This is a genomic window from Kitasatospora sp. NPDC036993, assembly GCF_055607525.1.
In genome coordinates this window covers 361,166-456,674 of the sequence record NZ_JBVJRP010000007.1, presented here as the reverse complement: position 1 = coordinate 456,674, position 95,509 = coordinate 361,166, and the positions used below count along the sequence as shown (strand labels likewise).

Sequence of the window (95,509 nt, the reverse complement as noted above, 5' to 3'; positions counted from 1 at the left end):
CCGTCCTGCACACCGAACTCGTCGCCGAGATCGCCGACGAACCGAACTACGACGCCGCACTCACCGTCCTCAACTGACCCACCCCGCACCACCCCTGACCGGTACCACCCCGGCATTCCACGACGGCCCGCCCCCTGCCACGATCCCCCTTCCCGAGGACACGGCCCAGGAGGCGGGCCGCCGCACACCCAGACCAGCCCGGCGCGCCCCGCACCGCCGCACCGCACCCCGGACGGCCGCACCGCACCCCCGGGGGGAAGAACCGCCACCCCCAGAACGACCACCCCCACGAACCGCCCACCCCACCGACGCCCACCACCCAACCCGGCACCCCCCGCACTCCCCGCCGAGCAGGCCGTCACCACCACCGACCACAGCGCGACCACCGACGACCACGCGCAGCTCGCCATCACGGTCCACCAGCCGGGCGAGCCCGATCCGAGCCGGCCGCTGGTGCTGCTCGTCCACGGCTGGGCGGCCTCCCGCACGGTCTGGCACACCACCGCGCAGCAGCTCGCGGCGGCCGGGTGCACGGTGGCGACGTACGACCAGCGGGGGCACGCCGGGGCGGCCGGTCGTGGTGGTGGGGCACTCCGGCGGCGGGTACGCCGCGCTCGCGTGGGCGGCCGGACTGTCCGCGGGACAGGGTGGGTCAAGTGCCCAGCGGCTGGCGGGTCTTGTGCTGGTCTCGACCGCCTCGCACGGGCAGGACACGCCCGCGAACGAGGTCAGGATGATGGGGTCGAAGCTGTTCAGCCGGGCCCTGCGGACGCCGTGGCTGGGCTACCGGCTGCTCGGCGGGACGCACGGGCCGAGTGCCTCGCCGTCGGCGCGGGAGGCGAACCGGCGGCTGTTCGCCAGTACGCTGCCGGGTACCCAGGCCGACTGCTTCGCGTCGACCCGGGAGATGGACCAGCGGGCCGGGCTGGCCCGGATCACCGCGCCGACGGCCGTCATCACCGGCACCGAGGACAGGATCGTGAAGCCGAGCTTCAGTCAGGAGCTCGTCTCGGCGCTGCCGCACGCCGAACTGCACCGGATTCCCGGCACCGGCCACATGGTGCCGCTGGAGACTCCGCTGCACATCGCCCAGCACGTCCACCTGCTGGTCACGGCCGGCCGCTGACGACCGTGACCACCACCGTCCCCGCCGGCGTCCTGGCCGCGCTGCTCCCGTCCCATGTCCACTGCGCCGAGGCCTTCGGCAGCCCGTCCGAGGACCGTCTGCTGCCCCTGGAGGCCGCGTACATCCAGGACCGTTCGCCGCGCCGTCGCCGGCAGTTCGCCACCGCGAGGACGCTCGCCCGCCAGGCGCTCGGCGCCCTCGGGCAGCCGCCGGTGCCGCTGTTGCCCGGTCCGGGTGGGGCACCTCGGTGGCCGGCGGGTGTCACGGGCAGCATCACCCACACCGACGGCTACACGGCCTGCGCCGACTGAACAGGACGGTGTCCCAGGGGACGGAGCCCTCGGGCAGCGCGGCGAGGCCCGCGCGTTCGGCTTCGCCGCTCACCAGCCGGAGTACTGCGAAGGAGGCCGCCTACAAGGCGGTCCATCCGCTGACCGGCGTCTGGGCACCCCTCGCGGCCATCACCGTCTCCGTGCACGCGGACGGCACGTTCACCGTCCGCCACCCGCACCACCCGGTCGCCCGCATCGGCTCCTGGGGCGTGCATCACGGAACGGTCGTCACCGCGCTGGCGCTTCCGCCTCGGATGGCGGCCGCCGTGTGAGACGGCCGTTCCGACGGCGCCGGCGCGGCTCACGGGGCCAGTGGGCCCCCGGGCGCGAGCGCGAGGCCGGCGAAGCGCTCCGCGATGAGCCGGTGGGCCTCCGGGGAGGGGTGGAGCCCGTCGGGGAGCGGGTGGAGGCCGTGTTCGGCCTCGCCGTAGAGGGCCAGTCCGTCCAGGTGGTGCAGGTGCTGGTCGCCGTCGGCCCGGCGTTCGGCCACGATGCGGGCCAGTTCGGCGCGGATGACGGTGAGCGTCAGACGGCCGGCGGCGACGTCGGCGGGGTCACCGGTGGCGCGGAAGCGCAGGGTGCCGCCGCTGAAGTCGGGGGCCAGCGGGCCCGGCACCGTCTCGTGGATCGGGCAGAGCAGCGGGGAGACGACCAGCAGCGGCGTGGCCGGGTGTCCGTCCCTGACGGTGTCCAGGAAGCCGTGGACGGCCGGGGCGAGGGCGCGCAGCCGCATCAGGTCGGTGTTCACCAGGTTGATGCCGAGCTTGAGGCTGATCAGGTCCGCCGGGGTGTCGCGGATGGCGCGCGCGGTGAACGGGTCGAGCAGTGCGCCGCCGCCGAAGCCGAGGTTGGTCAGGTCCAGTCCGGCGCCGTTGGCCACCAGGGCCGGCCAGGTGCCGGTGGGATGGGCGGCGTTGGAGCCGTGGCTGATCGAACTGCCGTGGTGCAGCCAGCGCTTGCGGGTGCCGGTCGGGACCGGCTCGATCGGGGCGTCGGTGTCGAGGGCGATCAGTTCGGTGGTCTCGGTGTGCGGGAGCCAGATCTCGACGGTCTTGTCCCGCTCCGGGAGGCCGGTGAACCGGGCGGCGCCGGGCGGTCCTTCGGTCAGCTCGAAGCGGCCGGTGGCGAGGTCGACGGTGCGCAGGTTGCCGCCGGGGACGGTGGCCTGCGCGGTGAGCCGGCCGTCCACCAGGAGGTCGTGGACGCCGTCCGGGACGTTCGGGACGCCCGGGTAGGCGCGCTTGGTGGGCACGGCGTGCAGCGTGACGGTGGTCGCCCGGGTGCGGAAGGCGAGCCGGACGCCGGAGGGCTGGGACTCGGCCATCGCGAGCTGCTCGTCCGGGATCTGCCGTCGGGCTCGGGCGGGCAGGCGGTGCGGCAGCAGGCCCCGGCGGGTGTGCTCGACGTCGAGGTGGCCGTGGAGGAGGTCCTCGGTGACGGGGGTGGTGATGGTCGACATGGCACTTCTTCGGTTCGTCGGATGGATCAGGACATCAGGTCGTCGTGCGAACGACGGATCAACCGGATCAACCGGCGCGACCGCCCGGACCGGCGCCGCCCCCGCGCAGCAGGGCGTCGACGGAGTCGATGATCCACTCCCAGGACTCCCGCGCGTCGACAGCGGTGTGGCTGAACCCGCCGGCCGCCTCCAGGCTGATGTAGCCGTGGAAGACGCTGCCGAGCATCCGCACCGCGTGGGTCTGCTCCGGTTCGCCCAGGTCGTAGCCGCGCAGGATCGCCCTGGTCATCTGGGCGTGCCGGACGCCCGCGCCGGCGGTGGCCGTCTCGGTGTCCAGGCGCAGCCTGGTGGCGTCGTACCGGCCGGGGTGGCCGGCCGCGTAGTCGCGGTAGGCGTCCGCGAAGGCACCGAGGGCGTCGCGGCCCGCCCGGCCGGCGAGGGCGTCGGCGACCAGGTCGGCGAGTTCCGCCAGGGCGTACAGGGCGATCCGGGTCCTGAGGTCCTGCGAGCTCTTGACGTGGGAGTAGAGGCTGGCCGTCCGGACGCCGAAGCGGCGGGCGACCGCGGCGACGGTCACCTGGTCGAAGCCGACCTCGTCGGCGAGTTCGGCGCCCGCGACGACCAGCCGCTCGACGGTCAGCCCTGCCCTTGCCATGCGTGTTCTCCCGTACGGTCGCGTCAGCGTTCTACGGACAGTATGGGATTGCCTAAATGGTTTAGGCAAATGGGAAATGCCTGTCTCAACCGGCCAGGATCACCGTCTCCGCCGGCCCCGAGAAGCCCACCTGCTGGGCCCGGGTGCCCGCTTCGAGGCGCGCTGGGTGCGGTTCAACGTGCTGCGCGCCCTGCTGTCGACCGGCGCCCTGGCCTGTCTCGCCTGGGCGTTGGTCCTCAACGGGCGGAGCTGAGGCCGAGGACGGGCTGACCGCCGACGGGCTGATCGTCCTCGGCCTGACCGTCGTCGTGCCCGGCTGAGCCCGGGCACGACCGGAGCCACCCTCTGCCGCTGACCGGACTCAGCCGCAGAGGGTGGCGAAGCCGTACCCGCGCGACTTCAGCGCGGAGATGATCCCGGGCAGCGCGGCGACCGTCTGACTGCGGTCGCCGCCGCCGTCGTGCAGCAGGATCACCGATCCCGGACGGACGTTGTCCAGCACCCGCGAGCGGATCGCGGACGTACCGGGCCTGGACCAGTCCGCCGGGTCCACCGACCAGAGCACGACCTGCTTGCCGAGCGACGCGGCCTTCGAGCGCACCGTGCCGTTGACCGCCCCGTACGGCGGGCGCAGGCACGTCGGGGTGCGGCCGGTCTGCGCGCGGATGGCCCGATCGGTGTCCACCAGCTGGGAGTCGAGCGCGGAGGCGGAGAGCTTGCGCAGGTCCGGGTGCGACCAGGAGTGGTTCTGCACGCTGTGGCCCTGCCGGGCGACCTGCGCGGTCAGCGAGGGGTGGGCGGCGACGTTCTGCCCGATCTCGAAGAAGGTCGCGCGCACCCCGTAGCGGGCGAGCGTCGTCAGGACCTTGGGCGTGTGGGCGGGGCTGGGGCCGTCGTCGAAGGTCAGGTAGACCACCTTGCCGCCCCGGGGGCCGGCCGCCTCCGCCTCCGCGGCGGGCAGGGCCACCGCCGCGCCCGCCGCCAGGGCGACGACGAGCGCGCCGATCGCGGCCCTGAACCTGCCGAGTGCCCTGCGCCTGACGGGTCGTACGGACATGCCTGCCCCCTGCGGTCGGAACTCCCGTGCCGCGGCCAGTCTGCTCCCGGCGGCGCCCCCGCCGCGACCCGTCCCCGGTCGCGAGCGAACGGAATCGGCCAGCCGCGCGGCGGGCGGCCGGAGGAACGGCGTCAACGGGGTGGGCGCGAACGGCGAAGGCCCCCGACGGGGTGCTGCCGGGGGGCACCTGCGAGGGGTGCGGCGTTCAGCGCTCGGCGCGGCCGTGCAGCACCAGGGAGCGGGTCAGGGCGAGCAGACCGCCGGTGCAGAGCGCGGTGCGGAGCATGTTGACCGGCACCCAGCTGTCCGCGAACTTGACCCGCACGGCGGCGAGATCATGGATCCGGGACGGGTCGCCGGCCGCCGCCGGCTTGTTCTCGACCCGGTCTCCAGCGGCCCTTGAGCCGCCGCGGCCGGGGAGCGGAACGGTGTGGCGGACGGCGGCGCGGGGCGCTATGCTCCCCGCGATGACCACTCACCCTGCTCTCAGATCGGGGGTCCCGTCCGCGAAGTGTGAGTGCTGATGCCCACTCACCCCGCGCACGGGAACGACTCCCGCCTCTCCTTCTGGCGGCGCGTACGCGAGTACGCCGTGCCGCCCTCCATGATCGAAGCCGCCACCGCCCGCCGCCTGGCCGGCGACTGGGCCGGGGCCTGTGCCACCGCCAACGTCGAGGTCGACTTCCGGCTGCGGGACGTCGCCCGCCTCCACGGCCGGGAACTCGCCGGCCGGCTACGGGACGATCTGCGCCGCCTCGCACCCGACCTACTGCGCTGGCACCTGCCGAGGACCGCTCCCGACGGGCTGCTGCGGCCCGGGCTCACCGTGCCACTGGCCCGGTACCCGGGCGAGCCTCCGGTCGTTCTCGTGGTCCGCACACCGCCCGCCTGGGCGGAGTACGGGCAGCGGATCGCCCTGGCCCTCTGGGACGGCTCCGAGGACGACGGCCGGTCGCCGCACCCGCACCCGCATCCCAGCCGGCGGTTCCGCCACGACCTGCACCGCCACCTCTGGGATGCCGGGCGCAGCACGGAACTGGCGGTCAGGGCCGGTTCGGGAGGTCCGCCGACGGGCGCTCCCGGCAACGGCCTCGGCGATCCCCCGCCGCACTACGCCGTCGACCACCAAGCCGTCGACCCCTGCGCCGTCGACCCCTGCGCCGTCGACCGCTGGGCCGCCGAGGCCGAGCTGTTGCTGCGCGCCGACGGGCGCCCCGCCGGGCCCGTCGTGGTGCGGCTCGGACGTCGGCGGCGGCTGCTGCTCGGGCCGGACGGGTCGACGGCGGAGGCCTCCGGGGACACCTCGGCACTGCCGCTGCTGCCCGACGCCGCGACCTGGGTGCCACCGGACCTCGGCCTGCTCCGCAGCGGCGCGATCGAGCCCGACGGGCTGCACCCGCTGGTGGCGGCCGCGCTGGCGCCCGGCCACCGAACCCGGACGCGGGGGTCCTCGCCGCCCTGGCCGCAGCGGCTGGTGGACTGCCGAGGGGCGCGGCACCGGATCGGGCTGGTCGACGGGGTGCTCGCCCCGCTCGACCACGACCCGGCCGAGCTGCGCCGCGAGGAACTGCTGGCCGCCCTGTCCGGCACCCCGCTGCCCTGCCTGCGGGCGGTCGACCTCACGCACCGCCGGCCGCACGAACTGGCCGGTGTGCGCGAACGGTTGGACCACGGCGACACCGCCGGGGCACTGGCCCTGGTCGAGGCCCTGCTCGGCCCGGAGGCGGTGCTGCGCGAAGGGCCGCTGCGGGACGAGCTGGCGGCGGCGGCCGAACGGCGGATCGCCTACGGCCTCTACCGCTCCGGCCTGACCGGGCCCTGGGTCGTCACCCACCGGTCGCCGCGGGCGACCCGCGGTTCACGCCCGGACGGCACCGCCCACCGTCCGCGCCACGCCACCCACCGGGCCCGGCCCCGACTGGCCTCGCACCGCTGACGTCGGCGCGCCCGAAAACCCTTCCGCACCAGACCCCTTGAGGTGATCACCCATGCCCGTTCCCATGCCCGGAACCGCCCGCCTCGACGTCGCCCGGCAGCTGCTCGACCTGCTGGCCGACACCACCACCGAACCGCGCGCCGACACCCAGCTGGAGGCGCTCACCCTGGCCGTCGCCGCCGACCTGCCCGTCCTGCTCTGGGGCGAGCCCGGCATCGGCAAGACCGCCGCGCTCAACCAGCTCGCCGAGGCCCTGGACCTGCCGCTGACCACCGTCATCGCCAGCGTCCACGAACCCTCCGACTTCTCCGGGCTGCCCATCGTCGGCGACGACCCGGCGCAGCAGGGCGTCCCGCTGGCCCCGCCGGACTGGGCGGTGCGCCTGGTGCGGGCCGGGCGCGGGCTGCTGTTCCTGGACGAGCTGTCCACCGCGCCGCCCGCCGTCCAGGCCGCACTGCTCCGGCTGGTCCTGGAACGGCGCATCGGCGCCCTGCAACTGCCGTCCGGCGTAAGGATCGTGGCCGCCGCCAACCCGCGCTCCTCGGCGGCCGACGGCTGGGAGCTGAGCCCGCCGCTGGCCAACCGCTTCGTCCACCTCCAGTGGGCGCACGACCACGAGGTGGTGGTGCGCGGCCTCGGCGGCGTCTGGCCGGTGGCCACCCTGCCCGGACTCGACCGGCGGGCGCTGCCGGAGGCCGTCGCGCTGGCGCGGCGGGCCGTGTGCGGGCTGCTGGCGGTCCGGCCCGAGCTGGTGCACCGGCTGCCCACCACCGAGACCCGGCGCGGCGGCGCCTGGCCGTCGCCGCGCAGCTGGGACATGACGCTGCGGCTGGTCGCCTTCGCGACCGCGGCCGGCTCCTCCCGGGAGGTGCTGTCGCTGCTGGTGCGGGGCGCGGTCGGGGACGGCCCCGGGCTGGAACTGATGGCGCACATGGAGCGGATGGACCTGCCGGACCCGGAGGACCTGCTCGCCGACCCGGCCGGCGCGGTGCTGCCGGAGCGCGGGGACCTGCGCCAGGCGGTGCTGGACGGGGTGGTCGCGGCGGTGCGCAACCGGCCGGAGCGGGAGCGCTGGGACGCGGCCTGGGCGCTGCTGGTCCGGGCGCTGGAGACCGGGGCGCCGGACGTGGTGGTCGTCCCGGCCACCACGCTGGCCTCGCTGCGCCGGGAGGACTGGGACGTGCCGGCGGCGATCGAGCACCTGGCGTCGGCGGTGGAACTGTCCCGGCGGGCGGACCGGGCCGCCGCCCGGGTCGCGGTCGGGGCGGGCGCCGGGGCCGGGGCCGGGAGGTGAGCGGGGCCGCCGCGCTGGACGTGGCCAAGCTGTACGCCGCCCGCCTCCAGGCCGTCCGGGCCCGGCCGTACCTGGCGACCGCGCTGTTCGCCCTGCGGCTGGTGGAGTCCCGGCAGGTGCCGACGATGGGCGTGGACCGCCACTGGCGCTGCTACGCCTCGCCGGGCTTCGTCGACCGCACGTCGGTGGAGGAACTCGCCTCGGTCTGGGTCCACGAGGTGTCGCACCTGCTGCGCGACCACCACGGGCGCGGCGACCGCCTCGCCAGGGCCCTCGGGCTGCGCGGACCGGCCGCCCGGCTGCGGATGAACGTCGCCGCCGACTGCGAGATCAACGACGACGTGTTCGGCGACGGGCTCGTCACCCCCGAGAGCGCCGTGACACCGGACTTCCTCGGGCTGCCGGACGGGCAGCTGATGGAGGACTACCTCGACCGCATCCGGGTCGACCTGCACGTGCGGGAGCTGGCCTGGCTGGACTGCGGCAGCGGCGCCGACGGCCTGGAACGGTCCTGGGAGCTGGGCCCGGACGGCGCCCACGGGCTGTCCCCGCAGGAGCAGGACGCCGTCCGCTTCCGGGTCGCCGAGGGCATCCGGGGCCGCCCCGGCGACGCCCCCGAGGGCTGGCAGCGGTGGGCCGAGGAGGCGTTCCACCCGCCGCAGCCCTGGCGGCAGCTGCTGGGTGCGGCGGTGCGCTCGGCGGCCTCCGGAGCGGGCACGGGCGGGGACTACAGCTACGGCCGTCCGTCCCGCCGCTCGACCGGCCTGCCGGGCGTGGTGCTGCCGAGCCTGCGGCGGCGCCCGCCCCGGGTGTCGGTGGTGGTCGACACCTCCGGGTCGGTCTCGGACGAGGAACTGGGCAGCGCGCTGCTGGAGGTCACGGCGATCGGCCGGGCGGTCGGCAGCCGCCTGGACCAGGTCACCGTGGTCTCCTGCGACGCGGCCGCCCACACCGTCCAGCCGGTCTGCCGGGCGGCGGGCGTCCAGCTGATCGGCGGTGGGGGCACCGACCTGCGGACGGGCTTCGCGGCGGCGCTGCGGACCCGGCCGCGGCCGGACGTGGTGGTGGTGCTGACGGACGGGCAGACCCCCTGGCCGGAGGTCGCGCCGTCGTGCCGCACGGTGGTGGGCCTGTTCCCCCGGCCGAGCCGGTACGACGAGGACGCCGAGGACGAGGAGGAGTACCGGCCGGGCGAACCCCCGGAGTGGGCCCGGGTGGTGACCATCGGCTGAGCGGCAGGGTCCTCGGCCGGGTCGGGAAACGGGCAACGGGCAACGGAGCCCTCAGCGGAAGGCGGCGAGGTTCTCGGCGACCCACCGGTGGAACGGCCTGGCGGCTGCCCCGGTGACCTTCCCGACCGTGTCGCGCACCGCCAGCAGCTCGTCGTTGACGTCCCCGCCCGTCACGTCCAGCACCGCGTCCGCGGCCTCGGCGCCCAGGGCCGCGGACAGCTGCCGGTGGGCCTCCTCCCGGCCGGTCTCCGCGAAGGGCACCTCCCGGCCCAGGGCCGCCGCGATGGCCGCCGCCTGCTGCCGGGGCGTCACCAGCTCCGGCCCGGTCAGCGCGTACGCCCGGCCCCGGTGCCCCGGCTCGGTCAACGCCACGCGCGCCACCGCCGCGATGTCGGCGGGGTGGATCGTGGGCAGCCCGGTGTCCGCGTACGGGACCCGGACCGTCCGGCGCTCGCGGATCGACGCCGCCCACCACAGGGTGTTCGAGGCGAACTGCGTCGGCCGGAGCACCGTCCACGCCATGCCGCTGTCCTCCAGCAGCCGCTCGACGGCCAGGTTCTCCCGGGCGGGGCCCAGGTGCGGATGCGTCAGGACGGTGATGGAGGACACCAGCACCACGTGCTCGACGCCGGCCCGGCCGGCGGCTTCGAGGATGTCGGCATCGGGGCCGAGCCGGGACACCAGGAACAGCGAACGCACCCCGTCGAGCGCGGGCGCCAGGGCGGCCGGGTCGGCGAAGTCGCCCTCCCACGCCTCCACCCCCGCGGGGAACGAGGCCCGGGCGGCGTCCCGGGTGAGCCCCCGGACGGGGCCCGCGCCGTGCGCGTGCAGTTCTCCGAGCAGGGAACGTCCGATGTTCCCGGTGGCTCCTGTCACAAGAATCATGTGCCCTCTCCCGTCATCCGATGGCCGGTCACGGGAAGGCTAGGAGCTCAAGCGAGCTTGAGGTCAAGAAGATCGCCGTCCCCCGGCTGCGGCACCTCCGGTGGCGCGGGCGGAGGGGTCCGGCTTCCTGACCCCTCCGCCCGCGATGGTGCGGATCAGCCGACCATGGCCGCCAGGACGGCGCGCCAGTCCTCGCCCGGTTCCGGGGTGAGCGGGCCGGCCAGGGTGTCCGCCCGGTAGTGCCAGGGGCGGCGCAGTTCCGGGTCGGCGTCGGCGGTGGCGACGATCGGGGCGGCGGAGCCGAGCAGGCGGACCAGTTCGGCGGTGAACTCGGCCCAGGAGACGTGTCCGCTCACCGCGTTGACGACCCGGCCGGTGGCGGGGTGGTCAGGGGTGAGGCAGGCGGTCAGGGCGCGGGCCAGGGCGGCGGCGTGCACCCAGGAGGCGCCGTACCACCGGTCGGTGTCCGGCAGGCCGATCGGCCGGCCGGCCAGGGCGGCCTGGTAGAGGGCGCCGGTGGAGCCCCAGCGGAGCTGGTCGCGCAGCCGGTGGTGCGGGCCCCAGACGATCGGGGCGCGGACGGCGGTGGCCGGGCCGCGGCCGGCGGCGGCGGCCTCGAAGAGGACGCGCTCGCAGTCCAGTTTGGCCTGCCCGTACGGGGTGACCGATGCGCCGGCGGGGCTGCCCTCGGGGACCTCGGTGCCCGCCGGGCGGCCGTACGCGTCGATGCTGCTGACGAAGACGAACGGGCCGCCCCGCCGGCCGTCGGCCAGGGCGCGCATCGCGGCGAGGTCGGTGGCGTGGTCGGTGAAGGTGCAGGCGGAGTGGATGACGGCGTCCACGCCCTCGACGGCCCGGCGCAGGCTGTCGAGGTCGCCGAGGTCGCCCTCCGTCACCTCGGCGCCGTTCAGCGCGGGCAGGTGCGCGGACTCCGGCCGGACCAGTACCCGGACCGGCCTGCCCTCCGCCATCAGCTCCTGGAGCACGGCGGCGCCGACTCCGCCGGTGGCTCCGGTGAGCAGGACGGTGCCGGTGCGGGCACCGGTCCGCGCGTGGGCACCCGTCCTGGCGAGGGCGGCACGGCGCTCCTCCGCGCGGGTGGCGAGCAGCGCGGCGAGGGCGCGCGGGGTGCGCTGTTCCAGGATGTCGAGGCCGGTGAGCGGCAGCCCGGTGCGGGTGCGCAGGCGCTCGGCGAGCTGGACGGCGACCAGGGAGTGGCCGCCGAGGGCGAAGAAGTCGCCGTCGGCGGACGGGGTCACGCCCAGCAGTTCGCCGAAGGCCTGCCGCACCGCCTCCAGCGGGCCCGCGTCCTGACGACCCGCGCCTCCCTGGGCAACGACCCCTTGGACGACGACCCCCTGGGCGGCGCCGGGCAGCCGGTCGCGGTCGGGGGTGCCGTCGGGGTGGCGGGGCAACCGGTCCACCAGCGTGACCGCGAGCGGCAGTCCGGCGGCCGGCAGGCGCCCGCGCAGGGAGTCCCGCAGCGCGGTGCCGGTCGGGGCGACCGGGCCGCGCACCACCGCGTAGGCGAGCGGCGGGCCGTCCGGGTTCTCGACCACGGCCGCCTCGACCACCGAGGGGTCGGCCGACAGGGCTGCCACCAGCGGGTGTTCGGCGTCGGTCAGCCGCTCTCCGGGCAGTGCGGACAGCGGCCGGTCCGGGTCGCCGGCCACGGCGGTGAGCAGCGCGGCGAAGGCCTCGGCGAGCCGGGCGGCGGTGGCCTCGTCCAGCGCGTCCCGGTCGTGCTGGACCAGGACACGCGGCCGCGGGCCGTCCTCCAGCAGCAGTGCCAGACCGAACTTGGCCAGCCCAAGGTCGAGTTCGACGTTCTCGGCGGCCAGTCCCGGCAGCGCGAGCGGCTCGCCCGGCCGGACCAGGTCGCAGCTGACCGAGAGCAGCGGGGTGCCGTCGGCCCCGCGGGCCGCCGCGCCGAGCCGCTCGACCACGAGGTCGAACGGCACCTCGTGGTGCTGCTGGGCGTCGAGCAGGGCGGTGCGCACCGACCCGAGCAGTTCCGTGAAGGACGGGTCGCCGGCCGGATTCGCCCGTACGGCCAGGGTGTTGACGCCGAGGCCGACGGTCCGCCGCAGTTCGGGGCGGGCCCGGTGGCCGCTGGCGCAGCCGAGGACCAGGTCGTCCTGCCCGGAGGCGGTGCGCAGCGCGGCGAACGCGGCGGCCAGCACGACGGTGAACAGGGTGGCGCCGTGCCGGGAGCCGAGGGTGCGCAGCGCCTCCGTCACGCCGGGGTCCAGCGCGGTGGTGTGCAGGGCGGCGCGGCGCTCGCGGGCCCCGGGCGGGACGGGCCGTAGCAGCGGGAGCGGCCGGGCTCCGGCGAGGCGGTCGGCGAGGCGGTCGGCGGCGGCCGTCAGCTCGGTCTCGCGGGCGCGCTCCTGGCGGGCGTAGTCGGCGTACGGGGGCCCCGGCGGCGGGAGCCGGAGTGCCGTGCCGTCGCGTTCGGCGCGGTAGAGCGCGGCCAGGTCGGCGGCCAGGACGGGCAGGGATCCGCCGTCGACGGCGATGTGATGGATCGTCAGCAGCAGGGTGTGGTCCTCGGGGCCGTGCCGCAGCAGCAGGGCGCGCAGCACCGGGCCGGTGGCCAGGTCGAACGGGCGGGCGGCCTCGGCGGCGAGCTGTGCGGGGCCGGTGGCGTCCAGGACCGGCAGCGGCACCGGGGCGACCGGCTCGATCCGCTGGTACGGCTGGTCGTCCCGGCGCGGGTAGCGGGTGCGCAGGACGGCGTGCCGTTCGGTCAGGCCGGTGATCGCGGCGGCGAGGGCCCGCCGGTCGAGCGGGCCGCGCAGCCGGGTGGCGAGCGGCACGTTGTAGAGGGCGCCGCCCTGGCCGAGGTGGTCCATCAGCCACATCCGCTGCTGGGCGTGCGAGAGCGGGGCCGGGCCGTCCTCCGGCGCGGGGGCGGAGACGGCGGGACGAGCGGAATCGGAACCGGTGGCGGTGGGACCGCCGGCGGCGCGGCGGCCGCGGGCCCGGCGCAGCAGGTCGGCCTGGTCGACGGTGCTCATCGGTCGGCTCCCGGGGTGTCGTCGGCGGCCCGCAGGGCGCGTTCCAGCAGCTCGGCCTGGGCGGCGACGGTCGGGTGGCCGAGGAAGTCGGCGAGCGACAGCTCGACGCCGAGGTCCTCGCGCAGGTCGTCCACCACCCACATGGCGAGCAGCGAGTGCCCGCCCTCGGCGAGGAAGTCGGCGGCCGGGTCGGTGATCGGGCGTTCCAGGGCGCGGCTCCACGCCTCGGCGACGGCCTGTTCGATCGGGCCGAGCTCGGCGCCGGCGGACGGCCGCGCCTCGGACGGTCCGTCGGCGGCCAGGGCGCGCCGGTCCACCTTCCCGCTGCCGGTCAGCGGCAGCGCGGCGAGCACGGTCCAGGCGGTGGGCACCAGGTGGGCGGGCAGCTGCTCGGCGAGCCGGGCGCGCAGTGCCTCGACGGCGGGGTGGGCGCCCTCGGCGGGCACCAGGCAGGCGGTGAGCGCGGCGTCGGGCTGTCCGGCCCGGCGGACCACGACCGCGGCCTCCGCGACCTCGGGCAGCCGGAGCAGCGCGTGTTCGACCTCGCCCGGTTCGATCCGGAAGCCGCGCACCTTGACCTGGTCGTCGGTGCGTCCGTGGAACTCCAGGGAGCCGTCCGCCCGTCGGCCGACCCGGTCGCCGGTGCGGTAGGCCCGCCCGATGCCCGGCAGCTCGCGGAAGCGCTCGGCGGTCAGCTCGGGCCGGTCCAGGTAGCCGAGGGCCAGCCGGTCGCCGGCGATCCACAGCTCGCCGACGGTGCCGGGGGCGGCCGGCGCGAGCCGCTCGTCCAGGACGTACGCGCGGGCGCCGCCGAAGGTCCGGCCGATCGGGACGGAGCCGGCGCAGTCGGCCGGGGTGACCCGGTGCAGGGTGGTGAAGGTGGTGGCCTCGGTGGGCCCGTAGACGTTGATCAGTTCGAGCCAGGGGAAGGCCCGCAGCACGGCGCCCGCGTGTTCGGGCGAGACCGCCTCGCCGCCGAAGGCCAGGGTGCGCAGCACGCCGAAGATCCGGGACCGCCGGGCGGCCAGGTGGTGGAAGAGCGCGGTGGTGAGGAAGAGGGTGGTGACGCCGAAGCGCTCCACGTCGCGGACCAGGTCCTCGGCGCTGGGCCGCTCGGTCGGGGAGACGGCCACGGCGGCGCCGCGGGCGAGCGGGGCCCACAGCTCGAAGGTGGCGGCGTCGAAGGAGACGGTGGAGTGGAAGAGCACCCGGTCGCGCGGGCCGAGGGTGAACGCGTCCTCGGCGGTGACCAGGTCGGTGACGGCGCTGTGCGGGACGAGGACGCCCTTGGGGCGGCCGGTGGATCCCGAGGTGTAGTAGAGCAGGGCGGGCGCGGCCGGGTCGGCGGCGTCGGGGGCCGGCTCGCCGTCGGTCTCGTCGTCGGTCTCGGTGCCGCGCTCGGTCAGCACCAGGGTGCGCTCCTCGGGGAGCCCGGCCTCGGCGAGCAGGCCCTTGTCGCCGAGGACGAGCCGGACGTCCGCGTCGGCGGTCATCTCGGCGATCCGCGGGCGCGGGTAGGCCGGGTCGATCGGGACGAGCAGTCCGCCGGCCCGCCAGACGGCGAGCTGGGCGACGACGAGCCGGGTGGAGCGGGCGCAGAGCAGGCCGACGGCGCTGCCGGGGCCGATCCCCCTGGCGGTCAGGACGGCGGCCAGCCGGCCTGCCGCGTCCACGAGTTCGCGGTAGGTCAGGGCGGTGGAGCCGTCGGTCACGGCGAGCGCGTCGGGCCGGAGTCCGGCCTGCCGGGCGATCAGGGCGGGGAGGGCGGGCCTGGCGTGCGGGGAAGTGGCGGTGTGCGCGGGCCGGGTCGCGGTGGTCATGGTGGTTCCCTTCCGGGCGCCCCGGCCGGGTGGGCCGGGGCGCTCTGCTGAGGAGGTCGGGGCGGGTCAGGCGGTCAGGGCCGCGAGCCGCTCCTCGATCAGCCGGGCGACGGCCCGCAGGTCCGGCTGGCGCAGCACCAGCGGGGCGCGCAGCCGTACGCCGTACTCGTTCTCCAGGGCCTCCAGCAGTCTCGCGGCGGCCAGCGAATTGCCGCCCGCGGCGAGGAAGTTGTCCTGCGGCCGGAGGTCGGCGTGGCCGATCAGCTCGCGGCAGAGCTTGAGCACGGTGCGCTCGACCGGGGTGCTTCCCTCGTCCACCGGGTCGTCGTCCGCTCCGCCCGCCGCGGTCGCCTCGGCGAGCAGCGCCTGGCGGTCCACCTTGCCGTTGGCGTCCAGCGGGAAGCGCTCCACCAGCCGGACGGCGGAGGGCACGGCCTGTTCGGGCAGCCAGGGCCGGGCGGCGTCGAGCAGTGCCGCGGGGTCGGCGCCGTCCTCGGCCCGGACGAAGGCGAGCAGCCGGGCCCCGCCGGCCGGCGCCTGCCCGGCGGCGACCACCGCCCGGTGCACCCGCGGGTCGCGCTCGAAGGCGGCCTCGACCTCGGCGGGTTCGATCCGCACGCCGCTGACCTTGACCTGGTCGTCCAGCCGGCCGTGGAACTCCAGCACGCCGTCCGGCCGCATGGCCACCCGGTCGCCGGTGCGGTAGACCCGGTCGGTGCCGACCAGGCCGGTGGGCGCGTCGACGAAGCGGCGGGCGGTCAGCTCGGGGTCGAGGTACCCGGCGGCCAGGCCGCGGCCGCCGATCCGCAGCTCGCCGGCCGTGCCGCGCGGCACCGGGCGGCCGTCCTCGTCGGTGACCAGGAGGACGGCGCCGTCGATCGGCAGGCCGATCGGCGGGGCGCCGGCGCCGTGGTCGCCGCCGGGGGCCATGCTGTGCACGGTGGTGGTGACGGTGGCCTCGGCGGGGCCGTAGGCGTTGTGGACGGTCGCGGTGACGTCGGGCCCGGGGGCGCGGCGCAGCCGGTCGCCGCCGATCGTCAGGTGGCGCAGCGCCAGGCCGGCGGGCCAGGGCCGGCCGAGGACGGGTTCGGCCATCGGGGTGGGCAGGACGGCCACGGTGATCCCGGCCTCGCGCCACCAGTCGGTGAGCGCGCCGGTGTCCCAGCGGACGGCCTCGGGGGCGACGACCAGGGCCGCGCCGGAGGTGAGGCCGCCCCACAGCTCCATCAGGTGCGGGTCGAAGGCGACGCCGATCAGCAGGCCGTGCCGCTCGCCGGGGCCGAGGCCGGTCAGCTCGCGGTACCACTGGAGCAGGGCGCCGAACGCGGGCTCGGTGACGGCGACGGCCTTCGGGGTGCCGGTGGAGCCGGAGGTGAGCACCGCGTACTGGGTGCCGGGCGGGACGGGCACCTGCTCGCCGGAGCTCAGGGCGGCCACCACGCCGCCGGTGGGCAGGTCCAGCTCCAGCCGTTCGCCGCCGGGCGGCAGCAGTCCGGGCTCGCCCACCAGGCAGGCCGGGCGCAGCTGTTCGGCGACGGCCCGCAGCCGGTGCTCGCCGGGGCGCGGGCCGAGCGGCAGGTGGACGGCGCCCAGCTTGGCGGCGGCCAGGGTGACGGCGGCCAGCGAGACCGAGTGGCCGAGGCAGACGCCGAGCAGGTCGCCGGGGCCGACCTTGCCGCGCAGGGCCTCGGCCACGGTGTCGGCGAGGCGGTCGAGTTCGGCGTAGCCGTAGGCGCGGTCGCCGTCGATCAGGGCGGGGGCGTCCGGGGTGCGGTGCGCCCAGCTGGTGAACAGGTCGAGCACCGCGCCGTCCTGGTGCGGACGGCCGTAGCCGATGCTCGGGGTCTCCGTGCCGGCGGTCTTCTCGTCAGTGTGTTCCATCATCATCTCCAGGAAGGTGACGTATCGTCAGTTCAGGCCCATGGAACGGGCAATGATCACCTTCTGGACCTCCGAGGTCCCCTCGATGATCGTGGTCATCCGGACGTATCGGTACAGGAACTCCAGCGGGTGCCCGCGCACCCAGCCGGTGGCCCCGTGCACCTGGAGCGAGCGGTCCACGGCACGTACGGCGGTCTCCGAGGCCGTGAGCTTGGCGAGCGCCGCGTTCTCGGGCGACTCGGTGCCCTCGTCGACCAGCCGGGCGCAGGCGAGGGTGAGCAGCTTGGAGGCCTCGACCTCGGCCCGGGTGGCGACCAGGTGCTCCTGGACGTGCTGGTACTCGCCGATCACCCGGCCGAAGGCGCGCCGGTCCTTCGCGTACTCGACGCCGATCCGCAGCGCGTACTCGGCGATGCCGTTGCACATCGCGGCGACCACCAGGCGGCCGCGCGAGAGGCTGTCGATGGCGAGGGCGGTGGCCGCGCCGACGCCCTCCTCGCCGCCGATCACGGCCTCGGGGCCGACGGTGACCCCGTCCAGCAGCAGCTCGAACAGCGGCTCGCCGGACATGCCCTCGTAGCGCTGGCCGATCCGCAGCCCCGGCTGGTCCATCGGCAGCACGAAGGCGGTGGCCCCCGCGACGGGGCCGGCCCCGTCACCGAGGTCGGTGGCGGTGACGACCAGGGCGATCCCGGCGTGCTCGGCGTTGCTGACGAAGGTCTTGCGGCCGTTCAGCACCCAGCCGTCGCCGCTGCGCACGGCCGTGGTGGTGAGCCGGAACGCGTCGGAGCCCGCGTGCGGTTCGGTGAGGGCGAGGCAGCGGGTCTGCTCGCCGCGCACCAGCGGGACCAGGTGGCGCTCGACCTGCTCGGGGGTGCCGTTGCGCAGCAGCGGACTGGGCCCGTCGGAGCCGGCCAGGGCGTACGGGGCGAGCACGCAGCCACTGCGCCCGGCGGCGTGGTGCAGCAGGACGACGGCGGTGAACGGCATGTCGGCGCCGCCGAGGTCCTCGGGGTAGTCGCCGGCGTAGAAGCCGAGCGCGGCGGAGCGCTTGCGGACGTAGGCCCGCAGGTCTCCCGGGACCAGGTCGGCGGTCTCGGGCAACTCGGCGGCCAGCGGGACGAGTTCGCGGCGCACGAAGCTCTCGAAGGCCTCGACGAGTTCGCGGTGGCCGTCCTCCAGGACGGCGGAGGGGGCGGTCACTTCGTCTCTCCTGCGGTGAGGGCGCGGGCCTGGTCGGCCAGCACGGCGTGGCGGAACAGGGTGCGCAGCGGCGGGCGGCTGCCGAGGTGCGGCTCCAGGTAGGCGGCGAGCTGGGCGGCGAGCAGCGAGTGGCCGCCGACCTCGAAGAAGTGCGAGTCCGCGGTGAAGCGGTCGTGGCCGAGCACCTCGCGCCAGGCGGCGGCGATCAGCTGCTGGCCGGGGTCGGTGAACGCGCTCGGCGCGCTGTCCCGTGCCTCCGGCTCCGGGGCCTCGGCCGCCAGGCGGGCGAGGGCGTTGCGGTCGGGCTTGCCGCCGGGCAGGGTCGGCATCGCGGCGACGGCCGTCCAACTCGCCGGGACGAGTCCGCCGGGCAGCCGGCGGGCGAGTGCCTCGTGCAGGGCCGCCTGGTCGGGGCGCTCGGCGCCCTCCAGGAAGCCGACCAGTCGGGGGCCGGTCTGCGGGTCGGTGTGCAGCAGCACGGCGCAGGAGCGGCCGCCGAGTTCGGCGGAGGCGGCGGCCTCGATCTCCTCCAGTTCGATCCGGTGGCCGCGCAGCTTGACCTGGTTGTCGGCCCGGCCGAGGAAGCGCAGCCGCCCGTCCGGGTCGCGGTAGCCGCGGTCGCCGGTGCGGTAGACGAGGGCGCCGTCCAGTGCGGGGACGGTCACGAAGCGGGCCGCGGTCGGCTCCGGAAGCGCGAGGTAGCCCTCGGCCAGCAGGGGGCCGCTGATGGCGAGTTCGCCGACGCAGCCGGGCGCGAGCGGTTGCAGCGTGTCGTCCAGGACGTGGATGCGCACGCCGTCCAGTTCGGCGCCGAGCGGGATCTCGCCGTCCTCGGCGAGGTCGGCGGCGGTGACCTCGTACACGGTGGAGGTGACGGTGGCCTCGGTGACCCCGTAGGCGTTCAGCACGGTGGTGGCCCCCGTCAGACCGGTCAGGGCCCGGGCGGGCAGCCGCTCGCCGCCGAGCACCAGCAGCCGGGGCGCCCAGCGGCCGTCCGCCAGCGCCTCGCGCAGGTCCTCGCGGACCGCGAGCAGGTAGCTGGTCGGCAGGTTGGCGACGGTGACGCCGCGGGCGGCCAGCACCGCGACCAGCTCGGGGCCGGTGGGCACCTCGCGCTGCGGCACCACCAGGGCGGCGCCGACGGCGAGGGCCGGCAGCACCTCCTCCAGGGCCACGTCGAAGGACGGGCGGGCGAACAGCAGCACCCGGTCGGCGGAGGTGAGTCCGTAGCGGCCGGCGATCGCCGCGACGTACCCGGCGAGGGCCGCGCGGCCGACCAGCACCGGCTTGGGCACGCCGGTGGAGCCGGAGGTGTGGATCACGTAGGCGGCGCCGTCCAGCACGGCGGCGGGCTCGGCCTTCGGAAAGGCGGGGCCGTCCAGCAGCGCCGGGGTGACGCCCTCGGCGGGCAGCGCGAGGGCGCTCTGCCGGGTGGCCAGGACGAGCGCGGGGCTCAGCCGTTCCAGCAGCAGCCCGAGCCGGGCGGCCGGGTCCTCGGTGGACAGCGGCGCGTACACGGCGCCGTGCCGCAGGCAGGCGAGCAGGGCGACCACGCTGTCCGTGCCGCGCGGCAGCACGGTGGCCACCGGCTGGCCGGGCGCGACCCCGGCGGCGCGCAGCCGCTCGACCAGCTCGGTGACCCGGCGGTCGAGTTCGCCGTAGCTGATCCGCTCGGTGCCGGCCAGCAGGGCGAGCGAGGTGGGGTCGTGGGCGGCGGCCGGGTCGAGCACGGCGGGGTCGGCGGCGGCCGCCAGGACGGCTTCCGAGCTCTCCGGCCGCTCCGGCCGCTCCGGCGCGGGGGCGAGTTCCGCGATCGGCGCCTCCGGAGCGTCCAGGTAGCAGCGCAGCAGCTCCAGCAGCCGCTCGGACAGCAGCACCGCCTCGGACTCGCGGAACAGGTCCGCGTCGTAGTCCCAGACCAGGGTCATCCCGGCGGCGCCGTGCTTCTCGCCGACCACCCGGCGGTCGTCGGGCAGCAGCACCAGGTCGAGGTCGAAGCGGGTGGTGCCGGTGTTGAAGCCCTCGTACAGCGAGACCTCCAGGCCGGGCGCCTGGACGTCGGGCAGCGCCGCGTCGTGCGCGCTGAACATCACGTTGAACAGCGGGTTGTCGGCGCCGGTGGTGTGCAGCCCGAGCCTGCGGGTCAGCTCCTGGACCGGCAGGTCCTGGTACGGCAGCGCGCGCAGCAGGACGTCGGTCACCTCGTCCACGGCCTCGGTGCCGGGGGCCGCCGGGTCGAGCCGCAGGCGCAGCGGGACGGTGTTCACGAACATGCCGACGGTGCTCTCGAAGCCCTCGGGGCGGTTGCCGACGGCGGTGCCGACCACCACCTCGCGGTGGCCGCTGTGCCGGCGCAGCAGTTCGGCGAAGAGCGCGAGCAGGGTGCTGAACGGGGTGTGGCCGTCCGCCTTGCTGCGCTCGCGCAGCCGCTCGGCCAGGTCGGCGCCGACCGACTGGCGCAGCTGGCCGCCCCGGTGGCGGCGCTCGACGCCCGGCCGCGCCACTCCGGGCAGGGTGACCTCGCGCGGGGCGTCGGTCAGCTCCCTGGTCCAGAAGTCGAGTCCGCGGTCCCGGGGGAGGTCGGCGGCGGCGCGGGCGTGCTCCTCGTACGAGGGCGCGGTGGGCAGCTCGTACGGCTCGCCGAGGACGGTGGCGCGGTAGACGGTGAACAGGTCGCGCAGCAGGATCGCGAAGGAGTGGCCGTCGTGGACGAGGTGGTGTTCGACGTGGATCAGCCGGTGGTGGTCCTCGGCGAGCCGGACCAGGTGCCAGCGCAGCACCGGGGCCCGCTCGGTGTCCAGCGGCTCCTCGGCCTCGGCGGCGAGCAGCCGGCGGAAGGCGGCCTCCGGGTCCTGCTCGGCGGTGAAGTCGCTGTGGCGCAGCTCGGGTTCGCAGTCCTCGGCGACCCGCTGGCCGGGCAGTCCCTCCGGCCTGGGCATCAACTCCAGCCGCAGACCGGGGTGGTGGGCCAGCACGGCGGCCAGGCCGGCGTGCAGCGCGTCCCGGTCGAGGGTGCCCCACAGGTCGAGGACGGCGGTGAAGTTGTAGGCGCGGCTGCCCGGCAGCATCTGTTCGTGCAGCCAGACGATCTCCTGCGAAGGAGAGAGTGCGAACATGGTCAACTCCCTTGTGTGGTGGGCTTGTCGGCACTGCGAAGGTCGGTCGCGGGCGTGGGGTGGTCCCGTACCGGCCGGTGGACCGGGCCGCACCGGGGTGAGGTGCGGCCCGGGACCCGGGGGTCCGTCCGGGCGGCGCGTCGGGCGCGCTCGGACGGACGGGGTGGATCCGTCGTGGGCGGATCCGGGGTGGGAGGTCGGGCCCGCGGAACGGGCGTACGGTTTCGGGCGTACGGATTCGGGCGCGCGGGATCCGGGCGTACGGGTGCGGGTGAACGGATGCGGGCGGTGGTCAGGGGAGGCGGTCGGCGTCTGTGGCCGACGCGCGGCGTTCAGACCTGCGGGGCCACGGCCGGCCGAGCGTGCAGGTGGTGCCGCAGCACGGCGAGCAGTTCGCCGAAGGCGGCCTGGGCGTCGGCCTCGGGGAAGCGGTCGCGGTCCCAGCCCAGCCGGATCAGCAGGTCGTCGCCGTGCGAGGCGGAGACGGCCAGCGGCGCGGCCAGCGGCCGTCCGTCCAGGTGGGTCTCCCGGCCCGGGGTGCCGCCGAGCACCAGCGGCGGGCGGCGGTGCAGGTCCTCCAGGGTGAGCAGGGCATCCAGGGCGCCCGACCAGGGGGCCCCTGCGGTGCGGGCGGCCCTGACCACCTCGTCGAAGGGGGTGCCGGCGTGGTCCAGGTCGTCCCACCAGGCGTCCGCGAGGGTGTCCAGGTCCGCGGCCGGGCCCGAAGTGGCGGGGTGGACGAGGGTGTTGAGGAAGCAGCCGAGCGCGGCGGGCGCCCCCACCGGCCGGCCGCCCCACGGGTAGCCGAGCGCCAGCGGCCCTCCCCCGGCCTCCGGCGCCCGGTGCAGCCGGTGCGCGGCGGCCCCGACCGCGTCCAGCAGGGCGGGGAAGACGGCGCTGCGGGCGGCGCCCTCGGCGGCGGGCAGCCGTTCGGTGAGCATGCCGGTGGACGTGGCCGCGCCGCCGCCGGCCCCGGTCAGGCCGCCCAGCCTGCGGCCCCAGTGGGCCTGAGCCGCGGGGCCGCCGGCGGCGTCCTCGACGGCGAGCTGGAGTTCGACGGCCTGCCGGTAGTCGGCGAGGGCCTGCGGGGCCGGCCCGGCGGCCGCCGGCTCGTCCCGCTCGTAGGCCGCGCCGACCTCGGCGGTGAGCACACCGAGCGACTGCTCGTCGCAGGCCGCGTGGTCCAGTGCGAGGGCGAGGAGTTCCTCGTCGCCGTCCGGGTCCGCGGCCACCAGCAGGCGCAGCGCGGGCCCGTCGGCGGGCCAGTCCAGCAGGGCGTCGCGCAGCGCGGCGCGGGCGGTGCGACCGGGGGCGACGGCGATCCTGGCGGCCTCGGCCGAGGGGCCGCCGGTGCGCAGCACGGGTGTGCCACGTACGGTCCCGAAGCCGCCGCAGAGTGCCGGGTGGCGGGCGGCCACCGCGGCGGCGGCGCGGGCCAGCCGGTCGAGGTCGAGGGTGCCGCGCGGGTAGGCGAAGAACAGCGGGACGACGTCGGTGCGGCTCTGCTGCGCGAGCCTGCGGGTGATCAGGAACCGTCGCTGGGCCCCGGTCAGCGGGAGCAGCTCCACCGGGGATTCGGCGGCGGCGGAGCGGTACCGGGCGAGGTAGGCGGCGGTGATGCTGGCGTGCACGGGAACGGTCTCCGGTTTCCGGTCGCGGCTCGGGTCGGGGATCGGTCGGGGGACTCGGCCAGGGCTGTGCTCAGGTCCAGGGGTTCGTTCGTTCGGGGTTCGGGGAGGCGGTTCGGGCAGGCGGTTCGGGGTTCGCGGAAGGCGGTTCGGACGGTTACGCATTCAGCCGAAGGCCGGGGTGGCCGCCGGTCAGGGCGTCGTGGGGCTCACGGCGTCCTCCTCGTCGCCGGCCTCCGGGCCCCCGGCGAGCCCGGCCGGGCGGTCGGCGCCCGGCAGTTCCCGCATCCGCCGCAGCGGTGACAGCAGCAGCGGCAGCGGCACCAGCAGGAAGCCGATCGCGCAGAGCCAGAGCGCGGTGCGCGGCCCGGACGCGTCGGCGACCACGCCGCCGACCAGGGCGCCGATCGGCAGGGTCCCCCACACCAGGAAGCGCATCGTGGCGTTCATCCGGCCGAGCAGCTCCGGCGGGCAGAGGCTCTGCCGGAAGCTCACCTGGGCGACGTTGTAGGCGACCGCGCCGAACAGCACCACCCCGGAGGCCAGGCCGAACAGCACCACGCCCGCACCGCTGCCGGACAGCGGCCACAGCAGCGCGAACGGCGCCGTCACCACCGTGGAGAGCCAGATCAGCCGGGCCTGTCCGATCCACCGGGCGAGCTGCCCGGCGCACAGCGCGCCCGCCAGCCCGCCGACGGCGGAGACCGACAGCAGCACGCCGATGGCGCCCGGCGACAGGTCGAGCACCCGCACCCAGAAGACCGTCTGCACGGCGGTCAGCACGGCCGAGAACAGATTGGACGTGGCGGTGGCGGTCGCGATCGCCCGCAGCAGCGGGTGACCGAGCACGAACCGCACGCCCTCGCCGACCTCGGCGCGCAGCGAGCGCCCCGGCGCGGGTTCCGGACGCGGCTCCTCGACCTTGATCCGGACGAGCAGCAGCGCGGAGACGAGGTACCCGCAGGCGTCGGCCACGATGGCGAGCGGCGCCCCGAGCAGCTGGACCAGCCCCCCGCCGAGGCCGGGCCCGGCGATCTGCGCCGAGGAGCGGACCGTCTCCAGCGCCCCGTTCCCGCCGACCAGTTGCTCGCGCGGCAGGACGGCGGGCAGGAAGGACTGGTGGGCGACGTCGAAGAACACCGCCGCCACCCCGGTGACCAGCGCCACCACGTAGAGCTGCGGCATGCCGAGCACCCCGAGCGCGGCGGCCGGCGGGATCGACCCGACGGCCAGGCAGCGCACCAGGTCGGCCCGGACCAGCACCGGCAGCTTGCGCATCCGGTCCAGCCAGGCGCCCGCCGGGAGGCCGACGAGCAGGAAGGCGGCGGTTTCCGCGGCGGTCAGCAGACCGACCTGGAACGGTGTGGCGTCGAGCACCAGCACCGCCACCAGCGGCAGAGCGACGAGGGTGACCTGACTGCCCGTCTGGGCCGCGGCTGCTCCGGTCAGCAGGAGCCGGAAGTCGCGGTGGTCGAGCAGACGGGCCTGGCGGGGGCTGGGCTTCTCGTTCATCGATGCGACTCTCGGTCACCCCTTCGACACGGGGCAAGCACCGGGTCCGTTTCCGGACGGCCCGGAGGTCGGCCGAATCCCGCCACCACCCCGGCGCTCCTTGCGCGCCCCCGACGGTCACACCCGCCGCAGCCGCACCACCGTCCTCGCCCGTCGGCCGAGGCGGCACGGGTCGACGGGCGACCCGACCGCCTCCGGCTCCATCGATCCATTTCGCCGTCCGGTATGCGGACGCGGCTTTTCCAGCCACCGGACGGAGAGCCTCAACTTGGCCGGATCCCATGAAGCGAAGCCCGACCGACACCTCATCGTGATATCCGCGTGATCGAAGTGGGACGTAGAACGGGGTCCCGGACGGCCACGGCCGCCGATCCGGGGCCGCACCGGGGCCGACCGGTCACGCCCCGGCGTCCGGGCCGCGTCCTCCAGCCGTCCCCCGGCCGCCCAACCACCCGCCCGGCCGGTCCCCTCAGCCGACCGGTCCGTCGTCCCGCTCCGCCCGGCGGGTGATCGCGAGCACCGCCATGTCGTCGTCCCGGGGCCCGCCCGTCCACCGCTCGACGTCCGCCACCAGCGCGTCCAGCACCTCCGCCGGCCCGCCGAACGGCCCCAGCGGAGCCAGCCCGAGCACCGGATCGTAGAACTCCCCCGCCGCGTCCCTGGCCTCGGTCACCCCGTCGGTCACCAGCAGCAGCGTGCACCCGGCCGGGAACGGCCTGCTCTCCGGCGCCGGACGCCCGACGCCCAGCCCGCCCATCCCCAGCGGCAGCCCGGGATCCGCCGCGTCCAGCCGCCGCACCCCGAGGCCGGCCCTGCCCCGCACCGCCCCGTCCCGCAGCGCCCCGTCCCTCGTGTTCGGGCCCAGCAGGTAGGGTCCCGGGTGCCCGCAGTCGAGCGTGCGCACGCTCTCCTCCCCCGGCGGGAACTCCACCAGCAGCACGGTGATGAACCCCTCCAGCCGCAGCTCCTCGCTCATCCGCTCGCTCTCCCGCAGCAACGAGTCCTCCAGCGCGTCCGCGAGCGCGACCAGCTCCGGCACCCGGTGGGAGGCCTCCCGGAACGCGCCCAGCAGCACCGACACCGCGCCCACCGCGTGCAGCCCCTTGCCCCGCACATCCGCGATCAGCCCGCGCACGCCGTACGGGGTGACCTGCACCGCGTACGCGTCACCCCCGATGAGCGCCTCGTCCTGGGCGGCCCGGTAGCAGGCCGCGACCGACAGCCGTCCCACCCGCGCGGGCGGCTCCGGCAGCACCGCGCGCTGCGCCGCCTCGGCGACCGACCGCACCCGCGCCAGCCGCCGCCCGTGCCGGGCCACCACCCGGTTCACCCCGATCCCGAGCAACGCCGCGAACACCGTGTTCCCCAGCTCCAGGTATCCGGCCCTGGTCCCGACCGACCCGTCCTGGGTGGAGAGCAGCAGGATGCCGAGCACATTGGCCGCCCCGACCGCGACGGTGTCACGCAGTACCAGCAGCGCCCCCGCCAGCACCGCGGCGGCCGCGAGCAGCGGATCGCCCCAGTAGTCGGCCGGGTCCAGCGCGTTCCACACCAGCCCGCCGGCGGTCAGCAACCACGGAGCGACCCGCACGTACGGCGGCCACTGCACGGACCTCGGGGCCATCGGCGACCTGGCTTCCCGTCTCCACCACCATCCGGAAGGACCTCATCCGATCGTAGTCACGGGCACCCGAAACCCGCATGACGGCCGAGCCCCCACCTGCCCGGGGCTCGCGCTCAGCCCCCGGCGGTGAACCGACCGGCGCCGTCCCCCAGCAGCAGCCCCTCCGGCACCCTGCGCCCGTACGCGAGCAGCAGCAGGTGCTCCGCCCGCCCCCGCACCGTGAGCTGCCCCTCGCCGTACGACCAGCCGGTGTCCGTCGCCTCCAGCCGGACGCCGTCCAACCGGGCCCCGAAGAACCGCAGGCCACGTGGGGTGAGGCCGGCCAGCAGCGCACTCACCCGGTCCTGCGGGAGACGGGCGGGCAGGCCGAGCGCCACGGTGACGTCGAGGCCGTGGACGGCGTCGTGGGCGAGGGCCGCGATCCGGCCGCCGACGGGCGGGCGCCACGGGTGACCGGCATGGTCGGCCAGCGCGGCGACGAGTTCGCGTTCCGTCATGGCGGCGGCGTCGCGGCGGGCGATCCGGTCGGCCATGCGGTGGATGCTGCCGCCGGAGCGGGCGAGTTCGAGGACGGTGCGCGCCGTCGAGTGCCGGAAGCCGGTGCTCATGTGCGCGACCACCTCGCGGACCCGCCAGCCCCCGCACAGCGAGGGCGAGTTCCACTGCTCCGGGGTGAGGGCGGCGAACACGGCGGCGAGTTCGCGGCGCTCGGCCGCGACCTGCTCACGGATCCACTGGATCGGCCCGGTGTCCCGGCCCTGCGGCACGGCGTCCTGCGGCGTGATGTTCTGCGCCACGGCGTCCTGCGGCGCGGCGTTCTGTGGCACGTTCTCCATGCGTCCAGCCTGCGACCGGAACCGTACGCCCGTCCAAGACCGGAACGTTCTGCCGCCTATGATCAGCGGTTATGGAACTGCGGCAGCTCCGGTACTTCGTCACCGTCGCCCAGCACGGCAGCTTCACCCGGGCCGCGCAGCTGCTCCACCTGACCCAGCCCGGGGTGAGCTCCCAGATCCGGCAGCTGGAACGGGAGCTGGGCCACCGGCTGCTCGACCGCTCGGGCCGTACCGTGCGGCTCACCCCGGCCGGTGAGGCGGTGCTGCCGCACGCCAGGGCGGCACTCGCCGCCGAGGCCGAAGCCCGCCGCGCCGCGTGGGAGTTCGATGGACTGCGGCGCGGACACGTGCGGCTGGGCATGGTCGCCGGGGCGGCCCTGACCCCGCCGTCCGGACTTGGCACCTTCCCCGGGCTCGCCACCACGCTGGCCGCGTTCCGCCAGGAGCACCCCGGTATCGACTTCTCGCTCACCGAGGACACCACCGCACGGATGCTCGCCGCCCTGCGTGACGGCCGGCTGGACCTCGCCGTCGTCGGCCTGCCCGCCCCCGCGAACGGGCGGGAGAGCGACGACGGCGGGCCGGAGCTGACCGGGCTCGCCGTGCACACCGTGCTGGAGGTCCCGCTGGTCGCGGCCTGGGCCGAGGACCATCCGCTCACGGTTGCCTCGGCTGGCGGCTCGGGTGCTGCCCCGGCCTCCGGCCCCGGTTCCTCCCGGCGTCGTACCGAGCCCGGCCGGGGAGCGCTCCCGGTCGCGGCGCTCGCCGGGCACGCCCTGGTGAGCACCCCGCGCGGCACCGGGATGCGCACCGCGCTGGAGCGCGCCCTGGCCGAGGCCGGTGTCGACCCGGCGATCGGCGTCGAGGCGGCCGCGCCACCGCAGTTGGCCGAGCTGGCCGCCCACGGGCTCGGCGTGGCCGTCCTGCCCGACCCGGGCCAGGTGCCCGGCCTGCGCGTCCGTCCGCTCACCGAGCCCGTCCCCCGGGTCAGGATCGCGCTGGCCTGGCCGGCCGGGCAGCCCGCCGCACCGCCGACCGCCGCCCTGGTGGCCCACCTGCGGCGGGCCTATCCGGGGCCGGCGGACGCTCAGGAAGCGGCCGGCACCGCCGCCCCGTCGGCGATGTGCAGCACCGCGGCCGCCCCGTCGAGGACCTCCCGGTCGAGCGGGAAGTAACCCTGCCGCGACTCGGTCCCGGTGCGGGTACGGGATCTCTCCGGCAGCGCCGGGCTCGTCAACTCCCAGGCCGCACCCGATCCTTGCAGGTGCGCCTCGTACGTCCCCGGTGCGGGGTCGGCCAGCCCGAGTGCCTCGCTGCGTCCCAGGCTCCCGGCGACGAAGGCGTACCGCTCGCCCAGCAGCGAGCCGACGATGCGGCCCGCGCCGGTCCACCGGCAGTCCAGTTCGCCCAGCGCCCAGGTGCTCGGGGTCCGTCGAAGGTGCAGGTTGTGGGAGAAGACCAGGGTCGGTCCGCGCCGGGCCTCGATCTCCCGGATGTCGAGGAGGTTCTGCGCCATCAGCGCGTCCCGCACACCGAGCAGGGCGCCGAGCCGGGCACTCGGGGCGAGCCCCGGGACGGCCGACTGCGCGTGGTAGCGCAGCAGTCCGATCCCGGCCGCCAGTCGCGCGCGGGCCTCGAACCACTCGGCGGAGGAGGTCGAGGCGATCAACTCCGGTGCACGCATGTGGAGTCGGAGGAGGAGGTCGTCCGCGACGCAGCGCAGCCTCGCCGCCTCCGCGGAGCCACCCGGCGACTGGGCCGGGTCCGTCACCGCCTCCGTACGGCTCCAGCGCTCGTCCTCACCCGCCAGCGCGGCGAGGTCGACACCGAGGTCGAGCCCCAGGTAGTCGCGGGCCTGCTGGAGGTAAGGGCGCGGACTGGGGGCACTGGTGTTCTCGGTCGGGATGTCGAAGCCGTGGAATGTCAGCCGCTCGCCGGGCGGCCGTTCCCGGTTGAACTCCCGTATCCAGGCGACGAGTCGGCGGTTGGGCTCAAGCGCCCCGAAGTCGTGGGTGAAGCCCTCCGACATCACCGAGTCGAGGGTGCCGACGCCCTCCCGGACGTAGGCGTCCACGGCGAACGCGGCCACCCGGTCGGTCTCCAGCGCGACCGACCGGAAGCCCCGGTCGACCAGCCGGGCGAACAGCTCGTTGCGGACCCGCCCGAACGCCGGCTCCTGGTGCGTCGGTTCGCCGAGGCCCAGAAGCTCGCACGCCGGGGTGACGAAGTCATGCATGTCCTGGTTCATGGACCTCAAGCGTATCCTTGAGGGAACGGTTGAAACTTTTCGGACCACAGGCGCTCAGTTCCGGCGGAAAGTCTCAAACCGCCCTGTGCGGTCCGACGGCCGGGAACGACCGGACCACCCGGAGCGACCCGTCGGCCCGGAGCGACCGGTCGACCCGGGACGGGAGACGATCATGAGACCCGCCGACCTCGCGCGCGAACACGGCATCTCGACCCAGGCGATCCGCAACTACGAACGCGACGGCTTCCTCCCGCCCGCCGAACGCACACCCACCGGGTACCGCATCTACACCGGGCTGCACGCCTCCGCCCTGCGCGCCTACCTGGCCCTCGTCCCGGCGTACGGGCATCCGGCCGCGGGTTCGGTGATGACCGCCGTCCATAGCGACCGGCTCGGCGACGCTCTCGCCGAACTCGACCTGGGGCACTCCCAGTTGCTGCGTGACCGGGAGACCCTCAGCGCGGTCCGCGAGGCCGTCGGACACCTGGCCGACGGCGCCGCCGGAACGTCCCTTCCCGCACTGCCCGGCCCCCGCAGCGTCGGCGAGGTCGCGCACCGGCTCGGCGTCACCCCCGCGACCCTGCGCGCCTGGGAGGCCGCCGGCATCCTGACCCCCGCCCGGGACCGCGCCACCGGCCACCGCCGCTACCTCCCCGCCGACGTCCGGGACGCCGAACTCGCCCATCTGCTCCGCCGGGGCGGCTACCTGCTGGACCGCATCGCCACCGTGCTCCGGCAGATCCGCACGGCGGGCGGCACCGGCGAACTGTCCGCCGCCCTCGATAGCTGGCAGCAGCGCCTCACCAGCCGCGGCCTGGCGATGCTCACCGCCTCGGCCCGCCTCGACGACTACCTGTCGCTGCGCCCCGTGCCGCCCGGACGTCTTGACCTCAAGGCCACTTGAGGGCCCAGGATGATCCGCATGAACACCCGAGCCACAGCCGCCGAGCCCGCAGTCCCCGAGCCCACAGTCCCCGAACCCCCAGCGGCCGAGCCCACGGACGCCAGGAACACGCACACCGAGGACGCGGACATCGTGGCCATCGAACGCGTGGTGGCCGCCGTCGAACACGCCCAGCGCACCAAGGACCCGGACGCCTTCCTCGCCCTGTTTCACCCCGAGGCCGTCTGGACGACCGCCCACGGAAAGGTCCTCCTCGGCCTGGACGCGATCGCCGAGTTCACCCGCGCCGTGCTGCCCGCCGCGAACTGGGACGGCCAGGTCACCTACGAACCGGTGCACATCCGGTTCCTCCGCCCCGACGTGGCCGCCGTCAAGGTCCGGCAGGTCTACCACTCGCCGCAGGGCGGTTCGGAGGGCGCCCCGCTGTACGTCATGACCAGGCAGCGCGACGGACGGTGGCTGCTGCACGCCTGCCAGAACACCGGCGTACTCGCCGACTGACGGCTCGTCGCATATCTTCGGTCGGGCGCGCCGTCGGCAAGTGCGCCGGGCTGCTCCTGGTCAGGCCGTTCGGGACCGGCGAGCAGGATGGAGCGCTGCAACCGGCGCAGCATGGTGGACGGCCGGGCGGGCGCTCCGCTGCTCAGCGTCCGCGTGGGTCCGCCGGAAGGCCGGTGGAGCACCCGATGCCAATCCAAAACAGGACAGACGGTTTGTCACTACAAAACCGAACGCACTGTTTGTTATCGGGCGGAGCAGTCCCTTCCAGCCCGAGACCCGGACCTGCCGACCCGGCATCGAACGGCGCCCGACGACGCCGGCCTCAGGCCGGGCCGGCTCCGCCCGCGTCCGCTCCGGCCGCCTCACCCGCACCGGCCTCCACCGCCCCCGCGGCCCGGGCCGCCGCCAGTTCCGCGAGCACCCGGCCGCCCCGGTCCACCCCGAGGTCGAGCGTGGCCAGCACCCCGGGCACCGCGATACTCGGCATCAGGTGCTGGTACATCACGGCGATCCGACGCTCCAGATCCATCCGGCCGGACATCTTCTGGGACTGGATCTGCACGCCCGTCCAGGCCCCGGTGACCAGCCACGCCGTCTCGGCGGGCACCACGTGGGGCAGCAACTCCCCACACCGGCCCGCGGTTTCCAGCACGATCTCGGTCCGCTGGATCCAGCCGGGCGCCGCGCCACCGCTGAAGTCGCCGAACACGTCCTGGCCGAGGGAGAGCCGCGCGCCCGCACTCAGCACCGGGTCGCGCGGCATCAGATGGGCGACCGCCATCCCGAGGTCCACGAACTCCTGGAGCTTGCAGTGCCGTTCGGGGATCTCGTCGCGGCCGAACTGCTCGTCGACGATGCCCTGGGCGAGTTCCCGCTTGGACGCGAAGTGGAAGTACACCGCGCCGCGCGTCACTCCGGCCCTGGCCACCACCTCGCCGATCGTCGCCCCCTCGTACCCGTACTCGTCGAAGACCGACGCCGCCGCCTCCAGGATCAGCCGACGCGTCCGGACCGCCCGCTCCTGCCGCACCACCGCAACCACCCCACCCGAAACGCTCGGCAAACAAAACCAAACACCCCGTATCTTAACTGCCGAGTCCTGCCGGATCCCTGCATCCCGGGTCACATAAGGCCGTCCTCAGGCGCACCAAAATCGCATGGACGGTCCGAGTCGAACAGATGACCTATGCCGCCCCGACAGCCTCCCCATCCGGAACGACAGTCCTCACTTCAGGCCGCCGCACCAACGAATCGCCCTGCAATAGCCATGAACCTGCCAAGTGTGTTCGATGACATCCCGCCTGGTCACGATGGTTCACCCCGAAGAGACGGCCGCGCGGCGACGAGCGATGCCCACCCACCGTGCCCACCCGACCACGCCCGGCCGATGACGAACCTTTGTTCTGGCTCCTTGAAAACCAAACCGGTAGGTACGTATCTTACGAGCCCTGAGCAGCCCACCCCGCCCGTCACGGTCCTTCGGAGCGCTCCCCATGACCCTGCTTGCCTTCCGCACGCCTGCCCCCGTCCTCGCCACCGTCCTCGCCACCGGCACGGACTCCGGGACGATTCCCGGCCCGGCCGCGGCAGCGGCCCCGGCACCCCGCCTGACCAGCACCGTCGCCAAGGAGTACGTCCACCGGGCCTGCCACGCCGAGGTCTTCCTCACCGGCAGCGAGCAACTGACCGACAGCACCTTCGCGGTCACCGCGCAGTGGCCGCGGGCACACACCTTCTTCGGCACCCCGGACGGCACCCGGCACGACCCGATCCAAGCTGCTGAAACGATCCGCCAAGCCGGGCTCTACCTCGCCCACACCCGGTTCGGTGTACCGCTCGACCACAAGTTCATGATGTGGAACCTCGACTACACCACCCGGCCGCGCCAGCTGCTGATCGGCGCGGAGCCGACCGACCTCACGCTGGAGGTCCGGCTCAGCGCCGAGCCCCGCCGCACCCGCACCACGGTCGACTTCACCCTCGAAACCGTCGTCCGGCGCGGCCCCCACCTGGCCGGCACCGGGAACGCCCGCTTCACCACCGTCCCGGACTCCACCTACCAGCGGCTGCGCCGCGGACGCCACGAGACCGGCCACCCGGCGGCGCCCGAGGAGATCGGCGAGCCGCTGCCGCCGGCCAGGGTCGGCCGGCTCCGCCCGTGCGACGTCGTGCTCACCCCGGCCGACGCGCCGGGCGCCTGGCACCTCACCCCCGACTTCTGGCACCCGATCCTCTTCGACCACGCCAACGACCACATCCCCGGCATGGTCCTGCTGGAGGCGGCCCGCCAGGCGACCAACGCGCTGACCAGCCCGGTCGCCGTCATGCCGACCGCCGCGGCCACCACCTTCCACCGGTACGCCGAGCACGACGCGCCCACCGTCATCACGGCGCGGCACACCCCGGGCGAGGACCCGGACGCCCTCACCACCACCGTGACCGGCCATCAGCACGGCGAGCCGATCTTCACCACCGTCCTCACCGGCCACCCGGAGCACCGCTGACCCGACCGGCCCGCGCGACGCCGCCGCCGCACCGACCGGGCAGCCGGCACGGCCGGACGTTCCGCACGACCGCGGCAGCGCGCAGCAGCTCGTACACCCCGCGGTACGCCAGGACGGCCCGCTCTCGGGCGGGCGGTCCGCGTGCCGACGGACACCACCCGGCGGCGACCCCTCGCACCCACGGCTCGTGGGCCCGCCACGGCCGCAGACCGACCGCTCTCCCGGATTGGCTCCGGGGCGAACACCCGCGCGAGGATGTCAGCCCCTGGATCCGCTGCCAACAGGAGCACGCCGTGCGCGAAGCCGCTTCGCAGCAGAGCGAGTTGATCAGACTGACCGACCGCCCCGGCACCGACGACACCCCCGGCCGCGACGGGCGGACCGGTGGCCGGAGCGTCCGGGTGCGGGTACTCGGCCGGCACGCCCCCGGGTCCCTGCTCGGCCACGACTGGCTGGACTGCGAGATCACCGTCACCGCGGACTCGGTGCGCGGGCACTTCGTCACCCTGGTGACCGAACGCCATCTCGGGCAGTGGGAGACGGCCTTGGACCGGCTGGGGCGCGGATCCGCGGTCCGCTGGCTGGACGAGGAACACGGCCCCCAGCTGCGGATCGAACCCGGACGGCCCGGCGGGCTCCGGGTGACGGTCTCCGACGCGGAGGATTCGGGCGTCACGCTCCGGGTCGTACTCTCCTTCGCACCCGGCTGGCTGGACGAGCAGCGCACGCTGCTCACGCTCGTACGGGACGCCTACCCGTCCGAGGTGGTCGAGCTCTCCCCGGGCATCCACGCCTGGCGCGGAAAGCCGGTCGACGGGAGCTGATGCGCCGTCGGGTCTCCTGCTCCCGAGACCTCCCGACCCGCCGAGCGAGCGGTCGGCCAGGGCGAGGAGGAACCGCGGGAACGGGACGGTGACGGCACCACGCGGGACGAAGGCCGCGTCGAGCGCGCCGGCCGCGGTGGGCCCGAGGGGGCCATCGCGCCGAAGCATCCGCGGCGCGCAGCCGCCCGACGGCGGTGGCCGGTCCGGTGGACGACGGCGGCACCGTCAGCACCGCGACGGGGCCGGGCCGCCGGTCCGCCCGGTCCCGCCCCGGGTGGGGTGCATCGCGGCGGGGCGGGACCGCGCGCGAGGGTCCGGACAACGTGGTCCGGGTACGGACCGATGGCCCCAGAAGGTGCCCTGGCCGGGACCGTCCATCGGGTGCGGGCCGAGCCCGTAGTCGATGGTCTTCCTCGCCCACATCGAGGCCACCATCTGCCCGACCCCGCCGACCGGCTCGGGAGTGTCGCGGACGAACGAATGACGGATGGGCTGGGCCTCACCGCTCGCCATCCGCGCACCGGTGGGCTGCTGTCCGCCGCGCGGACCGGATAATGGCGGCATGATCGACAAGCAGCTCAGCGTCGTGCTCGCCGAGGACTCGGTGATCCTCAGGGACGGCATGGTCGAACTCCTCACCGCCCGTGGGTGCGCGGTGGTCGCCACCGCCGGGACGGCGCCCGAGCTGGTCGCCGCCGTGACCGAACACCGGCCCGACGTGGCCGTGGTGGACATCCGGATGCCGCCCACCCACACCGACGAGGGCATCCGGGCCGCGATCGAGATCCGGGCCGTGCTGCCCGAGGTCGGCATCCTGGTCTTCTCCCAGCACGTCGAAACCGCCTGGGCGGCCCGGCTGCTGGCCGACGGCGCCGCCGGCATCGGCTACCTGCTCAAGGAGCGGGTGGCCCGCACCTCCGAGTTCGTGGACGCCCTGCACCGGGTCGCCGCGGGCGGCACGGCCCTCGACCCGGAGATCGTCAACGGGTTGCTGCACGGCGGGCGGCGCGGCCGGGTGGACGCGCTGACCCCGCGCGAGCGGGAGGTGCTGGGAGTTGATGGCGCAGGGCCCCTCCAGCCGCTCGATCGCCTCGCTCCTGACGGTGTCGGAGCGGGCGGTGGAGAAGCACGTGGCGGCGGTGTTCGGCAAGTTCGACCTGCCCGCGACCGACGCCGACAACCGGCGGGTCAAGGCCGTGCTCGCCTACCTCGCGGAGAGCGGCGCCTCCTGGGCCGAAGCCTCGACGGCGTCGGCCGTGACCGCCCGCCATCGGCAGGCTGACTGACCGCCCGTCGAAGCCGAGTGCCCCTCACAACCGGCTGGGCAGCTCCGCGCTGACCACCGTCGGCCCGCCGGGCGGACTGTCCACCCACAGCACCCCGTCCACCGCCGCGAGCCGCTCGGCCAGGCCCGCCAGCCCGGTGCCCGCACCGATCGCGGCACCGCCGTGCCCGTCGTCGCGCACCGTCAGCCGGACCCTCCCGTCGGCCACGCTCGCGCTCAGCTCCGCCGACCGAGCGCCGCTGTGCTTGGCCACGTTGGTCAGCAGCTCGGCCGCGCAGAAGTAGACGGCCCGTTCGATCACCTCCTCCGGGCGCTCCCGCAGGTCCAGCCGTACGTCGACCGGTACCGGGGAGGTGGCGGTCAGCCCCGGCAGCGCCTGGGCCAACCCGCCGTCCAGCGCCACCGGGTGGATGCCCTTGGTCAGCCGGCTCAGACCGGTGACGGTGTCCTCGGTCTGGGCGCGGGCCCGGTCGACCAGGGCGCGCAGCCGCCGTAGGTCGGGCCCACCCGGACCTGTCTGCCCGGCCTCGCGCGCCGGATCACGGCCGGCCGCACCGCCGTGGACGGCGCCTTCGTGGACCGCGCCCCCGCGACGCGCGCCCCCGTGACCCGCGCCGTCCGCTGCCGACGTATCCTCTGCCGGCACGCTCTCGGCCAGCACGTCGTCGGCCAGCGACAGCGTGATGGCGAGCGCGATCAGCTGCGCCTGGGTGCCGTCGTGCAGGTCGCGTTCCAGGCGCCGCAGCCGATCGGTGTTCTCGGCCAGCAAGATGGCCCGGGCGTGCTCCAGCTGGCGCACCCGCTGCTGCGAGCGCGCCGGGCCGAGCAGCGTACGGGCCAGCGCGCGGTTCGCTCCCCCGAGCGCACGCAGCGCCGCGGGTACGGCGACCAGCACCACGAGGCCGATCGGGATCGCGCCCAGGTCCAGCAGACCGATCGACCTCGGTCCCGGCTCCATCATCCGTGCCCAGAGCGGGAAGCCCACCAGCCAGACGCCGCCGAGCGGCAGGGCGACCACGGCCAGGAAGCCGAGGACTCCGAGTGGCAGCCGCAGGAGGAGGTAGACCAGTGCCCGCCAGGCGACCGGATCGGTCAGCACCGCCCGGCCCCGGGCGAAGAGCCCGGACGGACGCGGCAGCGGCGGCGGTGCGGGCACCTCCTCCCCGAGCAGCCGCCCCACCAGCCACCGGTGCAGCCCACCGAGCCTCCTCGCCCCGGCCAGCGCTGCCACCACGAACGGCAGGCCCAGCACGGTGAGCGAGAGTAGCGCCCCCGCGTAGAGGACGGCGACGGCGTACACCCCGCCGAGCATCCCGAGTGGCAACCCGAGCACCGCAAAGGCCAGTTCACCACCGGGCACCGACCGGTACCGCCGCCGCTCAACCACCGTCCACCTCACCACTCATCTGCCGACCGGCTCCCAGCATCCACCAGACACCGCCGGAACCCGCAGGACCTCCGGGCTCCCCGGAGTCGCGGCGCCCGGCTCCCTCCCCGCTCTCTCCGCCCTGACCGCTCTGACCGCCCTGACCACCCTGACCACCCTGACCACCCATCAGCGGACCGATCCGCCCGGTCCCGGGCGCTCCCGTCGTCGACCGCCTCGTCCCGTTCCTCTCGCCCTCGTCCTGTTCCTCTCACCCTCGCGCCCCGCCCACCGACTCCACCGCCGCACCCACTCGCCAGTATTTGACGGAACGTCATATTCCCTGTCGCGCAAAGGTTTTCCCAATCGTTCATACGGACTTCCGGAACCTCGGCACGGTGAACCGGCGTTGATACGGCGGGAGGGATAGAGACATGACAAGGAAGCCATACCGACTGGCCGCCACCGCACTCGCGGCACTCCTCGCGGCCCCGTTGTTCACCGCGTGCAAGAACACCGACCAGGCCATCGACTGCGGAAAGTGGGCGATCACGCTCACCGGCGATGTCCAGGACCTCGCCGACTCGGCGGTCAACGTCGGTCAGCTGACCGACGAGAGCCGCCGCAAACAGACCATCGCGGCCCTGCACAAGGTCGTCGAGGACGCCAAGAAGATCCGCCACACCGGCGGGGACCAGACCTCCGAGGCCACCGACAGGCTCTCCAAGGCCGTCGACAACGCCATCGACAGCGTCTCCAAGGGCAAGGACACCAACCTCAAGCCGATCACCGACGCCGCCGCCGACGTCGGCAAGGCCTGCGCCGGATCCTGACGGCCCGGCACCGCGCCCGCTACTCCGCTCGCCCCGACTCCACCGCTCCCGGCCCGGCACCGACCCGGCCGGGAGCACAACCACCGCCCCGGGCCGCGGCCTGTCGCCACCGCCCCGGCCCCGCCGGACGGTAGGAATGGCACCGGACCGAACCGCACCCCGGAGGCACCGGTGAACCACCCGATCCTCGACCAGATCCAGGGCCTGCGCGCCGAGCTGGCACCCGGCGACACCGCGCCGGCGCTGGTCACCGCACTCGCCGACGGCACCGCGCCACGCTCCGCGACGGCCGAGCTGGCCGCCCAGCAGCAACGGATCATCCGCTCCGACCGCCGCAGTCTGCTGCTGCTCGCCGCCCGCTGCGCGGACCGGCCGGTCGGCGCCTGGTTCGCCGCCCTGGCCGACGGCGAGAGCGCCGCGCTGCGCACCCTGCCCGCGCTCGGCGCCGCCGTCGGCCTCGACCCGGGCGCGCTGGAATCCCGCCGGCCACTGCCCGGGTGCCAGGCCTACCCGCACTTCCTCGCCTGGCTCGCCCTGAACGGCGAGCCCGACGCCGTGGCCGTCGCCCTGGTCACCAACTTCACCGCATGGGGCGGCTACTGTGCCGCCATCGCGCACGCGCTGCGCCACCGGTACGGCCTCTCCGACGAGGCCTGCGCGTTCTTCGACTTCTTCGCCCAGCCCCCGGCCGAGCTGGAGCAGCAGGCGGCCGACGCGCTGGGACCGGACCGGCTGGACGAGTCGACCCTGGCCACCGCACGCGAGTACGGGCTGCTGCTCCAGGCCTACGAGCACCTGTTCTGGGACACCCTGGGCGTCATCGACGCCTGAGACCGGCAACCCCGGCGCTTCAGACCCCGGGCCGGGCCCCGCGCCGCCCGGCACCACTGGGCCCCTTAGGTCCCGGGCCCCGAGGCCGACGACTCAGGCCTGCCAGTGCGGCTTGCCGCTGACCATCCGGCAGTAGATCACCCGGCCACCGGCCTCGTGGGTGCTCTTGCCCAGGTCCGCGTTGCGGCAGAACTGCCCCGCCTCGTAGCAGTTGCCCGCGTTCGAGCGGATCTCGCATCCGGCGCCGGCCGCCGCGGGGGGCTCCGGGTCGGTCGGCGGCTGGGCGGTGGTCACCTTCGGCTGCGGCGCCTTGGTGGCGGGCGGCTGCGGGTGACTGGTGGGCTGGGCCGGAGGTGCGACGGGCGGGGGCGTGACGACCGGCGCCGCGGGCGGAGGCGTGACCACCGGCGCCGCGGGCGCCGGAGCGGCCGGCGGGGTGCTGACCGGGGCCGGCGCGGCGGGCGTCGCCGGGGGCGCGGTGGCCGCGACCGACGCCGAGGTGGCGGCACCGGTCGGCGTGGCCGAGGCCGTGGCACCGCCGTCGGCCGCCGACGGGTCGCACCCGGTCAGGGCCAGGCCGACGGTGAGGACGAGTCCGGCGAATCCGGCCAGGCCGGCCCGACGGCGACCGGGTATCCGTGAAGGCATGGGAGGAGAACGCTCCGTTCCGTTTGGATGAGTCGTGCGATTCAAACAGGAATCGCATACGCACCGTCCACCGAACCCCCACTCGTTTGCAGATCGAGATCTTCCGGCCACCGGGCGCCGCCCTCGCCGACCGGCCAGCCGCACGACCGTCACCGGCCGGTCGTCAGCGCAGCCCCGCCGTCCGGCGCTCGAACACCTCGGGACGGGCGGTCTCCAGCGCCGTGGCGACCGCCCCGAGGAGCACCGCCTCCTCCCCCAGGAGACTGGGCGCGAGCACCGGACGCATCGGGGCCAGCCGGTGCAGGGCCTGCTCCAGCGGTTCCAGGAGCAGGTCCGCGCTGCTGCCGATCCCGCCGCCGAGCACCACCAGGTCCGGGTCCAGCAGGGCCGACAGCACGGCCACCGCGTAGGCGAGCCGCTCGGCCTCCCGCTCCACCGCCCGGACCGCCGCCGCCTCCCCGGCCCGGGCCCGCTCGAACACCTGCTTCGCCGTCAGCTGCCGGGCCGCGGACTCCCCCACCAGCCCGAAGTCCCTGGCCGAACGCACCACGGCGTCCGCGGCGGCCTCCTGCTCGACGGTCGCGGCAGACTCGCCGGCCCTGGCGGGCAGCGGGACCAGGCCGATCTCGCCCAACGCGCCGTGCGCACCGAGCAGCAGCTCGCCGTCCTTCACCACACCCAGCCCGAGCCCGGTGCCGACCAGCAGGTAGGCGAACATCCGACTGCCCCGCCCCGCCCCCAGGGTGTACTCGCCGAGCGCCGCCAGGTTGGCGTCGTTGGCCACCGAGACGGCCGTCCCCAGGCCCTCCCCTATCCGGTCGAACAGCCCCGGTCTGCCCCAGCCCGGCAGGCTGCTGGCGTAGCGCACCCCGCGCCGCTGCTCGTCCCAGACCCCCGGGGTGCCGATCACCGCGTGCACGATGTCCTCGGCGGCGAGGCCCGCCTCGGCGGTCGCCTCGTGCGCGGCGGCCACCACGGCGTCCGCGACGGCGTTCGCCGAACGGCCCCGGTTGGCCACGTCCCTGCGGGCGACCACCCGCCCGGCCAGGTCCGCCACCGCCACCCGCAGCCGGGCCCGGCCGATGTCCACGCCGAGCACGTGCCCCGCCGTCGGGTCGACCTCGTACCGCACGGCGGTGCGGCCGCGTTCGGGGGCCAGCCGCCCGGCCTCCCGGACCAGGCCGCCCCGCTCCAGCTCGGCCAGCGCGGCCGAGACGGTCGGCTTGGACAGTCCGGTGTCCCTGGCCAGCTGGGCGCGCGAGGAGCCGCCGCCGGTGCGCAGCAGCTCCAGCAGCAGCCACTCGTTGTTGCTGCGCAGCCGCTGCCGGTTCCACGGCACCCCTGGGGCCCCGGCCGCCGGGCGACTGGTCGGCTGGTGGGGGCTCATCGGGATTCCTCCGGTCTGTCCTTCGGGCGCGGGCGCGGACCGGGTCGGTGGGGCCGGGTGGGCCCGGTCCGGCCCGCGGCGTCCGGGGTCGGGCGCCGCCGCCCAAGTATGACCGGTGATCATCCGGCATTCGCCCGCCGTCCCCGCACGGCCGGTGGACACCCCGTGGACCTGGGGTGGACGGTCCGTGGACGATCCTCGTCGTCAATCCTCGTCGGCCGCACGGGACTCCACGTCGCGGAAGCCATGCCGAGGCGACGCCGGGACAGGGACGTCACGCCGAGGACGCCGCGCCAGGAAGGCCGCGCGCTCCGTTACCGCACCGTCTCCGCCCAGTCAACGTTTCGCCCGCTTGTGGGCGCGCCGCGCCCGGGCGCGTGATCATGGGCTCATGCACTTCCGGCACGGCAACCGAGCAGAGGGCCCGCGGCCCGCGACACCGGACTCCCGGTCCCTGGCGGCGACCGCGGCGGCCCTCGCCGCGCGGCTCGGCGCGATCACCGGCGGTGACAGCGGCGACGACCCGGAGCGGCTCCGCGAGGTCCTCGCCGCCGCGCCCGTCGGCGTCGCGCTGCTCGACGAGCGGCTGCGCTGGCAGTACCTGAACGCCGCCTTCACCACGGCCACCGGCCTACGCCGCGCGGACCTGCTCGGCCGGGCCGCCGGGACCACCGCCTTCGCCGGCGCCGTCGGCATCCTGCGCCGGGTCCTCGCCGACGGACTGGCCCGCGAGCACGCCACCGGAGGCCAGGACGGCCCGGGGTCCCCGGTCCCGCCCGGTCTGCGGGTGCGCTACCGGGCGCTGCGGCGCTCCGGACGGACCACCGGGGTGGTCGTCGTCGTGCTGGACGACCCCGACCCGGCCCGCGAACAGCTGCGCGAGCTGGAGCAGGCCCGCGCCCGGCTCGCCCTGCTCGACGCCGCCGCCGAGCGGGTCGGCACCACCCTCGACGTCGGCACCACCGGCGCCGAACTCGCCGGCTTCGCGGTGCCCCGGCTCGCCGAACTGGCCACCGTGGACGTGCTGCCGCCCGAGGCCGAACCCATGCGGACCGAACCCGTGCGGGCCGAAGCCGCCGAGGCCGAACCCGCCAGGACCGAACCCGCCCGGGCCGGCCAGGGCGCGCCCCAGCGGCTGCACCGCGCCGGCGCCCGGGCCGTGCCCGCGCTGGCCGCCGCCCTCGCCGAGCTGCCCCGGCCCGGTGAATCGATCCGCCACCGGGAGGGCTCGGCCGCCGCCCGCAGCCTGGCCGGCGGCATCGCCGTGCTCACCGAGCCCGGGCCCGAGGACGCCTGCCCGGCCGGGACGGCCTCACTGCTGGTCCTGCCGCTGGCCGCCAGGGGCCGACTGATCGGGCTGCTCACCCTCGGCCGCACCGCCGCCGTCCCGGCCTTCACCCCCGACGAGGCCGCCCTGCTCGGCGACCTCGCCGCCCGCACCGCCACCACCCTCGACAACGCCCGCCGCTTCGCCCGCTCCCAGGGCATCGCCCTGGAACTCCAGCGGGCCCTGCTCAGCGAGCCCGGCAACCCGCACCAGAACCTCTCCCTCGCCTCCCGCTACCTGCCCTCCGGGAGCAGCACGGTGGTCGGCGGCGACTGGTTCGAGACGGTCCGGCTGCCGTTCGGGCGCACCCTGCTGGCCATGGGCGACGTCATGGGGCACGGCGTCGAGGCCGCCGTCGACATGAGCCACTACCGCTCCGCGCTGCGCGACCTGGCCGGGATGGACCTGCCCCCGCACCGGATCCTGCGCCGGCTGGACGACGTCATCGCGGCCGACGACTCCGCCCGCCCCGCGACCTGTCTACTGGCCCTCGCCGACCCGGGCCGCGGCCGCTGGACCCTCTCCAGCGCGGGCCACCTGCCGCCGGCGCTGATCGCCCCCGGCCGGCCGACCAGGCTGCTGCGCGTCCCCACCGGCCCGCCGCTCGGCACCGGTCTCGGCGGCTACGAGCAGACCGTCCACCCGCTCCTCCCCGACCAGACCCTGATGCTCTACACCGACGGCCTGGTCGAGCGCCGGGCCGAGGACATCGACGTCTCCCTGGAACGGCTCGCGGCCCTGCGGCTGCCCGCCACCGGGGAACTCGACGACCTGCTCGACGCCGTCCTCCACTCCCTCGCCCCGCCCTCGGCCGCGGAGGACGACATCGCGCTGCTGGTGGCCCGTCCCCGGCAGCGCTGACGGGCCACCGGCCCGCGGGCACGTCCCCAGGACTCACACCTTCGCCAGCGCCCGCTCGATGTCGGCCCAGATGTCCTCCGGGTGCTCGATGCCCACCGACACCCGGACGGTGCCGGGGCCGATGCCGACCGCCGCCAACTCCTCGTCCGACAGCTGCCGGTGGGAGGTGCTGGCCGGGTGCAGCACCAGGGTGTGCACGTCGCCCAGGGACGGCGCCAGCGAGGCGAGCCGGACGGACTCGGTGAACGTCCCGGCCGCCTCGCGTCCGCCGGCCAGGTCGAAGGCGAGGACGCCGCCGTGGCCGTCGGGGAGCAGGCGGCGGGCGCGGTCGTGGTCGGGGTGGCCGGGCAGACCCGGGTAGTGGACGGCGGTGACCGCGGGGTGGGCGGCGAGCCGGCCGGCCAGGTCGAGCGCGGTCTCGCAGTGGCGTCGGACCCGCAGGGCGAGGGTCTGCATCCCGCGCAGGGCCAGCCAGGCGGCGAACGGGTCGGCGCAGGCGCCGAGTTCAAGGGAACGCCGCCAGACCCGCCGGTGCAGTTCCGGGTCGGCGAAGACGGCGATCCCGCCGAGGACGTCCGAGTGCCCGCCCAGGTACTTGGTCGCGGAGTGGATCACGATGTCCGCGCCGTGTTCGATCGGGCGGCACAGCAGCGGGGTCGCGAAGGTGTTGTCCACCACGCTCACCACTCCGGCCCGCTTGGCGACGGCGATCAGCCCGGGCAGGTCGGTGACCCGGGTGGTGGGGTTGGAGACGGTCTCCAGGAGCAGCACCCGGGTTCCGGGCCGCAGCGCCGCCGCCACCCCGGCGGGGTCGTCGCCGCTCACGTAGGTGACCTCGACGCCCCAGCGCTCGGTGAGGTCGGTCAGCGCGCCGACGGTGCCGCCGTACAGGCTGCGCTGGGCGATGACGTGGTCGCCGGCGCGCAGCAGGGCGAGCAGCGCGGTGCTGATCGCGCCCATGCCGGAGGCGGTGGCGAGCGCACCGGTGCCGCCCTCCAGTCCGGCGACGGCCTGCTCCCACGAGCGGACGGTGGGGTTGCCGAAGCGGTTGTAGAAGAAGGCGCCGTCCGGTCCGCCGTGGGCCTGGGTGAGCGCGTCGCCGGTGTCGAAGGCGAACAGGTGGCCCTGGTGCAGCGGCACGCCCAGCGGACGGCTGCCGGTGACCTCGGCGACCGGCGGGTGGACGACCCGGCTCTCGGGGCGCAGCCCGTCGTGCGTACGGTCCGCGCGGGGGGCCGGGTGCGGGGGCTCTGGGGAGTGGAAGTCGCTCATGGCGCTCATCCTCGGGCCGCCCCGGCGCCCCGGCCAGGGCCAATCGCCGCCGAGTGGCCCGTCCCGGGCGGTCGTTCCGGCTCCACCGCCCGGAGGGCGGCGGCGAACGCCCGGGTCGCGGCCGTGCACGGCAGTACTCGGAAGTACCCGGCCGTGGCGGGCTACTTGCGGCGGCCGAAGATCCGCTTGGTGGCGTAGACGATACCGACGATCAGCAGCACGAAGAGCAGGATGACCAGGATGACCACGACGATCAGGAACTTGCCCAGCTTGGCGAAGAAGCCTTTCTTCTTCTTCTCGTCCTTGGCCGCGAGGTGCGTGGCGTCGGTGGCCGCCGTGCCCGCGGCCTGAGCGTGCGTACCCGACGCCCGCGTACCCGACGTGTCCGCACCCGCCGTGCCCGTAACCGACGTGCCCGTAACCGACGTGCCCGTGCCCGTGCCCGACGTGCCCGCGCCCGACGCGCCCTGGTCCGCGGCGGCGGCCGCGACGGTCGGGGGTGCGGCCACCGCCGTCGCGGCCGGCGCCACGGCGGTGAGGCCGACGGCGGCCAGCAGCGCCACCAGGGTGCCGGCTATCGAACGTGCGATCCGATCAGTCATCGTGCTCCTCCTACTGGTCCGGAGCAGCGCGGACCCACCGGTCCGACCGAATTCTCATGGTCTGACCAGCTGGTTTTCTCATCCGCGCCTAGTATGCTCCACTGGCGTTCTACAGCGGTGTAAAAGTTTAGCGACGGGCCCTGCCCGGATCGGCCCCGGCCCCGGGCCCCGCGAGCCCACCGCTTCGACAGGGGCTCCCGTGGCAACTGTGGAGGATGACGACGTGTCTGGCCGCAAGGGTTCCCCCGAAGCCGGGATTTCGCCGCACCGCGCGGGCCGGCGCCGGGCCGAGGGCAGGAGAAGCGGCCGGAACCGGAACGCCGAGGACACCGCGAACTCCCAGGACACCGCGGGCATAGCGAACGGCCGTCCGGCGAGCCGGGCCAAGCGCAAGCCCAAGCGCAGCACCAAGGAGAAGGTGCTCTGGGCGACCGCCGGCTGCACGGCCCTCGCCGTCCTCGGCGGCGCCGCCCTCTACTACCGGCTGAACAGCAACATCAGCACCTTCGACGGCGACGCCCTCAGCAAGGACCGCCCGGAGGCCGCGGCCCCGGACGCCCAGGGCCGCACCCCGGTCAACGTGCTGCTGATCGGCTCGGACAACCGCGGCAACGGCAACAGCGACCTGGGCGGCGGCGGGGACGGCGGCGCCCGCTCGGACACCGCGATCCTGCTGCACGTCTACGCCGACCACAAGCACGCCGTCGGGATCTCCATCCCCCGCGACTCCCTGGTCACCATCCCGCCGTGCAAGCTCCCCGACGGCAAGTGGACCAAGGAGCAGACCAACGCGATGTTCAACAGCGCCTTCTCGGTCGGCGACACCGACCAGGGCAACCCGGCCTGCACCCAGAACGCCGTCGAGAAGCTGACCAACCTGCGCGTCGACCACACCATCGTGGTGGACTTCAACGGCTTCGCCTCGATGACCAAGGCGGTCGGCGGCGTCGAGGTCTGCCTGCCGAACGACATCCACGAGGGGGACCTCAACCCCAACCTCGGCCGCAAGGGAAAGCTGCTCTTCCCCAAGGGCAGGCAGAAGGTCGAGGGCCAGGCCGCGCTGGACTACGTGCGGGTCCGGCACGGCATCGGCGACGGCTCCGACATCGGCCGCACCAAGCGCCAGCAGGCCTTCCTCTCCTCCCTCATCAAGGAGGTCAAGTCCCGCGGCATGGACCCGACCACGCTGCTGCCGCTCGCCGACGCCGCCACCGGATCCCTGACCGTCGACCCCGGTCTCGGCTCGGCCGCCAAGCTGCTCTCCTTCGCCATGTCGCTCAAGGACGTGGACCTGCACGACGTCAAGTTCCTGACCGTGCCCTGGCGTTACGAGGGCCCGCGGGTCGCCCTGGTGCACCCCGACGTGGACCAGCTGTGGGCGGCCCTCAAGGCCGACCGCACCATCGACGGCCAGGACGCGAGCGTCCCGGCCGAGACCGGCTCCGCGGCTCCCGACACCGCGGCCACGCCCACGCCCACGCCGACCCCCACCCCGGACGCCGGGGCCGCCGCGGTCAAGGTCTCCGTGCTCAACAGCACCGGCGAGACCGGGCTCGGCAGCCGGGCCGCGGAGACCGTCAAGGGCGCCGGCTACACCGTCGCGAGCGTCGGCAACGCGGCCGGCAAGCCGCGCGGCACCACCGTCGTCGAGTACGGCACCGGCGAGCGCTCCGCCGCCGAGGCGGTCGCCAAGCTGTTCCCCGGCGCGACCGTGCAGCCCGGCGCCCGGGGTGTCAGTGTCGTCCTCGGCCACGACTTCGCCGCCGCCAACCCGGCCGCCACAACGGCTCCCAGCGGGTCCGCCGCCGCCCCCGCCCCGCTGCCCAGCAGCGTGAGCGGCGCCGCCCGCTCGGCCGACGACGACCCCTGCGCCAACCTCTCGTACGGCTGATCCGGCGGCGTCCCGCAGCACTGACGTGCGGCTCCGTACGCGCGACGGCGGGGTGGATCCGGAGCCGCCCCGCCGTCGCGCGCCCGAGGGGCTGTCAGCGCCTCGTCCCGCAGGACGGACAGAACGCGGCGCCGTCCGGAACGTCCTGGTGGCAGCCCGTGCACTGGGCCTGCTGGGCCAGCCGGAAGCCGCAGCCGGGGCAGAACGGCGTGCCGTGCGTCTCCGTCCGGCACTGCGGGCAGACCAGCTGCCGCGGCGTGCTGACGTCGTACCCGGCACCGGACTGCTGTCCGGACTTGAAGGCGCGTTCGGTGACCGCGTCGTTGAGGCCGCGGTGCTGCGCCGCCACCGCCTCGGTCGCGGTGTCCGGGGCACAGGCGTGGCACAGGCCCTGGGCCGGGTCGAAGCACCGGCCGCAGACGTAGTTGGTGCACCGGGCGCAGCGGTTGAAGTGCGTCTGGGCGTTGGTGATGGCCCGCTGGAACGCGGCGTCCCGCGAAGTGCCCCAGGTCTGGCCGGCCAGTCCGTCGGCGGCGTTGCCGATGGTGTTGGCGCTGCCCCCGATGAGGTTCCAGGCCGCGCCGACACCCTTGCCTATCCAGCCGGCCATCTGCCCGGTCCGGAACGGCTCGAACGGCGAGCGCCAGGTGTCCGAGCAGCGGTGGCAGGAGAACTCGAACTGGAAGCCCGCTCCGGTGCCGTGCTGCTCGCACAGGTCGCGGTGGTTGCTGCTGAAGTAGATCTCCGAAGTCACGTTCGTCCCCGGTCGATGAATGGCCTTGTCAGCGGTTGCTCCCAGGGACGATAGGGCTCGTCGAACGGTTCCGCCAAGGGTGTTCGACCTGCCTGCTCAGAGCCCGGAGACCGGCAGCAGCAGCACCCTCGCCGGGTCGAAGCGCTGCCAGTCGCCGGCATGTCCGCCGCGGCCGATCCGCAGCCGGCACCAGGGCTGTCCCGCGGTGTCCTGCCACCAGCCGGTGATCCGGCCGAGCGCCCAGTCGCCGTCCCCGAGATCGACCTCCACCGGCTGGTAGACCCACCGGACGTCCCGGTCCACGGGCTCCGCCCCCGCCGGACCCGCGCCGTCCTCGGGCCCGCACTGACTCTTCATCACGGCTCCGCCTCCCGACCCGGACCCGGCCGCCCGGCCACCCACACGGGGCGGCCGGGCGGCCGGGGTGCAGCTCACCTCGCGAACTCTACAGGCGTGTAGAGGAATGCGGGAGGAGTTCCGTCGAAGACGATCGACCCAGTCCGGTCCAGTACGGTCCAGTGCGGTGTAGTCCGGTCCGGTGCGGTCCGGTCGGGCCTCGGAGGTGAACCGGCCTCAGCGCCCCTTCCGCACCGAGTCCTCGCGGACCGACGCCGCGCGGGACGCCGCCCCGCGCACCGACCGCCGCCGCTGCCACAGCGCGAGCGGCACGATCCCGGCCAGCGCGGCCGCCTCCGGGGCCGGCGGCTCCTCGAAGGGCGCGCCCGCCGCGCCCGCCGCCGGGGCCGGCACCTTGTCGAAGGTGCCGGGGACCGGCAGGGTGGACCAGTCGGACAGCGGCCAGGCGACCACGAAGGCCCTGCCGACCACGTTGTCCACCGGCACGAAGCCGTCGCCGCCCTCGTTGTGGTGCCAGCGGGAGTCCCGCGAGTTGTTGCGGTGGTCGCCCATCACCCACAGCTTGCCCTTGGGCACGGTGACGGTGCCGACGGGGTCGTTGTCGCAGGGCGTCGAGCCGGGGAACAGGTACGGCTCGTCCAGCGCGACGCCGTTCACCTTCAGCGGCGCGCCCGCCTCGCAGTCGACGGTGTCCCCGCCGACCGCGATCACCCGCTTGATCAGGTCCTTCTCGTCCGCCGAGGGCATCAGGCCGACGGTGCTGAGCGCCTTCTGGACGGTGCCCATGACGGAGCCTCCGGAGTCGGTCGGCGTGCCCTCCAGCCAGCCGCCCGGATCGCGGAACACCACCACCTCGCCGCGTTCGGGCTTGGCGCCGAACCACGGGGTGAACTTGTCCACCAGCACCCGGTCGCCGATCGCGAGGGTCTGCTCCATCGAACCGGAGGGAATGGAGAAGGCCTGGACGAAGAAGGTCTTGATGCCGAGCGAGAGCACCAGCGCGACCACCAGCAGGATCGGCAGCTCCTGCCAGAACGGGCGCTTCTTCCGTGGGCGTTCGGCCTTCTCGGGCGTCTCGGGCGTCCCTACCGCCTCGGGCGTCCTGCCGGGAGCACCGGACTCCGCGTCCGCGCCTGCCACCACGACGGCGCCGGGGCCCGCCGTCACCCGGCCGTCCCCGGCCTCCTCGCGTTCCCCGGCTCCACCGCTCTCGCCGGACTCCGCACTCTGCTGCACGCTCATTCCTCGGCCCCTCCCGACGGCCTGGCGGGAGCCGGAACGAAGACCCCCTGTCAGGAACGAACCTACCGAACAGAGGTTCCCGGACGCGCCCTGACGTGGATGCGCTCGCCCTGCGGACCGAACAGGCTGAGGAACTCCACCGGCTGCGGGCCCGCGTTGCCGAAGGCGTGCGGGGTGCGGGTGTCGAACTCGGCGGCCTCACCGGCCGCCAGCTCCAGGTCGTGCGTGCCGAGCACCAGCCGCAGCCGCCCGGACAGCACGTACAGCCACTCGTACCCCTCGTGGACCTTCAGCTCCAGCTCGGGGCCGGTGTTCCGCCCCGGCGGCACGATGTGCTTGTAGGCGTGCAGCCCGCCCAGGTGACGGGTGAGCGGGACGATGGTCTGGCCGTTCCTGGTCACCGGGCGCGGGTGGATCCGCGGGTCACCGGTGGCCGGGGCGCCGACCAGTTCGTCAAGCGGCACCCGGTACTCCCGGGCCAGCGGCAGCAGCAGTTCCAGGGTCGGCTTGCGCTGCCCGGACTCCAGCCGGGACAGCGTGCTGAGCGAGATGCCGGTGGCGGCGGCCAGTTTGGCGAGCGTGGTGCCGCGCTCCCTGCGCAGCGCCCGCAGTCGCGGGCCCACCGTGGTGAGGACGTTCTCGAACTCTTCGTCGGCCATGCCTGCCATGTGCCGGTACGGCAAGGCCCGTTGTCAATCCGGCACGCGGGTGAGCCCCCGGCCGCCACGTCGGCGGGCGCGGCCTATTGTTCCGCCATGCGCATCCACCTCACCCGGGACAGCGTCGCGGCCGGCGACGACGCCGACGCCCCGCACGCCGAGACCGTCCCCCTCCCCGACGGCCTGGACGTCCCGGCGGCCCTCACCGCCCTCGGACTGCCCCGTCGCCGTCTCCCGTCGATCGGCGGCGGCCGCGCCACCTGGGTGGTGCGCGGCGCCGACGGCACCCCGCTGGCCGTTCTCGCCCAGCAGTGGCCGCGGCCCCGCCCGCTCCCGGCCGGTCAGGGCCCGCTCGCCCGCCTGGCCGGAGCCGACGGCGATGTCCGGCTGCACGTCGAGTACCGGCGCCAGGTGGATCCGGAGGCCGAGTACGGGCGGCTGCTCGGCTGACCGCACCCCAGCGGATCCGCCCGACCGTCAGAGCCAGTCGCGGCGCTTGAACACCAGGTAGAGCCCGGTGCACACCAGCGCCATCAGCCCGATCGCGAACGGGTAGCCGAAGGCCCACTTCAGCTCCGGCATGTCCTCGAAGTTCATCCCGTACACCGTGCCGATCAGCGTCGGCGCGAAGAGGATGGCCGCCCAGGAGGAGATCTTCTTGATCTCGTCGTTCTGCGCGTGCCCCGCCTCGGCGAGCTGCTTCATCTCCTCGTTCTGCCGCTGCGAGACCAGCGTCGCGTTGACGGTCAGGATGTTCTGGAGCATCTGCCGGAAGCCGTCCACCCGCTCCGCGGCGTAGGTGGCGTGGTCGGCGACGTCGCGCAGGTAGCGCTGGAGCTCCTCGTCGGTGCCGTACTTGCCGAAGCCCGCCTCCAGGCTCCTCATGATCTCCAGCAGCGGACGGGTCGCCCGCTGGAGCTCGATCACCTCGCGGGACAGCTCGTAGATGCGGCGGGAGACCTGCGGGTCACCGCCGAACACCTCGGTCTCGATCTCGTCGATGTCGTGCTGGAGACCGGCGATCACCGGCGCGTAGCCGTCCACCACGGCGTCCAGCACCGCGTACAGCACGGCCTCCGGGCCGAGTGCCAGCAGCTCGGGGTCGGCCTCCAGCCGGCGGCGCACCGCCGACAGGTCCGGGGCCTGGGAGTGCCGGACGGTGAGCACGAAGTCCGGGCCGACGAACAGGTGGATCTCGCCGAAGTCGACCTCCTCCGCCTCGTCCAGGTAGCGGGCCGCGCGCAGCACCACGAACAGGGTGTCCCCGTAGCGCTCCAGCTTCGGCCGCTGGTGGGCGACGATGGCGTCCTCGACGGCCAGCTCGTGCAGGTCGAACCGGTCCGCGGCCTCCAGCAGCTGGGCCTCCGCGGGCCGGAACAGGCCGATCCAGGCCATCGTGCCGGGGCGGTCGGGCAGCGTGCGGTAGATGTCGGCGAGGTCGGTGGGCGCGTCCGTCCGGCGGCCGTCCCGGTAGACGGCCGCCTCCACGACGGAACGTTCCAGCGTCACCTGCTCGACCGGCTGGTCCGGGCGCGGGTCCATCGAGTGCTCGGGGGCCGGCTGGGTGTCCGCGGGACGGACCACGGAACGGGAGAACGGACGCTTGCTCGCGCGCACGGCGCGCACACGCCAGTCGGACATGGCGGAGACCTCCACGGGGGATGCCCGGGCCGCCGTACGGAAACGGGACGGACCGGTGGCGCCCGGCCGGCCGCCACGCGCACGGCGCGACCGGCGGTGCCTCGCCGGGAGGACGAGGTCAGTGCCGCGCGGGAGCCGTACGGGAGGAGGTGTGCCGGGGGCCGCGAGTGGTGCGGGACAACCGGGGGCGGGGCCGACTTCGACCCGAGCTACTGCACTCCACGGCTCTCACCTCCTCGCCTCCGTGCGCCCACGCACCGGGAGAGGTGTCGGCGCAACCCCGCCGAGTCTAGCCCCCGCGCGCCCCGCCCCCGCACCGGGCCCCCGCTCGGCCACCCGCCGGGCCGCTGCCGTCCTGCCGTTTCCGCAGCGGCATCGCACCGCCGTCGCGCTCCGCGGACCGGCCCGGCCGCGATCCCGGCCCACGGCCTCCTCGTCGGCCCCGCACCCCGGCCCCCGACCCGCATAGCGGTGCGCGGACGTCAACAGCCCTCTTCGGGTGGGGTGTTCGTCCTGGGCGAAGCGATCACGCGGAGCGCACCGCGCCACTACGCTACGTGTCATGACTACTTCGGAGAGGGCCCCCGGGCGGGGTACGGCGGTGGTGATCGGCGGCGGGCTCGCGGGGATGGCGGCCGCGTGGGCGCTGCGCGGTTTCGCCGAGCGGATCGTCGTGGTGGAGCGGGACCGCTACCCGGAGGGGGCGGAGTTCCGGGCCGGGGTGCCGCAGGGGCGGCACGCCCACCTGGTGCTGGAGGCCGGGCACCGGTTGCTGGAGGAGATGATGCCCGGCATCAAGCTGGAGCTGACGGCCGCGGGTGCGCAGCGGGTGGCGGCCTCGGACGTCAAGTGGCTCTGCTCCGCCGGGTGGCTGGCCGAGTACCCGGCGCAGGTGGCGTTCCTGTCCTGCACCCGGCCACTGCTGGACGCGTTCGTGCTGGACCGGGTCCGCGCCCACCCCTCGATCGAGTTCCTGGAGGGCACGGACGTGGTCGGCCTGCTCGGCTCGGCGAGCGCGGTGACCGGGGTGAAGGTCCGCGATCGCGGCCAGGAGCTCGGCGAAGTCCGCGACATTCCAGCCGAGTTGGTGGTGGACGCGGCCGGCCGCTCGACCTCGGTGCCGAAGTGGCTCGCCGGACTCGGCTGCCGGCCGGTGCCCGAGGAGCGGGTGGACGCGGGCGTCGCCTACGCCTCCCGGCTGTTCCACCGGCCGGCCGGGGCCGACCTCGGGGAAAGGGCGGCCTACCTCCAGACCAAGGCCCCCGACAAGGCGCGGTTGGGCGTGCTGCTGCCGGTCGAGGGCGACCGCTGGATCGTCAGCCTCGCCGGGATGCGCGGGGCCGAACCGGCGGCCGGCGCGGAGGGCTTCGACGAGCACCTGCGCCGGCTGCGCGATCCGCTCCTGCACGAGATGCTGCGGGACGCCGAACCGGCGGGCCCGGTGCGCGGCTTCCTCCCCGGCGCGAGCGTGCGCCGGCACTACGAACGCGGCGGCCCGGACGGCCTGGTGGTGGTCGGTGATGCCGCGAGCACCTTCAACCCGGTGTACGGGCAGGGCGTCACCGTCGCCCTGTTCTGCGCCAGGGAGCTGCGCCGCTGCGTGAAGCGGCACGGCGGCATCGGGCCTGCCGCTGCCCGGGCGGCACGGTCCGCCGTCGCGGCGGCGTCCAGCATCCCGTGGATGATCTCCGGCACCGAGGACGCCCGCTTCGACGCCACCACCGGCGCGCCCTCCGGCGCCCTGGTCGGGATCCAGCACCGCTTCTTCGACAAGGTGCTGGCCGCCAGCACCCGGGACACCGCGGTCACGGCGGCGTTCCACGAGGTGATGTCCCTGGTGGCGCCGCCGTCGCTGTTGTTCCGGCCGTCGGTGCTCGGGGCGGTCCTGCGGAGCTGAGCCGCCGGGAGCACCTTCCCGGGCGGGGCCGGGCCGGTGGCGCGCGGGGCGGGTCCGGCCCGGGCCGTGGCGCTCCCGGCGGCTACTCGCCGAGGTGCGCGGCGACGTACGGCAGCGCCACCTGCTCCAGGCCGCGCCGGCCGAAGGCGGGATGGACGTTGACCTCGAAGACCACGCCGCCGCTCTCGGCGGCGAGGTCCACCCCGGCGAGGTCGAGCCCCGTCGAGGCGGCCGCCGAGATGGCCGACTCGGCGAGCCCTTCCGGCAGTTCGGTGTAGTCGAGCACCGTGGAGACGGCGCCGCGGCTCTCGTTGCAGGGTGCGTCCGGGTCGGCCTGGACGTGCTCGACCGCGCGCACCACCCGCCCGTGCAGCACCACCACCCGGTACTGGTGGCGGCGGCCGTCCGGGAGGAAGTTCCGGGCGTCGCGGGCGATCAGCCAGTCCGCCCCCGCACGCTCGTAGTACCGCACGGCTGCGGCGAGCCGGGCGCGGTCGGTGAGATGGAAGACGTCGTCGCCGCCCATCCCGACGCAGGGCCGTGCCCAGACGTCGCCGCCGAGTTCCTCGAAGGCCTCGGCGGCGGCCTCCTGGCTCGGCCGGGAGAGCACGATGCTGGGCATGTGCGGCACGCCGTCCCGGACGAAGCGGGCGACGGTGGCGTCCTTCTCGGTGGCCGCCCGCCACGCCTCGGCGTCGGTGCCGAGCGAGCGGGCCCCGCATCCGCGCAGCCGCCGCTGACAGTCCGCGAACGCGCGGCGCCGGTGCGGCGGGATCTCGTAGACGATCACCGTGTCGGCGGTCACGGTCCGGCCGCCCGCCACCAGCCGGAGGCCGCCCGCGTCGTCGGTGTCGATCAGGCCGCTGCCGCCGGTCATGAAGTGCCGGGCGTCCAGTTGCACGGGTTCCCGGCCGGTCAGGGTCCGCGTGGCGGCGGCGAGCACGGGCCGGCTGCCTTCGGTCGAGCTGTGATCGGTCAGGAGTACGAGGTCGTGTCGGGCCATGCGCACATGCAAGCGAGTGCGGCATGGTCACGACAAGGAAGCCTTGTCCGCCACCGCCCGGCAGAGTGGCCGAAACCGCGCCGCCGCGGACTGCCCGAGAGCGCCCCGGGCGGGGCGGACGCGACCGACCACCGAGGAGACCCGCGCCGACCTGCCGCACCCCTCCACGCCGCCCGTCAATTCGGATGCGCCCGCTCCGCCGGCCCGCTAGCCTGCCCGACATGTCTACGCCCCGAATTTCCTAGCCGCCGGACTCACTTCCACGCCACCCGTGTGTCCACAGGCTATTTCGGAGCGTTACCCCATGATCACCACCCGTGGTGTCGACGTGCGCGTCGGCGCCCGCCTGCTGCTGTCCGACGTCACCCTCCACATCGCCCCCGGCGACCGGATCGGCCTGGTCGGCCGCAACGGCGCCGGCAAGACCACCCTGCTCGCCACCCTCGCCGGGCAGCTCGCGCCCGCCGCCGGGGCCGTCACCCGGACCGGGTCCGTCGGCTACCTCCCGCAGGACTCCCGCGTCGCCGGCCCGTCGGCCACCGTCACCGACCGCATCCTGTCCGCCCGTGGCCTGGACGCCGCCGTCCGCGCCCTGCGCGCCGCCGAGACGGCGATGGCCCGCGCCGGCTCCCCGGCCGAGGAACGCCGCGCGATGGACGCGTACGTCCGGGCCGAGGCCGGCTTCCAGTCCCGGGGCGGCTACGCCGCCGAGGCCGAGGCGGCCCGGGTCGCGGCCGGGCTCGGCCTGCCCACCCGGGTGATGGACTCGCCCGTCGGCACGCTCTCCGGCGGCCAGCGCCGCCGCGTCGAACTGGCCCGCATCCTGTTCGCCGACCACGGCACCCTGCTGCTCGACGAGCCGACCAACCACCTGGACGCCGACGCCGTCGCCTGGCTGCGCGGCTTCCTCACCTCCCACCAGGGCGGGCTGGTGCTGATCAGCCACGACCTCGGACTGATCGCGGACAGCGTCAACCGGGTCTTCCACCTGGATCCGCAGCGCGCCGCGATCGACGTCCACAACACCGGCTGGCAGGCCTACCTGACCCAGCGCGCCGCCGACGAGCGCCGCCGCACCAGGGAACGGGCCAACGCCGAGCGCAAGGCCGCCACCCTCCACGCCCAGGCCGACCGGATGCGGGCCAACGTCGCCACCGCGACCACCGCCCGCAGCATGGCCCGCCGGGCCGACCGGATGCTCGCCGGCCTCGAACCCGTCCGGCAGGCCGAGCGCACCGCCCGCATCCGGCTGCCCGAGCCGGCCCCCTGCGGGCGGGTGCCGCTCGGCGCGGTCAGCCTCACCAAGTCCTACGGCGGCCGGCCGGTGCTGACCGGCCTGGACCTGGCCGTGGACCGCGGCAGCCGGCTGGTCGTGCTCGGACTGAACGGGGCCGGAAAGACCACCCTGCTGCGCCTCCTGGCGGGCCGGGAGACCCCTGACTCCGGCCGCGTCGTCCCCGGCACCGGCCTGCGGCTCGGCTACTTCGCCCAGGAGCACGACACCCTCGACCCGGCGCTCAGCGTGCGCGACAACCTCTCCGAGGCCGCGCCCGACCTGACCGACGGCGAACTGCGGCACGTCCTCGGCGCGTTCCTCTTCCGGGGCGACGACGCCGACAAGCCGGCCGGGGTGCTGTCCGGCGGCGAGAAGACCCGGCTCGCCCTGGCCGCCCTGGTCCACTCCGGCGCCAACGTCCTGCTGCTGGACGAGCCGACCAACAACCTCGACCCGGCCTCCCGCACGGAGGTCCTGGCGGCGGTCGGCAGCTACCCGGGCGCGATCGTGATGGTCACCCACGACCCGGACGCCATCGAGGCGCTCCGGCCGGACCGGGTACTGCTCCTGCCGGACGGCGACGAGGACCTCTGGCACGACGCGTACCTGGAGCTGGTGTCGCAGTCCTGAGCCCCCGCACCGCTGCGGCCCGCCGGCCCGCCCCGGCGGGCCGGAGCGCCGCGCGCCTCCCCTGGCCGGGTTTCCCTCCCCCGGCTACGGCTTGCGCGCCTCGATCAGGAAGCGCGCCGAGTGGGCGACGAACGCCCCCCGGCGCGGATCAGTTCGTCCAGAAGTACGGAGGGACGCACTTCTCCTCCGGTGTCAGGACGTGCGGGAGCGGGTGGGCGTCAGGTCCGCGACCAGGAGCGCCAGCAGTTCCGCCGGTGCCTCGATGAAGCGGTAGTGGCCCCCTTCCAGGAGTTCGAAGGTCGTCTCGCCGCAGGCCGACCAGCCGGCCATCAGGGACGGCGCGATGCCCGTGTCCCCGGTCCAGCCGATGGCGGTGACCGGGCACGGCAGCCGGACCGGATCGGCGACGTGGTACCGCTTGTTCATGTCCACGTCGTTGCGCAGGACGCCGAGGTAGAGCGCGAGCAGGCTCGGTTCCAGGGTGCCGCCCAGTTCCGCGACGAGCCCGCGCAGTTCGGCGGCCAGCTCGTCGTCGCTCATGCCGAGGAAGCGGCCGTAGGGGCCGTCCTGCGGCGCGACCTCGGAGGAGACGAACAGCCGGGTCGGGGCGGGGCAGCCCCGCCGGACCAGCCGTACGGCGGTCTCGTACGCCGCCAGCGCGGACCCGCAGTGGCCGAACAGGGCGTAGGGGCGGTCCAGGTAGGGGCGCAGCGCTTCGCAGAGGTCGTCGGCCAGCGCCTCGTAGGTGGTGTGGGCGGGCTCGCGCATCCGGTTCTCCCGGCCGGGCGGCTGCACGGGGCAGACCTCGACGCCGTCGACCGATGACGGCCACCGGCGGTACATGCTCGCACCGCACCCGGAGTAGGGCAGGCAGAACAGCCGCGCCGGTGCCACCGGCGACGGCTCGCGCAGGAACCACTTGTTGCGGGTACGGGCCGTCGGAGCGTCCACTGGTGACCTTCCGTGTGGGGGGTTCTTCTCGGGTTCGGCGGCCATGAAGGCAGCCGCGGTGACAGCGGCCGTGGCGCCGGCTCCTACCGGGTCCGCGCGGTGATCGGCACGTGCGTGAAGCCCGCTATGACGTTCGAGCGCATCCGCCGCGGCGCCCCGGCGAGCTCGAACCCGGTGAACCGGCCGAGCAGTTCGGCGAACAGGATCCGCAGGGCCACCCGTGCAACGGTGTGTCCGATGCAGTAGTGCGCGCCGACGCCGAAGGCGATGTGCTTGTTGGGCCGCCGTCGGATGTCGAAGGTGTACGGGTCGGCGAACACGCTCTCGTCGCGGTTGGCCGACGCCAGCCAGACGACGACCGCGTCCCCCGCGGGGATCGGCACGCCCCGGACCTCGACGTCGCGGGTGGCGTGGCGCATGAAGTGCTGGGTGGGCGACGCCCATCGCAGTGCCTCCTCCACGCCGCTGCCGAGCAGCTCCGGGTGGGCCGCCCAGTCGTCCAGGACCCCCGTCCCGGCCAGTTCGACCATCGCCGCGACGGGTGGCTGGGCGGTGGTGACGGTCGCACCGAGCAGCAGGCTGTAGCAGTTGGACACGATCTCGCCCGGCGACAGTCGGCGTCCGTCCAGTTCCATCGTGAGCAGCACGCTGACCAGGTCGTCACCCGGTGCGCGCCGACGCTCGGTGACGAGGTCCTGGAAGTAGGCGAACAGTTCGCGGTGGGCGGTCACGAGGGTGGCCCGGGGTCCGTCGGCGAGCTGGAACTCCGGGTCGTCCGCGGCGATGCAGGCGTGGGCGAGCCGGACCAGCCGCGGCCAGTCCTGTCGCGGTAGCGCCATCATGGTGCCGATCACCGCCATCGGCAGGGTGGCCATGGCGGCGGCGAAGTCGTACGGGCCGCCGTCGGCCAATGGCCGGAGCAGCTCGACGACGACCCGGCGGATGGCCTCCCGGTCGTTCTCCACCGTCTTGATCGACAGCGCCTGCTGCAACGGGCCGCGCAGGTGCGCGTGCCGGGGCGGGTCGGTCGCGGCCATCTGGCGGCCGCCGGCGGGGTCGCCCTTGCCGAGGAGGTTGAGCAGGGTGCCTTGTTCGGAGGTGAACGTGGCGTGGTCGCGGAGGACCCGGTTGGCCTCGGCGTAGCCGACGATCGACCAGTAGCCGATGTCGCCGACCGGCTGCCGGCTCACCGGGGCTTCGCGGCGTAGCCGTCGCCACGCCTCGTGCGCCCCGCCCGCCTGGTAGAGGTCGGGGTCGATCAGGTCGACCGGCTGCGGGGCGAGGACCGGGCAGCGCGTGGTCGGGGGAACCGCCGTCATCGGGGCTGCTCCGCCCCCGCCTCGTCGGCCGGAACCCCCGCTTCGTCGGCCGGGCCCCCGACCGGGCCGTCCGTCGGGCCGTCCGGGCCCGACGCCCGCATCCGCGCGGTGAGGGCCGTCGCCAGCTCGGCGACGGTCGGCGACATGTACAGGGTCTGCGCGGGGAGGTCCACGTCGAACTCGCGCTGGGTGGCGACCAGGAGGTCGGTGGCCAGCAGGGAGTGTCCGCCGAGGTCGAAGAAGTCGTCGTCGACACCGACCGGTTCGATGCCGAGGACGTCGCCCCACAGGTCGGCCAGTCGCGTCTGCACCTCGGTGAGGGGCGGGACGAACTCGTTGGGCACGTTGCGCGGTACCCGGGTGGCGGTGGGCAGGGCCCGGCGGTCGATCTTGCCGTTGCGGTTCACCGGCAGCTCGGGACGGACGAGGATCGCCCAGGGGATCAGGTAGTCCGGCAGCCTGTCCCGTAGTTCGTGGCGCAGCCGCCGGCCGAGGTCGGCGTTGCTCTCCGGTCCGGATCCCGCGGGCACGACGTAGGCCAGCAGCCGGGTGCCGCCCGCCGGATCGGGCTGCGGCAGCACGACCGCGTGCCGCACCCCGGGGAGCCGTTCCAGCTCGACCTCGACGGCGCGCGGTTCTGCGCGGTAGCCCTGGACCTTGACCTGGTCGTCCGCGCGTCCGACGAACTCCAGCGTGCCGTCCGGCAGCCAGCGCACGAGGTCGCCGGTCCGGTACATCCGGGCACCCGGCTCGGTGCCGAACGGATCGGGCAGAAACCGTTCGGCGGTCGCGGCCGGGCGGCCCAGGTAGCCGCGGGCCAGGCCCGCCCCGGCCACGTACAACTCCCCGCACTCGCCGACGGGGACCGGCCTGAGCTCGTCGTCGAGCACGGCGACCCTGGTGCCGCTGATCGGGCGGCCGATCGGCACGCTCCGCAGCTCCGGGAGGGTGCCGCTGGTCCAGCAGGTCGTGTACGTGGTGTTCTCGGTCGGTCCGTAGCCGTTGGTGAAGAGCAGCTCCGGGTGGCGGGCCAGCAGGTGCTGGACGTGGCCCGGCGAGGCCACGTCGCCCCCGGTGAGGACGTGCCGCACATCGGCGAACGCCTCCGGGTGGGAGCTCACCATCTGGTGGAGGAGCCCGGTGGTCAGCAGCAGGACCGTCACGCGCTCGGCCCGGATGACGCGCGCCACGTGCTCCAGCGTGATGGCGACCGGAGGGAAGAGGACCAGTCGGCAGCCGTTGACCAGGGGGGCCCAGATCTCGAACGTGGACGCGTCGAACGCGACCGGCGCGAGGTGGAAGAAGACGTCCTCGGCCCGGACGTCCACCCAGTCCGCGCCCCGGACGAGCCGGTCGATCGCCCGGTGGGGCACGCCGACGCCCTTGGGCTCGCCGGTGGAGCCGGAGGTGTAGCTGACGTAGGCGAGCCGGTCCGGGTCGCCGGGGCGGACCGGTGCCGCCGGCCCGGTGGCCGGCTCCCGCGCCGGGCCGCCCTCCGTCACCGTGACGACGGTGCCGGGCAGCCGCCCCCGCCGGTCCTCCTCGGTGATCACCATGCTCGCGCCGGCGTCCTCGAGCAGCAGCGCGTGGCGGCCGGCCGGGTCGTCCGGTTCGAGCCCGAGGTAGGCCCCGCCCGCGATGAGGACGGCGAGCAGGGCCACGATCAGCTCCGGCGACCGGGGCACCAGCACGCCGACGACGTCCTCCCGCGCCAGTCCGGCCGCCCGCAGTCGCCCGGCGAGCCGGTTGGCACGGTCGTTGAGCTGCCGGTAGGTCAGGGTCCGTCCGTCGCAGGTGACGGCGGGCGCGTGCGGGGCCCGCTCCGCCTGTTCGGCGACCAGCTCGTGGATCGCCCGGGCTTCGAACGGTGGCCGTCCGGTGCCGACGAACGCCGGGATGTCGGAGGTGAGGACCGTCTTGGTCAACTGCTTCCCGCTTTCCTGTGCTGAAGTGTCCCCGTCGGGGTTGAACGCGCGACCGCGAGGGCGGTCGCCGCCGGTGCCGCTGTGGCTGCTGTGGCCGCCGGTGCCGCCGTGGCCGCGCCTCAGACCGCCGGCACGTGGAAGAAGGTGTCCCGCGCGGCGATGCGGCCCTGCGGCGTCATCCGGAAGAAGTCCGCGAACCGCAGCTCGACCTCGCCGCCGTCGTGCAGCACGCCGCGGAACAGGCCGTGCACCGCCACCTCGTCGTCGGTCGTGACCACGGTGGCCAGGGTGTGCACACCGGAGCGGATCACCCGCTGGTCGCGGTAGAAGCGTTCCAGTTCGGCGTGCCCGACCATGGGCGGGTATCCGGGGCGGTGGTAGCGGGCGTCCGGGGTGAACAGGGCGACCAGTGCGGGCACGTCGCCGGCGTCGACGAGCCGGTAGTACCGGCGGACCTGGGACACCCCCGGTGCCGGGGCCGTCGGGACTTCCGGTGTCGCGGGTGGTGCCGGGGTTTCGTCGGGTCGGGAAAGGGTGTGGTCCATGCCGAAGGTGCTTCCTGTGATCGCCGTCAGGGGCTCAGAGTCGTGTACGTGGTGCGAGAACCGGTACGGCCGCGGCGTCCGGGGCTTCCTTGAGCGCTTCGACCAGGCGCGCCGGCGTGGGTGCCTCGAACAGGGCGCCGAGGGTGACGTCACGGCCGAACCGCACCCGCACCCGGTTGACCAGCCGGGTCGCGAGCAGGGAGTTGCCGCCCAGCGCGAAGAAGCCGTCGTCGGCGCCCACCCCGGGCCGGCCGAGCACCTCGGCGAACAGCGCGCACATCGTCCGCTCCGCCGGGGTGCGAGGGCCGGTCCCGGACGGTGCCGGTGCGGGGTCCGGGACGGGCAGCGCGGCCCGGTCGATCTTCCCTCTGGGCGTCAGGGGAAAGGCGTCGAGCGTGACGATCACCGAGGGCACCATGTAGTCCGGCAGCGCCGCGGCGGCGTGCTCCCGCACCGAGGCCGGGTCGAGCCCCGGGGCCCCGGCCGGGACGACGTAGCCGATCAGACGCCTGCCGGGCGAGACGCCCTGGCCGGCGACCACGGTCGCCTGGGTGACGGCGGGGTGCCCGGCCAGGACCGCCTCGATCTCGCCCAGCTCGATGCGGAAGCCGTGGAGTTTGACCTGCTCGTCCGCGCGGCCGAGGAACTCCAGCTCCCCCTCGGCGTTCCAGCGGACCACGTCGCCCGTGCGGTACATCCGCTCCCCCGGTTCGCCGAACGGGCACGGCACGAACTGGGAGGCCGTCCGACGGGGGTCGTTCAGGTACCCGCGTGCCACGCCCGCACCGGCGACGTACAGCACGCCGGCCACTCCCGGCGGCACCGGCGACAGCGCCTCGTCCAGGACGTACACCCGCCGGTTGTCCACCGGCCGGCCGAGGGGGACGACGTCGGGCACGGCCTGGCCGGGGCGGAGCACCCGGCGCGTGGTGAACGTGGTGGCCTCGGTCGGGCCGTACCCGGCGACCACCACGGAGTCCGGGCACCGGGCCAGGACGCGCCGTACCGCGTCGGCCGGCACGATGTCGCCGCCGGTCCACACCTGGCCGACCCCGGCCAGCGTGCCGGGGGACTCCTCGGCGAACACCCGGAACAGCCCGGCCGTCAACCAGAGCGCGCCGACCCGGTGGTCGACGATGAGCCGGTGGAGGTCCGCGAGCGCCAGCTCGCCGGGCGGGGCCACGAACACCCGGCCGCCGTTGAGCAGCGGCACCCACCACTCGTAGGTGGACGCGTCGAAGGCGTGCGGGGAGTGCGCGAGGACCCGCGGGCCGTCCTCCTCACGCCAACAGCGCTGCGCGGTCAGGCTGATGACGTTGCGGTGGCTCAGGGCCACCCCCTTCGGCGTGCCCGTGGACCCCGAGGTGTACAGGACGCAGGCCAGGTGGTCCGGGCGCAGCGGTACGACGGGGTCGGTGGCCGGCTGGTCGGCGAGGCCGGGGTCGGCGTCGACGACGACACCCGGTGTGCCGAGGGACGGCGCGTGGCCCCGGGTCGCCTGGTGGGTGAGCAGCACCGCCGCCCCGGTGTCGTCCAGGACGCGGCGCAGGCGGGCCGTCGGGGCCCGGTTGTCCAGCGGCACGTAGGCGCCGCCGGCCTTGCTGATCGCCAGGACCGACACCACCACGTCGACGGAGCGTTCCATGAGCACGGCCACCGTGCTGTCGCAGCGGACGCCGAGGGCGATGAGCCGGTGGGCCAGCCGGTTGGCCCGGGCGTTCAACTCCGTGTAGGACAGCGTGGTTTCCCCGCACACCACGGCGGGCGCGTCGGGCGTGCGCGCGACCTCGGCCGCGAAGGCCGACGGTACCGTCGGGTGCGGCAGCGGCCGCGTGGTGCGGTTGGCGGCCTCGACGGTCCGGTGCCGTTCCCCGGGGGTGAGGAGGTCGGGCCGGCCGATCGGCCGGTCCGGGTCGGCGGAGGCCACCGCGTCCAGGAAGCGGAGGAACCGCTGCTGGTGGGCGGCGAGTTCGGCCTCGGAGTAGAGCGCGGGGTTCGCGTCGACGTCGAGCCGGGGCTCGGTGCCGTCGGAGCGGTCGTAGACGGAGAAGGAGAGGTCCTCGACCGGCCCGTTGGACAGGTTGTGCACGGTGGCTCGGACGCCCGCGAAGTCCAGGTGGTAGTAGAAGGACATGATGTTGACGACGGGCCCGAACAGGACCCGCTCCGACCTGGCCGGATCCAGCTCCCTGCGCAGGTCCTCGCTGCGGTGGCGCTGGTGCCGGCGCAGGGCCGCGACCTCCTCGGCCACCTGTCGCACGAGTGCGGACAGACCCTGTTCGGGGTGGACGCGCAGCCGCAGCGGCACCACGTTCGCCACCATGCCGGGCACGGCCGGCGCGGCGGAGCCGGTGCGCCCGGTCACCGGCATGCTGAGCACGATGTCCCGTTCGCCGCTGAGGCGGTGGAGGTACGCGGCGACCGTCGCGGTGAAGGCGGTGGGCCAGCTCGCCCCGACGGGTCGCGCGGCCCGCCGCAGCGCGGCCAGGGTGGGCGCGTCGAGGCTGCCGGTACGGCGCAGGAAGCCGTCCGAGGCGGGCGCCGAGCGGCTGGCGAGGCTGACGGGATCCGGCCTTCCGGCGAGCCGGTCCGCCCAGAACTCCCGGTCCTGTCCGGGCTGTTCGGACTTGTGGTAGGCGGCGTCGTGCTCCAGCAGCAGGCTCAGCGGCCCGAAGGCCGGCCCTGCGCCGGCCCTGCCCTGGACCAGTCCGGTGTAGGTCTTGGCGACGCGGCGCGCGATGAGCGACATGCTGAAGCCGTCGACCACGATGTGGTGGACCCGCTGGTACCAGAGGAAGCGGTTCGGCGCGATGGTGAACAGGGCCTGGCGGAACAGCGGGTCCCGGGTGAGTCCGACCGGTGTGGACAGGTCTGCCCGCATCCAGCGCTCGGCCGCCCGCAGCGGATCCGGTGTCGACGTGAGGTCGACGTGGTGCATCGACCAGTCGGGCGACGCGGTGACGACCTGCCGGGGGCCCTCGGCACCGTCGGTGAGGCGGACGCGCAGGGACTCGGTCTCGTCCACCACCCGCCGCACGGCCGTCTCGAACAGCTCCGGGTCGATCGGCCCGGGGATGTCCACGTACTCACCGGTGTTGTAGGCGGGGCTGCCGGGGCGCAGGTGGTGGGCGAACCAGATGCCGGACTGCGCCGACGACAGCGGCAACTCGCGTCCGTCGCTCATCCGAGTTCCTCCAGGATGGCCGACAGCGCGTCGGCGAAGGCTGCGACGTGCGGCGGCGACAGCATGTCGTGATGGTTGCCGGGGACCTCGACCACGCTCAACGCCCCCCGGGTGCGGCCCCGCCACCGGGCGGGGACCACGACCGGGCCGGCGAGTTCGGGGTGGGTCTCGGCGCTCGTGAACAGGTGGATCGGCGTCCTCACCCGTGCCGTCGACCGGTAGCGCCGGGCGGCGGCGCCGTTGACGGTGAACACCCGTGCCATGCGCCGCAGTTGTTCGTTGCGCCCCCGCTCGGGAAGCCGCTCACGGGCGTGCGCGTCGTGGAGCAGCAGGGAGAGGGCCTCCTGCTCGTCGAGCTCGTGGAGGTCCCCGCCTGACCCGTCGGCGGCTCCACCGGTGGACGCGGGCGCTCCGACGTCGATGATCCCGAGGAATCCCGGGGGGTTCCCCTGCTCCTCCAGCAGCCGGGCCATTTCGAAGGCGACCAGCCCGCCGAAGGACCAGCCGGCCAGCAGGTACGGGCCGTCAGGCAGGACGGACCGCAGCTCCCGCAGATAGCGCTGCGCCTGCTCCTCGACGGTGGCCAGGGGCGGCTCGTCGGTGTTGTAGCCGACGGCCTCCAGGCCGTAGACGGGCCGGGCGCCCGCGGAGGATTCGGTGAGGTGCCCGGTCAGCCGTCCGGCCAGGTGCAGGAAGGAGCACACGTCCCCGCCCTGCGGGTGCACCAGGATCAGCGGCGCCCGGCGGCGGTCCCCTTCGGCCAGCGGAACGACCAGCCGGCGCAGGGCCCGCGACGCGTCGGGCAGTTCCGCGCACAGCCCCTCGACGGTGGGGTGGCGGAACACCGTGTTCAGCGGCACGGTGACTCCCCACTCCCGCCGGATCGCCTCCACGAGCTCGACCGCCCTGAGGGAGTGCCCGCCCAGTGCGAAGAAGTCGTCCCGGACGCCGACCCGCGGGGTGCCCAGCACGCGCTCCCAGATCCTGGTCATCAGGAGTTCCGGCAGGTCCCGCGGCGGGAGCGCACCGGCCTCGTGGCCGTGGCGGGCGGGCGCGGGCAGGGCCGCGCGGTCCACCTTGCCGTTCGTGGTCAACGGGATCCGGTCGAGCGCGGTCAGCGTCGTGGGCACCATGAACTCGGGCAGGGTCTCGCGCAGGGAGCGCCGCACGGCCGCCAGGTCACCGGGCCGGTCCTGCCACACCAGGTAGCCGGCCAGTTCGGCGTCCGTCCCGCCGCCCCGCACCGTCACCGCGGCCCTGGCGACACCGGGCTGCGCGCACAGCGCGGCCTCGATCTCGCCCGGCTCGATGCGGTACCCCCGGATCTTCACCTGCTCGTCGGTGCGGCCGAGGAAGACCAGGCTGCCGTCCGGCAGGTACCGGGCCAGGTCGCCGGTCCGGTACAGCCGGCCGCCGTCCGCGCCGAACGGGTCGGGCACGAAGCGCTCGGCGGTCAGCCCCGGCCGGTTGGCGTACCCGCGGGTGACGCCGACCCCACCGATGTGGATCTCCCCCGGGACGCCGACGGGCACCGGGGCGCCGGCCGGGTCCAGCAGGTAGATCCGGAGGTTGCCGAGCGGCCGGCCGATCGGAACGGACCCTCCCGGCCGGGCCAGGTCCCGGTCGGCGTCCACCCGCCGGGTGACACAGCCGACGGACGCCTCGGTGGGACCGTAGCCGTTCCACAGCGTGGAGACCCGGTCGAGGAGCCGCCGGGCCAGGGCGGGCTGGAGCGGTTCGCCCACGCAGATCGCCTGGAACCGGCCGCCCTGCCAGCCGCCGTCCAGCAGCAGGAGCCAGGTGGCCGGGGTGGCCATGAGCGTGGTGACGCCGAACTCGCGCATCATCTCCGTCAGGCGCGGGCCGTCGACCGCGACCTCCGACGGGGCGATCACCACGCCGGCGCCCCAGGCCAGCGGCATGAGCACCTGGGGGACGATGACGTCGAAGGAGATCGAGGCCACCGAGGCGACGACGTCGGCCCCTCCGAGTTCCAGCTGCCGGCCGCGGACCACCAGGTAGTTGACCACGCCCTCGTGCGGGACCAGCACGGCCTTGGGACGGCCGGTCGAACCGGAGGTGTAGATCGAGTACGCCAGGTTGGCGGGCGTCGCGAGCGGCGGCAGCCCGTCCTCGGGCAGGGCCGCGACGATCGGGGCGTCGGCGTCCAGCCACACCGTCTCGGCACCGTGTCGCGGCAGCCGGTCGGCCAGGGAGCGCTGGGTGAGCAGCAGCGGCACGTCGGCGTCGGCGAGCATGAACGACATGCGCTGGGCCGGGAGGTCCGGGTCCAGCGGCAGGTAGGCGGCGCCCGACTTGAGGACGGCGAGCAGGGCCACGACCAGGTCCGCCGAGCGCGGCAGGCAGACGCCGACCAGGCGTTCCGGCCGTGCCCCCCTGGCTCGCAGGTGTCGGGCCAACCGGTTGGCCCGTCGGTCGAGTTCCCGGTAGGTCAGCCGCTCGGTTCCGCAGCGGACCGCCACCGCGTCGGGGGTCAGCCGGGCCCGCTCCTCGACCAGCTCGTGCACGCAGACGTCAGTGGGGAAGGGTTCGTCGGTGGCGTTGGCGGCCACCAGCAGCGCCTCGCGCTCGGCCTCGGTGAGCAGGTCCAGGCGCGAGACGGGACGGTCGGGGTCGCCGGCCGCGGCGTCCAGCAGCCGGAGGTAGTGGCCGACCAGGCGCTCGACGCTCGCGCGGTCGAACAGACCGGTGTCGAAGGCCACGGTCCCGGTCGTGCCGGCAGCCCCGGCCGTGCCGCTCGGCCGGTCGGCTATCACCAGGCTGAGGTCGACCTTGGCCGTGCCGTTGTCGACCTCCAGCTGTTCCACCTCCGTCCCCACCAGCCGGAGGGAGGCGGCCGGGTCGGACAGTCCGGCGACCATCACCTGGAACAGCGGGTTGCGGTCGAGGCCGCGGGCCGGCCGCAGCTCCTGCACCAGCCGCTCGAACGGCACGTCCTGGTGCGCGTACGCGTCCAGGGCGGTCCGGCGGACCCGGTCGAGCAGTTCGGCGAAGCTCGGGTCGTCCGCGAGGTCGGTGCGGAGGACCACGGTGTTGATGAACGAGCCCACCAGCGGGTCGAGTTCCGGACGGGTGCGGCCCGCGACCGGCGTGCCGACCGCCACGTCGGACTGCCCGCTGTAGCGGGCGAGCAGGGCCTGGAACCCGGCGAGCAGCGTCATGAACATCGTCGCACCGTGCCGCCGGCCCAGCAGCCGCAACCGCTCGGCCAGTTCCTCGGGCACCGTGAAGGTGATCCGCTCGCCCCGGCCCGCCCGGACCGGTCCGCGCGGCCGGTCGGTGGGCAGGTCCAGCGGCGAAAGCCCCGACAACTGCACGCTCCAGTAGTCGAGTTGGCGCTGTAGGCGTTCGCCGGAGAGCCAGGCCCGCTGCCAGTGGGCGAAGTCCGCGTACTGGATCCGCGCGGGCGGCAGCCCGTGCTCGCGGCCTTCCAGCCGGCTCCGGTACATCGCCGACAGGTCGTCCCACAGCAGCGGCATCGACCAGCCGTCGACCGCGATGTGGTGGACGACCACCACCAGGACGTGTTCGTCCTCGTCGACCCGCAGCAGCGACGCGCGCAGCAGCGGGGCGGCGGCCAGGTCGAACGGGCGCAGGATCTCGGAGTGGACGAGGTCGAGGGCCAGCCGCGTCCGGCGTTCCGCGGGCTCGGCCCGGAGGTCCGTGACGGGCAGGTCGATCGGCCGGGCCGGCTCGACCGAGGGAACGGGGCGCCCGTCCCCTTCGGGGAAGGCGGTCCGCAGCACTTCGTGGCGCCGTACCAGCCCGGTGAGGCTGTGGCCGAGGGCGGGCACGTCCAGCGGGCCGCGCAGCCGGAAGACCTCGTGGACGTTGTACATCGCCGGGCCGTCGGACAGCCGCTCGATCAGCCACATGCGTTCCTGGGTGAACGACGCCACCCGCTCACCCTCCGGACGGGGCGGGACCGCGGCCTCCGGCCCGCCCTCGGCGGCCCTGTTCCGGGCCTCGCGGACGCGTTGATCGAGCAGGGCCCGCGCACCGGCCTGCGTGGAACCGGTCGGTCGGCCGGGCTCGGGGCGACTGTGCTGTGCCTTCACGGGTGACGGGCCTTTCCGACAGGAAGCGGTTCCGCCTCGGCGGCGCCGAGGTCCGCCAGCAGCGCCGCGTCGATGCCGTCGGCGAGTTCGGCGACGGTCGGGTGGTAGAAGAGCAGGACGACCGGCAGTTCGAGGTCGAGTGCCCGGCCGAGTCGTGACATGACCTTCGAGGCGAGGAGCGAGTGGCCGCCCAGCTCGAAGAAGTCGCTGTGTACGCCGTCCGGGGTGACTCCGAGCACCTCGGCCCAGATCTCCAGCACGAGGAGTTCGGTCTCGGTCTCGGCCCCGGCGGCGGGAGCGCCGGCCTGGTCGGCATCGGGCCGCGGGGCCGCGGGGTGCACGGTGGGAGCAGCCGGAGAGGCGGGAGCGGCGAGGCTCACGCGGAGGCCGGGAGGGGCCTCCCAGGCCGATATCGGCCGTTCGGGAGCGCCGACGAGATGGTCGAGCAGCGCCGTGAAACCCTCGGCGAGCTGCCGCACCGTGTCACGCTCGAAGAGGTCGGCGGCGTAGCGGATGACGCCGGTGAGGCGATCGCCGAGGTCCGTCAGGGAGACCTCGATGTCGAACTTCGCCACCTCGTTCGGTATCTGATGGTCATTCACTTTCAGACCGGGAAGGCCGGACGGGAGCGAGGGCGGGTCCTCCAGCTGGAACATGACGGTGAACAGCGGGTGTTGGCCGAGATCGCGTTCGGGCCGCAGCTCCTGCACCAGCTGCTCGAAGGGGACGTCCTGGTGGGCGTAGGCCTCCACCGCGCACCGCCGCACCCGGGCGAGCACGTCGGTGAAGCCGGGGTCGCCCGACAGGTCGGTGCGCAGGACGAGCGTGTTGACGAAGAAGCCGACCAGCGGCTCCACCTCGATCCGGGTCCGCCCGGAGATCGGGGTGCCCACCGTCACGTCGGCCCGTCCCGTGCAGCGCGCGAGCAGGACCTGGAAGGCGGCCAGCAGCGTCATGAACGGCGTCACCTCGTGGGCGCGCCCCAGGGCGCGGATCCGGTCGGCGAGTTCCGCGGGGATCTCGATCTCGACCTGGTCGCCCCGGCCCGACCACACCGCGGGGCGCGTCCGGTCCGTCGGGAGAGCCGACGGGGTCAGATCGGACAAGTGCTCGCGCCAGTAGGCGAGTTGGCCTTGCAGTGCCGTTCCGGCCTGGTGGCTCCGCTGCCAGGCCGCGAAGTCGGCGTACTGGACGGGCAGGTCCGGCAGGGCGATCGGCCGACCGTCGACGGCGGCGCCGTACCCGGCGGAGAGCTCCTGCCACAGCACCGGCAGCGACCAGCCGTCACAGGCGATGTGGTGGATCACCAGAACCAGCAGGTGTTCGTCGGTCGCGATGTGGATCAGTCGGGCCCGGAGCATCGGGGCGGTCCCGAGGTCGAAGGGAGTCGCCAGATCGGCGGCCACCAGCTCCCGGGCCCGCTGCCAGGCCTGCTCCGCCGGGGTGTGCGTCAGATCGGTGACCGTCGGCACGAAGGTCTCGACCGGCTCCGTGACGTGGCACGGGCCGTCCTCGGAGTCGACGATCCTGCCGCGCAACACCTCGTGGCGCCGCACGACTTCGGTCAGCGCCCGGACGAGCGCCTCCTGGTCCAGCCGGCCGCGCAGGCGGACCGCGGTCGGGACGTTGTGGTCCGGCCGGCCCGGCCGCAGCCGGTCGAGGAACCACAGCCGTTGCTGGGCGAAGGACATTGGGGTCGGAGCGTACGCGCTCCGATCGGAGCCAGGCATGACGGATCCACCTTTCACGGCGATCGGGACCGCATAAGCGTCCCGGAAATCCCCTCGCCGATTCGCTGATTCGCGAACAGTACGGCGGATACTAGGCAGCCCTCGTCTCACTCCGCAAGACGGAGAAGAGGGTCGAAGGCGTCAGGACAATCTTTACGCCAGGCCACGGTAATCCTTATGCGGATTGAACACGCTCGACGGCTAGCATCTGCGCGGCCGGCCGCGGGACCTGTTCTGACGTGCCGTCATGACGCCGATCGAGCACCCCACTTCCGCGGACGGGCACCACGTGATAATTCTTCTTTCGCCGGGAAGGCGGCCGGATGGGCCCCCTTTCGTGTCGGCCCTCCATTGTTCCGAATGAGATCGGTGAACCCGTTGCATGAACTCATCCGTTGTCTATGGAGCCCACCCTGTTGCATGAACTCGGAGAAGTCATGACGCAGCAGCAGAGCCTGGTGGGTTCATTCGTCTCGCACGCCGCCGGCCACCCCGGCGATCCGGCCCTGGTATGGCACGGGGAAGAGACGACCTACCGTGAACTCCACCGGCTGGCCGAGCGGGAGCGCCTGCGGATCGCCCGGCTCGCCCCGGACGAGGACGAGCCGATCGGCATCCCGGCCGCCAAGTCGCCCTCGACGATCGCCCTGGTGCTCGCCTGCCTGCTGGAAGGGCGGCGCTTCCTGCTGCTGCCGGCGCCCACGCCGGAGGGGAGAGCCTCCCCCGCGTCGGCCGAGCGGGCCGGAATCCGGCACGTCCTGTCGCCGGAGGGCCCCCGGGCTGCCGGCCCCGGGCCGCAGACCCCCGGCCAACGGGCGGAGCCGATGGCGCCGCGCGCCACGGAGCCGGGCGACGTCTCCTTCATGTTCACCACCTCCGGTTCCACCGGGCGGCCGAAGACCGTGCCACTGAGCACGGGGGCGGTGGACCGCTTCACCACCTGGGCCGGCGAGCGGTTCGGCATCCGTCGGGGGACGACGGTCCTCAACTACGCCCCGCTCACCTTCGACCTGTGCCTGCTGGACGTCTGGACCACGCTCAAGTACGGCGGTCGCGTCGTCCTGGTCGATCCGGCCCGGGCCACCCACCCGGGCCACCTGCTGGACCTCGTGGACCGCCACGCGGTCCAACTCGTCCAGGCGGTACCGATGTTCTACCAACTGCTGGTCGACGCGACCACGGAGAGCGGCCGGCGGCTCGACACCGTCGAGCACGTCGTCTTCACCGGCGACAGCCTGCCCGCCCGCTGCCTGGCCGAGCTTCCGCGCCTGTTCCCCGGCGCGCGGCTCCACAACGTCTACGGCTGCACCGAGACCAACGACAGCTTCCTGCACGAGGTCGACGGCACCGAGCCGGCGGACGGCCCGCTGCCGATCGGACGTCCGCTGCCCGGCGTCCACGCGGTGATCGTCGGTGCCGACGGCGGGATCGTGACCGGGCCGGGCACCGGCGAACTCCACGTCGCGACGCCCTTTCAGACCGACGGCTACCTGGACCGGGCCCAGGACGCGGACAGGTTCGCGACCCACCACCACGACGGGGAGACGCGGCGCTACTTCCGCAGCGGCGACCTCGTCCGGCGGGACCGGGACGGCCGCATCACCCTGGAAGGCCGGAACGACCACCAGGTCAAGGTCCGCGGCACCCGGGTCAACACCCACGAGGTCGAACAGGTGCTGCTCGACCATCCCGAGGTCGTCGAGGCGGCCGTGGTGGCCGTACCCGACCCGGTGGCCGGCCGCCTGCTGCGGAGCGTGGTCCGCCGCGCCCCGGACAGCCGGCTGAACTCGCTGGCGCTGCGCCGGCACTGCGCGCAGCGCCTCCCGCTCACCGCCGTCCCCTCGACCCTGCAGATCGTGGACGACCCGCTGCCCAGGACGTCCACCGGAAAGATCGACCGCGCCCCCGTCGAGCGCGCCTGCTCCCCGTCCCAGCCCACCGAAGGAACGGCCCAGTGAACCACGCCGCGGTAGTCACCCAGTTCATCATCGAGGAGTTCCTGCCCGACGTCAGCGCGAACGAGCTGGACTCCGACTACGACCTCGTGGACGGCGGGGTCATCGACAGCCTCGGTCTGCTCAAGACGATCGCCTGGCTGGAGGACCGCTTCGACGTGCGCGTCGAGGAGTTCGACCTCGACCCGGACAGCTTCCGCTCCGTCGGCTCGATCAGCAGGTTCATCGACCAGGCCCAGCCGCACCGGACGGACGCCCCCTAGCCATGCACAAGGTGCTGCGAGCGCTGATCCGCCGGGACCACCCCGTCGACCAGGAGATGTGGGGGTCCTTCTGGGACCAGCTGCGTGACGGCGCCCTCCGGCCCGGCGAGTCGGTGGCGCTGCTGTCCTCGCTGTCCACCCGGATGCCCGATCGGGACACGCTGGTCGCGATGCTCCGCTCGCTGGACGAGCGACGGCCGGCCGTCACCGCGCGGCTGGACGGCACGGCCAACATCGTCGGCACCGGAGGCGGGCCGGCCACGTTCAACATCTCCACCGCGGCGGCCTTCCTCGCCGCGGCCCTGGGCGTCCGCGTCGTCAAGACGGGATCCCGCGCCTACACGAGCACCTGCGGCTCCCATGACCTGCTCGACCGTCTCGGCGTCGGAAGGACCGCCTCGTACGAGCGGACCGAGGCCCAGCTGGAACGCTTCGGCATCGCCTTCCCGGGGAACTTCGTCTACCCGCGGGAGGTGGCGCTGCTGGCCCGGAGCATCGTGCCGATGGACCTGCGGATGATCGGCGGGTTCATCAACTCCGTCGGCCCCTTCCTGGCCGCGGTGCCGGTCTCCGCCCAGCTCGTCGGCGTCTCGGACCGTTCGATGCTGCCGGCGCTGGGCCAGGTCGCCGCCACCGTCGCCGACCGGAGGATCTGGCTGTGCTCCAACGAGCTGGGAATCGACGAGCTCGTCGGCTCCGTCGACAACCTCGTCCTCCCAAATGACGGCACCGACGCGATCCGGCTGCCGGCCGAGGCTTTCGGCTCCGGTTCCGGCTCCGGCCCCGGCCCCGCGACCGCGACTGCGACTGCGACTGCGACCGGCACGATCGCCGAACTACGGCCGGCCGCAGAAGGGGAGGACGTGGTCGACCACTTCCTCGGTGTGCTCTCCGGAACGGGCAAGCCGCTCGCCACCCGGACCGTCTGCCTGAACGCCGCCGCACTGGCCGTCGCGAGCGGGCTGATCGACGGGTGGCCGGAGGCGGTCCGGGCGGCCGACGACGCCCTCCGCAGCGGCGCCGCCCGCGACCTCGTCGACCGCCTCCGCGCCCGACCGGCGCGTGCGCGGTGAGCGGGTTCTTCGCCCGCCGGCCACCGGACCGGCCCGGCCTGGCGGTGTTCCTCAACGCCGGAGATCCACCGCTGCCCGTCCTGGCCGACGTCATGCGGATGCTCGACGACTGCCAGGTGGACTGCCTGGAGCTGGCTGTGCCCTTTCCGAACTCGGTCACCGACGGGCCCGTCATCCGCCGATCGGCACAGCGGGCCCTGGCCGACGGCGTCGGACTCGACGAGGTGCTCGACTTCCTCGGCGGGGTCCTGCCCCGGCTGCGCCACCTGCGGGTGGCACTGCTGGCCGACTGGAGCCACACGGTCAGGGACCTGACCGTGCCGGGCTTCGTCCGGCGGGTCGCCGACGCCGGCGTCCACGGACTGCTGGTGCACGGCCTGCCGCCGCGGCTACGGGCCGACTGCCTCGAAGCGGTGCGGGAGGCGGGGCTGCCCCTGGTCGCCACCTGCTACGCCGCGTCGGCGCCCGAGGTGAAGGCCGCCGCCGCCGAGTGCGCCACCGCGTACCTGTACCTGGTGGCCCACTACGGCCGCAGCGGCGGCGGGCTCGCGGCCGACCACCAGGAGCTGGCCGCCGCGCTGACCGCACTGCGGACGAGGACCGTCGTACCGATCGCCGTCGGGTTCGGCGTCCGCTCCAGGGCGGACATCGACCTGCTGCACGGCCTCGGCGCCGACGCCGCGGTCGTGGGCAGCGCCGGGGTCGCCCGGATCGAGCACGCCCTCGCCGGAGGGACCGACGTGGTCGAGGAGTTCCGCACCTTCGTTCAGACCGTTTCGCCGTACTCGACAAGCCGCTAGGAGGCACACCCGATGATCGTCCGACACCTTGCCGAGGTGAAGACCGTGGACTGGGGCAACGGGCTCAGCCGCAGGTTCCTTCTCGAATCAGACGGCCTGGGCTACACGATGACGGACACCACCGTCCGCGCCGGCACCAAGTCGCGGCTGGAGTACCGCCACCACCTGGAGGCGTGCTACTGCATCGAGGGAAAGGGCGAGGTCGTGGACACCGACGGCACGTCCCACCCGCTCGAACCGGGCACCCTGTACGCCCTCGACCGGAACGACGCCCACTTCCTGATCGCGAGCCCGGACGAGGACCTCCGGCTGGTGTGCGTGTTCTCGCCCGCGTTGCGCGGCGACGAACGCCACAACCTGGACTCGGCCGACTTCTCCGAATACTGACAGGACTGACAGATGATCAGATGGAACGCCGACCAGATCGCCCTGGGCGAGGGGATTGCCCGGTGGTGCGAGGAGCTCAGCTCCGGCCACCTCGAAGGGGACGCCGAAGGAGCCTTCCCGAGGGACAAGTGGAAGCTGGTCCAGAGGTCCGGAATCCTCGGCCTGCCGTTCGACGAGCAGTGGGGCGGGCTGGGCCAGGACCTGCTCACCACCATGCACGTGCTCGAACGACTCGGCACCGGGTGCCGTGACGGCGGACTGAACTTCTCGGTCGCCACCCACCTGGTCGGCGTCGGAGTCCCACTGCACCGGTTCGGCTCGCCGGAGCTCAAGGCGCGCCACCTGCCGGGGATCTGCTCGGGAGAGACGATCGGGGCGCACGCGATCAGCGAGACCGAGAGCGGCTCCGACGCGCTCGCGATGAGGACCACGGCCACCCGCGAGGGCGACGGCTTCGTCCTGCGGGGCGGCAAGTCCTTCATCACCAACGGCCCGGTGGCCGACGTGTTCGTGGTGTACGCGCGCACCCACCCGAGCAGCGGCCCGCTCAGCATCACCGCCTTCGTCGTGGAACGGGACACCCCGGGCCTCGTCATCGGGCCGCCCGTCGCCACCATGGGGCTGCGGACCGCGCCGCTGAGCGAACTGCACTTCGACGACTGCAGGATCCCCGCGTCCGCCGTGATCGGCCGGATCGGATCCGGGTTCCTGGTCCTGGACCACGTGATGAAGTGGGAGATCCTCTGCTCCTTCGTCATCAGCACCGGACAGATGCGGTACCGGCTCGACCGCTGCGTCGAGTACGCCAAGGAACGCGTCCAGTTCGGCAGTCCGATCGGCTCGTACCAGTCGGTCTCCCACAAGCTCGTGGAGATGAGCATCGGCCTGGACACCGCGCGGAAGTGGCTCTACGACACGGCGGTCCGGCTGACGGCGGGCGAGAACGTCACGAGGGACATCGCCGTCAGCAAGCTCCTCGCCAGCGAGAGCAACCTCTCCTCCGCGCTGGCCGCCGTGCAGATCTTCGGCGGCAGCGGCTACCTGGCCGAGTACGGGCTGGAGAAGGACCTGCGCGACGCGGTCGCCGGCCCGATCTACTCGGGCACGTCGGAGATCCAACGCAACCGCGTCGCCGCCATGCTGGGGCTGTGACGCCTGATGCTGGTCAAGATCTGCGGAGCCGCCTCGGCCGAGGACGTGGCATCGCTCGACCGGGCCGGAGCCGACCTCGTCGGCCTGTGGCACGGCGTTCCAGGCGGCCATGCCGAACTGACGTTTCGTCATCTCACGCTGGTCGCGGACGCCGTACACCGAACGGCGCGACTGCGTCCGGTCCTCGTGACCTTCCTCAACGACGCCGGGGCGCTTCGCGCGGCGACGGCCGCGGGGCGGGTGCCGTGGGTCCAACTGCACGGCTACCAGCCGCCGGGACTGGTCCGCGCCCTGAAGAGCACCACGGACCTCACCGTGGTCAAGGTGCTGCACCTCGGTACGGACACCCGCGCGGAACGGTCCCTGATCGCGGCCTACGAGCGGGCGGGAACGGACCTCTTCCTGCTGGACGTGGTGGCCGCGGACGGCCGGATCGGCAGCACCGGGCAACCGGCCGACTGCGAGGCCGTCCTCGGGATCGCCGACCGCCTCTCGCGCCCCTTCCTGCTGGCCGGCGGCGTCTCGGCCGACAACCGGGAGGACTACCGGGCGGTGGTGGACCACCCCCTGTTCCTGGGCATCGACGTGGACACCGCGGCCAGGGACCCCGACGGACGGCTGAGCACCGACCGGATCACGACCGTGCGGCACGGCTGGCGGGTGCCGGACGGCGCGGGGGCGGCCGGAGGGCCCGGATGACGGCCGCGTTCATCGAGGCGCTGCTGGACGCCCGCCGACCGGTGATCATGGAGCTCAAGCGCCAGGACTCCGCCGGGCACGACCTGTTCGGTGGCAGGTCCGCCGCCCGGCTGGTCGCCGACTACCGGGACGCCGGCGCCCCCTGCCTGTCCGTGGTGACCGGGCGGTGGTTCGGCGGCACCCCGGAGCTGCTGCGCGAGGTCATGGAAGAGACGGACCTGCCCGTACTGCAGAAGGACTTCATCACCCGCCGCGGCCAACTGCACCAGGCCCGCGAGAGCGGCGCGTCCGCGGTCCTGCTGACCGCCGCGCTGCTGCCGCGCGCCACCCTGGGCCACCTGGTCGAGCTCGGCCTGCGCCTGGGCCTGACGCCGTTCGTCGAGGTCACCACCGAGGAGGAGATCAGCCGCGTGCCACGCGCCGAGGAATGCGTGGTCGCGGTGAACAACAAGGACATCGCCAACCGCGAGCGCGGCGCGGGCGACCTCGGACGGAGCTCGTCCCTCCTGCCCGCGGTGCTGAGCAGCGGCACCCGGTGCCCGGTGAGCGCCGGGGCCATCCGCTCCCCCGACGATGCCGCCCGTCTCGTCGAGGAGGGCTTCGCCGGTGTGCTCATCGGCACGGGCCTGCTGCGCACCCCCAGCCTGCCGGCCTGGCTGGACGGCCTCGACGCCCGCCTCGCCACCCGTCGCAGCACCCGCCCCGACGCCGGCCACGAACCGCTTCCACCCCTCCGCCGCCCGGCGGACCCCCCAAGCACCGACATCCGGAGGTAACGGCATGACCAGCGAAGCGCCCGAGCAGTGGAAGGTCGTCGTCAACGACGAGGAGCAGTACTCGATCTGGTCCGCCGACCGCGAGACGCCGGCGGGCTGGCACGAGGCCGGCGTACGGGGCGCCAAGGACGACTGCCTCGCGCACATCGAACGCGTGTGGACCGACATGCGCCCCCGCAGCCTGCGCCTGCGGTCCGTCCCGGAGGAGGATGCGCGGTGAACCGGACGCTCGCGCCGCACGGTGCGCGCCCGGCGACCGGGCCCATGCTCTCCACCACCCTGAACCTCCCGGAGTGCCGGGCCCGCGGCTGGGTCGTCGTCGACTCCATGGTCGACGGCCTGGCCATGGGCGGCACCAGGATGAACCCGACGGTGACCGAGCAGGAGCTGACCGGGCTCGCCAGGGCGATGACCCACAAGCTGGCGCTGGTCGGCCTGCCCATCGGTGGCGCCAAGGCCGGCATCGCCCCCGATCCGGATGCCGCCGTCGAACGGCAGTCGGTGATGCGGGGGTTCGGCCGCGCCGCGGCCCCACTGCTGCACGGCGGGGTGTACCTGGGCTGCGACCAGGGCACCACCTACGCCGACCGGCGGCTGGCCTTCGAGGCCGCCGGGTACGACGTCACCCGCCGCCCCGGCACCACCCGCCTCACCGTCGGCTGGGCCGAACTGTGGGACCACATGGCCGACATCACCGGCTTCGGCGTGGCCGTCGCGGTGCTCGGCGCCCTGCGGGCCTCCGGTGCGCGGACCCCTCAGCGTGTCGCGATCCAGGGCTTCGGCACCGTCGGGCGCGCGGTGGCCGGCCACCTCGCCGCCCACGGCCACCTGGTGGTGGCGGTGGCCGACGTCCGGGGCACCGTCGAGGACCAGCGCGGACTGCCCTTCGCCGAACTCGCCGCGCTCACCAGCAGCGACGGCACGATCGACCGGAGCCGGCTGCCCGCCCGGGTCACGGCCCACGGACCCGGGCGGGCGTGGCTACACGTCGACGCCGACGTGCTGGTGCTGGCGGCGTCCGCCTCCGCGGTCGACGAGGAGGCGGTGCCGGCGGTCCGGGCCCGCCTGGTGGTCGAGGGCGGAAACCTGAGCTGCACCGCACCGGCCCGCCGGTTGCTGCGCGAGGCCGGCCACACCGTCCTGCCGGACGTGGTCGTCAACGTCGGCGGGGCGGCGGCGACCGGGTGCGTGCTCACCGGGCTGGCCCCGTCCGACCTGCCGCTCCCGCAGCTGTCCGCGTGGCTGCGCGACTGGGTCGCCGGCAGGGTCGCCAGGAACTGCGAGCTGGTGCAGGAGCTGAGCGCCTCGGGCAGCGCCGACCCGGTCGCGCAGCTCCTCGGTTCGCTCGCGGCCCCGGCCGGCGCCTCCGCACCGGGGGTCCCGGCCGAGCGGTGACCGGGCCGGCGGACGCGCCCTCGTGACGGGCTGCTCATCGTGGAACCGCGGTGAGCAGCCCGCCGACACCGGTTTCCTCCCGCCCGTCCTGGTCGCCCGGGCACCCTGACCTCCCGTCCCCGCCGTCCGACGGCGGCACCGGTGTGCGGCACCTCCGTGCGGCACCGTGGCGCTCGGCCCACCGGAGCGAGCCCTGGCGCGGGAACCGCGTGGCGGCTCGCCGTCCTCCTCCGCTACCGACCCATGGCCGCCACCGCCTCCGCGACCCGGGCCGCGCCGTCCTCCTTCGCCATCGCGCGAGCCGCCCCCTGTGCCCGCTCCCGCAGCCGCTGCTCCTCGACGGCCTGACGGATGGCCGCCGCCAGCCGCGCCGCGGTCAGGTCGGCGAACCGCACCGGAGCCGTCGCCGCGCCGACCCGGGTGAGCCGGCCGGCCCAGAACGGCTGGTCGGCCATCACCGGGACCGGGACGCTCGGCACACCCGCGCGCAGCGTCGCGGCCGCCGTACCCGCGCCCGCGTGGTGCACGACGGCCGCCATGCGCGGGAACAGCCGGGAGTGCGGCAGTTCGCCGATCGTCAGCACGTCGTCGCCCTCCCCGGCGATCCCGGCCCAGCCGGCCTGCACCACTCCCCGGACGCCCGCCCGCCGCAGGGCTTCCAGCGCCAGGGTGCTCAGCCGCTCGCCCTGTCCTGCCGCCATGCTGCCGAAGCCGATGAACACCGGCGGCGGCCCGGCCCGCAGGAAGTCCTCGACCTCGACCGGGAGGCAGTGGTCGCCCGCCACGTGGGGCCACCAGTTGCCGACCACCCGCAGCCCCGGCCGCCAGTCCGCCGGGCGCGGTACCAGGCTCGGGCTGAAGCCGTGCAGCACCGGCCAGTCCGCCCGCTCCACGGCCCGTCGGCGTGCGGTCTGGGAGAGTGCCGGAAGGCCCAGCCGCGACCGCAGCCGGCGTGCTGCCTCGGTGTGCAGACGGTCGACGACCCGCTGCCCGAGCGCCCCCGCCGCCCGGTTGCCCCAGCTCCCCAGCGAGCGGCCGCCCCCGACCACCGGCGGGAACTCCCGGGTCGGCAGCGTGGGTTGCAGGTAGACCCCCAGCGTGGGGACGTCCATCGCCTCCGCCAGGTGCCAGCCCAGCGGTGCGGTGGTGGTGCCGAGCAGGAGCAGGTCGGCTCCGGGCGCGGCGGCGTCCGCGAGCCCGTCGCCCAGCTGACCGATGAACGCCGCGGCCCGCGCGAGCAGTTCGGAGCGCCCGCCCGTCGGCTCGGAGCCCGCGCCGTGCGGGTCGGCCGGGAGCGGACGGAAGTCGAGCCCGCTGCCGGCCACCAGCCCGCGGAAGGTCTCGGGCGCCGCGAGCGCGACCTCGTGCCCCGCGCCGCGCAGATGGGCCCCGAGACCGGTGTAGGGGGCGACGTCGCCGTGCGAGCCCGCGGCCATCACGAGGATCCTCATCGGCCCGCCTCGGTTCCGGTCGCGGTGCGCCGCTCGGCGTTCGCGCCGATGGCCGCGCGGAGGTAGCCGGCCAGGCCCGGCCGCTGCTCGGCCGGCGGCACGACCAGGGCGAAGGCCCGGGCGTCCGCCTCGTAGTCGTCGGCGATCCGGCAGTGCGTCTCCGGCGGGCAGGGCGTGAACCACCGGGTGATGTGCTGCCGGTGCTGCTCGGCGAGGCCGAGCACCGTGACGTGGTCGACCGGCAGTCCCCCGTCGAAGGCGTCCAGCAGCCGGCCTCGCCATTCGGCGGCCTCCGCCATCAGCTGCTGCCAGTCCTCCTTGGAGTGGGTGGCGGCGCGGGCCAGGGCCTCCCGGTGGCTGTCCCGCTCACCCCACTTGAGGTGGGCGTCGGCGGCGTAACTGAGGTCGAAGACCACGTCCCCGAAGACCTCAAAGCGCTCCTCCGGGGTCAGCTCGACCCCAGTGCGCTGGACCTCGATGGCCCGCTCGGCGACGTCGACCAGCTTCTGCAGCCGGGTGATCTGCTCGGCGAGGGCCTGCCGTCTCGTCACCAGGTGGTCGAGCGCGTTGGCCTGCGGGTCCGCCAGGATGTCGGCGATCTCGTCGAGCGGGAAGCCGAGTTCCCGGTAGAAGAGGATCTGCTGGAGCCTGGCGAGGTCCGCGCCGGTGTAGAGCCGGTAGCCGGCCGGGCTGCGCTCGCTGGGCTCGAGCAGCCCGGACCGGTCGTAGTGGTGCAGGGTCCGGATCGTGACCCCGGCGAAGCCGGAGACCTGACCCACCGACCAGCTCATGCGTCCCTCCGATCATCCGTGCGTTCTGCTGCGCCCCCACCGTGCGGCCTGACGTGGGGTCAGGGTCAACACGCGCGGCTCGGAGACTGGCTCCGGATGCCGGGAGGCGTCCGCGGTCAGGTCTCGCGCTGCGGGTGGTAGGCGGTCTCGGGTATGCCGAAGGTCCAGGCGACACCGGCGCGCGCGGTGCGGGTGCTCGGCGGGACGCGCAGCCAGTAGGTGCGGTGGGTGCCGTCCGGCTCGGGGGTGGAGTTGACCACCTCGACCATCACCACCGGCTCGTCGTCGGACAGGACGATCCGCCAGAGCACACCGGTCTCGTCCCGGTGGATGGGCTCGGCGCCGGAGTCGGCCAGGTAGCGCTCGTAGCCGTAGTGCTCCAGCAGGACACGGCGCAGCTCGGCGTTCTCCTCGGTGCGGATCCGCTCGACGGTCACCTCTGCCAGGGTCGCCAGGAACTCCGGCGGGACGGGCATGCCGCGCCAGGCGTGCAGGGCGAAGCCGTCGGCGTACTCCAGGGCGGGCCCGTCCGCCCGGTCGAGCCGGCCGGCCTCGTCGCGGTGCAGCGCGGTCGGCCGTTCGCTGAGCAGGGCCACCTCCCGGTACGGCCACCACCAGCCGGCTTCCCCGGCCAGTTCGGCGAGCGGTGCGACGGCGTCGGCGCTCGCGCCGGCGGCTTCGAAGGCGGCGAACCACGGAGCGTCGTGCTGGCCGCGCACCGCGTCCAGCAGGGCGAGCCGGACGGTGGTGCGGCGGGACCTGGCCTGTTCGGCGACGGCGACGTCGTCCTCCCGGTCGGCCTCGGGGGCGAGCCGGTCGAGCACGGCGTTGCGCAGCCGGTCGGCGAGCGGCGTGGTGACCGGGCCGAGTTCGCCGCCGGTGAGCGCCCAGTGCCCCGCCCACCCGGTGGCGCCGACCTGCTCGACGGCGCGTCGCCTGGCCTCCTCCCAGGGCCGGGTGCGCACGGCCTCGCGCACGCTCTGCGCGCCGCCGGCCCTCAGCTCCAGCGCCGCCTCGGTCGCGGCGAGCGGCGAGCCGAACCAGCGGATCGCCGCGGGCTCGGGCAGCCCGGCCGCCCGGTAGGCGGCCCGGACGGCACGCTCGGCCGCCGCCCGGTGACCGGCTCCGGTGGCCGCCGCGGCCGCCCGCCAGCGGGCCGTCACCTCGGCCGGCCCCGGCAGCGCCCGTGCCCCGCCCGGGTCGCCGTGGACCTCGTCGTGGATGACCGTCTCCATCCCTGCTCCGTTCCCGGCCGGGCTCCACGCCCGGCCGTCCGTTCCCGTTCCGTGCCGCGGCCCGGGGCCGCGTCCAGTCCTCGTGTCCCGCCTGCCGCCCCGTACGGCGGGCGGAGCGGCCGTCAGTCCGCGACCATCCGCACCGCGCCCGGCACGTACTCGCGCTGGCGGATCACCCGGTACCAGCCCTTGGGCAGCGGTATCGCCGCGTGCTCCTCGTGCACCACCCGGCCGCCCTCGGGCAGGTGCAGCCAGCCCGCGCCGAACGGCCCGGTCTCACGGCGCAGCTCGCCCGGACCGACCACGGCATGGGCGTGCCCGGTGACCTCTCCGAGCGCGAGCACCATCCGGCCGCGCCCGTCCCTCGGCTGCACGGCCAGCTCCGCCACCCTCGGCGGCACCACGCTCTCCTCGACCGGCACGATCAGCACATCGCCCTGGCGGTACATCAGTCCTCCCTCGCCGTACGGCCGGACCCCGGCGGACGCCGGAACCCAAGGCTCCGCCGCGTTCGACGCGGTCACTCTCCGGAGCCAGGACCCGAACATAGGGCAAGGGTCTGACAACGCGCCCGGGCGGCGACCCGGCCGCCGGATTGTCAGTCCCGGCTGGTAGACAGTTGTTCGGCCCCGACCCCAGAGGAGCAGCGCATGACTGTCAACGACCACATCGAGCGGTTCCACGGTCTCCCCGTCTTCGACTTCGTGGCGGCCGTGGCCGAAGCCGAGGAGAAGGGCGGGTCCGGCTCCGTCCAGCTGCCGGACGCGGCCTCGGTCGCCTGGAAGATCGGGCTCGACTACGAGTCCGAGGCCACGTTCGGCGAGTGCTGGGAGCAGTTCCTCGGCGCCGTCGACACCGAGCGGGTCACCGCCGTCGTGATCGGCCAGTGGGCACCGGAGGAGCCGGACAGCTTCCAGGAGCCGATGGAGGCGGTCGTCGCCGCCGCCGGCCGACTGCCCGCCCTGCGCGCGCTGTTCGTCGGCGACATCACCTACGAGGAGTGCGAGATCTCCTGGATCCAGCAGTGCGACATCACGCCGCTGCTGACGGCCTTCCCGCAGCTGGCCGAGCTGGTGGTGCGCGGCGCCTCCGAGGACTGGGACGGCAAGGGCGGTCTGGCCCTGACGCCGCTGCGGCACGAGGCGCTCAAGGCGCTGCGCTTCGAGGCCGGCGGCCTGCCGGGCTCGGTCGTGCGCTCGGTGGCCGGCTGCGACCTCCCGGCCCTGGAACGGCTCGAACTCTGGCTGGGCGTGGACAACTACGGCGGTTCCTCGACCATGGCCGACCTCGCACCGTTCCTGGACGGCACCCGCTTCCCCGCGCTGCGCCACCTCGGCCTCCAGAACAGCGAGTTCCAGGACGACATCGCCGCCGCTCTCGCGCACGCACCCGTCGTCGCCCGGCTGGAGTCGCTCAACCTCTCCATGGGCGTGCTGACCGACCAGGGTGCCACCGCGCTGCTGGAGGGCCAGCCGCTCACCCACCTGCGTTCCCTCGACCTGCACCACCACTACCTCACCGAGGAGATGCAGCAGCGGCTGCGCCAGGCCCTGTCCGGGGTCGAGGTCGACCTCTCCGAGCCCGGCAAGCCCGACGACCGGTGGCGCTACGTCGCCGTGGCCGAGTAGCCGTCACCCCCGCATCCACCCGTACGACCACCCGTCCGACCAACTCGACCCATCAGGATCCGACATGGCCGTCTCCCGCCACCTCGAACGCTTCCACGAGCTGCCGATCCACGAGTTCACGCCCGACGACGCCCCGCCGCAGCCCGGCGACGCCCGGCCCCTGCCCGACGCCGGAGCCGTCGCCTGGCGGCTCTCCTTCGACCACGACACCGAGCAGGACTTCGCCCAGCTCTGGCAGTCCTTCCTGGAGAAGGTCGACCCGGCCGGCGTCCGCGCCGTGGTGATCGGCTCCTGGTGGCAGGACGACTACACGTCCGTGCGGCCCGTGGTCGAGGCCATCGCGGCCGACGCCCGGCGCCTGCCCGCCCTGGAGGCGCTGTTCCTCGGCGAGGTGACCTACGACGCGTGCGAGATCTCCTGGCTGGAGATGGACGACGTCACCCCGTTGCTGAACGCCTTCCCCGGTCTGAAGTCGCTGGCCGTGCGCGGTGGCAGTGGCCTCGTCCTGAAGCCGGTCCGGCACGACGCGCTGACCAGCCTGCGCTTCGAGGCCGGCGGGCTGCCGGCCACCGTGGTGCAGGCGGTGGCCGGCTCCGAACTGCCCGCTCTGGAAAGCCTGCACCTCTGGCTCGGCGTGGACGAGTACGGCGGCGACGCCTCGCTGGACGACCTGGCGCCGTTCCTGGACGGCTCCCGCCTGCCGCGGCTGCGCCACCTGGGGCTGGCCAACAGCGAACTCCAGGACGAAATCGCCGCCGCCGTCGCGCACGCCCCGGTGGTCGCCCGGCTGGAGTCGCTCGACCTCTCCATGGGTGTGCTCTCCGACGACGGCGCCACCGCGCTGCTGGAGGGCCAGCCGCTCACCCACCTGCGCTCCCTCGACCTGCACCACCACTACCTGAGCGACGCGATGATGGAGCGGCTCTGCGAGGCCCTGCCGGGAGTCGAGATCGACCTCAGCGACGCCGAGGCGGACGAGGCGGAGGACGAGGACGACCGCTACGTCTCGGTCGCCGAGTAGGCGGGCGACGGAGGCGATGACCGTGCAGCTGACCGTCCTCGGCAATCCGGGGCACCGACGGGTGACACTGTTCGCGGCCGCCGCCCGGGCCGCCGGGCTGCCCGAGCCCGCCGTCCTGCCCTGGCTGGACGTGCTGCGCGGCCGGTACCGGCCGCCCGAAGGCGGTCTGCTGCGCGTCGAGTCGCCCGGCGAGGAGCCCGAGGTCGACCGGCTGCTGCGCGGCCCGGCACTCGGCCCGGGCTACGCGCCGACCAGGGTCGAGGGCACGGCCGTCTGGTACGCGGGCGTCATGGCCGCGCTTCGCGGGCTGGCCGCCCGGCCCGGCGTACGGCTGCTCGGCGATCCGGAGGAGACCGCCGTGATGTTCGACAAGCGCCGGGCACACGCGCTGCTCGCCGGGGCGGGGGTGCCGGTGCCCAGGGCGCTCGGCGGCGAGGTGACCGGCTGGGAGCACCTGCGCGAACGCCTCGCCGAAGCCCGCCTGCACCGGGTTTTCGTCAAGCCCGCGCACGGTTCCTCGGCTTCCGGGGTGATGGCGCTGGAGTTCGGACCACGCGGGCAGCTGCTGGCCACCACCTCGGTGGAACTGGCCGACGGTCAGCTCCACAACTCGCTGCGGGTGCGCCGCTACCGCAGCGAGCGGGAGGTCGCCGCGATCGTCGACGGCCTGGCGCCGGACGGGCTGCACGTCGAACAGTGGATCCCGAAGGCCTCGCAGTCCGGGCGCTCGGCGGACCTGCGGGTCGTGGTGGTGGCGGGCCGGGCCACCCACGCCGTGGTGCGCACCAGCACCCAGCCGATGACCAATCTGCACCTCGGCGGCGCGCGGGGCAGCATCGAGCAGGCCCGGGAGGCCGCCGGTCCGTCCTGGCCCGCCCTCCTGGAGACGGCCGAACGCGCGGCGGCCTGCTTCCCCGGTTCGCCGATGGTCGGCGTCGACGTCCTGCCCACGACCGGCTGGCGGCGCGCCCTGGTCGGCGAGGTGAACGCCTTCGGCGACCTGCTCCCCGGTCTCACCGGCCTGCCCGGCGGCCCCGCCGAGGGCCTCGACACCTACGGCGCCCAGCTCGCCGCGCTCACCGACCTCTCCCCGTCGTCGCCCGTGGCGACGGACCACCAGATCACGGAACCCGCTCGATGAACCACCGGACCACCGTCCCCTCCCTTGTCTCTGCCTCTGCCTCTGCCGCCCCCGACATGAACGCGGTCGTGGGCACCCACGACCTGCTGCTCGTCACCCTCGACACGCTCCGCTTCGACGTCGCCGAGGAGCTGGCCGCGGCCGGCCGGATCCCGCACCTCGCCGCCGTCCTCCCCGGCGGCCGCTGGGAGCGCCGGCACGCGCCCGGCAGCTTCACCTACGCCTCCCACCAGGCGATCCTGGCCGGTTTCCTGCCGACTCCGGCCTCCCCCGACGGCCCGCACCCGCGCCTGTTCGCGGCCCGCTTCGCCGGCTCCGAGACCACCGCCCCGCGCACCTGGGTCTTCGACGCCCCCGACCTGCCGACGGCCCTGGCCGCGGCCGGCTACCGCACGGTGTGCGTCGGCGGTGTCGGGTTCTTCAACAAGCAGGGCCCGCTGGGCTCGGTGCTGCCCGGCCTCTTCCAGGAGAGCCACTGGACCTCCGAGCTGGGCGTCGCCTCGCCGACGTCCTTCGAGGAACAGGTCGCCGTGGCCGAGCGGGTCGCCGCCGGACAGCCCGCCGAGCAGCCGCTGTTCCTGTTCCTGAACGTCTCGGCGCTGCACCAGCCGAACTGGTTCCACCTGCCGGGCGCCACCCGTGAACACGGGGACACCCGGGCCAGCCACGCCGCCGCCCTGGAGTACGTGGACGCGCACATCGGCCGGCTGTTCGCCGCGATGAGCGCCCGCCGCCCCTGCTTCGCGATCGTCTGCTCCGACCACGGCACCGCCTACGGCGAGGACGGCTACACCGGGCACCGGATCGGCCACGAGGTGGTCTGGACCGTCCCGTACGCGCACTTCACCCTCCCCGCCCGAGCGGCGGACGCCACCGCGACCTCCGAGGAGCGCGCATGACCACCGCACCCCCGCGCCCCGACTCGCCGTACCAGTCGTACGTCTACGCGTACCCCCACAAGACGGCCTACCGCCCGTTGCCCGAGCGCCCGCCGCTGCGTGAGCTGTGGGCCGGCGAGCCGCAGCACGCGCTCTCGCTCTACGTGCACATCCCGTTCTGCGAGGTCCGCTGCGGCTTCTGCAACCTGTTCACCCGGATCGGCAGCCCCGAGGGTCTGACCACGGCCTACCTGGACGCGCTGGAGCGCCAGGCCACGGTGGTGCGTGCGGCACTGGACGAGGGCGCCCGGTTCGCGCTGGCCGCGTTCGGCGGCGGCACCCCCACCCATCTGACGGCCGCTGAGCTGGAGCGGCTGTGCGACATCGCCGAGCAACGGATGGGCGCCGACCTGCGGGCGATACCGCTCTCGGTGGAGGCCTCGCCCGCCACCGCGACCGCCGACCGGCTGGAGGTGCTGGCCGCCCGGGGCACCACGAGGCTGAGCCTGGGCGTGCAGTCCTTCGACGACGCCGAGGCCCGCTCCGCCGTCCGCCCGCAGAAGCGGGCGGAGGTCGAGGCCGCGCTCGGCCGGATCCGCGCGGCCGGCTTCCCGGTGCTCAACATCGACCTCATCTACGGCATCGACGGCCAGACCGAGGCCAGCTGGCTCCGCTCGCTGGACACCGCGCTCGCCTGGCAGCCCGAGGAGCTGTACCTCTACCCGCTGTACGTCCGACCGCTGACCGGGCTGGCCCGGCGCGGCGAGCAGGAGAGCGCGTCCGCCTGGGACGCGCGGCGGCTCGCGCTCTACCGCGCCGGCCGCGACCACCTGCTCGCCCACGGGTACCAGCAGGTGTCGATGCGGATGTTCCGCCGAACCGCCTCCCCGCAGGCAGGGGCGAGCGAGTACGCCTGCCAGACCGACGGCATGGTCGGTCTGGGCTGCGGTGCCCGCTCCTACACCTCGCAACTGCACTACTCCTTCGACTACGCGGTGAACGCCACCCAGGTGCGCGGCATCATCGACGAGTACGTCGCCACCGAGGACTTCCGGCACGCCGAGGTGGGCCACCGGATGGACGGCGCGGAGCCTCGCCGGCGCCATCTGGTGCAGTCGCTGCTCCAGGCCGAGGGCATGCCGCTGGCGGACTACCGGGCCCGGTTCGGCAGTTCACCGGCCGAGGACTTCCCGGCGGAGCTGGCCGGGTTCGCCGAGCGCGGCTGGCTCGCCGAGGGCGACGCGGCGTCCCTGCGGCTCAGCCCGGAGGGGCTGGCGCACTCGGACGCCGTCGGGCCGTTGCTGTTCTCGCCCGAGGTCCGGGCCCTGATGGCGGCGTACGAGGCGAAATGACCTTCCTCGGCATGCCCTCCGCGTCACCGCCGTCGGCGGACGGCGCACGGGACCTCACCCTGCTCTACCGCGGTCCGCTCGCCTCCTGCGACTACGACTGCCCGTACTGCCCGTTCGCCAAGCGGCGCGACAGCCCCGATCAACTGCGGGCCGACCGGGCCGCGTTGGAACGCTTCACCGGCTGGGCCGCCGGACGCGCGGGCACCGCCGACACCCTGTCGCTGTTGTTCACCCCCTGGGGCGAGGGCCTGGTGCGGTCCTGGTACCGCCGCGCGCTGGTCGAGCTGAGCCGCCTGCCGCACGTCCGCCGCGTCGCGATCCAGACCAACCTCAGCTGCCGCACCGGCTGGCTCGCCGAGGCGGACCTCGACGCCCTCGCCCTCTGGGTCACCTTCCACCCCGGACAGGTCAGCCGCGACCGCTTCCTCGCCAAGTGCCGCGAGCTGGACGCGCTCGGCGTGCGCTACAGCGTCGGCGTGGTCGGCCAGCCGGGGCACCTCGCCGAGGCCGGACGCCTGCGCGCCCAGCTCGCCGAGGACGTCTACCTGTGGGTCAACGCCGCCGAGGGCCTCGACTACACCGACGCCGAGGCCGCGCAATGGGCCGCCATCGACCCGCACTTCCGGTACAGCCGGCACGCCCACCCCAGCGCCGGACTGCCGTGCCGCACCGGTGAGTCCGTGCTGTCGGTCGACGGCGACGGCACCGTGCGCCGATGCCACTTCGTCCGGGACGTCCTCGGCAACCTCTACGACGGCAGCTACCGCGCCCGACTGCGGCCGCACCCCTGCCCGTTGCCGGTCTGCGACTGCCACATCGGCTACGTCCATCTGGAGACCCTGCCGCTGTACGAGCTGTTCGGGGCAGGTGTGCTGGAACGCGTACCGCACGGCTGGCCGCAGGGCCGGTGATAATCGGTTGCCAACCGGCCACGCTGTGTGAAAGCGTACGAACAACCGCGCAGAACCGGCAGGTTCGGAAAGGAGGCCCGCAGATGACCAGTGGCATACGGCTCGCCGCCGTGCCGGGCCTCGTCCTCGGTGACACCCCGGCTCGCGCTTCGACGCGTGAGCCGCACCGGGCCTGACACCCGCGCCCACCGTCCCGGTGGCGCCACCGCCCGACGCGCCTGCTGCTCACCTCCTCGTCGAAGTGCTCTTCGTGCCCCCTGCACGTTCCACCACGAGGAGCCCCGGTGTCCGACACTCATCGGCCCAGCACTGCCGCCCTGCCCGCCCTCTACGCCCTGCCCGCCGCCTGGCACAGCGAGAACGGCACGCCCCCGCCGCGCCGCCTGATCGCCGCCGACGACACCCTTCGCGCCGAGGCCGCCTACCGGCTGGCCTGCGAGGGCACCGCCCTGCTCTGGCAGGGCGACTACCCCGGCGCACTCCGTCTCCTCCACGCCATGCGCCGCCGCGCCGAGCGGCGCCGACCTCGATCCGCGCCCGACTCCCCAGCCGAGGCCTTCCGTCAGCACCGACGGGAGCGCGCCCGCCTCGCCCGCGTCCTCGGCATGCTGCTGGTGCCGCTCGACGCGGATCACCGCGTCCGGCTCCACCGGGCGCCCGACGTCCACGAGGCCTGCCTGGCGGCCTACGGACCGCTCCTTGACAACAGAATCGTGTCCCTGCGCGAGCTCCTCGGTGTGATCGGCGCACACCAGTGGCGTAGCAGGGGCGTCGACGTTCCGGCCCTCGGCGCCCGCATCCACCCGCACTTCGGGGTCTTCTCCCCCGTCCGCGGCGAGTACGTCGACCTCGTCGGCCGGGCACCGCTGCCACATGCCGCCCAGGCCCACCCCACCGCCTACGACCTCGGCACCGGCACCGGTGTGCTCGCCGCACTGCTCGCCCGGCGCGGTCTGCGCAAGGTCCTGGTCACCGATTCCAATCCGCGCGCGCTCGCCTGCGCCCGCGACAACGCCCACCGCCTCGGCCTCACCGACCGCATCGAGACCGCCGGAGCCGGCCTCTACCCTCCCGGCCGCGACCGGGCCGCCCTGGTCGTGTGCAATCCCCCGTGGTTGCCCGGACGGCCGAACTCCACCCTCGACGAGGGCGTCTACGACCGGGACAGCCACATGCTCCACGGCTTCCTCGACGGTCTGGCCGGCCGTCTGCTGCCCGGCGGCGAGGGCTGGCTCATCCTCTCCGACCTCGCCGAACGCCTCGGTCTGCGGTCCCGGGCCGACCTGCTCGACGCCGTCTCCACGGCCGGGCTGCACGTCACCGGCCGTCTCGACACCGTCCCCTGCCACCCCCGGGCCACCGCCTCCGACCGGGCCGACCCCCTGCTCCGCACCGCCCGCTCCGCCGAGGTCACCTCGCTCTGGAGGCTCGCCCCCGCATGACTCCCGGCGACCTCCTCCGCACGGTCCGAAGTGCCCCCGCGCCCACCGGGCGGCACGGCTCCCGCGTCCCTAACCTGGTTACAGAGAGGAGGCGAAACACCATGCTTGGAGACGCTCCGCTGCAAGCAGTCATCCCCGCCACCGATCTCGCCCGCGCCAAGGCCTTCTACACCGACACCCTCGGCCTCAAACTCACCGAGGAGGGTGAGGAGGAGTTCGCCTGCGACAGCGGCGGCACCCAGTTCACCGTCTACCGCACCCCCAGCGGTGGGCAGGCCGCCCACACCCTCGCCAGCTTCAAGGTCGCCGACCTCGACGGCGAGATGGCCGGTCTCCGCGGCCGCGGCATCACCTTCGAGGAGTACGACTTCCCCGGCCTGAAGACGGTCGACGGCGTCGCCGAGGGCGAGGGCATGCGCGCGGCCTGGTTCAAGGACAGCGAGGGGAACATCCTCTGTGTGTCCCAGCGCGTGGGCCAGTAACCGGCTCGCCCGCCCGGCTGGCCGGCGGCCTGGCGGACCGCCCCGGGATCCGTCCGCCGGCCCGCACCGCCCGTGACACCCGCCCGACCGCCGCACCCACGATGCCCGTCACACCGCGCCCTCCGGCTCGGACGGGACGCCACTGCCCGGCCCGCTCGACGGAGTGGACCGGGCAGCCGGTCGGGTGACGGGTGACGGGTGACACCCCACAACGGGAGACCAGCCGGTCAGTCGCCCGTCTCGTCCATCTCGTCGCAACGGCCGAGGTCGAGGCAGCGCAGGTCCAAGCACCGGATGCCGCGGCCGAAGGTGGCCGTGCAGAACCTGCCGTCCGGGCCCGGCACTGCCGGCCGTCGTGAACCGCGGGTCACCGGCCGCGCACCCGCCGCCGGAGCGCCCGCACCGAGGCGACCGGGTCGAAGGAGCCCGGCCGGTCCCGGGTCAGTGGGTAGCAGGCGAATCCGATCAGCGCCGCGCTGAAGTGGCCGACGCTGGTGTAGTCCCGGCTCTGCTGCACGCCCAGCCCGTAGACCACCAGCACCCCCGCCGCGTACAGGTACCGCCAGGGCCGCACGATCAGGTAGGTGAGCACCGCGACGACCCCGGCCAGCGCATAGCTGACGCCGTAGTCCAGGGTGTAGACGGCCCTCGGCGAGGCGAGGCCCCGGTGGATCGCCCAGCCGAGCAGGCCCTCGCTGAGGTAGGTCGCGCCGACGTGCGAGATCGCCGCCACCCCGATCCAGCGCAGCGTGCCGAGCCACCGTTCGGCGGGCACGTGGAAGAGGTTGTACAGCAGGAAGTAGGACAGCCAGCCGCCGCCCGCGATCCACAGCGCGCTGGTCGCCAGGACGCGGAGCGGCGAGACCTGGAGGTGGTGGAGGTTGGTCGAGCGCCGCTGCAGGATGCGGTCGGCGGTCACCGGATCGACGTGCCGGATCACCTGGGTGGTGACGAGCAGGATCGCCAGCCAGATGTAGGTGCCCGGCGCACGCCGGACATAGGCCCACACCGCACGGGCGCCACGCGCCCACCGAGGGCGCCGCCGCGCCTCGGAGCCCCTGGCGGTGCTGCCTGCCATCGATGCCTCCTCGACACCTCTCCCCCTCACCCTCGCCCCCACCCGACCCCACCGCCACCCACCGCCACCCACCGCCAGCCACCGCCAGCCTCCTCCCGGGGGACCGACCCGCCGGCCCGTCCGACCGTTCGCGTACGCTGGCGCTCCGACCGTCCCGTTCGCGGCCTCCCCGGCCCCGGACCGGGCCGGCCGGTACCGGGAACCGCCGAACGAGGGCACCAGGCACGATGAGCGATCGCCTCGCCATGAGGACACCGCCCGGCCGCGCCGTTCCCCGACGCCCGGCCCCGAGAGCGGCCGGCCGGCTGTGGCCCACCACGGCGTACGTCCCGCGGCCGGCCGACACCGGCCACCCTGTCGCCCTCGGGCTCGGACCCGGGCTCCGACTCGGGCTCGGCACACTTGCCTCCGGTACCGCCCGGCTGCGCGCCCGGGCCCCCGACCCGGCTTCCTGATCCGCCCCACCCGCCTCCTTCTCGCCCCGCCCCCTCCACTTTCGGCTCCAACCGCCCGTCCAACCAGTGGAGTCGGCCGGATCGACAGCCGGAGGACGGCCTCCCCCCGGGCACCCTCCGTCACCGCGGGCGATCGCATGCCCTTGCATTACTCTGCAAATCTATGCCAGAGTTCGGGCATCGGATCGATTACGCCGAATCCCGTCACACGTCGCTAGATCAGGGTCCCGCTTCAGGCGGGTCAAGGGTGCATCCATGTCGAAGGTCTTGAGCAAGCTGCCGGTCGGTGAACGGATCGGCATCGCATTCTCCGGTGGGTTGGACACCTCCGTCGCCGTCGCGTGGATGCGCGAGCACGGTGCCTTCCCCTACGCATACACGGCCGACATCGGCCAGTACGACGAGCCGAACCTCGCCGACGTCCCGGCCCGGGGCCGCGCGTACGGCGCCGAGCAGGCCCGGCTGGTCGACTGCCGGGCCGCGCTGGTCGAGGAGGGCCTGGCCGCCCTCGCCTGCGGCGCCTTCCACATCCGCTCCGCCGGGCAGACGTACTTCAACACCACTCCGCTCGGCCGCGCGGTGACCGGTACCCTGCTGGTGCGCGCCATGCAGGATGACGAGGTCTCCATCTGGGGCGACGGCTCCACCTACAAGGGCAACGACATCGAGCGGTTCTACCGCTACGGCCTGCTCGCCAACCCCAACCTGCGGATCTACAAGCCGTGGCTGGACCAGGCGTTCGTCGACCAGCTCGGCGGCCGCAAGGAGATGTCCGAGTGGCTCGCCGAGCGCGACCTGCCGTACCGGGACTCCGCCGAGAAGGCCTACTCCACCGACGCCAACATCTGGGGCGCCACCCACGAGGCCAAGCGGCTGGAGTACCTGGACGCCTCCCTGGAGATCGTCAGCCCGATCATGGGCGTGGCCTTCTGGGACCCGGAGGTCGAGATCCGGACCGAGGACGTCACCGTCGAGTTCGAGTTCGGCCGCCCGGTCCGGATCAACGGCCAGGAGTTCGCCAGCGCCGTCGACCTGGTCCACGAGGCCAACACCATCGGCGGGCGGCACGGCCTGGGCATGTCGGACCAGATCGAGAACCGGATCATCGAGGCCAAGAGCCGCGGGATCTACGAGGCCCCCGGCATGGCGCTGCTGCACATCGCCTACGAGCGGCTGCTCAACGCCATCCACAACGAGGACACCATCGCCACGTACCACACCCAGGGCCGCCGCCTCGGCCGGCTGCTCTACGAGGGCCGGTGGTTCGACCCGCAGTCGCTGATGCTCCGGGACAGCATCCAGCGCTGGATCGGCCACCCGGTCACCGGCAGCGTCACCCTGCGGCTGCGGCGCGGCCAGGACTACTCGGTCATCGACACCCAGGGCTCCAACTTCAGCTACCACCCCGAGAAGCTGTCGATGGAGCGCAGCGTCGACGCCGCGTTCGTCCCGGACGACCGCATCGGCCAGCTGACCATGCGCAACCTCGACATCGCCGACTCGCGCAGCAAGCTGGAGCAGTACGCGGTACACGGGCAGCTGGCGCCGTGGAGCGGCCTGATCGGCGAGCTCGCCCCGGGCGGCGCGGCTCCCATCGCCGCCGGCACCGGCGACGAGGAGGAGTCCACCGCGCTCGACCACGCCGCGCTCGAGTCCGGCACCGACTGACGCACCCCGCTCCACCGGAGGGCCGTCGCACCCCAGCGGTGCGGCGGCCCTCCGCCGCTCTCCGTCCACTCGATCGTCCACCCGACCGCCGGCCCGGCCACCCACCCGGGCTCCACCGTCTCCGGCCTGATCCGAACACCCCGGCCCACCGCAACAAGACCATCCGCAACAAGACCATCCGCAACGACGCCATCCACGACAGGGCCATCCGCATCAAGGCCGTCACCGGATCCGCACCACCCCCCGCCCCCGCACCGCCCGGACGCCCAGCCGCCTGGGGTCGGCGTTCGACCGCGTCGCCACCGCATCCCGCAGTGTCAGCAGGATCTCGCCGTCGTAGCGCTCCGCCAGCACCCGCGCCAGCTCCGCCGCGCCGCCCGGCCGGGCGTCCGGTGCCAGCTCCGGCAGCCGGCCGGGGCCGCTGAGGTCCTGGGCCTGGGCGGCCCAGTGGGCCGCGTCGAACCGCTCGCCCTCGGCCGTGTAGTGCACCGCCAGGCAGTGCACGGCCAGCTGGTCCCCGTACTGGGCGGCTATCCGCCACCAGAAGACGCCGTCCGCCGTACGGCCCATGCCGTACAGCAAGCACCCGAAGGTGCGGAAGGCCGTCTTCTCGGCGAGTTCGAGGTCCAGCGCCAGCTCCCCCGGTTCCACCGCGCCCGCCACGCCCGCACACAGGTGCCGCAGGTCGCGCCGCAGCTCCGCCCGCCCCCCGGCCGACCGGGCCTGCCCGGCTCCACCGCCCGGACCGGACCCCGGAGCCGGACCGCGTCGGGCGCCCGTCCCCGCCCCGGCACCGAATCCGGAACCCGCCCCCGCCGCCGTCCCCGGGTTCGCCCCCGAGCTGGGAGCCTGCGGCGGCCGCGCACCGGCGGGCGGCCGGGCGGGGCGCTCGCGCGCGGTCGGCGCGGACCGGCGAGCGGCGGCGAGCCGCTCGGCCAGCCGGCGCGTGAAGTCCACCGGATCGTGGTCGTCGAACTCCCGCTCCAGCTCGACGGCGTGCGCGCGCAGCAGGTCCACGACCCTCATGTCTCCGCCCCGCCGTCCTCCGGGTGTTCCAGCAGGTACTCCAGGTGCCGCCGCCCGAGGCTGTAGTAGGTACGGGCGGTGGTGTGCGCGATGCCCAGAGACCGCCCGATGTCGGGGTAGGACAGTCCCGCCTGGCGCAGCCTGACCACGTCGGCCTGGACCGGCGCGGCCCGCGCGAGTTCCTCCATCGCCCAGTCCAGGGCGTCCAGTTCGGCGAGTTCGTTCAGCTCGTCCTGGCTGGTGTCGGGACGGCGCTGGGCGATCACCCGCAGTCGCTTGCGTTCGGTGCGGCGGCGCTCACGCAGCACGTCCACCACCGCGTCCTTGACGATCTTGAAGGCGAAGGCCTGCGGATCGGGGCTGGCCAGAGCCCGGCGCCAGCTCTTGTAGAGCGCCGCGCCCGCGTTCTGGACGGCGTCCTGGGCGTCCTCACGGTGCCGCAGGCGCTGCTGGGCGTAGCGGAGGTAGCCGGAGTTCTCTCGGGTGAAGAAGGCCTCGAAGTCGTTCGGCAGGCCGCCGAGCGGGTCGGCTCGCAGGCCCCGCTCCTCGCCCGGCCCGGGAGTGCTCACGCGGGCCCCCCTTTCGTCGGTCAGCTGGCCGGCCCACCGGGTGGCACGCCGACGGCCCCTTGGGGCTCGTGCTGTAACCGTCCGGGAGGCTCAGGATGTTGACCGGATCGGGCGGACAATTGGCGAACGATTCCGTTCACTTTTGAACAGCGCTGCTGACCTGCCGCTTCACACTCGCGAACCCATCCGAAGCAATTCAAACGTGACGCAGATCACAGATCACGCGGCGGCGACTTGACAAGCGCCCGAGACGCCGCCGCGCCACTCCCGCGCGCCACGATCCACCCCACGCCCACCCCCACACCCATCCCCGCGCCCTCGCCGCACGCACCCCTACGGCGCCGGCTCCACCTCCGCCGCGTCCAGCGCGCCGGTGACCCGGTCGAGCAGTCCGCGCAGCGCGGCCAGATCCTTGACCGGCAACCCGGTGGCCGCGAGCAGTCGGCGCGGGACCTGCCCGGCCCGCTCGCGCAACGCCGACCCTTCGGGAGTCAGGCGGACGGTGACCGACCGCTCGTCCTCCGGACTCCGCTCGCGGCGCACCAGCCCGGCCGCCTCCAGTCGCTTGAGCAGCGGGGAGAGCGTTCCGGAGTCCAGTCGCAGGCGCTCGCCGATCCGCTTGACCGGCAGTTCACCGTCCTCCCACAGCACCAGCATGACCAGGTACTGCGGGTAGGTCAGCCCGAGGTCCCGCAGCAGCACCCGGTACACGCCGCCGAAGGCGCGGGAGGCCGCGTTGAGCGAGAAGCAGATCTGCTGGTCCAGGCGGAGCAGTTCCTCGTCCGCCAT

Annotated in this window: 80 protein-coding genes and 1 pseudogene (1 of these 81 only partly in view); 39 read left to right on the top strand and 42 right to left on the bottom strand. The window is 74.6% G+C overall.

The window, feature by feature from the left end:
• Nucleotides 1–73 precede the first annotated feature (73 nt).
• From ACZ7C5_RS18210 to ACZ7C5_RS18200, 3 genes are read left to right on the top strand one after another with little or no spacing between them, the layout of a single operon-like run.
• The gene (locus ACZ7C5_RS18210) at nt 74–1,126 is read left to right on the top strand and encodes an alpha/beta fold hydrolase (protein ID WP_401090707.1); all 1,053 of its coding nucleotides are present in this window, start codon (nt 74–76) and stop codon (nt 1,124–1,126) included.
• Nucleotides 1,127–1,131: 5 nt separating this feature from the next.
• Nucleotides 1,132–1,437 carry a hypothetical protein gene (locus ACZ7C5_RS18205; RefSeq protein ID WP_401090370.1) on the top strand — a complete coding sequence of 102 codons (306 nt, stop codon included), beginning with the start codon at nt 1,132–1,134 and terminating at the stop codon, nt 1,435–1,437.
• Between the two features lie 8 nt (nt 1,438–1,445).
• Nucleotides 1,446–1,730 carry a 4'-phosphopantetheinyl transferase family protein gene (locus ACZ7C5_RS18200; RefSeq protein ID WP_470322940.1) on the top strand — a complete coding sequence of 95 codons (285 nt, stop codon included), beginning with the start codon at nt 1,446–1,448 and terminating at the stop codon, nt 1,728–1,730.
• A 29-nt stretch (nt 1,731–1,759) separates the two neighbouring features.
• Here the strand turns inward: ACZ7C5_RS18200 and ACZ7C5_RS18195 are convergent, their stop codons facing one another.
• Together ACZ7C5_RS18195 and ACZ7C5_RS18190 are read right to left on the bottom strand one after the other, a co-directional pair.
• Nucleotides 1,760–2,917 carry an SGNH/GDSL hydrolase family protein gene (locus ACZ7C5_RS18195; RefSeq protein ID WP_401090366.1) on the bottom strand — a complete coding sequence of 386 codons (1,158 nt, stop codon included), beginning with the start codon at nt 2,915–2,917 and terminating at the stop codon, nt 1,760–1,762.
• Nucleotides 2,918–2,984: 67 nt separating this feature from the next.
• Entirely contained in the window at nt 2,985–3,572 is a 588-nt protein-coding gene (locus ACZ7C5_RS18190; protein WP_401090364.1) for a TetR/AcrR family transcriptional regulator, read from the bottom strand.
• A gap of 76 nt (nt 3,573–3,648) precedes the next feature.
• Here ACZ7C5_RS18190 and ACZ7C5_RS18185 point away from each other — a divergent pair, with 76 nt between their 5' ends.
• Entirely contained in the window at nt 3,649–3,825 is a 177-nt protein-coding gene (locus tag ACZ7C5_RS18185) for a hypothetical protein (RefSeq protein WP_401090362.1), read from the top strand.
• 108 nt (nt 3,826–3,933) lie between these two features.
• Here ACZ7C5_RS18185 and ACZ7C5_RS18180 read toward each other — a convergent pair whose 3' ends face one another.
• On the bottom strand, nt 3,934–4,629 hold the full coding sequence (locus ACZ7C5_RS18180) for a polysaccharide deacetylase family protein (protein ID WP_401084494.1): 696 nt from the start codon (nt 4,627–4,629) through the stop codon (nt 3,934–3,936).
• Between the two features lie 205 nt (nt 4,630–4,834).
• Nucleotides 4,835–5,104 (bottom strand): hypothetical protein, encoded by a 270-nt coding sequence (locus tag ACZ7C5_RS18175; RefSeq protein ID WP_401084491.1) that lies wholly within the window; start codon nt 5,102–5,104, stop codon nt 4,835–4,837.
• Between the two features lie 48 nt (nt 5,105–5,152).
• Here ACZ7C5_RS18175 and ACZ7C5_RS18170 point away from each other — a divergent pair, with 48 nt between their 5' ends.
• The 3 genes from ACZ7C5_RS18170 to ACZ7C5_RS18160 are packed head-to-tail and all read left to right on the top strand — an operon-like array spanning nt 5,153 to nt 9,091.
• On the top strand, nt 5,153–6,565 hold the full coding sequence (locus ACZ7C5_RS18170; protein WP_470322939.1) for a hypothetical protein: 1,413 nt from the start codon (nt 5,153–5,155) through the stop codon (nt 6,563–6,565).
• Nucleotides 6,566–6,617: 52 nt separating this feature from the next.
• A complete protein-coding gene (locus ACZ7C5_RS18165) occupies nt 6,618–7,859 on the top strand; it encodes an AAA family ATPase (RefSeq protein WP_470322938.1) in 1,242 nt (413 codons plus the stop codon).
• Nucleotides 7,856–9,091, top strand: a complete 1,236-nt coding sequence (locus ACZ7C5_RS18160) for a vWA domain-containing protein (RefSeq protein ID WP_470322937.1) — start codon at nt 7,856–7,858, stop codon at nt 9,089–9,091. The genes ACZ7C5_RS18165 and ACZ7C5_RS18160 overlap by 4 nt, the downstream gene beginning before the upstream one ends.
• Before the next feature lie 51 nt (nt 9,092–9,142).
• Here the strand turns inward: ACZ7C5_RS18160 and ACZ7C5_RS18155 are convergent, their stop codons facing one another.
• From ACZ7C5_RS18155 to ACZ7C5_RS18110, 10 genes are all read right to left on the bottom strand, one after another.
• A complete protein-coding gene (locus tag ACZ7C5_RS18155; RefSeq protein ID WP_470322936.1) occupies nt 9,143–9,976 on the bottom strand; it encodes an SDR family oxidoreductase in 834 nt (277 codons plus the stop codon).
• Between the two features lie 155 nt (nt 9,977–10,131).
• Entirely contained in the window at nt 10,132–12,996 is a 2,865-nt protein-coding gene (locus tag ACZ7C5_RS18150) for a condensation domain-containing protein (protein ID WP_470322935.1), read from the bottom strand.
• Nucleotides 12,993–14,816, bottom strand: coding sequence for a non-ribosomal peptide synthetase (locus tag ACZ7C5_RS18145; protein ID WP_401084476.1), 1,824 nt, complete (start codon nt 14,814–14,816; stop codon nt 12,993–12,995). Before ACZ7C5_RS18145 ends, ACZ7C5_RS18150 begins: the two co-directional genes overlap by 4 nt.
• A 66-nt stretch (nt 14,817–14,882) precedes the next feature.
• Nucleotides 14,883–16,697: an amino acid adenylation domain-containing protein gene (locus tag ACZ7C5_RS18140; RefSeq protein WP_470322934.1), complete on the bottom strand. Its 1,815-nt coding sequence runs from the start codon at nt 16,695–16,697 to the stop codon at nt 14,883–14,885.
• Nucleotides 16,698–16,724: 27 nt separating this feature from the next.
• Nucleotides 16,725–17,900, bottom strand: coding sequence for an acyl-CoA dehydrogenase family protein (locus ACZ7C5_RS18135; RefSeq protein ID WP_401084470.1), 1,176 nt, complete (start codon nt 17,898–17,900; stop codon nt 16,725–16,727).
• Nucleotides 17,897–21,016: a non-ribosomal peptide synthetase gene (locus tag ACZ7C5_RS18130; RefSeq protein ID WP_470322933.1), complete on the bottom strand. Its 3,120-nt coding sequence runs from the start codon at nt 21,014–21,016 to the stop codon at nt 17,897–17,899. The genes ACZ7C5_RS18135 and ACZ7C5_RS18130 overlap by 4 nt, the downstream gene beginning before the upstream one ends.
• Before the next feature lie 332 nt (nt 21,017–21,348).
• Nucleotides 21,349–22,647, bottom strand: coding sequence for a non-ribosomal peptide synthetase (locus tag ACZ7C5_RS18125; RefSeq protein WP_401084465.1), 1,299 nt, complete (start codon nt 22,645–22,647; stop codon nt 21,349–21,351).
• A gap of 189 nt (nt 22,648–22,836) precedes the next feature.
• Entirely contained in the window at nt 22,837–24,156 is a 1,320-nt protein-coding gene (locus ACZ7C5_RS18120; RefSeq protein WP_470322932.1) for an MFS transporter, read from the bottom strand.
• 469 nt (nt 24,157–24,625) lie between these two features.
• A complete protein-coding gene (locus ACZ7C5_RS18115; RefSeq protein WP_470322931.1) occupies nt 24,626–25,780 on the bottom strand; it encodes a PP2C family protein-serine/threonine phosphatase in 1,155 nt (384 codons plus the stop codon).
• A gap of 113 nt (nt 25,781–25,893) precedes the next feature.
• Nucleotides 25,894–26,616 (bottom strand): maleylpyruvate isomerase family mycothiol-dependent enzyme, encoded by a 723-nt coding sequence (locus ACZ7C5_RS18110; protein WP_401084456.1) that lies wholly within the window; start codon nt 26,614–26,616, stop codon nt 25,894–25,896.
• Nucleotides 26,617–26,687: 71 nt separating this feature from the next.
• Between ACZ7C5_RS18110 and ACZ7C5_RS18105 the strand changes: the two genes are divergently transcribed.
• Nucleotides 26,688–27,791 (top strand): LysR family transcriptional regulator, encoded by a 1,104-nt coding sequence (locus tag ACZ7C5_RS18105; RefSeq protein ID WP_401084453.1) that lies wholly within the window; start codon nt 26,688–26,690, stop codon nt 27,789–27,791.
• Here ACZ7C5_RS18105 and ACZ7C5_RS18100 read toward each other — a convergent pair.
• Nucleotides 27,704–28,864 carry an erythromycin esterase family protein gene (locus ACZ7C5_RS18100; RefSeq protein WP_470322930.1) on the bottom strand — a complete coding sequence of 387 codons (1,161 nt, stop codon included), beginning with the start codon at nt 28,862–28,864 and terminating at the stop codon, nt 27,704–27,706. The genes ACZ7C5_RS18105 and ACZ7C5_RS18100 overlap by 88 nt on opposite strands.
• 172 nt (nt 28,865–29,036) lie before the next feature.
• Between ACZ7C5_RS18100 and ACZ7C5_RS18095 the strand changes: the two genes are divergently transcribed.
• A complete protein-coding gene (locus tag ACZ7C5_RS18095) occupies nt 29,037–29,768 on the top strand; it encodes a TioE family transcriptional regulator (RefSeq protein WP_470322929.1) in 732 nt (243 codons plus the stop codon).
• 18 nt (nt 29,769–29,786) lie between these two features.
• Nucleotides 29,787–30,269 carry an SgcJ/EcaC family oxidoreductase gene (locus ACZ7C5_RS18090; RefSeq protein ID WP_470322928.1) on the top strand — a complete coding sequence of 161 codons (483 nt, stop codon included), beginning with the start codon at nt 29,787–29,789 and terminating at the stop codon, nt 30,267–30,269.
• A gap of 322 nt (nt 30,270–30,591) precedes the next feature.
• On the opposite strand, the gene ACZ7C5_RS18085 is transcribed toward ACZ7C5_RS18090, so the two are convergent.
• On the bottom strand, nt 30,592–31,302 hold the full coding sequence (locus ACZ7C5_RS18085; protein ID WP_401084442.1) for a ScbR family autoregulator-binding transcription factor: 711 nt from the start codon (nt 31,300–31,302) through the stop codon (nt 30,592–30,594).
• A 460-nt stretch (nt 31,303–31,762) separates the two neighbouring features.
• On the opposite strand from ACZ7C5_RS18085, the gene ACZ7C5_RS18080 reads away from it, so the two are divergent.
• The 3 genes and pseudogenes from ACZ7C5_RS18080 (at nt 31,763) to ACZ7C5_RS18070 (ending at nt 34,883) form a co-directional block, all read left to right on the top strand.
• On the top strand, nt 31,763–32,773 hold the full coding sequence (locus ACZ7C5_RS18080; protein ID WP_470322927.1) for a ScbA/BarX family gamma-butyrolactone biosynthesis protein: 1,011 nt from the start codon (nt 31,763–31,765) through the stop codon (nt 32,771–32,773).
• Nucleotides 32,774–33,066: 293 nt separating this feature from the next.
• Nucleotides 33,067–33,597: a DUF5959 family protein gene (locus tag ACZ7C5_RS18075; RefSeq protein WP_401084437.1), complete on the top strand. Its 531-nt coding sequence runs from the start codon at nt 33,067–33,069 to the stop codon at nt 33,595–33,597.
• Nucleotides 33,598–34,159: 562 nt separating this feature from the next.
• Nucleotides 34,160–34,883 (top strand): annotated as a pseudogene (locus tag ACZ7C5_RS18070) (response regulator).
• Nucleotides 34,884–34,907: 24 nt separating this feature from the next.
• Here ACZ7C5_RS18070 and ACZ7C5_RS18065 read toward each other — a convergent pair.
• Nucleotides 34,908–36,269, bottom strand: a complete 1,362-nt coding sequence (locus tag ACZ7C5_RS18065) for a sensor histidine kinase (RefSeq protein WP_470322926.1) — start codon at nt 36,267–36,269, stop codon at nt 34,908–34,910.
• A 413-nt stretch (nt 36,270–36,682) separates the two neighbouring features.
• On the opposite strand from ACZ7C5_RS18065, the gene ACZ7C5_RS18060 reads away from it, so the two are divergent.
• Together ACZ7C5_RS18060 and ACZ7C5_RS18055 are read left to right on the top strand one after the other, a co-directional pair.
• Nucleotides 36,683–37,081, top strand: coding sequence for a hypothetical protein (locus ACZ7C5_RS18060; RefSeq protein WP_401084432.1), 399 nt, complete (start codon nt 36,683–36,685; stop codon nt 37,079–37,081).
• A gap of 171 nt (nt 37,082–37,252) precedes the next feature.
• Nucleotides 37,253–37,912: a thiaminase II/PqqC family protein gene (locus ACZ7C5_RS18055; RefSeq protein ID WP_470322925.1), complete on the top strand. Its 660-nt coding sequence runs from the start codon at nt 37,253–37,255 to the stop codon at nt 37,910–37,912.
• 93 nt (nt 37,913–38,005) lie between these two features.
• Here ACZ7C5_RS18055 and ACZ7C5_RS18050 read toward each other — a convergent pair whose 3' ends face one another.
• Nucleotides 38,006–38,560 carry a hypothetical protein gene (locus tag ACZ7C5_RS18050; RefSeq protein WP_470322924.1) on the bottom strand — a complete coding sequence of 185 codons (555 nt, stop codon included), beginning with the start codon at nt 38,558–38,560 and terminating at the stop codon, nt 38,006–38,008.
• Nucleotides 38,561–38,723: 163 nt separating this feature from the next.
• Entirely contained in the window at nt 38,724–39,947 is a 1,224-nt protein-coding gene (locus ACZ7C5_RS18045; RefSeq protein WP_470322923.1) for an ROK family protein, read from the bottom strand.
• 391 nt (nt 39,948–40,338) lie between these two features.
• On the opposite strand from ACZ7C5_RS18045, the gene ACZ7C5_RS18040 reads away from it, so the two are divergent.
• Nucleotides 40,339–42,135: a SpoIIE family protein phosphatase gene (locus ACZ7C5_RS18040; RefSeq protein WP_470322922.1), complete on the top strand. Its 1,797-nt coding sequence runs from the start codon at nt 40,339–40,341 to the stop codon at nt 42,133–42,135.
• A 33-nt stretch (nt 42,136–42,168) separates the two neighbouring features.
• Here the strand turns inward: ACZ7C5_RS18040 and ACZ7C5_RS18035 are convergent, their stop codons facing one another.
• A complete protein-coding gene (locus ACZ7C5_RS18035) occupies nt 42,169–43,407 on the bottom strand; it encodes a trans-sulfuration enzyme family protein (protein ID WP_401084419.1) in 1,239 nt (412 codons plus the stop codon).
• 161 nt (nt 43,408–43,568) lie between these two features.
• Nucleotides 43,569–44,009, bottom strand: coding sequence for a hypothetical protein (locus ACZ7C5_RS18030; protein WP_470322921.1), 441 nt, complete (start codon nt 44,007–44,009; stop codon nt 43,569–43,571).
• 223 nt (nt 44,010–44,232) lie between these two features.
• Between ACZ7C5_RS18030 and ACZ7C5_RS18025 the strand changes: the two genes are divergently transcribed.
• On the top strand, nt 44,233–45,900 hold the full coding sequence (locus ACZ7C5_RS18025) for an LCP family protein (RefSeq protein WP_401084413.1): 1,668 nt from the start codon (nt 44,233–44,235) through the stop codon (nt 45,898–45,900).
• 94 nt (nt 45,901–45,994) lie between these two features.
• Here ACZ7C5_RS18025 and ACZ7C5_RS18020 read toward each other — a convergent pair whose 3' ends face one another.
• From ACZ7C5_RS18020 to ACZ7C5_RS18005, 4 genes are all read right to left on the bottom strand, one after another.
• The gene (locus tag ACZ7C5_RS18020; RefSeq protein WP_470322920.1) at nt 45,995–46,654 is read right to left on the bottom strand and encodes a double zinc ribbon domain-containing protein; all 660 of its coding nucleotides are present in this window, start codon (nt 46,652–46,654) and stop codon (nt 45,995–45,997) included.
• A gap of 96 nt (nt 46,655–46,750) precedes the next feature.
• Nucleotides 46,751–47,014: a hypothetical protein gene (locus ACZ7C5_RS18015; protein ID WP_401084408.1), complete on the bottom strand. Its 264-nt coding sequence runs from the start codon at nt 47,012–47,014 to the stop codon at nt 46,751–46,753.
• 213 nt (nt 47,015–47,227) lie between these two features.
• Complete coding sequence (gene lepB, locus ACZ7C5_RS18010; RefSeq protein ID WP_401084405.1) at nt 47,228–48,253, bottom strand: signal peptidase I; 1,026 nt, start codon at nt 48,251–48,253, stop codon at nt 47,228–47,230.
• 62 nt (nt 48,254–48,315) lie between these two features.
• Complete coding sequence (locus ACZ7C5_RS18005; RefSeq protein ID WP_401084403.1) at nt 48,316–48,912, bottom strand: helix-turn-helix domain-containing protein; 597 nt, start codon at nt 48,910–48,912, stop codon at nt 48,316–48,318.
• Nucleotides 48,913–49,008: 96 nt separating this feature from the next.
• Here ACZ7C5_RS18005 and ACZ7C5_RS18000 point away from each other — a divergent pair, with 96 nt between their 5' ends.
• Nucleotides 49,009–49,362 carry a hypothetical protein gene (locus ACZ7C5_RS18000; protein ID WP_401084400.1) on the top strand — a complete coding sequence of 118 codons (354 nt, stop codon included), beginning with the start codon at nt 49,009–49,011 and terminating at the stop codon, nt 49,360–49,362.
• 27 nt (nt 49,363–49,389) lie between these two features.
• Here ACZ7C5_RS18000 and ACZ7C5_RS17995 read toward each other — a convergent pair whose 3' ends face one another.
• Nucleotides 49,390–50,553, bottom strand: coding sequence for a magnesium and cobalt transport protein CorA (locus ACZ7C5_RS17995; RefSeq protein ID WP_401084398.1), 1,164 nt, complete (start codon nt 50,551–50,553; stop codon nt 49,390–49,392).
• A gap of 562 nt (nt 50,554–51,115) precedes the next feature.
• Between ACZ7C5_RS17995 and ACZ7C5_RS17990 the strand changes: the two genes are divergently transcribed.
• Nucleotides 51,116–52,450: an NAD(P)/FAD-dependent oxidoreductase gene (locus ACZ7C5_RS17990; RefSeq protein WP_401084396.1), complete on the top strand. Its 1,335-nt coding sequence runs from the start codon at nt 51,116–51,118 to the stop codon at nt 52,448–52,450.
• Nucleotides 52,451–52,532: 82 nt separating this feature from the next.
• On the opposite strand, the gene ACZ7C5_RS17985 is transcribed toward ACZ7C5_RS17990, so the two are convergent.
• Nucleotides 52,533–53,453 (bottom strand): ATP-grasp domain-containing protein, encoded by a 921-nt coding sequence (locus tag ACZ7C5_RS17985; RefSeq protein ID WP_401084394.1) that lies wholly within the window; start codon nt 53,451–53,453, stop codon nt 52,533–52,535.
• A 304-nt stretch (nt 53,454–53,757) separates the two neighbouring features.
• On the opposite strand from ACZ7C5_RS17985, the gene ACZ7C5_RS17980 reads away from it, so the two are divergent.
• Nucleotides 53,758–55,359 carry an ABC-F family ATP-binding cassette domain-containing protein gene (locus tag ACZ7C5_RS17980; RefSeq protein ID WP_470322919.1) on the top strand — a complete coding sequence of 534 codons (1,602 nt, stop codon included), beginning with the start codon at nt 53,758–53,760 and terminating at the stop codon, nt 55,357–55,359.
• A gap of 192 nt (nt 55,360–55,551) precedes the next feature.
• On the opposite strand, the gene ACZ7C5_RS17975 is transcribed toward ACZ7C5_RS17980, so the two are convergent.
• The 7 genes from ACZ7C5_RS17975 to ACZ7C5_RS17945 all read right to left on the bottom strand — a co-directional run bounded on the left by ACZ7C5_RS17975 (nt 55,552) and on the right by ACZ7C5_RS17945 (nt 69,053).
• On the bottom strand, nt 55,552–56,310 hold the full coding sequence (locus ACZ7C5_RS17975) for a thioesterase II family protein (RefSeq protein ID WP_401084389.1): 759 nt from the start codon (nt 56,308–56,310) through the stop codon (nt 55,552–55,554).
• An 83-nt stretch (nt 56,311–56,393) separates the two neighbouring features.
• The gene (locus tag ACZ7C5_RS17970; RefSeq protein ID WP_470322918.1) at nt 56,394–57,629 is read right to left on the bottom strand and encodes a cytochrome P450; all 1,236 of its coding nucleotides are present in this window, start codon (nt 57,627–57,629) and stop codon (nt 56,394–56,396) included.
• The gene (locus ACZ7C5_RS17965; protein WP_401084384.1) at nt 57,626–59,554 is read right to left on the bottom strand and encodes an amino acid adenylation domain-containing protein; all 1,929 of its coding nucleotides are present in this window, start codon (nt 59,552–59,554) and stop codon (nt 57,626–57,628) included. The genes ACZ7C5_RS17970 and ACZ7C5_RS17965 overlap by 4 nt, the downstream gene beginning before the upstream one ends.
• 119 nt (nt 59,555–59,673) lie before the next feature.
• Entirely contained in the window at nt 59,674–60,099 is a 426-nt protein-coding gene (locus ACZ7C5_RS17960; RefSeq protein ID WP_470322917.1) for a nuclear transport factor 2 family protein, read from the bottom strand.
• A 34-nt stretch (nt 60,100–60,133) separates the two neighbouring features.
• Nucleotides 60,134–63,283, bottom strand: coding sequence for an amino acid adenylation domain-containing protein (locus ACZ7C5_RS17955; RefSeq protein ID WP_470322916.1), 3,150 nt, complete (start codon nt 63,281–63,283; stop codon nt 60,134–60,136).
• Nucleotides 63,280–67,203, bottom strand: coding sequence for a non-ribosomal peptide synthetase (locus tag ACZ7C5_RS17950; protein WP_470322915.1), 3,924 nt, complete (start codon nt 67,201–67,203; stop codon nt 63,280–63,282). Before ACZ7C5_RS17950 ends, ACZ7C5_RS17955 begins: the two co-directional genes overlap by 4 nt.
• A 155-nt stretch (nt 67,204–67,358) precedes the next feature.
• On the bottom strand, nt 67,359–69,053 hold the full coding sequence (locus ACZ7C5_RS17945) for a condensation domain-containing protein (protein ID WP_470322914.1): 1,695 nt from the start codon (nt 69,051–69,053) through the stop codon (nt 67,359–67,361).
• 476 nt (nt 69,054–69,529) lie between these two features.
• On the opposite strand from ACZ7C5_RS17945, the gene ACZ7C5_RS17940 reads away from it, so the two are divergent.
• From ACZ7C5_RS17940 to ACZ7C5_RS17895, 10 genes are read left to right on the top strand one after another with little or no spacing between them, the layout of a single operon-like run.
• Nucleotides 69,530–71,050 (top strand): AMP-binding protein, encoded by a 1,521-nt coding sequence (locus ACZ7C5_RS17940; RefSeq protein WP_401084369.1) that lies wholly within the window; start codon nt 69,530–69,532, stop codon nt 71,048–71,050.
• On the top strand, nt 71,047–71,310 hold the full coding sequence (locus tag ACZ7C5_RS17935; RefSeq protein WP_470322913.1) for an acyl carrier protein: 264 nt from the start codon (nt 71,047–71,049) through the stop codon (nt 71,308–71,310). Before ACZ7C5_RS17940 ends, ACZ7C5_RS17935 begins: the two co-directional genes overlap by 4 nt.
• A gap of 2 nt (nt 71,311–71,312) precedes the next feature.
• Nucleotides 71,313–72,383, top strand: a complete 1,071-nt coding sequence (locus tag ACZ7C5_RS17930) for an anthranilate phosphoribosyltransferase (RefSeq protein WP_470322912.1) — start codon at nt 71,313–71,315, stop codon at nt 72,381–72,383.
• Nucleotides 72,380–73,183: a tryptophan synthase subunit alpha gene (gene trpA / locus ACZ7C5_RS17925; protein WP_401084362.1), complete on the top strand. Its 804-nt coding sequence runs from the start codon at nt 72,380–72,382 to the stop codon at nt 73,181–73,183. Before ACZ7C5_RS17930 ends, trpA begins: the two co-directional genes overlap by 4 nt.
• 12 nt (nt 73,184–73,195) lie before the next feature.
• Nucleotides 73,196–73,570 (top strand): ectoine synthase, encoded by a 375-nt coding sequence (locus tag ACZ7C5_RS17920; protein ID WP_401084360.1) that lies wholly within the window; start codon nt 73,196–73,198, stop codon nt 73,568–73,570.
• 12 nt (nt 73,571–73,582) lie between these two features.
• Nucleotides 73,583–74,722, top strand: a complete 1,140-nt coding sequence (locus tag ACZ7C5_RS17915) for an acyl-CoA dehydrogenase family protein (RefSeq protein WP_401084357.1) — start codon at nt 73,583–73,585, stop codon at nt 74,720–74,722.
• 6 nt (nt 74,723–74,728) lie between these two features.
• Nucleotides 74,729–75,421 (top strand): phosphoribosylanthranilate isomerase, encoded by a 693-nt coding sequence (locus ACZ7C5_RS17910; protein ID WP_470322911.1) that lies wholly within the window; start codon nt 74,729–74,731, stop codon nt 75,419–75,421.
• Nucleotides 75,418–76,197: a beta/alpha barrel domain-containing protein gene (locus ACZ7C5_RS17905; RefSeq protein WP_470322910.1), complete on the top strand. Its 780-nt coding sequence runs from the start codon at nt 75,418–75,420 to the stop codon at nt 76,195–76,197. Before ACZ7C5_RS17910 ends, ACZ7C5_RS17905 begins: the two co-directional genes overlap by 4 nt.
• A 4-nt stretch (nt 76,198–76,201) precedes the next feature.
• A complete protein-coding gene (locus ACZ7C5_RS17900) occupies nt 76,202–76,417 on the top strand; it encodes an MbtH family protein (RefSeq protein WP_401084349.1) in 216 nt (71 codons plus the stop codon).
• A complete protein-coding gene (locus tag ACZ7C5_RS17895; RefSeq protein WP_470322909.1) occupies nt 76,414–77,592 on the top strand; it encodes a Glu/Leu/Phe/Val dehydrogenase dimerization domain-containing protein in 1,179 nt (392 codons plus the stop codon). The genes ACZ7C5_RS17900 and ACZ7C5_RS17895 overlap by 4 nt, the downstream gene beginning before the upstream one ends.
• 233 nt (nt 77,593–77,825) lie before the next feature.
• Here ACZ7C5_RS17895 and ACZ7C5_RS17890 read toward each other — a convergent pair whose 3' ends face one another.
• The 4 genes from ACZ7C5_RS17890 to ACZ7C5_RS17875 form a co-directional block, all read right to left on the bottom strand.
• Complete coding sequence (locus ACZ7C5_RS17890) at nt 77,826–79,043, bottom strand: glycosyltransferase (protein WP_401084331.1); 1,218 nt, start codon at nt 79,041–79,043, stop codon at nt 77,826–77,828.
• Nucleotides 79,040–79,834 (bottom strand): MerR family transcriptional regulator, encoded by a 795-nt coding sequence (locus ACZ7C5_RS17885; protein ID WP_470322908.1) that lies wholly within the window; start codon nt 79,832–79,834, stop codon nt 79,040–79,042. The genes ACZ7C5_RS17890 and ACZ7C5_RS17885 overlap by 4 nt, the downstream gene beginning before the upstream one ends.
• Before the next feature lie 116 nt (nt 79,835–79,950).
• Nucleotides 79,951–81,069: a DUF6745 domain-containing protein gene (locus ACZ7C5_RS17880; protein WP_470322907.1), complete on the bottom strand. Its 1,119-nt coding sequence runs from the start codon at nt 81,067–81,069 to the stop codon at nt 79,951–79,953.
• Nucleotides 81,070–81,191: 122 nt separating this feature from the next.
• Complete coding sequence (locus tag ACZ7C5_RS17875; RefSeq protein WP_401084322.1) at nt 81,192–81,518, bottom strand: hypothetical protein; 327 nt, start codon at nt 81,516–81,518, stop codon at nt 81,192–81,194.
• A gap of 201 nt (nt 81,519–81,719) precedes the next feature.
• Between ACZ7C5_RS17875 and ACZ7C5_RS17870 the strand changes: the two genes are divergently transcribed.
• The 8 genes from ACZ7C5_RS17870 to ACZ7C5_RS17835 all read left to right on the top strand — a co-directional run bounded on the left by ACZ7C5_RS17870 (nt 81,720) and on the right by ACZ7C5_RS17835 (nt 89,924).
• Nucleotides 81,720–82,697 carry an STM4015 family protein gene (locus tag ACZ7C5_RS17870; RefSeq protein ID WP_470322906.1) on the top strand — a complete coding sequence of 326 codons (978 nt, stop codon included), beginning with the start codon at nt 81,720–81,722 and terminating at the stop codon, nt 82,695–82,697.
• A gap of 64 nt (nt 82,698–82,761) precedes the next feature.
• On the top strand, nt 82,762–83,718 hold the full coding sequence (locus ACZ7C5_RS17865; protein ID WP_401084318.1) for an STM4015 family protein: 957 nt from the start codon (nt 82,762–82,764) through the stop codon (nt 83,716–83,718).
• A gap of 16 nt (nt 83,719–83,734) precedes the next feature.
• Nucleotides 83,735–84,859, top strand: a complete 1,125-nt coding sequence (locus ACZ7C5_RS17860) for an STM4014 family protein (protein ID WP_470322905.1) — start codon at nt 83,735–83,737, stop codon at nt 84,857–84,859.
• Nucleotides 84,860–84,915: 56 nt separating this feature from the next.
• Nucleotides 84,916–85,758, top strand: coding sequence for an STM4013/SEN3800 family hydrolase (locus ACZ7C5_RS17855; RefSeq protein ID WP_188296017.1), 843 nt, complete (start codon nt 84,916–84,918; stop codon nt 85,756–85,758).
• Nucleotides 85,755–87,089 carry an STM4012 family radical SAM protein gene (locus ACZ7C5_RS17850; RefSeq protein WP_470322904.1) on the top strand — a complete coding sequence of 445 codons (1,335 nt, stop codon included), beginning with the start codon at nt 85,755–85,757 and terminating at the stop codon, nt 87,087–87,089. Before ACZ7C5_RS17855 ends, ACZ7C5_RS17850 begins: the two co-directional genes overlap by 4 nt.
• An 11-nt stretch (nt 87,090–87,100) precedes the next feature.
• Nucleotides 87,101–88,000, top strand: coding sequence for an STM4011 family radical SAM protein (locus tag ACZ7C5_RS17845; protein WP_470322903.1), 900 nt, complete (start codon nt 87,101–87,103; stop codon nt 87,998–88,000).
• Between the two features lie 284 nt (nt 88,001–88,284).
• Complete coding sequence (locus ACZ7C5_RS17840; protein WP_470322902.1) at nt 88,285–89,442, top strand: methyltransferase; 1,158 nt, start codon at nt 88,285–88,287, stop codon at nt 89,440–89,442.
• 101 nt (nt 89,443–89,543) lie between these two features.
• Nucleotides 89,544–89,924 (top strand): VOC family protein, encoded by a 381-nt coding sequence (locus ACZ7C5_RS17835; RefSeq protein ID WP_470322901.1) that lies wholly within the window; start codon nt 89,544–89,546, stop codon nt 89,922–89,924.
• 367 nt (nt 89,925–90,291) lie between these two features.
• On the opposite strand, the gene ACZ7C5_RS17830 is transcribed toward ACZ7C5_RS17835, so the two are convergent.
• Nucleotides 90,292–91,002 (bottom strand): rhomboid-like protein, encoded by a 711-nt coding sequence (locus tag ACZ7C5_RS17830; protein ID WP_470322900.1) that lies wholly within the window; start codon nt 91,000–91,002, stop codon nt 90,292–90,294.
• A 710-nt stretch (nt 91,003–91,712) separates the two neighbouring features.
• On the opposite strand from ACZ7C5_RS17830, the gene argG reads away from it, so the two are divergent.
• Nucleotides 91,713–93,125: an argininosuccinate synthase gene (gene argG / locus ACZ7C5_RS17825; protein WP_401084303.1), complete on the top strand. Its 1,413-nt coding sequence runs from the start codon at nt 91,713–91,715 to the stop codon at nt 93,123–93,125.
• Nucleotides 93,126–93,347: 222 nt separating this feature from the next.
• Here argG and ACZ7C5_RS17820 read toward each other — a convergent pair whose 3' ends face one another.
• The 3 genes from ACZ7C5_RS17820 to ACZ7C5_RS17810 all read right to left on the bottom strand — a co-directional run.
• Nucleotides 93,348–94,151: a hypothetical protein gene (locus tag ACZ7C5_RS17820; protein WP_401084300.1), complete on the bottom strand. Its 804-nt coding sequence runs from the start codon at nt 94,149–94,151 to the stop codon at nt 93,348–93,350.
• On the bottom strand, nt 94,148–94,720 hold the full coding sequence (locus ACZ7C5_RS17815; RefSeq protein ID WP_188296364.1) for an RNA polymerase sigma factor: 573 nt from the start codon (nt 94,718–94,720) through the stop codon (nt 94,148–94,150). Before ACZ7C5_RS17815 ends, ACZ7C5_RS17820 begins: the two co-directional genes overlap by 4 nt.
• 333 nt (nt 94,721–95,053) lie before the next feature.
• Nucleotides 95,054–95,509, bottom strand: partial view of a MarR family winged helix-turn-helix transcriptional regulator gene (locus tag ACZ7C5_RS17810; RefSeq protein ID WP_470322899.1) — the 3' portion only. Its footprint extends 18 nt past the window's final position; the window shows 456 of its 474 coding nt (coding positions 19–474); the start codon falls outside the window, past its right edge; it ends in the stop codon at nt 95,054–95,056.

What these genes read in the sequence shown, in the direction of transcription:
- ACZ7C5_RS18195 (WP_401090366.1), bottom strand. Translation starts at nt 2,917, where the DNA reads ATGTCGACCATCACCACCCCCGTCACCGAGGACCTCCTCCACGGCCAC.
- ACZ7C5_RS18190 (WP_401090364.1), bottom strand. Translation starts at nt 3,572, where the DNA reads ATGGCAAGGGCAGGGCTGACCGTCGAGCGGCTGGTCGTCGCGGGCGCC.
- ACZ7C5_RS18185 (WP_401090362.1), top strand. Translation starts at nt 3,649, where the DNA reads ATGCCTGTCTCAACCGGCCAGGATCACCGTCTCCGCCGGCCCCGAGAA.
- ACZ7C5_RS18180 (WP_401084494.1), bottom strand. Translation starts at nt 4,629, where the DNA reads ATGTCCGTACGACCCGTCAGGCGCAGGGCACTCGGCAGGTTCAGGGCC.
- ACZ7C5_RS18170 (WP_470322939.1), top strand. Translation starts at nt 5,153, where the DNA reads ATGCCCACTCACCCCGCGCACGGGAACGACTCCCGCCTCTCCTTCTGG.
- ACZ7C5_RS18165 (WP_470322938.1), top strand. Translation starts at nt 6,618, where the DNA reads ATGCCCGTTCCCATGCCCGGAACCGCCCGCCTCGACGTCGCCCGGCAG.
- ACZ7C5_RS18155 (WP_470322936.1), bottom strand. Translation starts at nt 9,976, where the DNA reads ATGATTCTTGTGACAGGAGCCACCGGGAACATCGGACGTTCCCTGCTC.
- ACZ7C5_RS18150 (WP_470322935.1), bottom strand. Translation starts at nt 12,996, where the DNA reads ATGAGCACCGTCGACCAGGCCGACCTGCTGCGCCGGGCCCGCGGCCGC.
- ACZ7C5_RS18145 (WP_401084476.1), bottom strand. Translation starts at nt 14,816, where the DNA reads ATGACCACCGCGACCCGGCCCGCGCACACCGCCACTTCCCCGCACGCC.
- ACZ7C5_RS18140 (WP_470322934.1), bottom strand. Translation starts at nt 16,697, where the DNA reads ATGGAACACACTGACGAGAAGACCGCCGGCACGGAGACCCCGAGCATC.
- ACZ7C5_RS18130 (WP_470322933.1), bottom strand. Translation starts at nt 21,016, where the DNA reads ATGTTCGCACTCTCTCCTTCGCAGGAGATCGTCTGGCTGCACGAACAG.
- ACZ7C5_RS18120 (WP_470322932.1), bottom strand. Translation starts at nt 24,156, where the DNA reads ATGAACGAGAAGCCCAGCCCCCGCCAGGCCCGTCTGCTCGACCACCGC.
- ACZ7C5_RS18115 (WP_470322931.1), bottom strand. Translation starts at nt 25,780, where the DNA reads ATGGCCCCGAGGTCCGTGCAGTGGCCGCCGTACGTGCGGGTCGCTCCG.
- ACZ7C5_RS18110 (WP_401084456.1), bottom strand. Translation starts at nt 26,616, where the DNA reads ATGGAGAACGTGCCACAGAACGCCGCGCCGCAGGACGCCGTGGCGCAG.
- ACZ7C5_RS18105 (WP_401084453.1), top strand. Translation starts at nt 26,688, where the DNA reads ATGGAACTGCGGCAGCTCCGGTACTTCGTCACCGTCGCCCAGCACGGC.
- ACZ7C5_RS18100 (WP_470322930.1), bottom strand. Translation starts at nt 28,864, where the DNA reads ATGAACCAGGACATGCATGACTTCGTCACCCCGGCGTGCGAGCTTCTG.
- ACZ7C5_RS18095 (WP_470322929.1), top strand. Translation starts at nt 29,037, where the DNA reads ATGAGACCCGCCGACCTCGCGCGCGAACACGGCATCTCGACCCAGGCG.
- ACZ7C5_RS18090 (WP_470322928.1), top strand. Translation starts at nt 29,787, where the DNA reads ATGAACACCCGAGCCACAGCCGCCGAGCCCGCAGTCCCCGAGCCCACA.
- ACZ7C5_RS18080 (WP_470322927.1), top strand. Translation starts at nt 31,763, where the DNA reads ATGACCCTGCTTGCCTTCCGCACGCCTGCCCCCGTCCTCGCCACCGTC.
- ACZ7C5_RS18060 (WP_401084432.1), top strand. Translation starts at nt 36,683, where the DNA reads ATGACAAGGAAGCCATACCGACTGGCCGCCACCGCACTCGCGGCACTC.
- ACZ7C5_RS18050 (WP_470322924.1), bottom strand. Translation starts at nt 38,560, where the DNA reads ATGCCTTCACGGATACCCGGTCGCCGTCGGGCCGGCCTGGCCGGATTC.
- ACZ7C5_RS18045 (WP_470322923.1), bottom strand. Translation starts at nt 39,947, where the DNA reads ATGAGCCCCCACCAGCCGACCAGTCGCCCGGCGGCCGGGGCCCCAGGG.
- ACZ7C5_RS18040 (WP_470322922.1), top strand. Translation starts at nt 40,339, where the DNA reads ATGCACTTCCGGCACGGCAACCGAGCAGAGGGCCCGCGGCCCGCGACA.
- ACZ7C5_RS18035 (WP_401084419.1), bottom strand. Translation starts at nt 43,407, where the DNA reads ATGAGCGACTTCCACTCCCCAGAGCCCCCGCACCCGGCCCCCCGCGCG.
- ACZ7C5_RS18030 (WP_470322921.1), bottom strand. Translation starts at nt 44,009, where the DNA reads ATGACTGATCGGATCGCACGTTCGATAGCCGGCACCCTGGTGGCGCTG.
- lepB (WP_401084405.1), bottom strand. Translation starts at nt 48,253, where the DNA reads ATGAGCGTGCAGCAGAGTGCGGAGTCCGGCGAGAGCGGTGGAGCCGGG.
- ACZ7C5_RS18005 (WP_401084403.1), bottom strand. Translation starts at nt 48,912, where the DNA reads ATGGCCGACGAAGAGTTCGAGAACGTCCTCACCACGGTGGGCCCGCGA.
- ACZ7C5_RS18000 (WP_401084400.1), top strand. Translation starts at nt 49,009, where the DNA reads ATGCGCATCCACCTCACCCGGGACAGCGTCGCGGCCGGCGACGACGCC.
- ACZ7C5_RS17995 (WP_401084398.1), bottom strand. Translation starts at nt 50,553, where the DNA reads ATGTCCGACTGGCGTGTGCGCGCCGTGCGCGCGAGCAAGCGTCCGTTC.
- ACZ7C5_RS17990 (WP_401084396.1), top strand. Translation starts at nt 51,116, where the DNA reads ATGACTACTTCGGAGAGGGCCCCCGGGCGGGGTACGGCGGTGGTGATC.
- ACZ7C5_RS17985 (WP_401084394.1), bottom strand. Translation starts at nt 53,453, where the DNA reads ATGGCCCGACACGACCTCGTACTCCTGACCGATCACAGCTCGACCGAA.
- ACZ7C5_RS17980 (WP_470322919.1), top strand. Translation starts at nt 53,758, where the DNA reads ATGATCACCACCCGTGGTGTCGACGTGCGCGTCGGCGCCCGCCTGCTG.
- ACZ7C5_RS17970 (WP_470322918.1), bottom strand. Translation starts at nt 57,629, where the DNA reads ATGACGGCGGTTCCCCCGACCACGCGCTGCCCGGTCCTCGCCCCGCAG.
- ACZ7C5_RS17960 (WP_470322917.1), bottom strand. Translation starts at nt 60,099, where the DNA reads ATGGACCACACCCTTTCCCGACCCGACGAAACCCCGGCACCACCCGCG.
- ACZ7C5_RS17955 (WP_470322916.1), bottom strand. Translation starts at nt 63,283, where the DNA reads ATGAGCGACGGACGCGAGTTGCCGCTGTCGTCGGCGCAGTCCGGCATC.
- ACZ7C5_RS17945 (WP_470322914.1), bottom strand. Translation starts at nt 69,053, where the DNA reads ATGTCCTTCGCCCAGCAACGGCTGTGGTTCCTCGACCGGCTGCGGCCG.
- ACZ7C5_RS17940 (WP_401084369.1), top strand. Translation starts at nt 69,530, where the DNA reads ATGACGCAGCAGCAGAGCCTGGTGGGTTCATTCGTCTCGCACGCCGCC.
- ACZ7C5_RS17930 (WP_470322912.1), top strand. Translation starts at nt 71,313, where the DNA reads ATGCACAAGGTGCTGCGAGCGCTGATCCGCCGGGACCACCCCGTCGAC.
- ACZ7C5_RS17920 (WP_401084360.1), top strand. Translation starts at nt 73,196, where the DNA reads ATGATCGTCCGACACCTTGCCGAGGTGAAGACCGTGGACTGGGGCAAC.
- ACZ7C5_RS17915 (WP_401084357.1), top strand. Translation starts at nt 73,583, where the DNA reads ATGATCAGATGGAACGCCGACCAGATCGCCCTGGGCGAGGGGATTGCC.
- ACZ7C5_RS17910 (WP_470322911.1), top strand. Translation starts at nt 74,729, where the DNA reads ATGCTGGTCAAGATCTGCGGAGCCGCCTCGGCCGAGGACGTGGCATCG.
- ACZ7C5_RS17905 (WP_470322910.1), top strand. Translation starts at nt 75,418, where the DNA reads ATGACGGCCGCGTTCATCGAGGCGCTGCTGGACGCCCGCCGACCGGTG.
- ACZ7C5_RS17900 (WP_401084349.1), top strand. Translation starts at nt 76,202, where the DNA reads ATGACCAGCGAAGCGCCCGAGCAGTGGAAGGTCGTCGTCAACGACGAG.
- ACZ7C5_RS17890 (WP_401084331.1), bottom strand. Translation starts at nt 79,043, where the DNA reads ATGAGGATCCTCGTGATGGCCGCGGGCTCGCACGGCGACGTCGCCCCC.
- ACZ7C5_RS17885 (WP_470322908.1), bottom strand. Translation starts at nt 79,834, where the DNA reads ATGAGCTGGTCGGTGGGTCAGGTCTCCGGCTTCGCCGGGGTCACGATC.
- ACZ7C5_RS17880 (WP_470322907.1), bottom strand. Translation starts at nt 81,069, where the DNA reads ATGGAGACGGTCATCCACGACGAGGTCCACGGCGACCCGGGCGGGGCA.
- ACZ7C5_RS17875 (WP_401084322.1), bottom strand. Translation starts at nt 81,518, where the DNA reads ATGTACCGCCAGGGCGATGTGCTGATCGTGCCGGTCGAGGAGAGCGTG.
- ACZ7C5_RS17870 (WP_470322906.1), top strand. Translation starts at nt 81,720, where the DNA reads ATGACTGTCAACGACCACATCGAGCGGTTCCACGGTCTCCCCGTCTTC.
- ACZ7C5_RS17865 (WP_401084318.1), top strand. Translation starts at nt 82,762, where the DNA reads ATGGCCGTCTCCCGCCACCTCGAACGCTTCCACGAGCTGCCGATCCAC.
- ACZ7C5_RS17860 (WP_470322905.1), top strand. Translation starts at nt 83,735, where the DNA reads ATGACCGTGCAGCTGACCGTCCTCGGCAATCCGGGGCACCGACGGGTG.
- ACZ7C5_RS17855 (WP_188296017.1), top strand. Translation starts at nt 84,916, where the DNA reads ATGAACGCGGTCGTGGGCACCCACGACCTGCTGCTCGTCACCCTCGAC.
- ACZ7C5_RS17850 (WP_470322904.1), top strand. Translation starts at nt 85,755, where the DNA reads ATGACCACCGCACCCCCGCGCCCCGACTCGCCGTACCAGTCGTACGTC.
- ACZ7C5_RS17845 (WP_470322903.1), top strand. Translation starts at nt 87,101, where the DNA reads ATGCCCTCCGCGTCACCGCCGTCGGCGGACGGCGCACGGGACCTCACC.
- ACZ7C5_RS17835 (WP_470322901.1), top strand. Translation starts at nt 89,544, where the DNA reads ATGCTTGGAGACGCTCCGCTGCAAGCAGTCATCCCCGCCACCGATCTC.
- ACZ7C5_RS17830 (WP_470322900.1), bottom strand. Translation starts at nt 91,002, where the DNA reads ATGGCAGGCAGCACCGCCAGGGGCTCCGAGGCGCGGCGGCGCCCTCGG.
- argG (WP_401084303.1), top strand. Translation starts at nt 91,713, where the DNA reads ATGTCGAAGGTCTTGAGCAAGCTGCCGGTCGGTGAACGGATCGGCATC.
- ACZ7C5_RS17820 (WP_401084300.1), bottom strand. Translation starts at nt 94,151, where the DNA reads ATGAGGGTCGTGGACCTGCTGCGCGCGCACGCCGTCGAGCTGGAGCGG.